The organism is Paenibacillus amylolyticus (assembly GCF_036894225.1).
Taxonomy (GTDB): domain Bacteria; phylum Bacillota; class Bacilli; order Paenibacillales; family Paenibacillaceae; genus Paenibacillus; species Paenibacillus amylolyticus.
In genome coordinates, this window is record NZ_CP145892.1 from 1614802 (window position 1) to 1730144 (window position 115343).

Annotated in this window: 117 protein-coding genes, 6 tRNA genes, 1 pseudogene and 2 riboswitches (2 of these 126 only partly in view); of the genes and pseudogenes, 80 read left to right on the forward strand and 44 right to left on the reverse strand. The window is 47.4% G+C overall.

The window, feature by feature from the left end; genetic code table 11:
- Positions 1-97, reverse strand: partial view of a hypothetical protein gene (locus V6668_RS07110; RefSeq protein ID WP_017690032.1) — the beginning only. It extends 260 nt beyond the left edge of the window; the window shows 97 of its 357 coding nt (coding positions 1-97); its start codon is at positions 95-97; its stop codon lies beyond the left edge, outside the window.
- 119 nt (positions 98-216) lie between these two features.
- Between V6668_RS07110 and V6668_RS07115 the strand changes: the two genes are divergently transcribed.
- The 3 genes from V6668_RS07115 to V6668_RS07125 all read left to right on the forward strand — a co-directional run bounded on the left by V6668_RS07115 (position 217) and on the right by V6668_RS07125 (position 942).
- Entirely contained in the window at positions 217-678 is a 462-nt protein-coding gene (locus V6668_RS07115; protein ID WP_036669054.1) for a SprT family protein, read from the forward strand.
- Positions 679-771: 93 nt separating this feature from the next.
- A tRNA-Asn gene (locus tag V6668_RS07120) sits at positions 772-844 on the forward strand.
- A gap of 9 nt (positions 845-853) precedes the next feature.
- Positions 854-942, forward strand: a tRNA-Ser gene (locus V6668_RS07125).
- A 222-nt stretch (positions 943-1164) separates the two neighbouring features.
- Here V6668_RS07125 and V6668_RS07130 read toward each other — a convergent pair.
- The gene (locus V6668_RS07130) at positions 1165-1863 is read right to left on the reverse strand and encodes a winged helix-turn-helix domain-containing protein (protein WP_338708030.1); all 699 of its coding nucleotides are present in this window, start codon (positions 1861-1863) and stop codon (positions 1165-1167) included.
- Positions 1864-1969: 106 nt separating this feature from the next.
- On the opposite strand from V6668_RS07130, the gene V6668_RS07135 reads away from it, so the two are divergent.
- Both V6668_RS07135 and V6668_RS07140 read left to right on the forward strand, forming a co-directional pair.
- On the forward strand, positions 1970-2629 hold the full coding sequence (locus V6668_RS07135; protein ID WP_338708031.1) for a flavin reductase family protein: 660 nt from the start codon (positions 1970-1972) through the stop codon (positions 2627-2629).
- 93 nt (positions 2630-2722) lie between these two features.
- On the forward strand, positions 2723-3394 hold the full coding sequence (locus V6668_RS07140) for an MgtC/SapB family protein (protein WP_051447186.1): 672 nt from the start codon (positions 2723-2725) through the stop codon (positions 3392-3394).
- Between the two features lie 64 nt (positions 3395-3458).
- On the opposite strand, the gene V6668_RS07145 is transcribed toward V6668_RS07140, so the two are convergent.
- Entirely contained in the window at positions 3459-4355 is an 897-nt protein-coding gene (locus V6668_RS07145; protein WP_338708032.1) for a Cof-type HAD-IIB family hydrolase, read from the reverse strand.
- A gap of 4 nt (positions 4356-4359) precedes the next feature.
- Positions 4360-5136: a DeoR/GlpR family DNA-binding transcription regulator gene (locus V6668_RS07150; RefSeq protein ID WP_017690024.1), complete on the reverse strand. Its 777-nt coding sequence runs from the start codon at positions 5134-5136 to the stop codon at positions 4360-4362.
- A gap of 306 nt (positions 5137-5442) precedes the next feature.
- On the opposite strand from V6668_RS07150, the gene V6668_RS07155 reads away from it, so the two are divergent.
- From V6668_RS07155 to V6668_RS07170, 4 genes are all read left to right on the forward strand, one after another.
- Positions 5443-5514, forward strand: a tRNA-Glu gene (locus V6668_RS07155).
- A 106-nt stretch (positions 5515-5620) separates the two neighbouring features.
- A tRNA-Lys gene (locus tag V6668_RS07160) sits at positions 5621-5696 on the forward strand.
- Between the two features lie 17 nt (positions 5697-5713).
- Positions 5714-5796 (forward strand) — tRNA-Leu (locus V6668_RS07165).
- Positions 5797-5965: 169 nt separating this feature from the next.
- Positions 5966-6391: a helix-turn-helix domain-containing protein gene (locus tag V6668_RS07170; protein ID WP_036610863.1), complete on the forward strand. Its 426-nt coding sequence runs from the start codon at positions 5966-5968 to the stop codon at positions 6389-6391.
- A gap of 108 nt (positions 6392-6499) precedes the next feature.
- On the opposite strand, the gene V6668_RS07175 is transcribed toward V6668_RS07170, so the two are convergent.
- From V6668_RS07175 to V6668_RS07200, 6 genes are read right to left on the reverse strand one after another with little or no spacing between them, the layout of a single operon-like run.
- On the reverse strand, positions 6500-7402 hold the full coding sequence (locus tag V6668_RS07175) for an urease accessory protein UreD (protein ID WP_338708033.1): 903 nt from the start codon (positions 7400-7402) through the stop codon (positions 6500-6502).
- Positions 7377-8096: an urease accessory protein UreG gene (gene ureG / locus V6668_RS07180; protein WP_338708034.1), complete on the reverse strand. Its 720-nt coding sequence runs from the start codon at positions 8094-8096 to the stop codon at positions 7377-7379. Before ureG ends, V6668_RS07175 begins: the two co-directional genes overlap by 26 nt.
- Before the next feature lie 33 nt (positions 8097-8129).
- Positions 8130-8825: an urease accessory protein UreF gene (locus tag V6668_RS07185; RefSeq protein WP_338708035.1), complete on the reverse strand. Its 696-nt coding sequence runs from the start codon at positions 8823-8825 to the stop codon at positions 8130-8132.
- 33 nt (positions 8826-8858) lie between these two features.
- Positions 8859-10577 carry an urease subunit alpha gene (gene ureC / locus V6668_RS07190; RefSeq protein WP_338708036.1) on the reverse strand — a complete coding sequence of 573 codons (1719 nt, stop codon included), beginning with the start codon at positions 10575-10577 and terminating at the stop codon, positions 8859-8861.
- Positions 10574-10963 carry an urease subunit beta gene (locus V6668_RS07195; protein ID WP_047842024.1) on the reverse strand — a complete coding sequence of 130 codons (390 nt, stop codon included), beginning with the start codon at positions 10961-10963 and terminating at the stop codon, positions 10574-10576. The genes ureC and V6668_RS07195 overlap by 4 nt, the downstream gene beginning before the upstream one ends.
- A 17-nt stretch (positions 10964-10980) precedes the next feature.
- Positions 10981-11283, reverse strand: a complete 303-nt coding sequence (locus tag V6668_RS07200) for an urease subunit gamma (protein WP_076209470.1) — start codon at positions 11281-11283, stop codon at positions 10981-10983.
- 261 nt (positions 11284-11544) lie between these two features.
- On the opposite strand from V6668_RS07200, the gene urtA reads away from it, so the two are divergent.
- From urtA to urtE, 5 genes are all read left to right on the forward strand, one after another.
- Positions 11545-12795 (forward strand): urea ABC transporter substrate-binding protein, encoded by a 1251-nt coding sequence (gene urtA / locus V6668_RS07205; protein WP_338708037.1) that lies wholly within the window; start codon positions 11545-11547, stop codon positions 12793-12795.
- 182 nt (positions 12796-12977) lie between these two features.
- A complete protein-coding gene (gene urtB, locus V6668_RS07210) occupies positions 12978-13883 on the forward strand; it encodes an urea ABC transporter permease subunit UrtB (protein WP_101314096.1) in 906 nt (301 codons plus the stop codon).
- A gap of 21 nt (positions 13884-13904) precedes the next feature.
- Entirely contained in the window at positions 13905-14996 is a 1092-nt protein-coding gene (gene urtC / locus V6668_RS07215; protein ID WP_127544208.1) for an urea ABC transporter permease subunit UrtC, read from the forward strand.
- Positions 14959-15768, forward strand: a complete 810-nt coding sequence (gene urtD / locus V6668_RS07220) for an urea ABC transporter ATP-binding protein UrtD (protein WP_338708038.1) — start codon at positions 14959-14961, stop codon at positions 15766-15768. Before urtC ends, urtD begins: the two co-directional genes overlap by 38 nt.
- Entirely contained in the window at positions 15746-16441 is a 696-nt protein-coding gene (urtE, locus tag V6668_RS07225) for an urea ABC transporter ATP-binding subunit UrtE (protein ID WP_338708039.1), read from the forward strand. Before urtD ends, urtE begins: the two co-directional genes overlap by 23 nt.
- A 30-nt stretch (positions 16442-16471) precedes the next feature.
- Here the strand turns inward: urtE and V6668_RS07230 are convergent, their stop codons facing one another.
- The 3 genes from V6668_RS07230 to V6668_RS07240 all read right to left on the reverse strand — a co-directional run bounded on the left by V6668_RS07230 (position 16472) and on the right by V6668_RS07240 (position 18306).
- Positions 16472-17107 (reverse strand): hypothetical protein, encoded by a 636-nt coding sequence (locus V6668_RS07230; protein WP_338708040.1) that lies wholly within the window; start codon positions 17105-17107, stop codon positions 16472-16474.
- Positions 17108-17134: 27 nt separating this feature from the next.
- The gene (locus tag V6668_RS07235) at positions 17135-17338 is read right to left on the reverse strand and encodes a hypothetical protein (protein ID WP_017690011.1); all 204 of its coding nucleotides are present in this window, start codon (positions 17336-17338) and stop codon (positions 17135-17137) included.
- A 266-nt stretch (positions 17339-17604) separates the two neighbouring features.
- Positions 17605-18306, reverse strand: coding sequence for an urease accessory protein UreF (locus tag V6668_RS07240; RefSeq protein WP_161799427.1), 702 nt, complete (start codon positions 18304-18306; stop codon positions 17605-17607).
- Positions 18307-18750: 444 nt separating this feature from the next.
- Between V6668_RS07240 and V6668_RS07245 the strand changes: the two genes are divergently transcribed.
- A tRNA-Leu gene (locus tag V6668_RS07245) sits at positions 18751-18833 on the forward strand.
- Between the two features lie 146 nt (positions 18834-18979).
- Here the strand turns inward: V6668_RS07245 and V6668_RS07250 are convergent.
- Positions 18980-19459 carry a glutathione peroxidase gene (locus tag V6668_RS07250; protein WP_338708041.1) on the reverse strand — a complete coding sequence of 160 codons (480 nt, stop codon included), beginning with the start codon at positions 19457-19459 and terminating at the stop codon, positions 18980-18982.
- A 371-nt stretch (positions 19460-19830) separates the two neighbouring features.
- Positions 19831-20006, forward strand: a riboswitch (cyclic di-AMP (ydaO/yuaA leader).
- A 115-nt stretch (positions 20007-20121) separates the two neighbouring features.
- On the opposite strand from V6668_RS07250, the gene V6668_RS07255 reads away from it, so the two are divergent.
- Positions 20122-20520 carry a hypothetical protein gene (locus V6668_RS07255; protein WP_235193755.1) on the forward strand — a complete coding sequence of 133 codons (399 nt, stop codon included), beginning with the start codon at positions 20122-20124 and terminating at the stop codon, positions 20518-20520.
- A gap of 127 nt (positions 20521-20647) precedes the next feature.
- Positions 20648-21331, forward strand: coding sequence for an HAD family hydrolase (locus tag V6668_RS07260; RefSeq protein ID WP_076319115.1), 684 nt, complete (start codon positions 20648-20650; stop codon positions 21329-21331).
- A 141-nt stretch (positions 21332-21472) separates the two neighbouring features.
- Here V6668_RS07260 and V6668_RS07265 read toward each other — a convergent pair whose 3' ends face one another.
- Complete coding sequence (locus tag V6668_RS07265) at positions 21473-22768, reverse strand: Nramp family divalent metal transporter (RefSeq protein WP_036669231.1); 1296 nt, start codon at positions 22766-22768, stop codon at positions 21473-21475.
- 400 nt (positions 22769-23168) lie between these two features.
- Here V6668_RS07265 and V6668_RS07270 point away from each other — a divergent pair, with 400 nt between their 5' ends.
- The 16 genes from V6668_RS07270 (at position 23169) to V6668_RS07345 (ending at position 37346) form a co-directional block, all read left to right on the forward strand.
- Entirely contained in the window at positions 23169-23588 is a 420-nt protein-coding gene (locus tag V6668_RS07270) for an organic hydroperoxide resistance protein (protein ID WP_036610819.1), read from the forward strand.
- 210 nt (positions 23589-23798) lie between these two features.
- Positions 23799-24044: a zinc ribbon domain-containing protein gene (locus V6668_RS07275; protein WP_036610816.1), complete on the forward strand. Its 246-nt coding sequence runs from the start codon at positions 23799-23801 to the stop codon at positions 24042-24044.
- A 99-nt stretch (positions 24045-24143) separates the two neighbouring features.
- Positions 24144-24422 (forward strand): hypothetical protein, encoded by a 279-nt coding sequence (locus tag V6668_RS07280; protein WP_036610814.1) that lies wholly within the window; start codon positions 24144-24146, stop codon positions 24420-24422.
- 188 nt (positions 24423-24610) lie between these two features.
- Complete coding sequence (locus V6668_RS07285; protein WP_076251545.1) at positions 24611-25033, forward strand: thiol-disulfide oxidoreductase DCC family protein; 423 nt, start codon at positions 24611-24613, stop codon at positions 25031-25033.
- 99 nt (positions 25034-25132) lie between these two features.
- Positions 25133-25996, forward strand: a complete 864-nt coding sequence (locus V6668_RS07290) for a DUF6612 family protein (RefSeq protein WP_036669080.1) — start codon at positions 25133-25135, stop codon at positions 25994-25996.
- A gap of 144 nt (positions 25997-26140) precedes the next feature.
- Positions 26141-26524, forward strand: a complete 384-nt coding sequence (locus V6668_RS07295; protein WP_036610809.1) for a VOC family protein — start codon at positions 26141-26143, stop codon at positions 26522-26524.
- Positions 26525-26684: 160 nt separating this feature from the next.
- Positions 26685-27902, forward strand: coding sequence for a hypothetical protein (locus V6668_RS07300; protein WP_051449623.1), 1218 nt, complete (start codon positions 26685-26687; stop codon positions 27900-27902).
- The gene (locus V6668_RS07305) at positions 27899-29203 is read left to right on the forward strand and encodes a CpaF family protein (protein WP_036669082.1); all 1305 of its coding nucleotides are present in this window, start codon (positions 27899-27901) and stop codon (positions 29201-29203) included. The genes V6668_RS07300 and V6668_RS07305 overlap by 4 nt, the downstream gene beginning before the upstream one ends.
- Positions 29204-29243: 40 nt before the next feature.
- Entirely contained in the window at positions 29244-29987 is a 744-nt protein-coding gene (locus tag V6668_RS07310) for a type II secretion system F family protein (protein ID WP_338708909.1), read from the forward strand.
- Positions 29988-29999: 12 nt separating this feature from the next.
- A complete protein-coding gene (locus tag V6668_RS07315; protein WP_076209457.1) occupies positions 30000-30869 on the forward strand; it encodes a type II secretion system F family protein in 870 nt (289 codons plus the stop codon).
- Between the two features lie 11 nt (positions 30870-30880).
- The gene (locus V6668_RS07320; protein WP_338708042.1) at positions 30881-31069 is read left to right on the forward strand and encodes a Flp1 family type IVb pilin; all 189 of its coding nucleotides are present in this window, start codon (positions 30881-30883) and stop codon (positions 31067-31069) included.
- Complete coding sequence (locus V6668_RS07325; RefSeq protein ID WP_338708043.1) at positions 31053-31727, forward strand: TadE/TadG family type IV pilus assembly protein; 675 nt, start codon at positions 31053-31055, stop codon at positions 31725-31727. Before V6668_RS07320 ends, V6668_RS07325 begins: the two co-directional genes overlap by 17 nt.
- A 91-nt stretch (positions 31728-31818) precedes the next feature.
- Positions 31819-33936, forward strand: coding sequence for a hypothetical protein (locus tag V6668_RS07330; protein ID WP_338708044.1), 2118 nt, complete (start codon positions 31819-31821; stop codon positions 33934-33936).
- Positions 33937-33965: 29 nt separating this feature from the next.
- The gene (locus tag V6668_RS07335; protein WP_338708045.1) at positions 33966-34997 is read left to right on the forward strand and encodes a pilus assembly protein; all 1032 of its coding nucleotides are present in this window, start codon (positions 33966-33968) and stop codon (positions 34995-34997) included.
- A gap of 11 nt (positions 34998-35008) precedes the next feature.
- Positions 35009-35524, forward strand: a complete 516-nt coding sequence (locus V6668_RS07340; RefSeq protein ID WP_036669090.1) for an A24 family peptidase — start codon at positions 35009-35011, stop codon at positions 35522-35524.
- Positions 35525-35618: 94 nt separating this feature from the next.
- Positions 35619-37346 carry a DUF6382 domain-containing protein gene (locus V6668_RS07345; RefSeq protein ID WP_338708046.1) on the forward strand — a complete coding sequence of 576 codons (1728 nt, stop codon included), beginning with the start codon at positions 35619-35621 and terminating at the stop codon, positions 37344-37346.
- 12 nt (positions 37347-37358) lie between these two features.
- On the opposite strand, the gene V6668_RS07350 is transcribed toward V6668_RS07345, so the two are convergent.
- Together V6668_RS07350 and V6668_RS07355 are read right to left on the reverse strand one after the other, a co-directional pair.
- Complete coding sequence (locus V6668_RS07350; protein WP_338708047.1) at positions 37359-38270, reverse strand: TIGR01777 family oxidoreductase; 912 nt, start codon at positions 38268-38270, stop codon at positions 37359-37361.
- A 159-nt stretch (positions 38271-38429) separates the two neighbouring features.
- Positions 38430-38897 (reverse strand): DUF2621 domain-containing protein, encoded by a 468-nt coding sequence (locus V6668_RS07355; protein WP_036669093.1) that lies wholly within the window; start codon positions 38895-38897, stop codon positions 38430-38432.
- A 170-nt stretch (positions 38898-39067) separates the two neighbouring features.
- Here V6668_RS07355 and V6668_RS07360 point away from each other — a divergent pair, with 170 nt between their 5' ends.
- Both V6668_RS07360 and purU read left to right on the forward strand, forming a co-directional pair.
- Complete coding sequence (locus V6668_RS07360; protein WP_036669096.1) at positions 39068-40174, forward strand: deoxyribonuclease IV; 1107 nt, start codon at positions 39068-39070, stop codon at positions 40172-40174.
- Between the two features lie 42 nt (positions 40175-40216).
- Positions 40217-41110, forward strand: coding sequence for a formyltetrahydrofolate deformylase (gene purU, locus V6668_RS07365; protein ID WP_017689986.1), 894 nt, complete (start codon positions 40217-40219; stop codon positions 41108-41110).
- Between the two features lie 74 nt (positions 41111-41184).
- Here purU and V6668_RS07370 read toward each other — a convergent pair whose 3' ends face one another.
- On the reverse strand, positions 41185-41664 hold the full coding sequence (locus V6668_RS07370) for a hypothetical protein (protein ID WP_051449626.1): 480 nt from the start codon (positions 41662-41664) through the stop codon (positions 41185-41187).
- A 437-nt stretch (positions 41665-42101) separates the two neighbouring features.
- Here V6668_RS07370 and tkt point away from each other — a divergent pair, with 437 nt between their 5' ends.
- The 5 genes from tkt (at position 42102) to V6668_RS07395 (ending at position 47620) form a co-directional block, all read left to right on the forward strand.
- Positions 42102-44144, forward strand: coding sequence for a transketolase (gene tkt, locus V6668_RS07375; RefSeq protein WP_338708048.1), 2043 nt, complete (start codon positions 42102-42104; stop codon positions 44142-44144).
- Between the two features lie 149 nt (positions 44145-44293).
- On the forward strand, positions 44294-44611 hold the full coding sequence (locus tag V6668_RS07380) for a pyrimidine/purine nucleoside phosphorylase (RefSeq protein ID WP_017689983.1): 318 nt from the start codon (positions 44294-44296) through the stop codon (positions 44609-44611).
- A 236-nt stretch (positions 44612-44847) separates the two neighbouring features.
- The gene (locus tag V6668_RS07385) at positions 44848-46203 is read left to right on the forward strand and encodes a glucose-6-phosphate isomerase (RefSeq protein WP_017689982.1); all 1356 of its coding nucleotides are present in this window, start codon (positions 44848-44850) and stop codon (positions 46201-46203) included.
- A gap of 176 nt (positions 46204-46379) precedes the next feature.
- Positions 46380-47012, forward strand: a complete 633-nt coding sequence (locus tag V6668_RS07390) for a YigZ family protein (protein WP_036669098.1) — start codon at positions 46380-46382, stop codon at positions 47010-47012.
- Between the two features lie 5 nt (positions 47013-47017).
- The gene (locus tag V6668_RS07395) at positions 47018-47620 is read left to right on the forward strand and encodes a TetR/AcrR family transcriptional regulator (RefSeq protein ID WP_036669101.1); all 603 of its coding nucleotides are present in this window, start codon (positions 47018-47020) and stop codon (positions 47618-47620) included.
- 190 nt (positions 47621-47810) lie between these two features.
- Here the strand turns inward: V6668_RS07395 and V6668_RS07400 are convergent, their stop codons facing one another.
- The gene (locus tag V6668_RS07400; RefSeq protein ID WP_036669103.1) at positions 47811-48212 is read right to left on the reverse strand and encodes a secondary thiamine-phosphate synthase enzyme YjbQ; all 402 of its coding nucleotides are present in this window, start codon (positions 48210-48212) and stop codon (positions 47811-47813) included.
- Positions 48213-48706: 494 nt separating this feature from the next.
- On the opposite strand from V6668_RS07400, the gene cysT reads away from it, so the two are divergent.
- The 11 genes from cysT to V6668_RS07455 all read left to right on the forward strand — a co-directional run bounded on the left by cysT (position 48707) and on the right by V6668_RS07455 (position 57851).
- A complete protein-coding gene (gene cysT / locus V6668_RS07405; protein ID WP_017689978.1) occupies positions 48707-49522 on the forward strand; it encodes a sulfate ABC transporter permease subunit CysT in 816 nt (271 codons plus the stop codon).
- Positions 49519-50316 carry a sulfate ABC transporter permease subunit gene (locus V6668_RS07410; protein ID WP_036669105.1) on the forward strand — a complete coding sequence of 266 codons (798 nt, stop codon included), beginning with the start codon at positions 49519-49521 and terminating at the stop codon, positions 50314-50316. The genes cysT and V6668_RS07410 overlap by 4 nt, the downstream gene beginning before the upstream one ends.
- 1 nt (position 50317) lies before the next feature.
- Entirely contained in the window at positions 50318-51382 is a 1065-nt protein-coding gene (locus V6668_RS07415; RefSeq protein WP_036610770.1) for a sulfate/molybdate ABC transporter ATP-binding protein, read from the forward strand.
- Positions 51383-51408: 26 nt separating this feature from the next.
- Positions 51409-52473 carry a sulfate ABC transporter substrate-binding protein gene (locus tag V6668_RS07420; protein ID WP_338708049.1) on the forward strand — a complete coding sequence of 355 codons (1065 nt, stop codon included), beginning with the start codon at positions 51409-51411 and terminating at the stop codon, positions 52471-52473.
- A 157-nt stretch (positions 52474-52630) separates the two neighbouring features.
- Positions 52631-53077: a hypothetical protein gene (locus V6668_RS07425; RefSeq protein WP_338708050.1), complete on the forward strand. Its 447-nt coding sequence runs from the start codon at positions 52631-52633 to the stop codon at positions 53075-53077.
- Positions 53078-53360: 283 nt separating this feature from the next.
- Positions 53361-54167: an MBL fold metallo-hydrolase gene (locus V6668_RS07430; RefSeq protein ID WP_338708051.1), complete on the forward strand. Its 807-nt coding sequence runs from the start codon at positions 53361-53363 to the stop codon at positions 54165-54167.
- Between the two features lie 118 nt (positions 54168-54285).
- Complete coding sequence (locus tag V6668_RS07435; protein WP_338708052.1) at positions 54286-55158, forward strand: RNA polymerase sigma factor; 873 nt, start codon at positions 54286-54288, stop codon at positions 55156-55158.
- An 18-nt stretch (positions 55159-55176) separates the two neighbouring features.
- Entirely contained in the window at positions 55177-55758 is a 582-nt protein-coding gene (clpP, locus tag V6668_RS07440) for an ATP-dependent Clp endopeptidase proteolytic subunit ClpP (RefSeq protein ID WP_017689971.1), read from the forward strand.
- A 227-nt stretch (positions 55759-55985) separates the two neighbouring features.
- Positions 55986-56360 carry a GntR family transcriptional regulator gene (locus V6668_RS07445; RefSeq protein WP_036610760.1) on the forward strand — a complete coding sequence of 125 codons (375 nt, stop codon included), beginning with the start codon at positions 55986-55988 and terminating at the stop codon, positions 56358-56360.
- A gap of 5 nt (positions 56361-56365) precedes the next feature.
- Positions 56366-57232 (forward strand): ABC transporter ATP-binding protein, encoded by an 867-nt coding sequence (locus V6668_RS07450; RefSeq protein WP_036669112.1) that lies wholly within the window; start codon positions 56366-56368, stop codon positions 57230-57232.
- Complete coding sequence (locus V6668_RS07455) at positions 57225-57851, forward strand: ABC-2 transporter permease (RefSeq protein ID WP_338708053.1); 627 nt, start codon at positions 57225-57227, stop codon at positions 57849-57851. Before V6668_RS07450 ends, V6668_RS07455 begins: the two co-directional genes overlap by 8 nt.
- Before the next feature lie 141 nt (positions 57852-57992).
- Here the strand turns inward: V6668_RS07455 and V6668_RS07460 are convergent, their stop codons facing one another.
- Positions 57993-59414: a PLP-dependent aminotransferase family protein gene (locus V6668_RS07460; RefSeq protein ID WP_255319672.1), complete on the reverse strand. Its 1422-nt coding sequence runs from the start codon at positions 59412-59414 to the stop codon at positions 57993-57995.
- Positions 59415-59534: 120 nt separating this feature from the next.
- On the opposite strand from V6668_RS07460, the gene V6668_RS07465 reads away from it, so the two are divergent.
- Positions 59535-60473 (forward strand): DMT family transporter, encoded by a 939-nt coding sequence (locus tag V6668_RS07465; RefSeq protein WP_036669117.1) that lies wholly within the window; start codon positions 59535-59537, stop codon positions 60471-60473.
- A 64-nt stretch (positions 60474-60537) separates the two neighbouring features.
- Here the strand turns inward: V6668_RS07465 and V6668_RS07470 are convergent, their stop codons facing one another.
- Positions 60538-61107, reverse strand: a complete 570-nt coding sequence (locus V6668_RS07470) for a TetR/AcrR family transcriptional regulator (protein ID WP_338708054.1) — start codon at positions 61105-61107, stop codon at positions 60538-60540.
- Positions 61108-61263: 156 nt separating this feature from the next.
- Here V6668_RS07470 and V6668_RS07475 point away from each other — a divergent pair, with 156 nt between their 5' ends.
- Positions 61264-62790 (forward strand): NAD(P)/FAD-dependent oxidoreductase, encoded by a 1527-nt coding sequence (locus V6668_RS07475; RefSeq protein WP_338708055.1) that lies wholly within the window; start codon positions 61264-61266, stop codon positions 62788-62790.
- 329 nt (positions 62791-63119) lie between these two features.
- Here the strand turns inward: V6668_RS07475 and V6668_RS07480 are convergent, their stop codons facing one another.
- Both V6668_RS07480 and V6668_RS07485 read right to left on the reverse strand, forming a co-directional pair.
- Complete coding sequence (locus V6668_RS07480) at positions 63120-63923, reverse strand: Cof-type HAD-IIB family hydrolase (RefSeq protein WP_062833159.1); 804 nt, start codon at positions 63921-63923, stop codon at positions 63120-63122.
- A gap of 279 nt (positions 63924-64202) precedes the next feature.
- Positions 64203-65207, reverse strand: a complete 1005-nt coding sequence (locus V6668_RS07485; RefSeq protein ID WP_338708056.1) for a lipoate--protein ligase — start codon at positions 65205-65207, stop codon at positions 64203-64205.
- Between the two features lie 189 nt (positions 65208-65396).
- On the opposite strand from V6668_RS07485, the gene cobD reads away from it, so the two are divergent.
- From cobD to V6668_RS07540, 11 genes are all read left to right on the forward strand, one after another.
- Positions 65397-66548, forward strand: coding sequence for a threonine-phosphate decarboxylase CobD (cobD, locus tag V6668_RS07490; protein WP_338708057.1), 1152 nt, complete (start codon positions 65397-65399; stop codon positions 66546-66548).
- Complete coding sequence (locus V6668_RS07495) at positions 66545-67381, forward strand: adenosylcobinamide amidohydrolase (protein ID WP_338708058.1); 837 nt, start codon at positions 66545-66547, stop codon at positions 67379-67381. The genes cobD and V6668_RS07495 overlap by 4 nt, the downstream gene beginning before the upstream one ends.
- 44 nt (positions 67382-67425) lie before the next feature.
- Entirely contained in the window at positions 67426-68406 is a 981-nt protein-coding gene (cbiB, locus tag V6668_RS07500; RefSeq protein ID WP_338708910.1) for an adenosylcobinamide-phosphate synthase CbiB, read from the forward strand.
- Entirely contained in the window at positions 68397-69092 is a 696-nt protein-coding gene (locus V6668_RS07505; RefSeq protein WP_338708059.1) for a histidine phosphatase family protein, read from the forward strand. The genes cbiB and V6668_RS07505 overlap by 10 nt, the downstream gene beginning before the upstream one ends.
- 147 nt (positions 69093-69239) lie before the next feature.
- Positions 69240-69388, forward strand: a riboswitch (cobalamin riboswitch).
- Positions 69389-69795: 407 nt separating this feature from the next.
- Positions 69796-70794 carry an ABC transporter substrate-binding protein gene (locus V6668_RS07510; RefSeq protein ID WP_338708060.1) on the forward strand — a complete coding sequence of 333 codons (999 nt, stop codon included), beginning with the start codon at positions 69796-69798 and terminating at the stop codon, positions 70792-70794.
- Positions 70791-71837: a FecCD family ABC transporter permease gene (locus V6668_RS07515; protein WP_036610733.1), complete on the forward strand. Its 1047-nt coding sequence runs from the start codon at positions 70791-70793 to the stop codon at positions 71835-71837. Before V6668_RS07510 ends, V6668_RS07515 begins: the two co-directional genes overlap by 4 nt.
- Positions 71834-72646 carry an ABC transporter ATP-binding protein gene (locus V6668_RS07520; RefSeq protein ID WP_036610732.1) on the forward strand — a complete coding sequence of 271 codons (813 nt, stop codon included), beginning with the start codon at positions 71834-71836 and terminating at the stop codon, positions 72644-72646. The genes V6668_RS07515 and V6668_RS07520 overlap by 4 nt, the downstream gene beginning before the upstream one ends.
- Positions 72647-72691: 45 nt before the next feature.
- Complete coding sequence (gene cobT, locus V6668_RS07525; protein ID WP_338708061.1) at positions 72692-73813, forward strand: nicotinate-nucleotide--dimethylbenzimidazole phosphoribosyltransferase; 1122 nt, start codon at positions 72692-72694, stop codon at positions 73811-73813.
- Positions 73810-74370 carry a bifunctional adenosylcobinamide kinase/adenosylcobinamide-phosphate guanylyltransferase gene (gene cobU / locus V6668_RS07530; protein ID WP_076251579.1) on the forward strand — a complete coding sequence of 187 codons (561 nt, stop codon included), beginning with the start codon at positions 73810-73812 and terminating at the stop codon, positions 74368-74370. The genes cobT and cobU overlap by 4 nt, the downstream gene beginning before the upstream one ends.
- Complete coding sequence (gene cobS / locus V6668_RS07535; protein ID WP_338708062.1) at positions 74367-75257, forward strand: adenosylcobinamide-GDP ribazoletransferase; 891 nt, start codon at positions 74367-74369, stop codon at positions 75255-75257. The genes cobU and cobS overlap by 4 nt, the downstream gene beginning before the upstream one ends.
- A 125-nt stretch (positions 75258-75382) precedes the next feature.
- Positions 75383-76927 (forward strand): cobyric acid synthase, encoded by a 1545-nt coding sequence (locus tag V6668_RS07540; protein WP_338708911.1) that lies wholly within the window; start codon positions 75383-75385, stop codon positions 76925-76927.
- A gap of 126 nt (positions 76928-77053) precedes the next feature.
- Here V6668_RS07540 and V6668_RS07545 read toward each other — a convergent pair whose 3' ends face one another.
- Complete coding sequence (locus V6668_RS07545) at positions 77054-78754, reverse strand: methyl-accepting chemotaxis protein (RefSeq protein ID WP_076251586.1); 1701 nt, start codon at positions 78752-78754, stop codon at positions 77054-77056.
- 352 nt (positions 78755-79106) lie between these two features.
- On the opposite strand from V6668_RS07545, the gene V6668_RS07550 reads away from it, so the two are divergent.
- From V6668_RS07550 to V6668_RS07560, 3 genes are all read left to right on the forward strand, one after another.
- Positions 79107-80504: an L-cystine transporter gene (locus tag V6668_RS07550; RefSeq protein WP_338708063.1), complete on the forward strand. Its 1398-nt coding sequence runs from the start codon at positions 79107-79109 to the stop codon at positions 80502-80504.
- Between the two features lie 373 nt (positions 80505-80877).
- The gene (locus V6668_RS07555) at positions 80878-81561 is read left to right on the forward strand and encodes a queuosine precursor transporter (RefSeq protein WP_076251591.1); all 684 of its coding nucleotides are present in this window, start codon (positions 80878-80880) and stop codon (positions 81559-81561) included.
- A 203-nt stretch (positions 81562-81764) separates the two neighbouring features.
- Positions 81765-82118 carry a hypothetical protein gene (locus tag V6668_RS07560; protein WP_100527912.1) on the forward strand — a complete coding sequence of 118 codons (354 nt, stop codon included), beginning with the start codon at positions 81765-81767 and terminating at the stop codon, positions 82116-82118.
- 291 nt (positions 82119-82409) lie between these two features.
- Here the strand turns inward: V6668_RS07560 and V6668_RS07565 are convergent, their stop codons facing one another.
- A complete protein-coding gene (locus V6668_RS07565; RefSeq protein WP_338708064.1) occupies positions 82410-83498 on the reverse strand; it encodes a Xaa-Pro peptidase family protein in 1089 nt (362 codons plus the stop codon).
- A 262-nt stretch (positions 83499-83760) separates the two neighbouring features.
- Here V6668_RS07565 and V6668_RS07570 point away from each other — a divergent pair, with 262 nt between their 5' ends.
- Positions 83761-84972 carry a PQQ-dependent sugar dehydrogenase gene (locus V6668_RS07570; protein WP_338708065.1) on the forward strand — a complete coding sequence of 404 codons (1212 nt, stop codon included), beginning with the start codon at positions 83761-83763 and terminating at the stop codon, positions 84970-84972.
- A gap of 770 nt (positions 84973-85742) precedes the next feature.
- Here the strand turns inward: V6668_RS07570 and V6668_RS07575 are convergent.
- Together V6668_RS07575 and V6668_RS07580 are read right to left on the reverse strand one after the other, a co-directional pair.
- Complete coding sequence (locus tag V6668_RS07575; protein ID WP_100527915.1) at positions 85743-86474, reverse strand: MBL fold metallo-hydrolase; 732 nt, start codon at positions 86472-86474, stop codon at positions 85743-85745.
- A gap of 56 nt (positions 86475-86530) precedes the next feature.
- On the reverse strand, positions 86531-87073 hold the full coding sequence (locus tag V6668_RS07580) for a hypothetical protein (protein WP_100527916.1): 543 nt from the start codon (positions 87071-87073) through the stop codon (positions 86531-86533).
- A gap of 104 nt (positions 87074-87177) precedes the next feature.
- On the opposite strand from V6668_RS07580, the gene V6668_RS07585 reads away from it, so the two are divergent.
- Positions 87178-88041 carry an SDR family oxidoreductase gene (locus tag V6668_RS07585; protein ID WP_100527917.1) on the forward strand — a complete coding sequence of 288 codons (864 nt, stop codon included), beginning with the start codon at positions 87178-87180 and terminating at the stop codon, positions 88039-88041.
- A 47-nt stretch (positions 88042-88088) separates the two neighbouring features.
- Here the strand turns inward: V6668_RS07585 and thrS are convergent, their stop codons facing one another.
- From thrS to V6668_RS07600, 3 genes are all read right to left on the reverse strand, one after another.
- Positions 88089-90089: a threonine--tRNA ligase gene (gene thrS, locus V6668_RS07590; RefSeq protein WP_243391353.1), complete on the reverse strand. Its 2001-nt coding sequence runs from the start codon at positions 90087-90089 to the stop codon at positions 88089-88091.
- 472 nt (positions 90090-90561) lie between these two features.
- Positions 90562-92322, reverse strand: a complete 1761-nt coding sequence (locus tag V6668_RS07595; protein ID WP_338708066.1) for a HAMP domain-containing sensor histidine kinase — start codon at positions 92320-92322, stop codon at positions 90562-90564.
- On the reverse strand, positions 92319-93080 hold the full coding sequence (locus V6668_RS07600; RefSeq protein WP_100527919.1) for a response regulator transcription factor: 762 nt from the start codon (positions 93078-93080) through the stop codon (positions 92319-92321). The genes V6668_RS07595 and V6668_RS07600 overlap by 4 nt, the downstream gene beginning before the upstream one ends.
- A 226-nt stretch (positions 93081-93306) precedes the next feature.
- Between V6668_RS07600 and V6668_RS07605 the strand changes: the two genes are divergently transcribed.
- A complete protein-coding gene (locus tag V6668_RS07605; RefSeq protein ID WP_165789915.1) occupies positions 93307-94359 on the forward strand; it encodes a peptidoglycan DD-metalloendopeptidase family protein in 1053 nt (350 codons plus the stop codon).
- 107 nt (positions 94360-94466) lie between these two features.
- The gene (locus V6668_RS07610) at positions 94467-94970 is read left to right on the forward strand and encodes a GNAT family N-acetyltransferase (protein WP_100527921.1); all 504 of its coding nucleotides are present in this window, start codon (positions 94467-94469) and stop codon (positions 94968-94970) included.
- Positions 94971-95085: 115 nt separating this feature from the next.
- On the opposite strand, the gene V6668_RS07615 is transcribed toward V6668_RS07610, so the two are convergent.
- A complete protein-coding gene (locus V6668_RS07615; RefSeq protein WP_100527922.1) occupies positions 95086-95577 on the reverse strand; it encodes a DinB family protein in 492 nt (163 codons plus the stop codon).
- A gap of 286 nt (positions 95578-95863) precedes the next feature.
- Between V6668_RS07615 and V6668_RS07620 the strand changes: the two genes are divergently transcribed.
- From V6668_RS07620 to V6668_RS07660, 9 genes are all read left to right on the forward strand, one after another.
- Positions 95864-96283, forward strand: a complete 420-nt coding sequence (locus V6668_RS07620) for a hypothetical protein (protein WP_100527923.1) — start codon at positions 95864-95866, stop codon at positions 96281-96283.
- Positions 96280-97569: an ammonium transporter gene (locus V6668_RS07625; RefSeq protein WP_100527924.1), complete on the forward strand. Its 1290-nt coding sequence runs from the start codon at positions 96280-96282 to the stop codon at positions 97567-97569. Before V6668_RS07620 ends, V6668_RS07625 begins: the two co-directional genes overlap by 4 nt.
- 418 nt (positions 97570-97987) lie before the next feature.
- Positions 97988-98929 carry a DUF1963 domain-containing protein gene (locus V6668_RS07630; RefSeq protein ID WP_100527925.1) on the forward strand — a complete coding sequence of 314 codons (942 nt, stop codon included), beginning with the start codon at positions 97988-97990 and terminating at the stop codon, positions 98927-98929.
- A 440-nt stretch (positions 98930-99369) separates the two neighbouring features.
- Positions 99370-99828: a DinB family protein gene (locus V6668_RS07635; RefSeq protein WP_083684499.1), complete on the forward strand. Its 459-nt coding sequence runs from the start codon at positions 99370-99372 to the stop codon at positions 99826-99828.
- Positions 99829-100097: 269 nt separating this feature from the next.
- Positions 100098-100802 (forward strand): response regulator transcription factor, encoded by a 705-nt coding sequence (locus V6668_RS07640; RefSeq protein ID WP_026081203.1) that lies wholly within the window; start codon positions 100098-100100, stop codon positions 100800-100802.
- Positions 100803-100857: 55 nt separating this feature from the next.
- Positions 100858-101991, forward strand: coding sequence for a HAMP domain-containing sensor histidine kinase (locus V6668_RS07645; RefSeq protein WP_338708067.1), 1134 nt, complete (start codon positions 100858-100860; stop codon positions 101989-101991).
- Positions 101992-102090: 99 nt separating this feature from the next.
- Complete coding sequence (locus V6668_RS07650; protein ID WP_338708068.1) at positions 102091-102831, forward strand: hypothetical protein; 741 nt, start codon at positions 102091-102093, stop codon at positions 102829-102831.
- Positions 102825-104693 (forward strand): PBP1A family penicillin-binding protein, encoded by a 1869-nt coding sequence (locus V6668_RS07655; protein ID WP_338708069.1) that lies wholly within the window; start codon positions 102825-102827, stop codon positions 104691-104693. The genes V6668_RS07650 and V6668_RS07655 overlap by 7 nt, the downstream gene beginning before the upstream one ends.
- Before the next feature lie 108 nt (positions 104694-104801).
- Complete coding sequence (locus V6668_RS07660) at positions 104802-105353, forward strand: DUF2569 domain-containing protein (RefSeq protein ID WP_338708070.1); 552 nt, start codon at positions 104802-104804, stop codon at positions 105351-105353.
- A 102-nt stretch (positions 105354-105455) separates the two neighbouring features.
- On the opposite strand, the gene V6668_RS07665 is transcribed toward V6668_RS07660, so the two are convergent.
- The 13 genes and pseudogenes from V6668_RS07665 to V6668_RS07725 all read right to left on the reverse strand — a co-directional run.
- Positions 105456-105914, reverse strand: coding sequence for a threonine/serine exporter family protein (locus tag V6668_RS07665; protein ID WP_036610676.1), 459 nt, complete (start codon positions 105912-105914; stop codon positions 105456-105458).
- A gap of 18 nt (positions 105915-105932) precedes the next feature.
- Positions 105933-106694 (reverse strand): threonine/serine exporter family protein, encoded by a 762-nt coding sequence (locus tag V6668_RS07670; RefSeq protein WP_338708912.1) that lies wholly within the window; start codon positions 106692-106694, stop codon positions 105933-105935.
- Positions 106695-106929: 235 nt separating this feature from the next.
- A complete protein-coding gene (locus V6668_RS07675) occupies positions 106930-107235 on the reverse strand; it encodes a hypothetical protein (RefSeq protein ID WP_338708071.1) in 306 nt (101 codons plus the stop codon).
- A gap of 64 nt (positions 107236-107299) precedes the next feature.
- Positions 107300-108343 carry a S66 peptidase family protein gene (locus tag V6668_RS07680; RefSeq protein ID WP_338708072.1) on the reverse strand — a complete coding sequence of 348 codons (1044 nt, stop codon included), beginning with the start codon at positions 108341-108343 and terminating at the stop codon, positions 107300-107302.
- Between the two features lie 97 nt (positions 108344-108440).
- Entirely contained in the window at positions 108441-109775 is a 1335-nt protein-coding gene (locus tag V6668_RS07685; RefSeq protein WP_338708073.1) for a DUF4179 domain-containing protein, read from the reverse strand.
- A complete protein-coding gene (locus tag V6668_RS07690; protein ID WP_036669291.1) occupies positions 109772-110287 on the reverse strand; it encodes a sigma-70 family RNA polymerase sigma factor in 516 nt (171 codons plus the stop codon). Before V6668_RS07690 ends, V6668_RS07685 begins: the two co-directional genes overlap by 4 nt.
- 219 nt (positions 110288-110506) lie before the next feature.
- Positions 110507-111034 carry an ankyrin repeat domain-containing protein gene (locus tag V6668_RS07695; RefSeq protein WP_338708074.1) on the reverse strand — a complete coding sequence of 176 codons (528 nt, stop codon included), beginning with the start codon at positions 111032-111034 and terminating at the stop codon, positions 110507-110509.
- Positions 111035-111103: 69 nt separating this feature from the next.
- Positions 111104-111967 (reverse strand): helix-turn-helix transcriptional regulator, encoded by an 864-nt coding sequence (locus V6668_RS07700; RefSeq protein ID WP_338708075.1) that lies wholly within the window; start codon positions 111965-111967, stop codon positions 111104-111106.
- An 18-nt stretch (positions 111968-111985) separates the two neighbouring features.
- Entirely contained in the window at positions 111986-112438 is a 453-nt protein-coding gene (locus V6668_RS07705; RefSeq protein ID WP_338708913.1) for an NUDIX domain-containing protein, read from the reverse strand.
- A gap of 159 nt (positions 112439-112597) precedes the next feature.
- Positions 112598-113086: pseudogene (locus tag V6668_RS07710) on the reverse strand (GNAT family N-acetyltransferase); the annotation flags it as partial.
- A 150-nt stretch (positions 113087-113236) separates the two neighbouring features.
- Positions 113237-113647: a flagellar basal body rod protein FlgB gene (gene flgB / locus V6668_RS07715; protein WP_036610664.1), complete on the reverse strand. Its 411-nt coding sequence runs from the start codon at positions 113645-113647 to the stop codon at positions 113237-113239.
- A gap of 183 nt (positions 113648-113830) precedes the next feature.
- On the reverse strand, positions 113831-114646 hold the full coding sequence (speD, locus tag V6668_RS07720) for an adenosylmethionine decarboxylase (protein ID WP_036610662.1): 816 nt from the start codon (positions 114644-114646) through the stop codon (positions 113831-113833).
- Between the two features lie 157 nt (positions 114647-114803).
- Positions 114804-115343, reverse strand: the 3' portion of a protein-coding gene (locus V6668_RS07725) for a DUF1273 domain-containing protein (protein ID WP_338708914.1). The gene runs 39 nt beyond the window's last position; 540 of the gene's 579 nt are visible here — the last part of the coding sequence; the start codon falls outside the window, past its right edge; its stop codon occupies positions 114804-114806.

Genomic DNA, 115343 nt, shown 5'->3' on the forward strand with positions numbered 1-115343 from the left:
GGTTGAGCGCACTGAGTTGATAGGCGTAATCTGCCGGCATTTCCACGAACTGCAATTGTTGTTCCTGCTGCAGGATGACATAGCGCATTGTAGGCATAACGAGTAATAATCTCCCCTCATACATTCTACTTGACAGTGTAGCCTACGAAACGGTTAAAATTCAAGTATTATGCCGGAAAAACAAATGCTCCGAGGGGGTGCAAGGAGAGGACACCGATGGAAAATGAGGAATTGCAACAATGGATTGAACAGGTATCACTGGATCATTTCGGAGTGCCGTTCACCCATGAAGCGTTGTTTAACAGTCGCCTGACCACGACGGGTGGGCGTTATATGCTCAAAAGTCACCGGATTGAGATCAATCCGCATCAACTCGAAGCCTACGGGCGAGATGAGGTTGAGAAAATCATCAAGCATGAGCTGTGTCACTATCATCTGCATATTCGTGGGCGCGGCTATCAGCATCGTGATCCGGAATTCAAGGCTTTGTTGCAGAAGGTAGGCGGCTCGCGTTACTGCCAATCGCTTCCTGACGGCAAAGGCAGAAAGCCATTGCCATATCGTTATAAGCTGGTGTGCAAGAGCTGTGGTACGGAATATTTGCGCAAACGGAAAATAGATCCGAAGCGTTACCGTTGTGGTCGTTGTGCGGGAAAACTGGGGCTTCAGAATATCTGATGTGCGTTTCGTTCAATGTATTAAAGAAAGTGATGGAAGGGATGTTGACTTGGATTATTAATCATGGTAGATTAATCTTATTCAAGTTAATTTTCCCTGATAGCTCAGTTGGTAGAGCACTCGACTGTTAATCGAGTTGTCACAGGTTCGAGCCCTGTTCGGGGAGCCTTTTCTTGGAGAGATACCCAAGTGGCTATAAGGGGACCCTCTGCTAAGGGGTTAGACTGCGTAAGCGGTGCGAGGGTTCGAATCCCTCTCTCTCCGTTCTGAATTAAACTTCTCTGCAAAGGGATGAGAACCCTAAAGGTTCGTCGGAGCATAAGCTTCGTTAGCAATACTTCGCAGTCTTGAACGAAGTGAGAGTACTCCTCTTTCTCCGTTCTGATTGCACAAAAAATCCTCTTCACATTAGACCGGTTAACGGTCAGTGTGAAGGGGATTTTTTGCGTTTACTGATCTTTGCTTATCCCTCGTATACGCTTCAGCCTAAAGTGAAATGCTCAACATCTCGTATAAACCTTTCTTGCCTGCTTCCGTTACTTCGACAGAGCGACTTCCTGTTTTTTGACGAATCCAGTCCAGTTCCGACAATCGATGTCTGAGTTGTTCCCCAAGCATACCTGAGAGATGATGACGGCGTTCGCTCCAATCCAGACATTTGCGAGCGATGGCACGGCGTGATCCCGGCTTCATCTGAAGTTCAATTCCAAACGTAGTGAACCACTGTATTCCTTTCTCTGTAACTTGATAATCCTTGCTGTGTGCCTCTTCGGGGTCTGAAAGATACCCCTTTTGTACTAAGGCTTCACAGAGCGAGATTCCCAATTTCCCGGCCAGATGACCATAACAGGTCCGTGCATGACTCAGTTGTTGAAGCTGATCGGATTGTTTGAGAGAGCGGATCTGTACAGGCGGAGCAATACTGGCCATGCTTTCAATCAGATTAGCAATTTCTTTGTTTGCAAGACGGTAGTATCGGTGGCGCCCTTGTTGTTCAACTTCGAGTAATCCTCCCTCTACGAGTTTAGCTAGATGGCTGCTTGCCGTCTGGGGAGTGACACTTGCCATATGAGCAAGCTCTCCTGCGGGCAACGCACGGCCATCCAGTAAGGATGATAGAAAAATAGCGCGGCTTGGATCAGCGATTAACGACGCAATAACAGTAATATTCGGATATACATTCATACTTCGATCATACCTGAACTATTACTGTATTACAATCGAGTTGTATCGTCCCATATGGGTCAGATTGAGCTTATAAAGCATTGGAATGGAACAGGAGAGGTACAGGATGAAAAAGATAACGAAACAGGACTTTGCTACAGAGCAGTTGTCCGCGAGTCCAGAAGTGATTCAACATGAGACGATTAATCCCAGTATTTTATATTATGGTACGCCTGTAGTGCTGCTAAGCACATTAAATGAGGATGGATCAACCAACCTGTCACCATTATCCTCGTCTTGGGCACTGGGGGATTGTCTGGTTCTCGGTCTAGGGACACAGGGCAAAGCCTATGAAAATCTGAGTCGACACCCGGAGTGTGTGATTAATTTACCAGATGCGACCATGTGGAGACAGGTTGAGGCATTGGGTCGTTATACAGGAGTTAACCCGGTTCCTGAGGAGAAAAGGCAGATGGGCTATGAATATTGTCATGATAAATTCACTGTAGCTGGACTGACATCCGAATGCTCGGTTCAGGTGGCACCAGATAAAATAGTTGAATGTCCACTCCAGATTGAAGCGGCTGTACAACACATACGTATTCCCGAACATACACCGTTCATGGCGATTGTCGAAGTGAAAGCGTTGAAGGTGCACGCGCACACAAGACTAATATCTGGACCGAACAAAATTAATCCGGAGGAATGGCATCCGCTGATATATAATTTCAGACATTATTTCGGATTGGGCAAGAGACAAGGGGGAAATTTCCGGGCAGAGAATTGACCTGAGTAGAAGTTCTTTATTAGTCATGTAAAGATTGGGTAATAGTAAAGATAGACTCATGTAAGCATATACATAATGAAAGAGGTGATGTGCATGGAAGTGGAATATTTGATGCGTGTACTCATAGCTGGAATATGTGGTGTGCTAATCGGATATGAGCGCAAGAATCGAATGAAAGAAGCGGGAATCCGTACTCATTTTGTGGTCGCCGTTGGTGCTGCCCTGATGATGATTGTATCGAAATACGGATTCCAGGATCAGGCTGGCTGGGACAATCTGTCCCTTGACCCTTCAAGGATCGCTGCACAAGTCGTTAGCGGTGTGGGGTTCATTGGAGCGGGCATGATCTTCACACAGCGTCACACGGTCAGGGGATTGACCACAGCAGCTGGCATATGGGCTACGGCAGGCATGGGACTTGCTGTGGGTTCAGGTCTGTATTGGACGGGTGCGGGCGTGACACTGCTTATTGTCGTGGCACAGATGTTACTGCATAGACCTACACGCTGGCTGGTATCCGCTCGAACAGAGACGTTAACCATCCATCTGCAAAATGAGGGAGAGGCCCTGAAGACTGTTTTGGCACTGCTGGGACAGGAGAAGATCTCGGTCATCGGATTTAAGACTGAACAGCAAACAAGCACAGACTCCGTGGAAGAGACTGTGCTTGAGTTCACGTTGCAACTACCGGGTTCATACCGGGGCGAGCAACTGATTATTTTGTTACAGGACGTGCCTCACGTTCGATCTTCGGAGTTAAAATGAAGAGAACCTGCATGGATCAACAGGTGATCATGCAGGTTCAGTGCTCAATTCAGGATGGGTTCGATTACTGACCTTCTCCGACAATCGTTTCTGGGCGGGATACCGGTTTACCCTCGAGCAGGCACTCGATGGCATGGGCAACACCGTGCTCCACATTGGTCAGCGTTATGGCTTTGGCTAATGCCTGGATTTCGGGTTCGCCATTACCCATGGCGATGCCGAGTCCTGCCATTTTTAACATGGAGACATCGTTGAAGTTATCGCCAATAGCTACTGTATCCTCCATGGAGATGTTCAGGTGAGCCGCCAGTTTGGTGAGGGCATTACCTTTGGAGACGTCCGGGTGCTGCATTTCGAAGTTATGCTCAAAGGATACAACCATAGCGACATCAGATCGGGAAGAGAAGTATTCTCGTCCTGTCTTTACTTTGTCCGGATTCATGGAGAAGGCCATAATATTATAGATGTAGGCTTCTGCCGGAATTTCGAGATGGCTGTTTACGCGGTGGTAGTCTTTTTTGTCATAGTGTTTCTTGATGGAGCGAATCATGCGTGCAATGTCCTCACCAGGGTTCGAACCAAGAACACGTTCCATCTCGGCGAGCAAGGTCTCATGACTGCTACGCGGGGCATAGATGCCTTGTTGCGTTGAAGCCTCATAATAGACATCATGATCTTCCAGCCACTGCATGACGGAAGCTGCTGTATCACGCTCAAGCGGAAGATGGAATAAACGTTCACCGTCTGCGTCATGAATTGTCGCTCCGTTGGAGCCGATAATTGGGGTTTTGATTCCGCCTTCGCGGCTGATGGTCACAACATCGGAATAGACACGTCCTGTTGCGATGGTAACTTTCATACCGGATTGCTGGGCCTTTTGGATGGCTGCGGCATTCTCCGGGCTAATCTGGCTATCTATGTTCAACAAAGTTCCATCTAAATCTGTGGCAAATAATTTCATATATTTACAACTCCTTATCATCTGTTGGTTCAGGAATGAGAATCTCAACCTGTTGTTCGGCTAGAAAAACAAGCCATTCTTTGGTTGGCCATTGATCCGTAATCAATACATCCACCAACGACCAGTCGGCAAAACGATAACCATAACGTCTATCAAACTTGGATTGATCTGCAAGAACAACAACTTTCTTGGCAGCTTTCATCATTTGGTGTTTAATTTTCCCTTCCTCTTCGGAAGCACTGAAGCCATCCATGGTGATACCGCCAATTCCGATAAAGGCTTTATCTACATAATAGTGGGAGAGGGTCTCGATAACAGAGGTACCGTAGACATAACGTTGTTCCTTATCTACTTTGCCTCCGAGCAAACGAATCTGGACAGCAGTGTGATTGGAGAGAAGATCAGCGGAATGAATCGAATTGGTAATGACGGTACAGGATTTGCCGTTTAAGTTCTCGGCACAGGCCTGCACAGTCGTGGAAGAGTCCAGAATAATGATCTCGCCTTGCCTTACAATGGCCGCAGCGAGTTTTCCGATGGCCCTCTTTTCCTCAGATACATCGAGTAAACGGTCTTTGTAGGATCTGAATTCTTGCGGAGGAGGGGGGAGAATCGCGCCGCCACGTGTTCGGATAATGGCATCCTGTTCCTCAAGCTTAATCAGATCCCTGCGTGCAGTATCCCGTGATACATCAAACAAGGCGACAATATCATCGGCTGAGATGCGATTGTGTTTGCGTAGATGTTCAACAATGAGCTGCATTCGTTCTTCTTGAAACAAACATGTCACCTCCGAGTGTATGGATGACCGTACTTATACTGATACTTTAATTATAAGTATTTTTAATGTGATTTGCAATATTATAAGTGAACGTAAGTTTTTATAAGTGTTTTGATGAATGATTTACATTGTTCCTGCACGGGGATGACATTGGCATGAACGGGAGGTGGCTAATAAAGGGGCTCGGAAGAACAGTATGTAATGGGCAAAAAGGCTTGAAAAATAAATTTTAAAAAAAGTATTGCAAGTTCAAATTGTCCTGTGGTATACTCATTCTTGTCGCCAAGAAAGACAACTTGTTATTAAGGCCCGTTGGTCAAGGGGTTAAGACACCTCCCTTTCACGGAGGTAACAGGGGTTCGAATCCCCTACGGGTCATATCTTCACCACCTCATGAGATCTACATTTTCGATGAGTAATCCTCAAAGTCATTGCTCTTATAGACAAGAATGAAGCATGGCACATCCGGTGAAGTTTACAGCAAGAGCCATTAGCTCAGTTGGTAGAGCACCTGACTTTTAATCAGGGTGTCGAAGGTTCGAGCCCTTCATGGCTCACCATTTTTACAATTGAATATGCGGTCGTGGTGGAATGGCAGACACGCTATCTTGAGGGGGTAGTGGGTGTATACCCGTGGAGGTTCGAGTCCTCTCGACCGCATCACAGCAACAATATAAGATAGACTTCTATGATCATTCATGGGAGTCTATCTTTGTGTTATACGATATACCTCATCCTGTTCCAGGCATATAAAGGCTGAGCATTCAGGAATAATGTGGTATAATTCAAGCAGATGAGTTGATTATTACGGTTGGAAGGCGGTTCTTGTATGCAGTCGATCTATGAGCGAATTGAACACCTGATTGCCGAACGAGGAATGACCAAGAAGGCTTTCTGCCAACAGCTGAAGATTAGCACAGGCAATCTGGGTGATTGGAAACGTGGCAAGTCTATTCCGAGTACGAATAAATTAATTGAGATTGCTTCGTTTTTTGATGTGAGCCTCGACTGGCTCATGATTGGACGTCCATCGAAGGAAGCGATGGTTCGGGAAAAACGGGAGGATTATTTTTTTGACGTTTTGCGGCAATTGAATTGCCAAGAAAGTGAATTATCGACTGTGGAACAGTCTTTTATCAGCGAATATATTGAGTTCACCCGTTACCGTAAATCCAAGGAAAGCAAGGATGCTGGCGACTATCGCTATAAACCTGAGAACAAATCAGAGAACGATTCTGAGGAAAACGAAGCGTAAGTGATATGAGCAGCATCCATAGACTGAATGTACAAAAACCTCTGGACTAATCCGAACACACTCGGAGACAGTTCAGAGGTTTTTTGGTGTTAACTATGCTTGATGCCCTTATTTACGAAAGACAAGAGTTTCTTTGCCCAGCAGATGGGGGCGGAGTGTGTTCCAGATATGAAGACACTGCTCCTGAAGCTCCCAAGCTGCCATGCCAAGGAGTCGAACGCCGATGCCTCCGGTTGCCAGCAAACTTGCACCTGCGAGCATTCGTCCATCTGGTGGCAGCGCGGATCTGACTTGCTCCAACTCCACAGTACCAAGCCCCGGGGCGATCATCCATAACGCAGCAGTATGTGTGTAGTGAAGGAGAGACGCCGAGTGTTTGGGATCATCGGTATCCGGTTCGAGTCCGAATCGATCCCAGACAGCCAGTTGCTCACCTTGCCATATCTCCGTCAAGCTGCGGTAACGCTCGAATTGGAACGCTTCTCCCCGATGAATCCGTCCGGCAGACCAGATATCTGCATAGGCCAGGATTGCCTGTTCTTCCAGCTCAAAGGTTACAGCGAGCGAAGAAGAACTTCCCTTGAAGGGAATGACGCATTCAGGGAAGTATTCCAGCGTGGCCCCTTTTCCCAACCGAAAGTGATGATTAACGGATGAAGGAATGGAAGGTGTGGGATGGAGTCTGGTAGCAGATGTGCTGCTCAACATGACATGGGTGCCTTCACCTAATTCCCACTCGGAATGATAAAGATCCCCGTTAAGGACTCCGGGCGAGACGTCTGACGTGTACACACATAATTCGGTTCCGCCTCCGGGAGGTCGAAAGGATCGGCTAAACCTGAGCGGTGCGCTGTAATAACGATCGGTCATGACAGTCCGGTCGCCTTGAAAGGCAAAGGTGGCCCGAAGCTCGCTGCGGCGTGTGACGGGCGCACCTGCACTTTCATTCCTATTTATCTCTGTTCCGGTGGGGACAGAAGATGAATTAATGCGAGTGAGTGCCATGTTCATGGCTGTGTGAATGCAGATGTGCAGCGGAAGCATCGTCATCCATATATTGATGTTCAAGCCAGTGGACAATCTCGGACACACCTTCACCGCTCATTAGATTAGACATGACATAAGGGCGGCCTTCGCGTACCCGCTCGGTATCATTTTTCATAACTTCCAGGCTTGCTCCAACATAAGGGGCGAGGTCGGTTTTGTTGATTAACAGCAGGTCTGAGCGCGTGATGCCGGGACCGCCTTTGCGAGGGAGTTTCTCTCCTTGAGCAACGTCGATAATGTAGATGAACACATCAGCGAGTTCCGGACTGAATGCAGCGGAGAGATTGTCGCCGCCGCTTTCGATGAAGATCAGTTGCAGATCCGGGAAACGTTCAATTAACTCATCAACTGCTTCGAAATTCATGGAGGCATCTTCACGAATAGCCGTGTGAGGGCATCCGCCTGTCTCTACGCCGATAATGCGCTCTGGTGCCAGTGCATTCTGACGCAGCAAGATTTCGGCATCTTCCTTGGTATAAATGTCATTCGTGATGACAGCAAGGCTATAACGTGTACGCAGTGCCTTGGACAGCTTCTCCACAAGGGCTGTTTTACCTGAACCTACCGGTCCGCCAATTCCAATTCGCATCGGACGACTCCGATCAAATGCTTTACGTTCCCACTCCGGATGATGCGTATGATTATCTCCTCCACACATAACAATTCCTCCTAAGTTAGATAAAAGTTGTAGTTAAGACATAAACAGCCGCGCGGGTAAGGTCTCATGCCGCATGGCGTAGATTTCCTGGGCAATTCCGAAGCTGTGCATATCTTCCGGGTCATTTTCCCGAATGAGAGCCCATTCCGCTTCGATATCATCAAGCAGTTTCTGAATCAACATCTGCGCTTCGGTTTGTCCGATGGGCAGCAGGCGAAGTGCGCTGTTCACATAAGCGTTCACTGAGGTATACAGATGCCCGGTAACGGCTTCATCCAATTCAATCTCCAATTGATAGTTGATATAACCGTGAATGGTCGTGATGCCACAATACGCGCCGTATTCCCGTATGGCCTCATCAATTAGGGAAAAGTCCATCCATGGATAGAGTGAACGGGCCAGCTTGAGCAGTCGTTTTCCCATTTTGTGGCCGCTTTCCCTAAGTTCCCGAGGGGAGCGCTGGGCGTGGACACGTTTATCATACAGGGCAAGTAGAGCGGCATCTTGCTGTTTTATCGCCTGATAGACGCCTTTGATGGCAAGACCATCTAGTCGTACAAGACTGGAATGAAGCTGGCTGCGAATAAACTGTTCAAGCTGCGCGGTATTCCGCACGGTGCCATCATGCGTGTAAGCTTCCAGACCGAAGGAGTGGGAGAAACCACCGATGGGCAGGGCCGAATCCAGCAGCTGAACATAACGGAGTAGCTTCGTGCCACTATTCATCATGAGTGCCCCCTTATTAGCTAATCCGTATTCCTATCAAAACATAAAGTACCGCTGTGCCATAGGCAACTCTTCTGCGGGTTCGCAGGTGAGAAGCTCACCGTCGGCGCGTACTTCATAGGTTTCGGGATCGACTTCAATGACAGGGGTGACGTCGTTATGAATCATGTCTTTTTTGCTGACTGAGCGACAGCCTTTAACGGGTTCAACCCGCTTTTTCAGGCCCAATGATTCTTTGATCCCGGCATCTGCTGCGGCTTGGGAGACAAAGGTGATTGATCCGCTGGCAATGGCGCTACCATAAGCTCCGAACATCGGTCTGCCAAATACGGGCTGAGGTGTCGGGATGGACGCATTGGGATCACCCATCTGGGCAAATGTAATCATGCCACCCTTGATGACAATCTCGGGTTTAACACCGAAGTAGGCCGGTTTCCATATGATTAGATCTGCCAGCTTTCCAACTTCCACCGAACCGACGAGATGACCGATTCCGTGTGCGATAGCTGGATTGATGGTGTACTTGGCGACATATCTCTTGATCCGATCGTTATCGGAAGGTGAGTTCGGGTTGAGTTCAAGTTTGCCGCGCTGTTTTTTCATTTTGTCGGCTGTCTGCCAGGTGCGGATAATGACTTCGCCCACTCGGCCCATGGCTTGTGAATCGGAACTAATGATGCTGAACACGCCAAGATCATGCAAAATGTCTTCGGCTGCGATGGTTTCGGGACGAATCCGCGAATCTGCAAAAGCTACATCTTCCGGGATGGAAGGGTCCAGGTGATGACACACCATCAACATATCGAGATGCTCTTCTACAGTGTTGCGTGTGTACGGTCGTGTTGGGTTGGTTGATGAGGGGATAACGTAGGACTCCCCAGCGGCCCGGATAATATCCGGTGCGTGTCCGCCACCAGCGCCTTCCGTATGGTACGTGTGGATCGTCCGGCCGTTGATTGCAGCCAGGGTGTTTTCGAGAAATCCGGTTTCGTTCAATGTATCGGTATGGATAGCCACTTGAACATCATGTTCCCCGGCGGCAGTCAGGCAGGCATCGATAGCGCTTGGGGTAGTGCCCCAATCCTCATGCAACTTCAGGCCGATTACGCCCGCTTCAATCTGTTCGATTAAAGGTGCGGTGTTGGAACTGTTACCTTTGCCAAGGTAACCGATGTTCATGGGAAAAGCCTCTGCCGATTCTAACATCCGGTGGATGTGCCAGGCTCCTGGTGTGCAGGTGGTGGCTTTGGTTCCTGTTGCCGGTCCTGTTCCGCCGCCGATCATGGTCGTGACCCCGGAGGATAATGCAGTCTGAATCTGCTGTGGGCAGATGAAATGAATATGGGTATCAATACCGCCAGCGGTTACAATCATGCCTTCACCGGCGATGATTTCGGTGGAAGCACCGATGACCAGTGCGGGATGAACACCATCCATTGTATCCGGGTTGCCGGATTTGCCAATGGCGCAGATGCGACCATCTCGAATGCCGATATCCGCTTTTACAATGCCCCAATGATCGATGATGATGGCGTTGGTGATAACAGTATCGGGAGTGCCGTCACTGCGAAGTGCAGAGGTGGACTGGCCCATCCCATCGCGGATGACCTTGCCGCCCCCGAACTTGCTCTCATCACCGTAGACGGCATAATCATGTTCAATCTCTGCCCATAGTTCGGTATCCGCAAGTCTTACGGCATCACCGGTTGTGGGTCCAAACATGGACGCGTATTGTTCGCGGCTCATTCGTTTCATGAAGGTTCACCTCCATCTTGTATGGGAGGGGAGAACGTCTTCAGGAATGCCTCCAGTTTCAGTGGATCAGGAGCTTGATCCGCAGAGCCTTCGGTTAATCCGTTGAACCCGTGAATCTGGCGTTTGCCGCCAAAGGTCGTGAGTTCAACCGGTTTCTCTTCACCAGGTTCGAAGCGAACTGCGGTGCCTGCCGGAATGTGCAGACGATGTCCAAAAGCTGACGTGCGATCAAAGTCCAGTGCTGCATTAACTTCATAGAAGTGAACGTGAGAGCCGACTTGGACGGGGCGGTCGCCGCGATTAAGGACAAGGAGTCGTAGGGTTAAACGATCCGGATGACAGATGATGTCGTCATCTGGCTTCAAACGGTATTCACCAGGAATCATGGTTTCTCCTGCCTTTCTCAGCGTATAGGTTCATGTACAGTAACCAGTTTTGTACCGTCAGGAAATGTGGCTTCTACCTGTACTTCAGGAATCATATCGGGAACACCATCCATACAGTCTTCGCGTGTCAGGATGGTGCCTCCGTATCTCATTAATTCGGCAACACTCATTCCATCCCGTGCTCGTTCCATCAGTTCGGAGGTCAACAAGGCGATGGCTTCGGGAACATTCAACTTAAGTCCGCGTGCTCTTCGTTCACGGGCGAGGTTAGCGGCCACGGTAATCAGGAGTTTTTCCTTTTCCTGCTCAGTCCAGTGCAAGGCAATCCGACCTTTCGCTTATAATGTCTGATATGTTCATGGATCATATTGTATGTTAAATATACTCACACAGGGTGAATCCTTTGTCAATAAGCTTCAAGGCATATTAGCAGTATGCATGAAACGAGTAGGCATGAAATAAAATTATGTAAGCTATATTGACATGAAGAGAGTAACCCTCCATAATTTGGATCAACGAACATTTCGGACGCAAATGACCTTAATGTTCGTCAATAGACTAAAAAAAGGGAGTGTAGGCTATTGAAGAAGAGGTCGGTCAAGTTATGGAGTATTTTGCTGGGTGCGGTCATTGTGATGACAGGATGTGTGGAGGGCACTGCGCCGCCTGAGGCTTCAGGTTCAGGTGGTACAGGAGAACCATCTGCATCCGGTGATACGATTAAAGTTGGCATTCTTCACTCTCTCAGCGGAACGATGGCGATCAGTGAAGTATCTGTTAAAGATGCGGAGATGCTTGCCATTGAAGAGATTAACGCCGCTGGCGGAGTTTTGGGTAAACAGATCGAGCCTGTAATTGAGGATGGCGCTTCGGATTGGCCTACTTTTGCGGAGAAGGCTGGGAAGTTACTGCAGCAGGATAAGGTTGCTGCTGTATTTGGTGGATGGACCTCTGCAAGTCGGAAGGCTATGCTCCCAGTGTTTGAACAGAACAAGGGTCTATTGTTTTACCCGGTGCAATATGAGGGATTGGAATCGTCGCCAAATATTTTTTATACAGGAGCAACAACCAATCAACAGATCGTTCCATCCGTAACCTGGTTACTGGAGAACAGGGGCAAGACGTTTTATCTGCTCGGTTCAGATTATGTATTCCCAAAAACGGCCAATCAGGTCATTAAGGCGCAACTCGCAGCAGAAGGCGGCGAAGTGGTGGGTGAGGAATATACACCGCTGGGACATACCGATTATAGTACGATCATTAGCAAAATCAAGGCTGCGAAGCCGGATATTGTATACAATACACTGAACGGAGATAGCAATGTGGCCTTCTTCAAACAATTGAAGGATGCCGGAATCTCCTCGGATCAGATGACAACCCTCTCGGTAAGTGTGGCGGAGGAAGAAATCCGTGGTATTGGCGCAGACGTATTGAAGGGACATCTGGCTTCGTGGAATTATTATCAGACAACAGATACACCTGAGAATGCAACATTTGTTGCCAAGTATAAAGAAAAATACGGTGCTGATCGAGTGACAGCGGATCCGATTGAAGCGGGATATGTGGCGGTTTATCTCTGGAAGGCGGCGGTGGAAAAAGCAGGATCAACCGACGTGGAGAAGGTGAAGGCAGCTGCCAAGGGTCTGGAGTTTGATGCCCCGGAAGGTAAGGTAACCGTGGATGGAGAGAATCAGCATATCTACAAAACCGTACGGATCGGTGAGGTGCAGGAGGATGGGCAGTTCAAGGAATTATGGAATTCTGGTGAGCCTGTCAAGCCGGACCCTTATCTGAAAACGTATGAATGGGGAGCAACCCTCAGCGCTAAATAACATAGAAACCTCGCAATAAAACAGGCAACTCGCTTCAAAGCAGCTGAAACATAAACGAGGGTGTGACAACACATCCTCTTACCGTATCGCGGTAAAGCGTTACTGTGATGTGAAAAATGTTACTGCCCATAATTGAATTCATGTGAAATATCGAGAGTCACGGTATGGAGGAGGGGATAGCGATGGATATGTTTATCCTGCAGATGTTCAATGGTCTGAGTATCAGTTCAATTCTGTTGTTGATTGCATTGGGGCTTGCAGTAACGTTTGGGCTGATGAATGTCATCAATATGGCTCACGGTGAACTGATCATGATCGGTGCATATGCAACATATGTAACACAAAATCTGTTCATGTCCTATGCTCCAGCAACGTGGTTTGGTGCCTATTTTGTTGTGGCTCTGCCGATTGCGTTCATTGTAGCGGCTCTAATTGGCTGGTTGCTTGAAGTGGTTCTGATCAGGCATCTGTATGGCAGGCCGCTTGATAGTCTGCTTGCGACATGGGGTGTAGGCATGATGCTGCAACAACTGGCCCGTACGATATTCGGAGCGCCGAACGTGGGAGTATCCAGTCCGGCTTGGCTCAATGGGGGATTGGCGATCTCGGATGGTATTGTATTTCCGTATAAACGAATCTTCATTATCGCACTGGTTGCGGTGGTGCTGCTGTGTATGTATCTCTATATCTATCGAACATCTTCCGGAAGACGAATGAGGGCTGTAATGCAAAATCGGAGCATGGCGGGGTGTCTTGGGATTTCGACCCGGCGGGTGGATGGCATGACCTTTGCGATTGGTTCGGGCATTGCCGGAATTGCTGGCTGTGCATTAACGCTCATTGGTCCGATTGGTCCTTCGCTTGGTACGTATTATATTGTGGATGCGTTCATGGTCGTTGTTCTGGGTGGCGTTGGGAAATTGGTTGGAACCGTGTGTGGTGCATTGGGGATTGGTATGTTCAACACGCTGTTCGAAACCTATACCTCGGCCTCCATTGGCAAGGTGCTTGTGTTTGTATGTATCGTTGCTTTCCTGCAATGGAAACCACGCGGATTGGTCGCGATGCGCACACGGAGTCTCGATTAACGTGAAAAAGGGGGTTAGTTCATGTCCGCTTTACTCAAGACTGGCAGTCTGAAAATGAGGATTATCTGGGCGGTTGTACTGATCATGATGTGTCTTGCTCCACTAATCTCCACGGAGTTTCGTCTGAGTCTGTTAGCCAAGTTTTTGGCGCTGGCAATCCTGGCCATCGGTCTCGATCTGATCTGGGGATATGGGGGTGTGTTGAGTCTTGGGCATGGGGTGTTCTTTGGTCTGGGTGGGTACGCGATGGCGATGTATCTGAAGCTTCAGGCCAGTGGAGCAACACTTCCTGATTTCATGGGATGGAGTGGTCTCAGTGGTCTGCCGTGGTTCTGGGAACCGTTTCGCTCTTTCCCGGTGGCGCTGTTATTGGGGATAGCCCTTCCGGCATTGCTTGCCTTTGCCCTGGGGTGGTTTACGTTCCGTAACCGGATCACCGGTGTTTATTTTACCATCCTGACTCAAGCCTTGGTTCTCATTACGGTAACACTCTTTGTTGGTAAACAGGAATGGACGGGTGGGACAAATGGCATCACCGGATATAATTCGATCTTTGGTTTTACACTTCATTCCGCTGGAACGACGATTGCTCTCTACTATATAACGCTTGCTGTTCTGGTGATCGCTTATATGCTCTGTCGTCGAATGGTGAACAGTCGGTTCGGCCAAGTGCTCGAAGCTGCGCGTGATGGAGAGAATCGGGTGCGATTCCTCGGATATGATCCGGCAGGATATAAAACGCTGGCTTTTGCTTTTTCCGGTGCGCTTGCAGGTATCGCGGGCATGTTGTTTGTTCTTCAGGTGGGTATTATCTCGCCATCGATGATGGGGATTGTACCCTCCATTGAGATGGTCCTGTGGGTTGCATTGGGTGGTCGCGGTACGCTTATTGGAGCGGTTATCGGAGCGGTGGTGCTGAATGCAGCCAAAACAGGCATAAGTGAGGCTTACCCCGAGGGGTGGCTGTTCGTCATTGGTGGACTCTTTGTAACAGTAGTTTTGTTCATGCCAAACGGTATTGTAGGTGTATATCGTCATGTCGTTCGCTTGCTGAAGCGGAGAGGAGAGAGTGCGCATGTCCAAGTCACTCGGGAAAAACCTAAAGTCTACTGAGGAATCAGCGGTGTTGGTAGCCGAGGATATTACGGTAGCCTTTGGTGGGTTCGTTGCTGTCAAAGGCATGAACCTGAAGTTGCATGAACATGACCTGCATTTTCTGATCGGACCCAATGGTGCTGGAAAAACAACGATGCTGGATGTGATATGTGGCAAAACAAAACCCATGTCCGGCTCGGTGAAGATGGCGGATGGCACGGAATTAACACGACTGAAGGAGCACCAGATTGTTCGCAAAGGTGTGGGACGCAAATTCCAGGCGCCATCGATCTTTGCGGGTCTGACGGTGCAGGAGAATCTGACGCTGGCGGCGGAGACTCGCCGTTCCCCTTTGCAAGCCATCGGTATTCGTCGATATGGGAAAATGAGTGCTGCCATGGAGCATGTTACCCTCCAGATTGGTCTGCGAGACCGCGTTGATGCTCGTGCAGGAGCGTTATCGCATGGGGAGAAGCAGTGGCTGGAGATCGGCATGCTGCTTCTGCAGGAGCCACGGGTGTTGTTGCTGGACGAACCAGCCGCAGGCATGACGGATGAAGAAACACACAAGACCGGGCGACTTCTGCAAGAGATTGCGCGTGAGCGCTCGGTTGTGGTGGTGGAGCATGATATGGAGTTTGTGCGAGAGTTCGCAGCCAAGGTAACGGTGATGCATGAAGGAAAACTGCTGAAGGAAGGTACGATGGCGGAGGTACAGGCAGACCCGAAAGTGGCGGAAGTGTATCTGGGCAAAAGGAGGGATGACCATGCTGTCGCTGCAACGAATTGAATCCGGCTACGGGGAAAGCAATGTGCTTCGTGGTGTGAACCTGGATGTACAGCCTGGACAGGTGGTGTGTCTGATGGGCCGTAACGGTGTGGGGAAAACAACGTTGATGAAAACATTAATGGGGCTGCTCAAATCACGCAAGGGCAGTATTCAGTGGCAAAATCAGGAGTTATCCACCTTGGACTCAGCCAAGCGGGCAAGGGCAGGGATTGGTTATGTACCGCAGGGGCGGGAGATTTTCCCGCAGCTTACGGTGAAAGAAAACTTATTGCTCGGTCTGGAGACAAGTGCACCGGGAGTAAAAACGTTCCCGGAGGATGTACTGGCGATGTTCCCGGTGCTTGCTACGATGTATGGACGGCAGGGCGGGGATCTGAGTGGTGGACAGCAGCAGCAGTTGGCATTCGCCCGGGCATTGGCTTCGCGTCCGGGGTTGTTGCTACTGGATGAGCCGACAGAAGGCATCCAGCCTTCTATCGTGGAGGACATTCGGCAGGTTATTTTGCAGCTCAAGGCAAAGGGGGACCTCTCGGTTCTGCTGGTAGAGCAGAGTATTGATTTTGTACGAAGTGCCGCAGATTACATCTATATCATGGACAAAGGAACCATAACCCTGCATGGGACACCGCAAGAACTGGATATGTCGCAGTTTGAACATCATCTCTCCGTATAGTTGTAGTTAGTCGGCCAGTGGAGAAAGGTTTTAGGAGCGCTTGTCCAGGATATTCGAGTATTTCGGATATAACCGCCGGATGCATTCCGGACAGATGTCATGCGTGAATTCGGCGTGGGTATGCTTCTCCAGATAACTCTCAACGGAGTTCCAGTGTTCCTCTTCGTCCTTGATTTGTTTGCAGACAGCGCAAATAGGCAGCAGTCCGCGCAATGTGCGCACTTCAGACAATGCTTTCTTCAATTGGTGTTCTGTCTTTCTTTGTTCGGTAATATCCATGTGTGCAATTAAAGCGAGATCGGTATCCAGAATTGAATTTGAATAAGATAGAGGGGTGAGTTCTACACGAAACCACCTCTTTTCGTTGTATACAGTATACACGCAGATGTCATATGTATGATTTTGATTAAAGGGTATTCCGCGTTCTTTCAAATTCTGTGCGACAAGTGCCATGTTAGCGTTCTTGCCTCGTTTTGCCCAGGCTTCCGTCAGGTGCAGGTAGTGTCTATGACTACTGTGTATATCCGGGTTTGGTGAGCATTGACCAAGTCCCTGTTGCCAGGCACGGTTACAACTTTGGATAATCCAATTGTCATCAACAATGATGAGCTGGTGACGTATGGACTGGAACGACAGCCTCTCCAGATCGGATGTAACATGTCTCATGGATGAGACCCTCCTTTGGCAGAAATCTTATCTCAGTTCATCTGGAATATCCAAAATATCAGCGACCAGGTGTCTGAATCGGGTTGCTTTGCGTGTGCCGTGAATAAGATTGGATAAACGATAGGGTGGGATGCCATGCTGTTCACAAAAGGTCTTCTGGTCCACTTGAAGTTCGGTTAGCCGTCGTTTGATGGCCCATCCGAACGGAGTAACTGGTTTTTTCTTGTTCAAAAGGGTTCACCCCTGGTTAGAATGTAGTATTCAGCCGCTCTTTCTTCATGTAGATTATATAGAAATGCGAGCTGTATGTTTCATTATATACGTAAATTCGTCATCTAACAATTAAAAAAGACGGAAAAAAGTGTATTTTGTGATTATAAATGGCGTAAACACGTAAATAAAACAAATAAAATGACAAAAAACACGTCGGCAAGGAGGTTGCCGCGTGTTTTTTAGTTTGTTTGAATGAAGGGGAGCAGGTATGAGGAGGAAGAGGATTAGGCCCTGTAGGCATGAAGTCCAGCTCCGAGCATATGGAAACTGGGGAAAAACGATTTCATGGACATCGAGGTTGGCTGTGCCAGTCCATCCGCAGCCGAGGCGCTGACGGTCTTCCATTCATTCTCCAGATCTGTGGCCAGGCGGACCATCAGATCCTTGGTTGTATCGTTGTTCAGGGGAATGACTTTGGAGGCTTCGGTTATGCAGGCATTCATGGCTGAATGCAGGTAACCAAGGACCGCCTCCTCGACCGGGATGTCGAGGTGGTGGTTAATCCAGGCGTGAACAGTGGAGAGGCAGCCAACCGAATCATATTTGGCAAAGATCTGTTCGAGCTGGCTGAATTCAATCCAGGGGTGCAGAGCGCGTGCGAGTCTGATCAATCGTTTACCCATGGCGGCAGCTTGTTCTCTGAGATCTCCAGGGGTTCGCTGAACATGGACGAGCTTGTCGATCAGAGCTATCCGCCATGTATCCTTGTGATCTGTTGCGGTATAGATGCCTTTGATAGCCATACCTTCAAGACGAACGATGCTCGGATGCAACTGACAACGCATGAATGATTCGAGATCTTCAGCATTACGAATGGTACCCTCCCTGATATGGATATCCATGCCGAAGGAATGGGTGAACCCTCCAACCTGAATAGAGGAATCAAGCAGTTTGACATAATCGAGCAGCTTATTCCCACGGTTCACAATCATTCGCCTCCTGTGTTCGTTTAATGTCACTTAAAGTAACATTTATGTTCCTTTTTGTTTGCTTTGTGTTTAGAAATCCGAATTATATGATAGTTATCATCCCATGAATGTCCGCTTTTTGTCAATAGTATCCGTGAAATTTAATGGATTAAATCTGGGATTTAATATTTGTGTTATTTTATATAACTTATTGTGTTATTTATTTTGCGAAGTGCAGGGAGGACTATATATAAGGAAGGACTATATATAAATGAACCAACAAGATCGGCTCTTACCTAAAGAGAGGGGATCAAATCTAATCATATGCAGTTCATGGGTAATGATGACGAGATTATGCGATTTTTGATGAAAATGCCTAGCTGAAAAAGAAGTATTAAAAAATACTTTACTTTTAGTTCTGAACCCGGTATAATCAATTCTGTTGCCGATTATTTACGACATGCGGTCGTGGTGGAATGGCAGACACGCTATCTTGAGGGGGTAGTGGGCGTATGCCCGTGGAGGTTCGAGTCCTCTCGACCGCATCATATGAACGATTAAAAAGCAGCTTTCCATTAATGGGAAGCTGCTTTTTTTGTCTTTTTCGAACAGTATGACATCTGGGTTGAAAAAAGGCCATCCATTACCGGAGGAATGTTGCTCTACCTACCGGCTACGGGTGGCCTGTGTATTATTTTTGCAGCAAATTCTTGATATCTTCTTCAATCTTGTCCGGTGTTGTTTTGGGAGCATAACGTTTAATGACCTGTCCGTTCTGATTCACCAGGAATTTGGTGAAATTCCATTTGATTGCTTTGGAGCCGAGCAGGCCAGGAGCTTCTGTGCTAAGGTGTTGGAAAAGAGGGTGAGCGCTTGAACCGTTCACATCAATTTTCTCAAACATGGGGAAGCTCACGCCATAATTCATCTGACAGAACTCGGCAATATCGTCGGAAGATCCTTTTTCCTGTGCAAACTGGTTGCTTGGGAAACCAAGAACTTCAAATGGAGCATCTTGAAATTTGTCTTGCAATTCTTGCAGACCTTTGAATTGAGGGGTAAGGCCGCATGAGCTTGCCGTATTCACAATCAGGAGCACTTTGTCACGGTAGTCGGACATTTCAACTTCTTGACCGCGAAGGGTATTCACTTTGTAATCGTAGACTGTCATCTAAATCGCCTCCATTTATTTACTCTTATATCTTCTATTATATTGGTTGCAATTAAATATTGCAAAACTAATATGGTGTTAAAAGAATCAAAACAGGCAAGTTGTGCAGAATACGTGAATGAATTGCGAAGTGATTTACGCCAGAGTGAGAATTAGATAGCCTTGAAGAGATAGATAGAGTATAACTTTGTTGTAAGCGTTATTATGGATAGGAATTGGCAAAAATCTGCCGATTTGGTGATCTGGGCGGACTTTACACCGACATGGCACGGGTGTATGATTCATAACGTAATTTCAATTTAAACTAAATTGTACTTGAAAAACGAAACAAACGATAATATCGCTCGATCTTACCTTAAGATATACGAACGATGTTTTAATCGCTGAGTTTCCATTCATTAATGAATGGGAAACGGGGGAACCAACGGAATGCGCTGTCCAGGACAGTGGGCATTCATGGGGTGAATTTTCCGGTGACAGCCGGAAATAGGGCGACTCTCGCGCCCGAATCCGTCAGCTAACCTCGTAAGCGTTAAAGGGAGAGGCAACAAGCCGTACGCTGGTTCATGGTGTTTTCGCCATGGGTTATTTAAGAAGCGTTCGGGAGGCCTTGGTCCCCCACGCTTCTTTTTTGTTGTCTTTTCACGCCAAGGGAGGAACGAATGATGGATACTGAGATGATCTTAGTGACTGCTCCAAATGAAGCAGGACGTAAATTTATCAAATTGCTGATGTACAAAAAAATGCCGTTTGCCGTTCTAACCAACAGTGCAGGGGAAGAGCGAAGACTCCGTAGAATCGGAGTAGAACATGTCATTCGCATGAATACGGCTGCAGCTCAAAAATGGTTTTTGCCGCAGGGCAGCGTAGGCAACGTGTTTATTTTCGAGAACAGCCTGAATCTGACCTGTCGTTATTTACAGATCTGCCGTTCATGGACATCGAAATCCCTGTGCGTCATTACGGAGCAGAGTCATCCTAAGGGCATCTATCGGGGCATGGGCGCAGACCGGATTGTATATTCGCTCAATGGGGAAGTTGGCTTTCTCCTCAATGGTTAATGCCATAGCTTGTGATTGCTCAGGTGTAAGGTGCCTGTTATAATTGAATGTATCGATAAACGGAAGTTTGAGGAGACTCATGCAGGATGGTGAGTCTTCTTTTTTATGCTTACAAGGAGGAATTGGCGTGCCGGATGTAGGTGGATTGAAATGGTTGTTTTTTGATGTTGGAGATACGCTGGTGGATGAATGGGAGCCGGTTGATGATATTATCGGACAGTTTGTCCGTGAAGCTTGTGCTTTGGGGTATCCGGTGACAATTGAGGCGGTACGCGAACTGTTCGCGAGTTGTTACCGAAAATATGAGCAATGGCCTATGAGAGTGGCGATTCGCACATTCGTTGAAGACGAGGGGCATCAGAAACAGATTCAGGACAAGCTGAAGTTTCAAAAAGATCTTGAACGTCCTTTTCCTTCAGCGGATTCCGTTCTTCAGCAGTTGTCACGGCATTATCGCATTGGCATTATTGCCAATCAGAGTCCTGGAACGGAAGAGAGACTGGAAAGCTATGGCTTGCGGAAGTATGTTGATGTTCTGGCATGTTCGGCTGAAGAAGGAGTGTCTAAGCCAGACCCTGAGTTATACGCTGTGGCCTTGAAGCAGGCCGGTTGTGAACCGGAGGAAGCCGTCATGATCGGCGATCGGATCGATAACGACATTATACCTGCTCGGAAGCTGGGCATGCGTACGATTCGAATTATGCAGGGTTACGGAAGATTCCAGCCAGAACTATCGGATGACAAACGTGCGGATTGGACCGTTGATTCATTGGATCAACTCTTGCCGTTATTGATACCAAATCAGGATTAGATGCAGATGGTTGTTTATTGGAGTTTGAGTTTTACTATAAAAGGAAACATGTTGCTGTATTGCAACAATAAAGGCTGATCAACTGGGTATAAAATACCGGAGTTGATCAGCCTTTTTAGTATTTAGCCAATTAAAATGAGATTAGAATAACCGAATCGTCTGAATGATCAGATATACATTCAGCACAACGATAATCGCGGCAATGACCCATGAGATGATTTTGAGCCACAATTTGTTGGCGAATGCACCCATGCTTTTTTTATCACTCGTGAACATCACCAGGGGAATTACAGCAAACGGCAATTGAAGCGACAGGACGACCTGGCTCAAAATGAGTAGTTCTTCTGTGCCATGTTCTCCTGCAATGGCTGTCACAATTACCGCGGGGATGATGGCGATCAGACGTGTGACCAGTCTGCGTAGCCAAGCCGGAATTCGAATGTTCAGGAAACCTTCCATAACGATCTGCCCAGCGAGTGTACCTGTAAGGGTAGAGTTCTGACCTGATGCTAACAGCGCCACACCGAACAGGATACTTGCGACCGTAGTACCCAATAGAGGTGTCAGCAGATGATAGGCATCAGCGATCTCAGCAACCTGCGTCATACCAGCACTGTGAAATACAGCGGCAGATACAATCAGGATGGCTGCATTGATGAACAGGGCCAGTGTCAGCGCAATCGTAGAATCCATGGTCGAGTACCGAATGGCTTCTTTTTTGCCCTGTGGTGTCTGTTCGATCTGACGGGTCTGCACAATGGAAGAATGCAGGTACAGATTATGCGGCATCACGGTTGCTCCGATAATACCAATGGCAATATAGAGCATAGCCGGGTTTTGCAGGATCTCAACATTTGGTACAAAACCATGGAGAACACCGCCCATATCCGGTTTTGCCAGAAACAGATCAATCCCGAAGCAGAGGGCAATTGTTGCCATCAGCACAATGACGAGAGTTTCCAAAGCGCGGAAGCCTTTGTTTTGCAGAACAAGAATCAGGAGTACATCAACTGCGGTGATGATAACGCCGTATAACATGGGGATGTTAAATAACAGTTTTAATGCGATGGCAGAACCAATGACTTCAGCCAGATCGGTAGCTGCAATGGCAAGCTCACACAGAATCCATAACATCATAACAACAGGCATGCTGAATCGTTCACGACAGGCTTGAGCCAGATCCCGTCCAGTGACGATACCGAGCTTGCCAGCCAGCGACTGAAGGACAACGGCCATCAGGTTCGATAACAGGATAACGGATAACAAGGTATACCCGAACTGCGAGCCGCCTGCGATATCTGTTGCCCAGTTCCCCGGGTCCATGTAACCTACGGCAACGAGGTATCCTGGGCCTACAAAGGCGAGGAATTTCTTCCACCATGCAGCATTCTGCGGAACTTTCATGGAACTATGTGCTTCTCCAAGGGAAGGGGCCATGCCCGCAGTAGATAATGATTCTCTTGAAGGAGCGTTGAACGGATTTTTTTTACTCATACGATAATCACCTGACTTTGAATTATTGATTTGGAGATATTGATGCGGTACAAACCGCTCATGATATATCTAAATTTTTATGTTTATTGTTACATTGTACTCCTTCAATTATTTTTGTCTAGTGCAACTTTTATGTATCAGCACAAAATTTCGGTTGTAGCTTGAATATGCCCCTTCGTATATTACCCAACCTTAGGGAAAATACAGCCATGGCATTGAAATGCATGAAAATAATAAAGTTGTAAAAGCTGATAAAGATACAAAATTGCGTTTCAAAATGAGCCAGAAGTTTAAATTGAAAGGAAGGCAGTAAAAAACTATATGGATAAGGGAGAGATTCTGAATGGAAGCTTTATATACAGCAGTAGCGACAGTTAAAGGTGGACGTACAGGTTCGGTGACTTCTTCGGATGGCGTGCTTAAGCATGATCTGAAAATGCCAAAAGAGCTTGGTGGCTCCGGTGGTGAAGGTACTAACCCTGAGCAACTTTTTGCCGCTGGATATGGAGCATGTTATGAAAGTGCCCTTGCCAATGTAGCACGCAAAGCAGGTGTGAAATTGGAGGATGTGGTCGTTACAAGTAACGTATCCATTGGTAAAGACCCTGCGGATGACGGTTTTCAGCTGTCTGTTCGTCTGGACGTTAGCATGCCTGGTGTAGATCACAGTCAAGCAGAAGAACTGGCCCGCAAGGCGCATGATTTCTGTCCATATTCCAAAGCAACACGCGGCAACATTGATGTTGTATTAAACGTAGTTTAAGATTTGACTCCTGGTAAGTAAAGGGAACATATAGAGCAGGTTATCCCAGATACCTGATGTTCGACTACAAAGCCCTGCTGGCAATCGGCAGGGTTTTGTGTTGATTATCATATAAGGACATGATGCAGGAGATTAGATGCCAGATCGCGTACTATTTTACATAATTGCACTCTCACTTCATGCTACACATTCCATAAAGGGGGAACGAAGATGAGTATTGAAGAGATGATCGAGCGGCGATTTGTGTGTACAAAATGCAGGGGCACGGATTGTAACATTAAGGAAGTTTCCATGTCAGGAGCAGGCCTGAGTAAGATGTTTGATATACAGCATAATCACTACCTGTTCGTGGCTTGTGCTTCCTGCGGGTATGTTGAAGTATTTGATCCGGATGTCTTGAAAGGGAAAAAACAGGGACAGGTAGGGACGATTCTGGATATTCTGTTTGGCGGGTAGACATGCGCGAGTTGACATTGATCTGAATTTTCTTTAATATAACTTAGTACTGAGTAGTGTCATTGCATGAACCAAATTTGAATTAAACAGGTGATATCCATGTCTTATAGACCGCGTATTGCAGATTTAGAATTAGCTTATGGTAACAAGGAAGACGGATTGTATGAATTCAAAATGAATTTGGTAGACGGTACAAAATGCCGTGTATTCTACACCCGTTCACCGGAATGGAAGATGACCAATATCAGCCGTCTGCAGAAAACCCCTTGTCCAGTATGTCGCAAAGATTTCATTTGCAAATGTATGGACCAGTGGGCAAGTGACCTGCATCAACAGATGATCGATGACCAATGGATGGAAAAGGCAGTTACGGAATAATTGTCGGACAGATACGAGCGTGGGCACAATGCCTGCGCTCTTTTTCTTTATATTTCCCATTTATGCGTGTTCAAAAAGAGCGGTGTTCAGTCTTTTTGAACTACCTCTAGAAATAAATTTAGAATTAGTGAACAAGAAGGCCCAGATTGGGTAAGTTACTCTAACCGCAACAATAGGAGGCAGCCAATATGACAGCAAATCAAACAGATGTGCATCAGGGACATCCGATCGTACTGGTGGATGGTGTCTGTCACTTCTGCCAGGGCTTAACCAAATGGATTATCAAGCGTGACCCGGAAGGAAAATATCATTTTGCATCGCTTCAATCGGATGTAGCCAAGGAATTGCTGAAGAAAGGCAATTTGTCGACAGATAGTATGGACACCTTTGTGCTGATTGAAAATGGAAAATACTATACACGTTCAACCGCCGCACTGCGATTGGCTAAGGGTCTAAAGTTTCCTTATCCGTTGTTATATGTGTTCATCATGATACCGAAATTTATTCGTAATGCAGTCTATAACTGGGTTGCTCGCAACCGTTATCGCTGGTTTGGCAAGGATGAAGCGTGTATGTTGCCTACACCGGAGATCAAAGATCGATTTCTGTGAAAAAGTCTCGTGCGACACATTGTATCCAAATTTGATGATTAATAGCGGAAATAATTGGGTAATGACTACAGATCATATCTATTTTGGGAGGAAAACAACTTGAAGAAGTGGACTACATTAATTATCGGGGCATTATTAGCAGTAAGCTTGGCAGCATGCGGAAACGACACAGACAACACGGCAACGCCGCCAGCGACCAACAATGAAACATCTAACGAGGGTAATACACCTGCGGAGCAGGAAACAAAGATCCCTACCCTGGATGAGTTGATTACCAAAACGAATGCAGCAACCAAAGAAATGAAAAGCTTCACAACTGAAGCAAACATTGATCAGAATCTGAAACTGGATGCTGGTGAACAGTCACAGGATCAACAGGTTAAAACATCGCTCAAAATGGATATCATCAAAGATCCAATGATGATCTACCAAGAGATGAAAATGGAAATGTCTGGGCAGGAAGCGCAGAATGTAAAACAATACATCACTTCAGATACGATCTATTCACAAGTGGGAGAACAATGGGTTAAAATTCCTGAAGCTCAAACCAAAGAATTGGTGGAGCAGATGAAAGCAAGCATGAATCCAGAAGGTGAATTGGATCAGTTCAAAAAGATTGAGGAAGACACCGAAGTTACAGAAGATGGCGACAATTATGTCATTAACGCTAATGTATCCGGTGATAACGTAAAGGAACTGGCCAAAGCCGTGATGGAGCAAAACGGATCGAATGCCCAGACCCAAGCGATGCTTGAACAAATGAATATTACAAGCATGAAGATGAAATATATGATTAACAAGGAAACCTATCTGCCTGCAGGTACGGATGTAAACATGGTCATGGAGATGGAACAGAATGGACAGAAAATGACGATGGACATGAAGATGAACAGTACATTTTCTAACCACGATCAAGTGGAAGAGATCAAGATTCCACAAGAAGCATTGGATAGCGCTAAGTAAAACAGGCACCTCTGAACTAGATCTGTGTGAGCCGAGAGGTTTACCGGATTAGAATCAGGGGTGTTTTTCTGTTTAGCGGAGATTATGGTCAGGGTTCAAGTTGTTATAGTATAGTCATATTTAAGTAGAGAGGGGAGATAAAAGATGATTGAATATGCACACATCCACCATGTTAGTCTGGCTGTACGTGATCTGGAAATCGCGAAGAAGTTCTACTCGGGGTTACTGGGCATGCAGGAGATTGAACGTCCAGCCTTCCGCTCCACGGGTACATGGTACGCTATCGGCAGCCAGCAGCTTCATCTGCTTCAGCACCCAGAGGGTCACACGTTACGTGAGGCTGGGATTGATACTACAGACGGTCACTTTGCGATCTGGGTCACCAGTTATTCAGAGACTATAGCCTGGCTGGAGCAGCAGGGAATTGAGTATGAAGCGAGACCTGACAGTGTAGCTGGATTCGCGCAGATTTTTGTACTTGATCCGGACCGTAACATTATTGAGTTCGATTCACCGTACAACTCTTAAGGAAAAAGGGTTAGAATAAATCCCTTGCTCCCCCAGAAATTGTATGCTATATTATCCATACATTCATAGCACGTGACGGAAGCACCGTCCATATACTGCATATTCATGCGGTTATTGGACGGTGCTTTTTTGTGCTTTTTGACAGGGAGGGAAGGAAAAATTGATTGTACTGAAGGTTGCTCTGGTTTCAAAGGATAGAGATTACATTAGCGCTTGGCTTGATTATGTACAGGGAAATTCATCTGGTCTTCATGTGCGTTTCACGGCATTCTCCCAAGAGGATTCGTTCAGGGATCACATGAAAGAGCAAGAAGGTCGAGAATTACCGGATCTGGTTATTGCGGAACCGGAGTTTCTGAATGACTGGCTGAATAACGGGGGAGAAGTATCAGGTGTACCTTGGCTAATGCTTAGTGAAGGGATGGAGGAGGTGGATGAGGCCAAGCGGCTGATGAAATATCAACCCTTGCCTGCTTTGCTGGATGCTGTGATGCATGCTTGCCGGCAGCCACGCCGTAAGAAGGTTCACCATCCAGGGCAAGAGACTCTCTCCATCGGTGTAGTATCCGCTTCTGGTGGAAGTGGCAAAACGGCAGTGGCCTTGCATATGGCGAAGCAATTGGGACTTGCAGGATATGCTGTTCTTTATCTTAATCTGGAGACGCTGGACAGCACGCTCCCGTTTCTGGAAAAGGGACTAACTAGAAGTGGGCAGCGCCACCCGGATGCGGAGACGGGATTGTCCCGCTTGTTATACGATCTGAAGGTGGGCAGGAAGGAATCCGGTAAGCAGTTACAGGTACAATCGAAGGGCGTAGATGGATATGTGGTCCGGCATGAAGCGCTGAAATCCGATGTGTTCTGGCCATTATCAAATCGGAAAGAACTGTTGCAAATGACTCGTGAGGATACGTCGAATCTGCTTCGTTATTTAACGGATTGTGGACAGTATGACGTGTTGATTCTGGATGGGGATTCCGGTTGGGATGGGCGCAGTGAAGGGGTGCTGGATGCAGCAGATGCATTTGTCTGGTTGGTTGAGGATGATATATCTGCCATGCATCGATGGGGACAATGGTTACAGCATGCTGAGCGTACGAAGCCAGATCTATACGAAAGTATGTTGGATCGTTCACGCTTTGTGGTTAACAAATATCGGGACAATGTCGTCAATGCACTTCCACGCCCTGATCTGCATCTGGATGCAGTGTTACCCTATATCCCTTCTTGGAAGCAACTCAGTCAGGAGGAAGTCATGCTTAGTTCTCCGATCTTCCAACGTGAAGTGAAGAGATTATGTGCCATGCTGGTACAAGATGGCGAAGAAGAATTGAAGCAGACGGGACGAATTCAGAAGCAGGATCGGTGGGCGTTATGACGGATTCATCCAATAGAATACTGGATCGTGAAGAACAGTTTCAGATGATGCGAAGGGAAGTCAGGGCTGGCCTCGATCTAACCTCTTCCGCAGGAGATGATGAACTGTGGCAGGGAATAGAACGCAAAGTTCTTACTGACCCGAAGCTGGATGATCTGACCTCAGGAGAGCGTCACACGCTGGTACAGCGATTGTTTGACTCCTTTCGTGGATTGGATATTTTGCAGCCACTTGTGGATCATCCCGATATTACGGAAATTATGATCAATAGTCACAAGGAGATTTTTGTGGAGCAGGAAGGTGAAGTCAGCCAGATCACCCTTGAATTTGAGTCAAGGGAACGGCTCGAGGATATCATCCAGATGATTGTGTCCGGGGTAAACCGGATTGTGAATGAGTCTTCTCCAATCGTAGATGCCCGTTTAAAGGATGGTTCGCGGGTCAATATCGTGTTGCCTCCTATTGCCTTGAAAGGCCCCACGATGACGATTCGTAAATTTCCCAGTGAACCGATGAAGATGTCCGATCTGATTGAAAAGGGAGCCCTGCATGAAGAAGCGGCAGAATTATTGCAGCAGTTGGTAAGGAGCAAATACAACATCTTCATTGGAGGCGGGACCGGATCGGGAAAAACGACCTTTCTGAATGCATTATCCCAGTTTATCCCTGCCGATGAACGGATTATTACCATTGAGGATTCGGCTGAGCTACAGATAGTTACGGTACCAAATCTGGTATCACTGGAAACGCGGAATGCAAACACCGAAGGCAAGGGACAGATATCTATTCGGGATCTGATCAAATCTTCCTTACGGATGCGTCCGAACCGGATTGTGATTGGGGAAGTCAGGGGCGCAGAAGCGCTGGATATGTTACAGGCCATGAACACTGGCCATGATGGATCTTTGTCTACAGGGCACGCGAATACCATCTCGGACATGATTAGCAGACTCGAAACGATGGTGCTTAGCGGTGCCGATCTTCCTATTGCGGTTGTAAGGCAGCAGATTAGTTCAGCAATCGATATTTTTGTACATCTGTCCCGGCTACGAGATCGTTCACGGCGGGTGACAGAGATTAGTGAAGTGATTGGCATGCAGGACGGTGAGGTTATGCTGAATCCACTGTTTCGTTTCCAGGAACAAGAAGAGCGTGAAGGCAAAATTATTGGCGGGTTAGTGCAAGTTGGAAAGTTGAATCAGGTGGATAAAATTCAGATGGCTGGGCTCGGGGAATGGCTGGATGAATACATAGAACAATATAGTGTTGAATTAGATTCATCAGATAACAACGTGAATTAAAGCCATTGGAAGGTGATTACTGTTGGGTGAAGCCAGACAGATGTTGACGGATTACACCGTATATACGCTTTCCCGGAGACAACGAATGGTCTGTATGCTGATTAGCGGTCTGCTGTTTTTTGGCATCGGAATTCTGTTCTACCATCACTGGTTGGCTGGAGCGATCCTGGCTGCGGGTTGCATATGGGTACCAAAACATTGGACTAAAGTGCTGTTGGAACGAAAAAGAATGACACTCAGTTTACATTTTAAGCAAGCATTATATGCATTATCTTCGGCACTTGCCTCAGGAAAATCGGTGGAAAATGGATTCAAGGAATCCGTAGAGGATCTGCGGATGTTGAACCCGGAAGCGGATACCGATCTGATTCGTGAGTTCACGATATTGCGGACACGGATGGAGTATGGACAACCAATTGAAGAGGCACTACAGGATTTTTCGGATCGGGCGCAGATTGAAGATATTACGAACTTTGCAGATGTGTTCATTACGTGCAAACGGACTGGCGGGGATCTGGTTGAGGTTGTGCGTCGTACCTCTGCGGTGATTGGTGAGAAGCTGGATATTCAGCAGGATATTATGGTCGCGGTATCGCAGAAAAAGTTCGAATCAAAGGTGATGTTTGCCGCTCCATTTATTTTTCTGATATTCCTCAATCTGACCGCCAAGGACTTTATGGAGCCGTTATATAGCGGGATGGGGTATCTCATCTCTAGTGGAGCATTGGCAGTACTCGCCTGCTGTTATCTGTGGATTAATCGCATTATGGATATCAAAGTATAAGGAGCTGAAACGATGCTGCTTCCCGTTATAGTCGCAGGGATGCTCGGAGCGGGATGGCTGGTGCTGGATCGAACCCGGGGGCAGACCTACCGGCATCTGCGCAAGCTGGATATGGAAGGATTACGACTGAAAAAATTGCATGGTCCCTTCCTGTTTATATTGGACAAGTTCGAGATTGGACGCAGATTGCCAGTGCTCATGTTTCGAATGCAACATGCCATTCAGAAAATGTACGGCATACAGCACAGCGGAGAGAAAACGATGCTGTATTGCGCTGAAATGTTGACTTATACATGGCTCATGCTGCTGGTGGGATGCCTGTTATCACTCGTTGGAGATATGGGCATCGGAGGTATGGTGGGTGGGCTCGCGCTCGGTGCAGCGTTGCCTTTTGCGCTCTACAAAGACCTCAATACAAAGGTGCAGCGAAGAGACCAGGATATTCTTATGGAACTGCCTGAGCTGCTGAACCGAATTGTACTGCTGGTTGGCGCAGGGGAGACCGTGCAACGTGCTATCGTTCACTGTGTCACAAGCCAGGGGGAACGGGATCATCCGCTGTACAACGAACTCAGAAAGACGGTGGGAGATTGGAATAATGGTTACTCGTTTCAACAATCATTTGAACAGTTCAGTCGCCGCTGCGGTGTACAGGAAGTGACGATTTTTACGACAACAGTGCTGCTGAATTTCCGACGTGGGGGAGGTGACTTTGTATTGGCGCTGCGGGATCTGTCACATGTGTTGTGGGAGAAACGCAAGGCTGTCAGTCGGGCGAAGGGAGAACAGGCTTCTTCCAAACTGGTGTTTCCAATGGTACTGATCTTTTTTACGATTGTGGTCATGATCGGGGCACCTGCTTTTATGATGATGAATATGTAGGAGGAATTGGGATGATGGAAGTATTGAAGAACAAGGTAAACGTATTTTGGGAGGAAGAGGACGGGCTCGGCACGTTGGAGCTGATTCTGATTATCGGGGTTATTATCATTATTGCTTTGATTTTTAAAAACCAAATTAAGACGTTGGTAGAGAGACTGTTAACTAATGTGAGTAATAAAAGTAATGAATTTTTCGAATAACAAGTTCAAAAAGGAAGAAGGGAGCTTCACCGTTGAAGCCTCCCTGATCTTCCCTGTTGTGCTGTTTATTCTTGTGTTGTTGCTCTTCTTTACCATGTACATGTATCAAAAGACATTCCTGAATCAACATGCTTATGCAGCTTCCGAACGTGCAGCCTATAGCTGGGACAACAGCCACAAGAAGGCGATGACAGGTGAATATGTTGTTGGAGAACATGACAATCTGTACTGGAGACTGACGGACGATCGTATGCTTGGAGCACTGTTTGGCTGGGCGGGAGCGGATAATCAGGTTAGCGTCTCTATACCTGGTGGTGAAGGTGGCAATCTCTCGGGACAGAAATTAGCACAAGCGGTGCAACATATGCCCTCAGCTATGAAAGGAACGATTGAGTATCAGAATTCTCTGATTCAGCGGAAAGTAACAACCAAGCTGGAACAAGTAATTTCTTTGCCTCTTCCTTCTTTTTTGTTCGATTCAGGTAACCGTGTCCTCACTCAAGGATCGTCCGCAGTAGTTGAACCGGTTGAATTCATTCGAACGGTAGATTTAATCCGGTATTACGCAGCCAAGTTTAAAGGAAAAGGCGGTGCGGCGACCAGTACAGCGGCAGAAGCCGGACAGGTTGTGCAGCATTTTGGCAAAAGCAAAAAGTGAGAAAAGGAGGAGGGCGGAGCTGTTTAGAAAAAAAGACGGTGAGTTGGGAGCCGTAACCCTTTTTTTAATATTAATATTGGCCGGAGTTTATATGTTTGTCGCAATATTTATTGATTACGCTCGTATAGCGGCATTCAAGGTGCAGACCGAACGCATGACTCATGCTGCGATGAGATCCGTCATGTCAGCCTATGACACATCACTCCGGGAGTATGGTTTATTCGGGTATGGGGACAGCAGTGGGGATGCAATTATGGCTAAAGTGTTGAATGATAGTGTGAAGCCTTCAGCTGTAAAAGATGGATTTCCCATTCTGGATATCCAGTGGGATACAACTTCGCTGAGCATGGAGCGTGAACTGGGCAGATACGATATATTTAATCGCCAGATTCAGGAGGATATGAAGTATCGGGCTCCGGTTGATTTTACCCTTGAAGTGATCAATCGGTTCAAACCGATATCAGACGAGATGAAGGAAGCCGCGCACACGGTAGACTTGCTGAAAAAATTACAGAAGTTATATGACAAACGTGAAGAATTACTGGATGAAGCCATTGCCAATCAGACGGAATCCGCGGAGAAACTGAAGAATCTTCCAAAGTTAATCATGGACCCGCCTTCACAGGCCATCTATGAAGAGATGCTGGAAGATACACCAGAGACGGCTGCCGAGGCAGCGGCACGTTATGCAGATTATCTGAACAAGAAACAGGCGGATGAGGGACTGCCGTTCAGAGAGCAACAATACATATTGGAACTGGCTCGTTATCGGACTGGTGTTGGTAATGTGGTGACAGGCATCAGCATGATCATACAACCGGCGTTACAGGCCCATCAAACAAAGCTGGAGGAAGCGCAGTCCAAAATCGAAGAAGCACGCAAGATTAATGAGGAAATGAAACGTGTGATCGCGGAGGGGGAGAACCGTTCGCAGAATGCGAGCTATGACAACGTCGGCAACTCAAATTTGCCTGGGACGAGTCCTGCATCTACTGGATCAGGCAGTGAAGCTAAAAGCACACGTTCTCTTGCTTCGGAGCTTGTGAGGGCAGATAGCCTATTTGATCAGTTGAAGGCACGGGTTGCTTCCCAGAATTCGGACTTCTCTAACGTCAGAAGAGACAACATGGAATTGAATACACAGCTTCGCAGTGTCACGGCCATGAGCGGTGTTCCGATTAAACCGGCGGTCAGACAGGCAAGTCAGGTTACGGAACGATATATGGACACCTATGTACGTAGCGGTCCTGCCAATCTCATCCTCCAAAGTAAGCAGCAGTTGGAGAGTGGTCGTGGGTCGGATGCCCAGCGCAAAGCGAATGACAAAGAATCCAAAGGGAAATTGAAGGAAGTCAAACGAATCTTGTCGCAGATTCAGAATGGAAGCTCGGGGTCCATGGACGCTCTCAAACAGTTGGAGGAATATTACAACGCTAATATTGCTTTTAACGAGGCTAGTCGTGAGGAAGCCAAAAAGGCAGAGATTGCTGGAGATCCCTATGACTCTGGTGGCGATGCCATGAAGGGGATGGACAGTTTGTTTGGCGGAATGTCCGGTCTGATGGACAGTCTTGGCGACGAATTGTTTCAGAATGAATATGCTTTAGCCTATTTCAACTCCATGGATTTTGGCCAGTTATTTACCTGGACTGAAGGTAGTGGAGATGCTGGTGATGTTTTCAAACTGGAGAATCAGGAACTGGAGTATATCGTTTACGGGTTTCATAATCCTTCGGGTAACATCGCTGCGGCATATGCGGAGATATTTGGTATGCGGCTGGCTATTCGGACGGCAGAAGGGTTAATTGAGCACAGCAAGCTTGGGAATCCACTTCTGGTTTTATCGGCGGCAATCTTATATGGGATTACAAACGCCATCGCGGATATGGTGAAATTAGCAAAAGAGGGCAGTGTGGAATTGTCCAAGTATATCAAAGTCAAACTGACGTACAGGGACCATCTCCGATTGTTCCTATTGATGCATAGTAACAATGAACGCAAAATGTCCAGAATGCTGGCGCTAATTCGATTGAATACTGGTGTGAATCCAGATGAGAAACAGACGTATGCTTCGGGTAACATGCGTAGTAGCATCAAACTTTGGTTTTTACCAGGGGTGGTTAGAAGCATAGGTGCAGTTATGGGTAGTGAGGATCAGGTTGAAGATGGGCGATTTTTCATTGAGCGAAAGGCGGAGTATTCCTATTGAATAATTAGGATCGTTTCGGTGGAGGGATTATGGATAAGCAGCAACATTATGAAAAAGAAAGCGCACAAAAGCAGATTCGTTTAACACGAATAATCAGATTGCAGCGTTTGAAGTCTCTCAAAAAGCAGATATGTTCTCAAAAAAAGGAACAGGGTAGCATGGTTCTGGAAGCTTCACTGGTGTTACCTGTCTTTATATTCTTTATCATGTTTCTCATCTTCATAGTGCAAATGACTCTAATCTCCACAGCGTTACAGAGCACGGCGGGTGAAGCGGTGAAGCAATTGTCAACGAAAATATATCCCGTTTCCCTTGCATTCACACCTTCTGATTCTGCCGGCGGAGAAGGTTCAGGAGGGGGCTGGAAGATACCAGAGTTATCACTGACGGAATGGGCAGAAGGTTATGCTTCTTCTCTACCCGAGCCTTTAAGTGATTGGGTACGTTCAGCGGCGGCCAGTGGTGAACAGCCACTACAGGAGATCAAAACATCCGTCTTGGAAACCGTACTTGATCCCACGGTAAAACCGCTGCTTCAACCTTTTATCGAGCCAACGCTGCTTAATATGGAACGTGTTCATGTGAATGGTATTTCGATACCTGATCTCAAAAACAAAACAAATCCATATTTCCGACTTGAACTGAGTTATGAATTGCCTATAAAAGTCCCCTTTCTCAGTAAACCACTTCGGATTCAGGCTGCTGCGGCAGAACGGCTATGGATTGGAGATACCGGAGAAGGATCAGATGGCAGCGCAGGAGACGGGGATACTGCGGGTTCAGCAACGGTACTGTCGAAGCCTGACCCGGCATACATAGGCAACAATGCAACGATCAAGGTGAAGGTAGAACCAGGAGCGACAGCCAACTTAACGATATTTTACAAGTCAGGTGAAAGTTCTGCGAAGCACATCGGCTGGGCCACCGCAGATGAGAATGGAATTATTGAATGGAACTGGTTTGTTGGTACTCGGACAACAGAAGGAACATGGAGTTTTGTTGTCGAGACAGGGGACGGTGCCAAGACGGAGACTACGTTTACGGTAGCCTCCAGAAAATAAGTGAGGAGATGATGGAGGTGGAATGGTTTTACATTGCCTGTGGCATATACGTCATTGCAGCTTTTATTACAGATATTCGTTCAATGAAAATTCCAAATCGATTGACTTTACCCGTGACTGTTGCAGGCGTATTGGCCCATATCATATGGGGAGGTTGGGATGGTTTCTTGTTTTCAGCCGCTGGATTTGCAGCAGGTTTTGGCATTTTGTTTCTGATGTATGCGATTGGAGCCGTAGGGGCAGGAGATGTGAAATTGTTTGGTGGGATTGGCGCATGGACGGGACTTGCTTTTGGCATTCATGTCATTATTTACTCCGTTTTGTACGCGGGCGCAATTGGTCTAGTGATACTTCTATTCCGTAAAGATTCAGCGAAGAGAATTCGAGGCATGGCAGGTAGTCTTGCAGGTTTTTTTATGCTCGGTTCGCTCAAGCTGGTAAACAAAGAGAAGACATTAAAGTTTCCGTTTATGCTGGCCGTATTGCCCGGGTTTATCACGGTCCTTGTCTCAGGACTTTTCCCGTAAGTGAAGGAGTAGAGAAATTTGAGAATAACAATGGAAAGAGAGGATTGGCATGTATGGACTAACGAGAGATTTTATTCGTAATGGTGGGGCTTTCATGGTTTTGGAGAAAGCAGACGGGTTACGAATGGAGGAATTGAGCCGTGTACAGATGGGGATGTTGTCCTCCAATCAGATTCCGCGACTTCTTCCTGTTCATATTCGGGAAGTCGATCGAAATGTAACTTTGCAGTACGACATATCAGGGTACAAGATGTTATCTCAGATGTTAAAGTCAAGCAAAATCAAATTGCGTGTTCTGTATGGTTTGTTGTTCCAACTAGCCGATGCCTTCACGGAATGCCGACAGTATATGTTGGAGCCTCGTAAATTATTGATCCAGGAAGAGTCTTTGTTCATTAACGGTTCATTCGAACAGGGTGAGCTTGGGATAGTATATGTTCCAATCATGGATACAGTTGAAGTTGATCCAACGCCTCAGCAATTCCGTGAGCTAGTGATCAGACTGATGGCACATGTACAGGAACTGCAGGGAGAAGGTATTCAGCGTGTTCTGCAGTTATGTGACAACGAACGCTGGGATATCAGACAGTTGCGAGAGCTTCTGTTGGAATTATACGCTGACGAGCAAGAGAATGGAGGAGGCGCAGCATTTCTCTCGTCCAGAACTTTGGACACACCCAATGATCCAAGAGGTGATCTTCATTCGTCGATTTCTGAGCGAGATAGCAGGCTAGCCACTGGTACTTCTCGGCCATATCAACCCGGTCCTCCCGTTCAAAATGCTGGTGTGGGGCCGCAACTAAATTTCCGTCAGCCACAGAAAACAAATGAATTCGAGGTTGAAGACATTCCGGTGAGATCTCGAACCTTTCCAGGCAGGCGCTCACCTGAGCAAGTTCCATTAGAGAGTTCAATCGGTATGGATAAGAAAGGAAGTAACTCGTATGATTCGCTAGAGCGTGTTGATATGGAAGTGGAGGAAAAGCCCGGATCTTCCAAAGTAACTTATATCATATTGGGCTGTATGGTTGCCATGGCATTGGTATGGAGATTTATTTACATGGAGCAACCAGGACAGACGCAGATGATCCTGTGCATGGTACTAAGCCTTGGCTTGTTTGGTGTAGCAGGATGGACGTGGAAGCGCAAGGGAAGCCCTCATAATGACTCAGAGAATAAGCGGTCTTTTTCATTCAATTTAGGTAAGAACAAAGGTAAGCAAATGGAAGATGAAGAGGAACAATTTCAGGAAAGTTGGCGCTGGAATACAGCTGATAGGAAAGAGGAACGCATAAACCAAATGGTTGCATCCGCCTCAGAAGGTGGTAGCGAGCATTCCCGTTTTCAAAATTTGCATATGGCATCTGAACACTCCGAACCACCGTTAGTTCAGCGCCATGTGGAAACGGTAGCTTCAACTTCAGAGCTAATTCGACAGGATGCAGTTGCGGAGGCAACCGTAAATTTGCAGAATCTGAGTGGAGGTAATGTTACAGGGGCAGGCCCGGTGATGGCGTCTTATTATCTTGAACGAAGATCTGGAAGCAGTGACCAACATGAACGGATGGATGTGCAAGGAGCATCTTTTGTCATCGGAAGATCAGCAGACATGGTTCAGTGGGTGGACACAGCGACCGGCGTGTCCCGTGCTCATGTGGAATTGAGCCGGAACAAATCGGGCTATGTGATTAAGGATCTGGGTTCCGTCAATGGCACCATTCTTCAGGGCAATATTCTTGCTCCGTATAAGGAGTATCCATTGGCGGATGGAGACACATTTACACTTGCGGAATCAGTCTACACTTATCGGTCGGTTGGATAAGACATAGTTCAATCAATCAGATAAGCCGCGGTGCTTCAGATCTTCCAGTGCCTGGGTTAAGGTTGGGAAAGTGAATTGGAAACCGTGGTCGAGAGCTTTTTGCGGAATGACTCTCTGCCCTTGAAGCACGACAACGGATAGTTCTCCAACCAAGGTTTTAATCAGGAAGCTGGGTACGGGGAACCAGTGAGGGCGATGATACACTTTACCGACCGTACGACCGAATTCATCATTGGTAACAGGGTTCGGTGAGGAAGCATTGACTGGACCTGACACTTGTTTATTTTGAATGCTAAAATCAATGAGTCTTACGATATCCATAATGTGAATCCAGCTAGTCCATTGCTTGCCACTGCCGATCTTGCCACCAACACCCAGCATATAAGGAAGTTTCATCAATGGAAAAGCACCTCTTTTATGTCCAAGAACCAGACTTACCCGGATTTTAACGAGTCTTACATTTTTGATTGCATCTGCAGCAACTTCCCATTGTTCCGAGACCCGGGACGGGAAATTCATTGATTTTTGCGGACTGCTCTCGTCAAAGGTTTCGTTAGGAGAGGTTCCATAGATGGCCATGGCAGAAGCCTGGACGACGACTTCCGGCTTTTGTTCCAGGGATTCCACCAATCGGGCTACCCGCGCTACGGTCGTGACTCTGGATTCAACAATCTCCAGCTTCGCCTTGGTTGTCCATCGTTGATTCAGCGTTTCTCCGGCAAGGTTAACGAGAGCGTCCATACCTTCCAACAAGTGAGGTTGTTCTTCGACTTGTTCCCACGATATATATGTAAGATTTTCACTTGGATTATGCAAGTCAGGCAGTTTTCGTGTAATAACTTTCACATGGTGCCCGGCTTGCAACCAGTAATCTACAAGTGCTCCTCCTACAAATCCGGTACCTCCACAAATGGCAATTTTCATATCAAACATCCTCTCTGTAATTTCACTACGCTGATACATACCGTTGGATCGACAAACAGCCCCGTACGGTAAGCAATGCCTGTTGGGAAAAACTTACCTGACGGAGCATATCTGTATCTAATTAACCAAATCTATATGCCACTTAACTCATCTTTTATTTTATTTAATCAAATGTTGATAAGGGGAATAATCGATTTTGTTTTTCTCCAAAAATTTGACCAAAAACTTATTATCCCGCTTCGGTGTGGCAATAATGTATCCTTTGATGCAATGATCTCTCGATACTTCCGTGGCATTGTCTTCGACTGCAATCTTACCGATCTCTGCAGCAATGGAATGTTTGGCGATGTCACGAAATGGCCCGGGCACAGGCTCCACTAGTTGATCCAAAAAAGCTTTGGCTTCATCTGTCCATAAGTGACGGCTGGCTTCAACCCAATAATTCTGCCAATCCAGTTTGGACTTTCCGTCTGCTTTTGGTAGCACTTTCAAAAACTTGCGCATCATGAAAAATCCACCGATACACATGCTGCCTAGCAATAAAAAAGTCCAGAATGCGATCGTATTCATAAACCAATTGCTGGGGGAATAGCTGTTCAGTATTATCACGTAGGAGTCGAAAATCATTGCGGAGTCACCTCGGTTCATTGATTTTCACGGAAAGACGGATTCCGTCTACCCATGTTCCACATATTAGCTGTCAAAAATAGGCTCTATCCCGAATTATAGCGCATTTCTAGATTTATTTCGATAATCGCGTTAGAATAAGGGATAATTCAGAATAAGGGGGATCAATAATGCTGAAAATCGGCTCCCACGTGTCCTTTTCGGACAAGGGATTATTGAGTGCAACGAAGGAAGCGTCCTCGTACGGTTCCAGTTCGTTTATGATATATACGGGTGCACCACAGAATACACGTCGCAAGCCAATTGAGTCCATGTATATTGAAGAAGGCAAGGTTGCCATGCAAGAGGGTGGAATGGAAGATATCGTTGTCCATGCACCGTACATTGTTAATCTTGGCTCATACAAAGATAATACGTTTAGACTGGCTGTAGATTTCCTTCAGGAAGAGATTCGTCGGACACATGCTATTGGTGTGAAGAACATCGTATTACATCCCGGCGCATTTACAGACAAAGATGCCCACTATGGGATCGGACGGATCGCAGAAGGATTGAATGAAGTGCTGGAGGGTGTGAAAGACACGGATGTGAACATCGCTCTGGAGACCATGGCTGGCAAAGGTACGGAGATGGGTCGCAGTTTCGAAGAGATCGCTCAGATTATCGAGAAAGTAACATATAACGAGCGCCTGACTGTGTGTATGGATACATGTCACATTCATGATGCCGGATATGATATCGTTAATGATTTTGACGGTGTACTGGAACAATTCGATCGTACGGTAGGACTTGACCGCATTGCCGTAATGCATATTAATGATAGTAAGAATGCTGTGGGTGCGCACAAGGACCGTCATACACCAATTGGCTCTGGCTGGATCGGGTTTGAAGCGATTAACAGCATCGTCAACCATGAGAAGCTTCAAGGACGTCCATTTATTCTGGAGACACCTTGGATTGGTAAAGAGTCCAAGACACAGCGTCCAATGTATGAGGTTGAGATTGCGCTGCTTCGTGGGGATGTTGCCGGTCGATTTGGCCAGGAATTCCTGACTGAAGTAGAACAGTTGCAACACTTTTTCAAAGGTAAAGAGATTGAGTCTCGTTCGTATATTCTGGATGTGTGGACGTTGCTCAAAAATGATGCTAAAGCCAAAAAGGCAGATCCGCGCGAACCACTGGAACGCCTCTATGACATGGTGACTGAAGCTGCACTATTCCCGCATTTGAATGAAGAACAACTGAATCATCGCTTGATTGCATGGCTTGCGGGTTAATCCCGCAGGTCATGGCTTAATTGAAGGAGGAAGAATAACCCGATGGAGATCCACGCTAAACAAGTACGCCCTGATTCTAAAAACCGCGCCGATCGTGCGCGCATGCTTATTTCCTGTCCTGATGGTCCAGGAATTGTAGCTGCCGTATCTCATTTCCTACACCAGCATGGTGCAAACATTGTTCAGTCGGACCAGTATACAATGGACCCTGCTGGCGGCATGTTCTTTATGCGAATTGAGTTTGATCTTCCGCAATTGTTGGTCAATTTGCCGAAACTGGAAGCCGATTTTGCAGAAGTGGCAAGCCGTTTCCAAATGGAATGGACGTTATCTGCGGTTAGCCGCAAGAAGAAACTGGCTATCTTTGTATCCAAAGAAGATCACTGTCTGGTTGAATTGTTGTGGCAATGGCAGGCAGGCGACCTGGATGCAGATATTGCGCTTGTGGTCAGCAACCATCTGGACATGAAGGACTATGTAGAATCATTTGGCATTCCATATCATCATATCCCAGTTACAGCAGATACGAAAAAAGAAGCGGAACAGCGCCAACTGGACGTCATCGGCAACGATGTGGATGTGATTATTCTGGCTCGTTACATGCAGATCATCTCTCCGATGTTCATTGAGCATTACCGCAATCGAATCATTAATATTCACCATTCGTTCCTGCCAGCCTTCGTGGGTGGTAAACCGTATGCGCAGGCGTACAACCGCGGTGTCAAAATAATCGGTGCGACAGCGCACTATGTTACGGAAGAACTGGATGGCGGCCCGATTATTGAACAGGATGTGCAGCGTGTAAGCCACGGGGACGATGTAACCGAGCTGAAGCGTATTGGACGTACCATTGAGCGTGTTGTGCTCGCACGTGCCGTGAAATGGCATGTCGAAGACCGCGTGCTTGTTCACGAAAATAAAACCGTTGTATTTTAAGCTCACGCTTTAATACTGTGCAAGGTTGATTCGGAACCACGTAATAGACTAACAATAAAGCGACCCCAATTCGTTTACGAAGCGGGAGTCGCTTTTTTTGTTGTGTTGATATACTTTCCGCACAAGCCAAGCACAATACCAAACAGCAGATGTCCAACAATCCAGTAGAGGATGGCGGACACATCGTATAGGTCTGGCACACGTGATGACATTTGAGAGAGTGGGATATAGAGCAAGGACGAGACCGCACCAAGTAAAATTCCTTTGATCATAGGGCGGCCTGAATGCCTTACCCACCACAGATAGAAGATACCGATGACAACGGACACGATTAGATGCAGAGAAAATTCAATGAATTCGGGTAAGGTTGGCGGAAGACCAGGCACAAAATCAATATTCAGCAGCAGAGTATATACTTTTTCACCTGTGATGGCCTGAATCATTTTGAGGAAAAATCCCAGGACAACTCCCGAGAGAATTCCCGTTAAAATACCGGATATCCAGGGTAATGAGTGTTTTGCCGATGTTGATGGGTGAGCAGCAGGATCTGGCATGATCGAGACCTCCTATGATTGACGCGTGTACATCTGAAAAAAGTAAACCACAGCCCGAATTTTGTAATCCATATTAAGGAACATTATATGTGAATTGAGGATGAATATCTAAAAAATGCATGGTTTTCAGGTTAAAGGTTATACTTCATGCGATGGATTTGCGAGGCTCCTTAAGTCTGTTTTTGGAATTTAGTACCTTGTACAGTGCGATTTTTGCTTGATAGGCCAAGGATTATTCATCACAAACCACCAATTTTTCACGAACTTCTAAAAGAAGGTTATGGAAAAGCTTCACGCCAAGTGATACAATACAAAAGTGAATAAGTCAAAATGAAACACTCAAGCGGATTCACTTATTGTGAAATTCGGTTTGCTTGTATGATGAGAGGGATTCGCTTGCGCACCCGACTTATCTAAAGACATGAGGAGGACAAACCATGACTGACAAGAACGAAGCGATTCAAAAGGACGAGAACACTACAATCGACAACCTGTCGATTACTACCGTACGTACTTTGGCGATTGATGCAATTGAGAAGGCAAATTCCGGACATCCGGGTATGCCGATGGGCTCCGCTCCAATGGGGTACCAACTTTTTGCAAAAACGATGACTCATAACCCGGACCACCCAACTTGGGTTAACCGGGACCGTTTTGTCCTGTCTGCAGGACATGGCTCCATGTTGCTGTACAGCTTGCTGCACCTGAGCGGATATGATCTTCCAATGGAAGAACTGAAACAGTTCCGTCAATGGGGAAGCAAAACTCCGGGTCACCCGGAATTCGGACATACTGCAGGTGTTGATGCAACAACCGGCCCACTGGGTCAAGGTATTGCAATGGCTGTAGGTATGGCGATGGCTGAAGCTCAACTGGGCGCAACATACAATAAAGACAAATTCAACGTAGTTGACCACTACACTTACGCAATCTGTGGTGATGGCGACTTGATGGAAGGCGTATCTCATGAATCAGCTTCCCTGGCTGGACGTTTGCACCTGGGCAAACTGATCATGTTGTTCGACTCCAATGACATCACGTTGGATGGTAAATTGGATCTGTCTTCTTCCGAAAGCATCGCGAAGCGTTTTGAAGCTTATGGCTGGCAAGTGCTGCGCGTTGAAGATGGTAACGATCTGCCTGCAATCAAAAAAGCAATTCAGGAAGGTCAAGCAGATACACTGCGTCCTACACTGATCGAAGTTAAAACGGTTATTGGTTATGGTAGCCCGAACAAACAAGGTAAAGGCGGCCACGGCGGTACTCACGGATCTCCACTGGGTGCAGACGAAGCCAAATTGACTAAAGAGTATTACAAATGGGTTTACGAAGAAAACTTCCACGTACCAGCTGAAGTTCGCGATCACTTTGCACAAGTGAAAGATCGTGGTATCTCTGCTAACAAAGCTTGGGATGAGAAATTTGCCGAGTACAAAAAAGCTTTCCCTGAGCTGGCAGCTCAATTCGAAACAGCGATTAACGGCGACCTTCCAGAAGGTTGGGACCGTGATCTTCCTAAATATGCAGCAACAGACAAAGCTCTTTCCACTCGTGTAGCATCCGGTAACGCTCTGAACGGTCTGGCGCACAACGTGCCACAACTGACAGGTGGATCTGCTGACTTGGAAAGCTCCACAATGACTCACTTGAACAACCTGGAGAACTTCACACCTGAAGATTACTCCGGCCGTAACATCTACTTCGGTATCCGTGAATTCGGTATGGCTGGAGCAATGAACGGTATGGCACTGCACAGCGGTGTGAAAGTATTCGGAGGTACGTTCTTCGTATTTACCGATTACCTGCGTCCAGCTGTTCGTCTGGCTGCCCTGATGGGATTGCCTGTAACGTATGTTCTGACTCACGACAGTATCGCTGTTGGTGAAGACGGTCCTACGCACGAACCGATCGAGCAATTGGCATCCCTGCGTATCATTCCTAACCTGACGGTTATTCGTCCGGCTGATGGTAATGAAACTTCGGCTGCTTGGGCTTACGCGCTTGAGAACAAGAGCAACCCGGTTGCACTCGTACTCACTCGTCAAAACCTACCGATTCTGGAAGGAACAGTAGAAGGCTCCCGTGAGAACGTGAAACGTGGTGCTTATGTTGTCTCTGATGCAAAAGATGGCAAAGCGGTAGCACAAATTATCGCTACAGGTTCTGAAGTGCAATTGGCTGTTAAAGCTCAAGCAGCACTTGCAGAACAAGGCATCCAAGTTCGCGTAATCAGCATGCCAAGCTGGGATCTGTTCGAGAAACAAGACAAAGCTTATAAAGAGTCCGTTCTTCTTCCGGATGTTAAAGCTCGTCTTGCAATCGAAATGGCTTATCCAATGGGCTGGGAGAAATATGTTGGCGATCAAGGTGACATTCTCGGAATCAGCACATTTGGTGCTTCCGCGCCTGGCGACCGTGTTATCCAAGAATACGGCTTTACAGTGGATAACGTGGTTAGCCGCGTAAAAGCATTGCTGTAATAGCTTCATAAGCGCTGTTATGGTTGGGAGAGCATCATGCTGTCCTGATCCATGGCAGTAAGTTATTTCCGCAGAGATGGGCGGTGATTCGTTATCGCCCTGATCTGTTTTGCCTTTTGTTTTCATTAACTTCAGGGGAGCGGGTACGCATGTCACAATTCGATCAAGTCAGTGTAGTGAAAGAGGCCAACATTTATTATGATGGTCAGGTAACCAGCAGAACGGTTATTTTGGGGGATGGCAGCAAAGTGACTCTGGGCATCATGCTTCCAGGCAGTTATGAGTTCGGTACGGATTCCCGTGAAATTATGGAGATTCTGTCTGGAGATCTGAAAGTATTGCTTCCCGGAGAAGAAGAGTGGCAAGAGATTCAAGGTCAAGCTACGTTCCACGTGCCTGCCGAATCCAAATTTAAACTGGAGATACGCAGCGTTACTGACTACGTCTGCTCGTACCCGGCGGAATAACATAAGAAGGGTAAGCAGAACCGCAACCCGCGGATTCGGTTTACCCTTTTTGCTTCTTGAATTCTAACGACAAAGTTCGAGCTGCAAGCTTGTCAGCCCCGTGGATTTGAAGTATCCTTAAGGCAAGTTGTTTAGAATGGAATACGGACATAATATAAGAGGTTGTTCAAAAAGTCCGCTTTTGATTACAAAGTTTGAACACGCACTATAATCGAAATCAGGAGGTTTTTGAGATCATGGCAAAAAAAGTGACATTTGACTATAGCACGGCATTGCAATTTGTAAATCAGCACGAAGTGGATTATTTCGCAGAACCGATTCGTCTGGCTCACGAGCAGCTTCACAACGGAACAGGAACAGGCTCCGATTATCTGGGCTGGATTGATCTGCCAACGGCTTATGACAAAGAAGAGTTTGCTCGCATTCAAAAAGCGGCTGCCAAAATCCAAAGCGACTCCGAAGTACTCATCGTTATCGGTATCGGTGGATCATACCTGGGTGCACGTGCAGCGATCGAAATGCTGACTCACTCTTTCTATAACAATTTGCCAAAAGACAAACGCAAAACGCCTGAAATCTATTTTGCAGGAAACAATATCAGTTCCACATATGTAACTCATTTGCTGGATCTGGTTGAAGGTAAAGATTTCTCCGTTAACGTCATCTCCAAATCCGGTACAACAACAGAGCCAGCAATTGCTTTCCGTATCTTCCGTGCAGCACTGGAAGAGAAATATGGTAAAGAAGAAGCTCGCAAACGCATCTATGCTACAACAGACAAAGCGCGCGGTGCATTGAAAGAACTGGCAAATGCAGAAGGATACGAATCTTTCATTATCCCGGATGATGTAGGTGGACGTTACTCCGTTCTGACAGCTGTAGGTTTGCTGCCAATCGCAGCAGCTGGTATCAGCATCGAAGAAATGATGCAAGGTGCGGCTGACGCATCCAAAGAATACAGCAACCCGAACGTAGCTGAGAATGAAGCATATCAATATGCTGCTGTTCGTAACGCATTGTATCGCAAAGGCAAAGGCACTGAGATCCTTGTAAACTATGAGCCATCTCTGCACTTCGTATCCGAGTGGTGGAAACAACTGTTTGGAGAGAGTGAAGGTAAAGACTACAAAGGGATCTATCCTGCATCCGTTGATTTCTCTACAGACTTGCACTCCATGGGTCAATTCATCCAGGAAGGTAGCCGGAATATCTTCGAAACTGTTATCCAGGTTACTGAAGTTGCTGAGCATATCTCAATCAAATCCGATCCGGACGATCTGGATGGTTTGAACTTCCTTGAAGGAAAAACTATGGACTTTGTTAACAAAAAAGCGTTCCAAGGAACACTGCTTGCACATACGGATGGTCAAGTACCAAACCTGATTGTGAACATTCCAGATATGACTCCATATTCTTTCGGATATCTGGTATACTTCTTTGAAAAAGCATGCGGTATCAGTGGCTACCTGCTGGGCGTCAATCCATTTGACCAACCAGGCGTGGAAGCTTACAAGAAAAATATGTTCGCATTGCTGGGCAAACCAGGCTTTGAAGAAGAGAAAGCAGCGCTCGAAGCGAGACTTTCAGAATAATTCATCGGCCTGCTCATATAGTTGAATAAGGTAATGTAAATCTAACCGGGAATCACTGTTCGTGTAAGAGGCAGGGTTCTCGGATGTAGATAACCAGGGCAGTTCGTCCGCGTTCGCGCGGTGAACTGCTTTCTTGTAAAATGGACTCAGGAAAAGATCAGAAAGTTGGATTTAGGATGATTGAACGTTATCGCACGGTTCGAGGACCGGGCAATCTGGAAATTGTAATCAAGAAGTCGCGATTTATCGGTCATATTATGCCGGTCACGACAGAAGAAGAGGCTGTTGCCTTCATCGATGAGATCAAGAAAAAACATTGGAATGCAACTCATAACTGCTCTGCATACATGATTGGGGAGCGGGACGAGATCCAGAAGCAATCCGATGACGGTGAACCCAGCGGAACAGCAGGGAAACCCATTCTTGAAGTGATCAAAAATCAGAAATTAAAAAATGTGGCAATTGTGGTTACGCGATACTTCGGGGGAATTATGCTTGGAGCTGGCGGGTTAATTCGTGCTTATACGGATGGAGCTGTAGCAGCCATTGAAGCCGGAGAAGCCATTACCAACGTGCTACATCGTGAAGTGTTTGTTGAACTGGATTATACGTGGCTGGGTAAAGTGGAAAATGAGTTAAGAAGCCGGGAAGTCCGTACAGGTGAAACTGGATTCACCGATAAGGTTACGTTGACTTGTCTTCCGCCGGATAGTGAAACCGAGGCTTTTATAGCCTGGATCACGGATTTGACGCAAGGGCAATCCCGGATCACGGAGGGACAGCGGCTTTATTTTATTGAAGGGGAATAAAATATATGGCTAGAAGAGCAGTCGAACAGGAGTTGTCGAGGGAGCGGATACTGGAGGCGGCGAGGCACCTTTTTATTACCAAAGGATACCGCGCCATTTCGATGCGAAGCATCGGCCAGCATCTGGGCTATAGTCATGGGTCGCTGTATTATCACTTTAAGGAAAAGGCAGAGCTGTTCTATGCCATCGTGGTTGAAGATTTTAATCATCTAGGGCATTTGCTGCTGCAAGCCATGGTCAGGCCGGTTCGTGATGATGTGAGCAAGGTAGAGCACATTATGATGGAGTTTATTCGCTTTGGTCTGGAGAATCCATACCAATACGAAATTATGTTTATGATCAGGGACGAAGAACTGTTGTCTTATTGTCGTACCGAACAGGGACGTTGCTTCGAATTGTTTGCATCGATTATAAGACAGTATATGAATGAAGCGAACTGTACGGAAGAGGATATTCAAAGGGTACCGCGTACGCTATTTTTGGCTATGCACGGATTCATTTCTTATTACATTCAGGACCGTTTAACGTTTGTGGAGATTGAATCGTCTGCGCTGTCTCATGTCAAAGTGCTGTGCCGCAATCTGGGTCAGCAGCCTGGCGACCAATAATGGCGCTGTTGTTGCACCCCTACACTTCAGGGCGGTGATTTGTCATAACTTTAATTCTTTATAACGTTGTCTCGCGAAAGTTAGTAAACGCAGCAGACCAAGTCAGGCGGCTCCGACCCGGAATGAGGGTGGACCGCCTGTTTGTGTTTGCAAAAAATGAACGAGTTGGTGGCAGGCCTATTGGACCCAACTAACCTTCCATGATTTTGAGAAAATACTCCCGCTCACGTGGTCCATCGAATTCGCAAAAGTAAATGCCTTGCCAGCGGCCAAGCAGCAGCCTGCCTTCGTGAATAATTACCGTCTGTGACGGCCCTGTTGTGATCGATTTGAGGTGAGAGGCTGTATTACCTTCGGCATGTCGATACTCGGGATGCTCCCAAGGGTACACTTCGTCAAGGCGTAACAATACATCGTGTTTCACATCCGGGTCAGCATTTTCGTTGATGGCAATACCTGCCGTCGTATGTGGACAGTAGATGAGCACCGTCCCATTCTGCACCCCGCTACTCTGGACAACCTGCTTTACGTCCCATGTGATATCCTTCATTTCATCTCGTGTGGAAGTGGATATATTCTTCTTGTATAACATGTTAAATCACTCCTTAGGATCTCATTTCTTACCCTCGATTGTACCTTAACCACTACATACCAAACAAACCACATATGAAGACGGATATGTGAATCGCACAATAACGGAGAGGTCAGAAATAACCTGAAGAAGCGGAAGCTAAAAGCTTTCTGTAGGAAAGCTGCTTCGGAAGCATAAGCTTCGCCTTTATCACCGGATTTCCCCTTAAAAAAGGGGATGAAAGAAATCTCGGGATAACAGTGATCGGAAGGTTGTTCTGGCCGCGCAGTGTACAGTACGATTTTTATTAATCGTTCTCATATGAGGCCCAATTATATTCAATAAAAGCATTGACGATTAGCACTGCAAACTGGTAAAGTATCAGAAAAGCAAAACCAAGTAGACTAATGGGAATAATATTAAAGTAATATCATCCAACTTAGGAAAAATGTCGTATTAAAGCCAGGAAGACTGCCGACCGGAGCTAAAACCGGAGGCTGGGAGGGAACGCAGCAATGAATACCGTTCTTCGTCATAAGGGATGGACTTGGGGATTCCGCAGTACCGTATTGTTATATTTTATCGTACTTATTGTACTTCCAATCATCGGTGTGTACGTCAATTCCTTCTCTGAAGGATGGAGCAACTTTGTTCAGAGCATTATGGACCCCATCGCGTGGAAAGCCGTACTGCTGACCATTCGGCTGGCCGTCATTGCCACGCTGATTAATGTGGTTTTGGGCACGATGATCGCCTGGGTGTTGACAAGGTATCGCTTTGTGGGCCGATCGTTTCTCAATAGTCTGGTTGATCTCCCGTTTGCACTGCCAACAGCGGTGGGCGGCTTGATGATTATGCTACTTTTGGGTCCGGTCAGTGCCATCGGGAAACTGGCAGAATCCATGGGATTTGAGATTGTATTTCACCAGCCCGCCATTGTTATCGCGATGACCTTTGTCACGTTTCCGTTTGTTATCCGTGCAGTGCAGCCTTTGCTGGAAGAAATCGATCCTTCCGAGGAAGAGGCCTCGTACACGATGGGGGCATCCAAGGCTCGCACGTTCATGCAGGTTATTTTGCCTTCCATGGCACCTGGCATGATCAGTGGGGGGATGTTGGCTTTCTCTAGAGGACTGGCTGAATTCGGGGCTGTTGTGCTGGTGGCTGGTAACATTCCGGGCAGAACACTGACTGCTTCCGTATTTATCTACGGGGAGATTGAAAGTGATAATCCAACGGGAGCCGCTGCGGTATCCGTGTTGCTCCTGACGCTCTCCTTCCTGATCCTCTGGCTGATCAATCTGGTGCAGATGCGGGGGAGAAGACGATGAGACGACTGTTAATCGGACTGACGTTTGTGGTATTTATTGTACTGCTGATCATCCCGCTTGGACGCATTTTTATTGGCGCATTTGAAGACGGGGCAGGTGGATTCCTGAAAGGGTTAATGCGTCCTGAGGCGTTACATGCCTTGATGATGACCGGACTGGTGGTTCTGGTGGTCACCCTGTTAAATACATTGTTTGGCATCATGATGGCTCTTTATCTGGTTCGTGCCGGATGGCTGAGTGAACGGATAAAAGGGCTGCTAAACAGCATTGTAGACCTGCCTTATGCCGTATCTCCTGTCATTGGCGGTTTGATGATTGTGTTGATGTTGGGACCTAACAGCATTATGGGTGCTTTTTTTGAAGGGATTGGATTCAATGTGGTCTATGCCTTCCCGGGTATGGTGATCGCAACGTTATTTGTTACCTTTCCACTGATGGTCAGAGAGGTTATGCCTGTCCTGCAGGAACTCGGTTCCCAGCAAGAGGAGGCCGCATCTACACTTGGCGCTTACGGCTGGAGAACGTTCTGGAGTGTGACATGGCCTTCGATCCGCTGGGCGGTAGTGTATGGTCTAGTCTTGACGGTTGCGCGCTCGCTTGGGGAATTCGGTGCAGTGCTGGTGGTATCCGGTAATATTATGAACAAAACGCAGACCGCAACAACCCTGGTGTACCAGGATGTTGAGAATTTTAATGTGGCTGCCGCAAATGGTGTGGCATTGGTGCTGGTCACCTTCTCCGTCGGGCTGCTGCTTATGATGGAATGGGCCAAGAAGCGAAAGGAAGTGCATTGATATGCATGTAGAAGTCCGTGATCTGAACAAACATTTCGGTGATTTTCATGCGGTAAAAGATGTCTCATTCGATATTGCCAAAGGCCATCTGATCGGTCTGCTTGGACCCAGCGGAGGCGGGAAAACGTCCATTCTACGGATGCTTGCGGGTCTGGAGAATCCGGGTTCTGGAGAGATTCGCTTTCATGGAAAAGTGGTGAACCATCTGCCTCCACAGGAGCGGGGCATCGGATTTGTATTCCAGAACTATGCCTTGTTCAAACATATGACGGTATTTGAGAATATCGCCTTTGGACTCAAGGTTAAGAAGACACCAAAAGCCCAGATTCGTGATCGGGTTATGGAACTTGTTGAACTGACCGGGTTAAAAGGTTTCGAACAGCGCTATCCACATCAGTTGTCTGGTGGGCAGCGTCAGCGTGTTGCTTTTGCCAGAGCACTCGCCCCGGAGCCCCAGCTATTATTGCTGGACGAACCGTTCGCGGCCATTGATGCTAAGATCCGTCAGGAACTGCGTTCATGGTTGCGTGAGTTGATTGAACGGGTAGGGATTACTTCGATATTTGTAACGCATGACCAGGATGAAGCGATTGAAGTGGCGGACGAAATCATGATTATCAGCCAAGGTCGTCTCGAACAGAAGGGTACACCTTGGGATATCTACAAAAACCCGCAGACACCGTTTGTGGCTACATTTATCGGGGAGTCTACGGTTGTGGAGGATGCCTCCCAGTTGAAAGGATTCGAACATGCCGTCGAGGGGGAACATACCAAAGCGCTGATTCGACCGGAGTATATTGAAATCGGCTTGAAAAACGAATTTACCATGTTGTCTGCAACGGAAAAAGGTACAGTCAAACATCTTCATTTCCGCGGCAGTGAATGGATGGTAGAGGTGGATGTACAGGGTCATAAGTTAATCACATATCGTTCCCTGGAGAAAACGACATTGGAGATCGGTCAACAAATTCGCGTCCTTGTACACCGTGCATACCTGTTCAATGACTCCAACAGTTGGGTGGTTGAGAACCGACTGAAGGAAGATCCGATGCCGGTGATGATTTAGTATCAAGTGGAAGAAAGGGGCTGCCCATGCAGACGAGGAAGAAGAAAGCCATACTCTTATATGTTGCCCTCATGCTTCTGCTCGTCTGCATGACCGCTGGATGCAGCAAGCAGGAGGAGTCAAGCGAACAGAACGAGCCCTCTGGTAACGATTCATCCAATACGCTGGTGATTGGTGCTTATAGTGTAGCGAAAGATGCTGTAGGCGAATTGCTACCCAAGTTCCAAGAGGAGTGGAAGGCAAAAACCGGACAGACGATTAACTTTCAAGAATCCTATGAAGCTTCGGGCACACAGGCAAGAGCCATCGTTGGTGGATTCGAGGCTGATGTAGCCTTGCTCGCGATGGAGAGTGATATCGAGAAGTTGGTCAAAGCCGATCTGGTTAGCTCTGATTGGAAACAGACCCCTAATGAGGGCATGATCACCCGTTCAATTGTTGTTCTGGGCACAAGAGCGGGCAACCCGCTCGGTATTCGTGATTTTCAGGACTTAACCAAGCCAGGAGTGAAGGTACTGTACCCCAATCCAAAGACATCCGGAGGCGCACAATGGGACATTAATGCCATTTATGGTGCCGGATTGAAACTGTCGGAGGAGCAAAAGGGGAAGAAAGATCCTGCCGCAGCCAAGACTTTTCTCGAACAGGTACATCGTAACGTTGAATCATTGGACAAGAGTGGGCGTTCTTCGATGGCGGCATTCGAATATGGTGTGGGTGATGTCATCGTCACGTATGAAAATGAATTGCTTGCCCGGATCGCCAAAGGTGTAGATTATGACATCGTCATTCCAAAAAATACGATCCTGATTGAGAACCCGGCAGTTGTGGTGAATAAGTATGCCGATAAACATGGAAATCGCGAACTGGCAGAAGCCTTTGTCGCATATCTGCGTACACCAGAAGCGCAGCGCATTTTTGCCAAGCATGGTTTTCGTTCAGTAGATCCGGATGTATTTGCACAGACGGAGTCGACATTCCCAACGCCAGAAGGACTATTTGATATCAACTATCTGGGTGGATGGGACGAGGTACGCAGTACGTTGTACTCCAAACGCGGCGTGTGGTATCAAGTGCTCGCTGGATTATGAGTATTGCTGATGTAATCGAATAGGTAAGCGAGCATGTAGATACTAAACCTTCATTTCAATGGAAGTAGAGATGGAGGTTTTTTACTGCCAAAAGGTTATAATAGAGGTATACTGAATCATGATTGTTACATAGTACTAGCAGGAAGGTGTGAGTTGGATGAGTGCAGAGATCAAATTATCCCAAAGTACAGCAATTCGACTGGAGCAGGCCCGCGGTAAGGGGATGACTGAGGAAGAAATTTTAAAAGCTATTCAAGCGAAAGACGTTTCCGCTTTTGACGCCGTGTCTGAAGAGGAATACCGATATAACGAATTTTTCTCGTATGCGGATGAGCATGGTGAAAATCTGGAGGCAGCAGTAAAAGATGGCTACCGGATTACCTTTAACACGCGTGGTGGACTTGGAATCTGGTTGGAGAAAGCCTTCAAGGTACAGCCCGAGAAAGACTTCACAGTGGGTGAAGGAATCATCACCGGATTACAGTTGAAACCGGAGCAGGCAGAGGTACTGGCGAAGCGGCTTGCATCGAACTGGGTCATTACGGATTCGAAGGATGTACCTGCGGGTCAGGAACTGACGTTGAAGCTGCGGGCACTGGTATAGTTCCAGCGCGGAGTGGATGTGACTCGAATTAATCGGTCGTGGCCTGTTTAAAAGGTAAGGCGTGATCTTCATGCGGATGCCCCGCTTATAAGGTTGCATCACATGCTGACGAAGCGTACGCAACCGAATGGAGCGAAGCATGGAATTAAAGTCTGACGGTGAAGTGTCAGACCACAGACTGTCCCGAATTGCAGTTGAGAACTGCAGCGGGATGGTCTTTTTTTTGCAAAAACGGAGGTGGACGATTACAATCTACATATCATTAATTCAGGGGGAATGCGGATTGGATCAGCTAACATTTCTGGGCACAGGCGATGCGATGGGCGTTCCACGTGTGTATTGTGATTGCGAAATATGTACAGAGGCAAGGCTTACGGGAGAGAATAAACGGAAACGCTCTTCTGTTCTGATTGACGGTGGTGGGGATGGTGCGGGTGAACAGTTCATGATTGACTGCGGACCAGACTGGAGATCACAGATGGAGGATCAGGTATTGCGTATGGTGCATACGCTGCTCATCACTCATGCCCATTTTGACCATATTGGAGGATTGCCGGAATGGGCGGATGCGTGCCGCTGGCTGGGTGTGAAGGGGCGTTTGTATGCACCACGTGAAGTGATTGCCACCATTCAGGGACAGTTTCCTTGGTTGGGTCGTCATATGGACTTTCTGGAAACGGATGATGATATTGAACTAGGCGGCTGGAAGGTACATTCCTGGAAAGTATGCCATGGACATAACGGGTATTCGTACGCCTATCGACTGGATCGAGACGGGTATAGCTGGGCGTACTGTTCAGATGCTATTGACCTGAAGACATCCGAAAAAGAGCCATTGCACGGACTGGATATGCTGGTCCTTGGAACAAGCTTTGTGCATGAGCTTGCGGAATTCTCAACACGTTCCGTGTACGATATGCGTGAGGCGCAGGAGCTGCTGCGGGAACTGAAGCCAGGTCATACCTATTTTACACATATGTCTCATGACGTCGATGTACGGCAGAATTATAATCTGGATCAAGGTATTACGATTGCCCTTACCGGGATGAAGGTGCCGCTTGGAACATTAAAGCTGGAAACGAATGCGTAACTCAACTTAACTAGCGTAACAAAAATAAATTCAGAAGAGCGTATCCTTTACAAGGGGTTCTTCGTTTACATAGTGTAAGTCAAAATCAATCAGGAACCAGCAAAGGGGGGCCCCCAAGATGGCCTTTGTGAAGTCCGTGGATTGCAGAATCAACAGACCACATGATGATGGTAAACAAGATAAATTCAATATTGAATTCAATGGCAATGACAGAAAAAATCAATTGAACCCAAGCATCCATACTGTACTACCCGATCTGATGGGTTCGTTGTATGCGTATTGTCTATCTCTGACGAAATCAGTTCCAGACACGGAGGATCTGGTTCAGGAGACCTGTCTCAAAGTGTTGTCGTCGAGAGTGGTTGGAACTTCCGGGATGAATAAAGATATAAACTGGGAAGCTTATCTGATTCGTATTGCTCGCAACAGCTGGATTGATATCTTACGTCAGCGGGAGAGATTGGCTTATAAACTGGATAGCTTGAAGCCGCTCCTACACGAGATGGAGGAGGAAAGGCGATTCGAGGAATTGGAGTCTGCCGTACAACTTCTTGTAAATAAGCTACCACCGTGGCAGCGAGTGATATATGTATTACGTGAATTAATGGGTTATAGGGCGGCAGAGACTGCGGAAATGCTGGATACGACAGAAGGTGCTGTGAAAGCAGCGTTAAGTCGTGCACGCTCTGCCATAGCTGAAGTGAGGCACAGGTTGGGACAATCGGACGCTGAATTGCAGTATGAAGAAGGCGCAGTGGAGGACAATCGGGAGGAACTGCGCAGCTATCTGCTGGCATTTCGTAATGGGGATACAGCCCGAATCATTGATCTGTGCCTGAATCGGACTGATGATCCGATGGCTGTGGCGGGGACGATTTTGCAGCAGACTTTGCCGTCTCCATCCACGCAGCCAATGATGTACGGGTACTCCACTTCTGGCATGAACTCGATGTCGTATGGAGGAGGATACACGGTCAACATGGTTGCCTAAACCGAGGAGGCGACACATATGAATGTAGTGCCGTATGTAGTGGAACAGACAGCTCGCGGAGAGCGGAGTTATGATATTTATTCACGTTTGCTCAAAGATCGGATCATTATGGTGTCTGGAGAAATTGAGGATCAGATGGCAAATGCCATCGTGGCCCAGTTATTGTTTTTGACTGCAGAGGACCCGGAAAAGGACATTCAGATGTACATCAACAGCCCTGGTGGGTCGGTGACCGCAGGATTTTCGATCTATGACACGATGCAATTTGTGAAGCCGGATATCTCCACGATCTGTACAGGTATGGCGGCAAGCTTTGGTACGATCTTGCTGGTGGGTGGAACAAAAGGTAAACGTATGGCGCTGCCCAACAGTGAGATTATGATCCATCAGCCACATGGCGGTACACGAGGGCAGGCGTCGGATATGCTGATTCATGCTAACCGCATCATTCAGCATCGTCAGCGCCTTAACAAGCTGTTAGCCGACCATACAGGACAGTCAATTGAGCGAATTGAGAAGGACTCGGATCGAGACTATTTCCTGACTGCTGCGGAAGCAGTCGAATATGGATTGGTGGATAAGGTCATATCCAGCTCATAACAGTAGCCCGTAAGGTCATGTGACCTTACGGGCTTGATTAATCAAGAGGACGAACAGGAAACTGACGTCCTCTTTTTGTCGTCCAGATTAGCTAGCCCGTGTCTATGGATCGAATCAGAATGAGAATAATGTGAAATAAATATTGACCATCGGTAGGTATAGTGTATATATTATATATATACACTATACCTACCGAAAACTACGTAACATCAATGAGGTGAGGAAAGATTAATATTTTAATATCGAATGCTTCGAGCGATCCGATCTACATGCAGATTCTAACTCAGATCAGACAGAGCATCTTGAGCGGAGAATTGGTTGCTGGAGATAGTCTTCCCTCCATTCGGCAGCTCGCCAAGGATCTGCAAGTCAGTGTTATTACAACTAAACGTGTCTATGAAGAGCTGGAGAAGGAGAAACTGATCGATTCAGTTGTAGGCAAAGGGAGCTTTGTATCCGGAGCCAATCAGGACTTTATTCGAGAGCGGCGGATGAAACAATTGGAAGAGAAGATGCTCGAAGTGATTCGTGAGAGCAGAGAACTGGGCATGAGTTCACAGGATGTAATCCATCATCTTACATTGTTGGTTGAGGAGGAATAAGCATAATGAACGCTATCGAATTACGTAATGTAACCAAAACGTATCCCTTATTTAAAGTAGATAATGTATCTCTTGATGTGAAAAAAGGATATATCACTGGACTTATTGGTCCGAATGGGGCGGGAAAGAGTACTTTGATCAAAATGATCACGGGTCTGATCCAGCCCGATAAGGGGAGCCTCAAGACATTGGGCAGTGAGATGCCAAATCAGGAAGTTGATATCAAGCAACGCCTTGGCATTGTGTCAGATGAATGCTTTTATTATGAGCATCTAACGATCCGGGAGATGACACAAATGATCGCTCCTTTTTACACCAAATGGGATAATAAAGCGTTCAATGACTACTTGGATCAGTTCGAACTGTCCCCCAAAAAGAAAATCCAGGATCTGTCTAAAGGCATGAAGATTAAGTATTCTCTCGCCGTAGCTTTGTCGCATGAAGCGGATCTGCTGATTATGGATGAACCGACATCCGGGCTTGATCCTGTGTTTAGGCGGGAACTGCTTGATCTGCTTGCAGATATGATACAGGACGAAACAAGGTCTATTATTTTCTCAACGCATATTACGACGGATCTGGAACGTATTGCAGACTACATTACGTTTATTCATCAAGGGAAACTGGTGTTTAACGAGGCAAAAGATGATGTGCTGGAAAGGTATACGATTGTAAAAGGGGATATGGGTCTGCTTGATTCCGACATTCGGAAACATTTCATCGGAATACGCGAGACAGCCGTTGGTTTTGAAGCATTGTCGGATCATAAGGCAGAGGCCGAACAGTTATTTGGCAGGTTAGCTCTTTTACAAAGACCTACGTTAGAAGACCTCATTTATTTTACGGCGAAGGGAGGACGCAAATATGCTTAACTTGCTTCGTAAAGATTTCATTGTACTAAAAAGTTCACTGTGGACGATTGGGTTATACCTGGTGGTATTTAGTCTCGCCTTTATACCTAAGAGTGAAATGTCAATGTATTTTGTAGGCATCTACACAGCCTTTGGTTCGGTCATGCTGGCAACCATGATTGATATCAAGAACCATAATCATAATTTCCTGGTCACACTCCCCGTTAGCCGCAAACAGATTGTAAAAGCCAAGTACCTTTCTGCTATAATCTATACGTTATTCGGGGTACTCGCGTCGTTTGGGATTCACCAGCTTGTGAACCTGAATTATCCTGAACTGAACAAGCCGAATTATTCACTTAGGGATATTGTCATTGCCGTAGGCATGGTGCTTGTATTAGTTTCCATATACATGCCTCTTTTCTACGGATTAAGCAAAAAAGGTGCTGGTATCATCAATGCGATATTCATGGTCTGCATGATTATACTGGCGCAACCCGTTGCGTACCTCATGAGTATGGCCAAGGAGAACGGTATGATTACCACAACGACAATGGCATTGGTTTCCGTAGGCATTATAGGTTTGTTTTTGGTGTCCTATCTCATTACCATTCGCTTGTTTGCAAGAAAAGACCTTTAAGCACAGAGCGGGTGCCAGGTAAAGAGTATAGAACATCAAAAGTAAAGTCGCCACAAGGCGACTTTTTTTGATGCAGCGATGCGAGTGGCGAATTGCACTTGATATTCTTCGGAGTGACGTCAGCTCCAAGGAATCCAAACCTTACATTTCTTTCGCAAGCGTAATGAGCCTGCTCATCCCTTCCCGAATCTGCTGTTCATGTGCATAAGAGAAGGACAGGCGCAGCTTGCGACTGGCTGAATTATCCGAAGAATCGAATACGGTTCCGGGTACAAAGGCAACGGATTGTTCCATGCATCGGTGAAGCAGTCTCCCTGTATCCACACCCTCAGGAAGCTCTACCCAAAAGTTGAGTCCGCCCTCCGGCCGGGTCCACGTCCAGTCCGTTTCCAGCAGAGATTGTTCCATCACTTCCATCCGTAGCTGGATGGCGGTCCGCAGCTTGGAGAGATGCTGATGCATACGTTCTGACTGAAAATAACGGAGAAAAAGCTTCTGGTTCAGAAGAGGCGATCCGTTATCTGTCAGTGATTTTACAGCCTGTAGTCCTGGCATGAAACGCTGACGGCATATGATGGCTGCAATCCGTAGCCCGGGTGCAACATACTTGCTGTAACTGCGGATGTACAAGGTGTGCCCAGTGGTGTCGTAGGTGAAAATGGGTGCAGGAGGTTTCTCCTTAAAATAGATATCATAGGTGCTGTCGTCTTCGAGCAGAAAACAACCATACTGTTCTGCTAGTTCAGGTAACTGCTTGCGCTGTTCTACTGGAACGTTAACGCCGGTTGGATTATGAAAAGTTGGCGTCGTGTAGAATAAACGTGGTTTCTCCGATTTCATCAGATGTTCGATCTGCTCCAGATCATACCCATCCGAGTGAATATCCGTAAAGATCAGACGAGCACCTTGTTTGCGGAAAATCTCCATTGCCGGTCCATACGTAGGCCGTTCCATTAACACCCGATCCCCGGGTTTGACCAGCGTCCGCGAGATGACATCAATCGCTTGCTGCGCCCCCGAAGTAATGAGCACTTCGTCTGCGGAGAGATAGAAGCGTTCTTTTTTCGTTAGATGGCTTGCCAGCGCACTTCGCAATTCCAGATCACCCTGAATTGTGGAATACGTTCCGAGCAAACGCGGATATTGATCTAGCAAATCACGCATTAGTTCACCCCAATAACGGTTGGGCAGCAGAGAGGGATCGATTAACGATTTGGAAAATTGGTATTCTGCTTCAAGGGACTGTACTCGTGCAAGTGAATCCCAATGCAGCCAGGCAGACACGGCGGGATCATCCGCCTGATCCGTTACTGAGAATGGAGTCGCTGGGCTGACATAATAGCCAGACTTATCCTTCACATAAACATTCCCACGTTCTTTTAACTCCTGATAGGCTTTGAATACGGTCAGACGATGTACGCCGAGTAGCTCGGACAGGCTTCGTACAGATGGCAGTTTTTCATGTTCGGCCCACTCTCCCGCTTCTATACGTACAACGAGATAATGGATTACTTGCTCATATAATTTCAGGCTGTTATCTGTCATCATCATGGTTCTGCCCACCCGGCTCACACTCCTTTTGAACTCTATTGTAACAGCTAATGGGAGAAAACTGTTCTGTTTTGTTCATTCTGTTCTGTAGACCATGAGATATGATGGAGAACAGATAAAGGAGTGGTTATCATGGTGGGGATTGCATTTACGGTTATGTGTCTTATTTTCGGTACAACATTTCTGGCTATTAAAATTGGAGTAGAGGCAGGCATGCCGCCTTTTCTGTCAGCCGGATTGCGATTTTTAATCGCGGGAGCGCTGATGTTTGCATGGATGAGGATGAAGGGCAAAGTGAGCTGGTCGCTCCTGTTCCGCAAGGAGATGTTGTTAACGGGAGCGGGGCTGACCTTCGGCACTTTTGCCACATTATATTGGGCTGAACAGCATGTGAGCTCGGGTGTGGGTGCCATTCTGTCGGCGACAGGGCCGCTGATGATTATGTTGATGCAGACGGCGCTGTTACGGCAAAAAACATCTGCCCGTATGATTGTGGGCTGCCTGATCGGGTTCACCGGTGTGGTTCTGGTTGTGTTGCCAGGTGTATCGCTTGGTGCAGGTTCCCTGTTTATGTGGGGCTGTATCGCGGTACTGGTAGGGGAAGTCTGTTATTCGGCAGGTGCATTGTACTCCAAAAAGGTTATTCATCAGTTCAAGGAGGCTAGTCCTGTAGCGATCAATGCGGTGCAGATGATGTATGGGGGACTGCTGTTATCCCTGCTCTCGGTCGGAACGGAATCGTGGAATATGTCTGCTCTGGACTGGGTGCCTGCCGTCTCGTCGGTGATCTATTTGACTGTCATCGGCTCCATGGTGGGGCATAGTCTGTTCTATTGGATTATGTCGCGTACCAACCCGCTGTTTCCAGCAACATGGTTATACATTTCACCACCCATTGCCGTAGGGCTTGGTGCTGTTGTCTACGGTGAACATGTCAGCTGGGTTACGTGGATCGGTGTGGTGCTGGTTGTTTCAGGTCTGCTGGCGATGAATGAGAAGGTGAGCGGCTGGTTGAAGAAAGGAAAGCGTGCGAGGATGACAGTGCAGGCTTCCGAATCTGTTTTAAAATAGGTAAAGTTTGAAGGTATGCAGCTCAATCTCAAAATCAGCCATTGATTTTAGGTTGAGCTGTTTGTTATTCCAACATGATGTTCTCGTTAACCAGTAGGTAGTAATATTTATCCATCTGTTCTGCCGTAACATTTTCTTCGAAATGTTGTATCCACCACATCACAAGTAAACGAATCACCCCCGAGTGAAACTCAGCTACAAGTTCTATGGGAAGTGAAAATTGTTTACCTCTTCTCTTCAATTCCAGAAAATCCCGTCTGAATATCTCTCCGATATAATGTATGAAAAAGTTGTTAAACCCCTCATCATTCTGTTGGTTCTGCACAATTGTCTCCAGTACATTTCCAAACAGCATTTTAGATACGCTTTGCAAAGGCTGCTGTAGCCGATCTTCTACATTCATGTGTAAATAATCCCGAAGGACCCATGTTAGGGTGGAGGACAGAAGAGCAAATTTATCCTTGAAATGTTTGTAAAACGTTGTTCGGTGAACCATAGCTTTGTCACATATTTCATTAATTGTGAGGTTGCTGAATAGCTGGCCTTTCTCACATAACAGATCGAGTAGCGCCATCGTTAACAATTTATGAGTACGGGTAACTCTCAAATCCACCTTTTTATCAATCATTTTCATCTACATCAGTTCCTTATTGTAGTTTAGCTATATAGTATGAACACATTGATTCTTACATGATACGAGATTCAAAGTGTATACTGGTATTATAAGTAATTTTTAGATATGGCTACAAGTGAAGATAAAATATGATGGATTAGAGAGGGTGAAGTGGCGATGTCCGAAATGAAAAAAGCTGTGGTGATCGGGGCAGGTATTGCAGGATTAATCACTGCAAGGATGTTATCTGATTATTATGATGAGGTATGTATCATTGAGCGAGATGAATTGCCTTCTGAGCCGGCAAATCGGCAGGGTGTGCCTCAATCCTTTCATCCACATCGTGTATTACCGCGCGGCGGACTCATTCTGGAACATTACTTTCCCGGATACAATGATGAATTGGTCGCGCTTGGTGCCATTCCTTCGCATGAAGAGAAAATTGTGATTGCCAATCGCTATGGTACATTAGTCAATAAGGCGAATGCCGCTTCCTCATTCAAAATTGCATCGAGCAGCAGAGCACTGCTGGAATGGGTATTGCGTCAGCGAGTCCAGAGCATAGATCATATAAGCTTCTTAACGAGTACGGAAGTTACGGGGTTAATGGCATCAGAAGATCAGCGTTCGATTACAGGCGTGTATACCAAAGAAAGAGGTCGGGATAATCGGGAAGCAATGCTTGCAGCAGATATGGTTATTGATGCCGCGGGACGTTCTTCCAAATTGATCAGATGGCTTGAACAGATAGGGTTGTCCGTGCCTGAGCCGGAAGTGCTGAAGGTGTCTCTTGGTTACAGCACCCGCTATTATAAGATACCATCCTCTATTCAAAATGATTGGGGAACGGTGATAACAGAGTCCGATCCTGTGCAAGGAACTCGTGCAGGCATGTTGTGGCGCATTGAAAATGATATCGCTGGACTATTACTGTTCAACGCAGGAGGAGATGAATATCCTCCAACCCATCCGGATGAGTTTCAAGAGCAAATCAAACATCTGTTTGCTTCGGATGAAATCGTAGCGTTGGCAGACCAGTTGGAGCCGTTTCAAGGACCGCGGGGATACCGTATTTCCGAGTCTGTCCGTCAACATTTTGAACTGATGGAGAATTGGCCCTCCGGATTACTCGTCCTTGGCGATGCATTTTGCAGCTTCGATCCGATCCATGGTCAAGGCATGACGGTCGCTGCAATTGAAGCCGAGACCATAGCGAAATGTTTGGATGAGCAGCGAATGCATCCTGAGCCGCAGTTTGAGCGCCAAGTGTTGCTCCGTATGCAGCAGGCCATTGAACCGGCCTGGTGGCTTAGTTCTGTGGCCGATCTGCGTTGGAAAGGGGTCGAACATGTTGGGCCTTCCCGAATGAAAGGGGTTGCGTTTGCTCAGAAGTATATAAACTTGTTTACTAAGCAGGCGATGAAAAAGGCGAGTCAGGAAAATAATAAACATCTCTTTTTTACCCAGTTCCTGATGAATGCTCTAATCCTTCCTCCAAGTGAATACTTTAAAGGTGAAATCCTGAACATGATCCTGAACGACAATGGTTCCAAAGAAGAAATGGAGTTAAGAGCAGAGCTTGGTGTCCAAGATCCGGAGTTATTCCAGCAAAGAATAGATGAGATCATTCCGTCATTTCAACTGGAATGTGATGGGCAAATAAAAAAACTGCTGGAGTCTTTCCAGCATGCCATGAGCAAGTAAAACAATAAATCGTGGTGCGTGAAAGTAGGCAAAACATGAAACGAATAATTTTAAATTTTATAGCTAGCATTGTAATCTCAATCATTGTATTTTTTATTGTTTTGTTTTTTGCCGATGTCCCAGATACTGATCGTGTCATCTTATCTATGGCGATTACAATTTCACTACAATTATCCTTGATCACCGCATTGTTGCTCTCAAAACATAAAAAATAACAGAGAAATATACCTAATATAATCGTTTAAATAGGATAATGAACATATTTTTAAAATCAAAAAAACAGCCCTGCACGGCGAAATTCGCCGGACTGGGCTGTTCGTTGATCTTATTTACTCTGCGTTCAGCACAAACTTCTCGATAACTTCTTTCACGCCGTCTTCGTTATTACTTGCCGTAATGTAATCCGCCAGCTCTTTCAGGGCAGGGATGGCATTTCCCATCGCTACACCAAGACCGGCAACTTCGAGCATCTCATGGTCGTTCCAGGAGTCGCCGATGGCAATACACTCGCTGAGCTGGTGACCGAAATGGTCAGCCAGGAAGGTCAGGGCGTGACCTTTAGTTCCTTCATTGTGCATGATTTCCAGGAAGTAAGGTTTGGACTTTGTGATATGCACTTGAGGTCCGAGCAATTCACGCAGGTCAACGGCAACCTTATCCAAGTAGTCTGGCTCATCGATAATAAGCAGCTTTGGTGTTTTTTGTTCGATGACTTTGATGAAATCAGATTCGATGTAATATTGGGTGCCGTTTAATTTGGCATAATCACGCAGCTTGTCGTTTTCCTCACGGGCATATAACTTATCGTCAATGTATGTTTGAAGGTGGAGATTGTTCTCCAGGCAGTAATCATACAATTTGCGGGAAGCTTCCTGTGGAACGTAACGCTCATAAAGTACTTTTTCGTCCAGCAGGTTTTTCACCAATGCGCCTTGATACGTGATGATCGGAACGTTAAGTCCGGTTTGACGAGCCAGCGCTTGTGCGGAAGCATAAGCACGTCCAGTCGCCAGCGTTACAGTTACACCATGGGCAACCGCTTGTTCCAGTGCTGTCTGTGTAGCAGGGGTTACTTCCTTGTTGTCGTTGATCAGTGTGTCATCAATGTCGATTGCAATCAATTTGTAGGTCATCTGTATTTCTCTCCTTTTTTATCTGTATCTATATTAACGAACGAAAAAATAAGTTTTACACGAGGCCACTCCGAATACAGATTCATCTTTCGATCGCTGTTATCCCCGGATTTTTGATTCCATCTCCCCAAGGGGAAATCCGTTGATAAGCGTATGCTTCCGATGTAGCTTTTTTCCAAAAAGCTTTAAGCGAACGCTTCGCTTCTCCCGATGAATTCTGTCTTCTCCGTTAACGTGTAATCTTAGACTTCGTTCTAAAACTATACTTACATCTAAATTTTACTCTTCCAGGAAAACAAGGCCGATAAAGTCTTCCAGCTCAAGGTTGCCGAAGTAATGTTTTACATCCAGACCTTCCAGAGCTGTACGCACCTCGGATTCCTCATAACGCTTGCCGCGCAGCATATTTTCGATATCTGCCACATCGCCTACACCGAAGAAGTCGCCAAAGATTTTGATATCTTCGATGCGTCCATCCTTAATGTTCATGCGCAGATCGATGATACCGACAGGGAATTTGCGAGTGTGCTTCACATTGCTTTCCGGAGACAAGCCATAGTTCCAGTCCCAGTTGTTATAACGCTCAGCGGAGATCTCCTTGATTTTGTCCCAGTCCTTGTCAGTCAGCTTGTATTGCGGGACGTCTTGTGGCTCCATTCTGAAAATATGACGTAACAGCTCATCGCGGAACTGCTCAATCGTCAGGTTGGTATCAATCAGATCCCGTATGTTGGCGACCCGGCTGCGGACGGACTTGGTGCTCTTGGATTTGAACTTCTCGGGATTGACGTTCAGGGAAGCCTGAACATGCTCCAGATTCAGATTAAACATCAATGTGCCATGACTGAACATGCGCCCACGTGTGGAAAACTGGGCATTGCCCGAAATTTTCTTTTCGCCGACTTGCAGATCATTACGCCCGGTCAACTCGGCATTTACACCAAGCTCGTGCAAAGCTTCAACCACAGGCTGGGTGAACTTGCGGAAATTGTGGAAGGATTGACCGTCATCCGCTGTAATAAAGCTGAAATTCAGGTTGCCCAGATCGTGATATACCGCTCCGCCTCCCGAAAGACGACGAACGACCTGCACACCGTTATCCTGAACGTACTCGATATTAATTTCTTCAATCGTATTTTGATGTTTTCCGATGATGATCGACGGACGGTTGATGTAGAACAGCAGATAGCTGTCATCCTCCATCGGCAGATGCTTCAGAATGTACTCCTCAATGGCGAGGTTTACAGAAGGATCTGTAATGCCCTGGTTGTCTACAAACAGCATGGTCATTCCTCCATTAATGTATGTGAGGGATTGCTAGTCCCTTATGTAGTGAACCTTGTATATCAAAAGGAACCGAAATTCCTCTTCTATTGTAAACGAATTATGGTTGGGACACAAAGAAAACAGGATTGACCCACACCTCCCGTGCCATCCATAATAAAAAGGACATACAGAAAGGATGACGGAAGAATGACCGGTTATATCGAAGTGTTCGGACATGGCGGGGACGTGGAGACGGCTGCGTCACGATTTGGGAGGGAAGCCGCTGATTTTCTGGATTTCAGTGCCAACATTAATCCACTCGGTCCACCCAGAGGGGTGCTGGAGGCTATACAGCAAGGATTGCAGTCGGTGATTCGGTATCCCGATCCGGCGCATCGCGGATTCAAAGCACTGCTGAGCGAGCGTCTTGGTGTGATGCAGGAGCTGATTTCCGTGGGCAACGGCGCAGCCGAAAGCATGGCGCTCATTCTGCTGGGGCTTGCCCCGCGCAAGGTGGGTACGGTGGAACCGGGATTTTCGGAGTACCGGTCGTTGGCACGACAATTCGGTGCCGAGGTTGTGCATACGGAGGGAAGAGAAGAACTGGCGTGGCGAGCGGAACCCGAGGACATCGAGCAACTCATGGAAAAGGTAGACCTGCTCTTCCTCGGCCAGCCCAACAATCCAAACGGTGTACAATATCCACTTGAGGTATTACAAAGGCTTGCACGCAAAGCGGAAGAAACGGGAACCGTACTTGTCATTGACGAGGCCTTTATGGATTTTATTCCGGTAGACCGGCGTCAGTCCCTGGCAGCACAACTGAATGACTATCCTAATGTGATCATCATTCGCTCGATGACGAAGTTTTATGCCATTCCGGGTTTGCGTCTCGGATATGCTTTGGGCCGTGCCGAATACATTCAGGCGATGACAAAGAAACAGGTGACCTGGAGTGTCAACGGTCTGGCACTCATGGCAGGTGAAGCCTGTCTGCGCAGTGGAGAACGGTACGAACAGGAGACCATATCACAGATCACGCGGGAACGGGGTCATCTCATCGAAGGGCTGAAGGCGTACGGATGTGCGGTGACACCGGGAGAGGCTAATTTTATTTTGGCACGTATGCCGGCCCCATGGACAGCAGCATCAATGCAGGAGGCGCTGGGCCGAAGAGGTATTCTGATTCGCAGCTGTGCCATGTATCCGGGGCTTGACAAAGGGCATGTACGTTTCGCAGTCAAGGATGCAGATGCCAATGCTACATTACTCGAAGTGCTGGGCAGCGTGCTGGAAACCAAGGGATATCCGAATGTTGATCAGACGAAAGATGAGGAACAGGGAGGGAAGCGGCAATGACACTCCCGTTTTATAACTACTTTACGAATGGAGAAACAGAAGAGAATGAATATGCTTCCTCTTCCTGGCCGGGACTGAAGATATCCGTACATGAACGACATATCAAAGCTCAGAGTCCAAGGGCAGCCCAAGCGCTGTCGAGTGCGGTATATGGCGGCGGGATGTTTGAACTCGATCGCATATTTAACATCTATGTGGACAGGCATTACCGCTGTGATGATCCGCCGCGTGATATCGAACAAGCGCTGAATGAATGGCATGAGCCACGCGATCAATGTGCCGGATTATTGACGGCCGTAAGGCTGGAGCATACCTCCATTCAGGAATATACAAGTGATGAATTTGGCCTTCTGTGCTGCACCACTGCGGGTGTATCAAATGCCGCACGAGCGGGGTCGGAGAGAACGGTATTTGATACGGCGGGAAATAAGACGATGTCTTCCAGCAGGGAGCGCTCTGCTCCTCCAGCACGGAATCTAACGATGCCCCCCTATGTCCCGGGTACAATTAACATTATGCTCTGGTTGAATGGACGCATGACCAGCGGGGCGATGGTGAATGCAGTACAGACGGCGGTGGAAGCCAAAGCGGCCGCGCTGGCGGATGCGGGTGTTCTAGATTCGGAGAACGGGTTGCCCGCTACCGGCACCACAACCGATGCCATTGTGATTGCAGTAGGTCAGGCAGTGGAAGTGGAGGAACCTCAGCCGATGATTACTTATTCCGGAACAGCGACTACGGCAGGGGCGGCGATTGGCAGATTGGTATACGACACGGTAACGGAAAGCCTTCGGGCCGGACTGTTATGGAAAGAGAGGGTCAGGAACAAATGACTTTTGAGGTGGAGCATCTATGGACCTGGCCGTTCTGGACAGGCATGGCGGGAGCATGGATTATTATACTTGCGTACCTGTTGGACCGATGTATCGGAGATCCACGCTGGATTCCCCATCCGGTGATTGGCATGGGAAAAGGCATCTCGGCGTTGGAGCGAGTCATTCGCTCACGTGTGCGCACAGATTCGGGGCTGAAGAGAGCCGGGCTGTTGTTCCCGATTGTGATTGCGGGGGGTTCTTTTGCGATCACGTGGGGATTCGTATATCTGCTTGGACTAATCAACCCTGTCATTGCAGCGGCAGCTGAAGTGGTGCTCATTGCAACGACCATTGCTTCAAAAGGGCTGAAGGATGCAGGTATGGAAGTGTATCGTCATCTGAAGCAGCAGGATTGGCCGGCGGCCAGACGTTCACTGGGCATGATTGTTGGACGTGATACGGCGCATCTGGATGAACCCGAGGTTGTGCGGGGAACGGTAGAGACGGTTGCTGAAAATATCGTGGATGCCATTGTCTCGCCGTTATTCTATGCGCTCATTGGAGGCGCTCCGCTTGCCATGGCTTATCGCGCCGTCAACACGTTGGATTCCATGGTCGGATATAAAAATGACAAGTATCTGCATCTTGGCTGGGCCTCGGCCCGTCTGGATGATGTGGCGAACTGGATACCTGCGCGGCTGACCGCGATTCTGTTAATCGTGGGAGCCTGGGTCATGAAGCTGGACGCCAATGGAGCAGCACGCATGGTTGTACGGGATGCAAGATTACATCCAAGTCCGAATAGCGGTTTTCCCGAATCAGCGGTGGCTGGAGCACTGGGTATCCGGCTTGGCGGACATAACGTGTATCACGGCGTTGCTTCGTTTCGTGCCTACATGGGTGAAGCCACACGGCCGATGGAAGCCGAGGATATTGTGCAAACGTCACGTTTGATGTTCTGGTCGGCAGGGGCTTTTGTGGTACTATGCGTGTTCATAACGCTGGGCGTGTGGCTGGCAGGAGGGACGCTGTTATGGCCGTAAATGCAGGAAATGCAGGAAATGCAGGAAATGAAGTACATACGAATCAGCCTGGGCCGCTGAAACGAAACATTCTGTGGGTCCGTCATGGGACAACGTTGTGGAATGTGGAAAAAAGATACCTAGGGCATACCGACATCGGTCTGCTGCCAAATGCCAAAGAAGAACTGGCTCCGCTTCATGAACAATTGAGCGGTGTTTTGTGGAACGAGGTTTATTGCAGTGATCTGCTTCGCTGTCGGCAGACGCTGGAACAGATTCTTCCTGATGCCATCGGACAGGTGAAGTTTGACTCGCGCCTGCGCGAGAATGATTTTGGAGAGTGGGAAGGGCTGACGTATGATCAGCTTAAGGATAACCCTGTGTACCGAAGCTGGATTGATGCGCCGCAGGAGGTCACTCCGCCCGGAGGGGAATCGTGGCAGGAGTTTACCGCACGGTTGGATTCCTTTCTCCAAGAGATGTTATTGGAGGGTCGTCCTTCAATGCACGTTGATGAGGGGCAAGTGCCAACCATAGTTGTGATTACACATGGTGGTGTCATCCGGTATGCCTTGTCCCGTCTGATTGCCGGTCTTGGATTCTGGGATACACATATTGTCCCGGGACAGGCGATTCAGGTTCAGCTTCATCAACAGGGGAATCAGTGGTTTGGCAGCAGAGTGACTTTTCCGCCGATCGGGTTGTAAGGATGTACAATATACCCTATAATCACAACAGAAGTGTGACTTCAGTATGGATACAGATACGCTGCAGGATGTGAAGCCTGAAGGAGTATGCAGCATGCAGAAGTTACACGGCAATGGTTTACCATATCAGCGACCAAGGGTCCCGCGTGTGAAGGCTGTTTTCATGGCAAATTAGTATGAGTCATGAACACACAAGGGTGAAATGGGGAAGCCGGTGCAAATCCGGCACGGTCCCGCCACTGTAAAACAGGATGATTCCTGTAAGTCAGGTTACCTGCCCTGGACGTACAAACCGGTGTTCCTTCGAGGAAAGGACAGCGTTTCGGGCTATTCTATGCGCATGGACAACCCTTGGTTGAACATGTACAGATCGCCATATGCGAGACGTCATCCCTGATCCTGGACGTATGGATTGGGGATTTTTTATTGTTCATGTAAAAAAAACCGAACTTTTACACGTTAACGAAGAGTGCAGAACCGATCTGAAGAAACGGAGTGTTCGCCTTTATCCCCGGATTTTCCCTTTCGAAAAGGGAATCAAAAAAATCTGGGGATAACAGCGATCGGAAGATGGTACTGCAATCGGAGTGGACTTGTGTAAAATTGATGGGTTTAACTTGTACAGGAACACCAAGACATGGGGAATAAGGGTTCGAGCACGATGCAAGAAAATAGTACAAATAGAGAAGGGGAGAATAACAGAATGAATCTCAAAAATTGGAAAAGCGTAGCGTCCCTGCTAAGTGCAGCGGCACTCGCACTGGCTTTGGCCGGATGTGGCAATGCAACAACAAACGAGGGCACAGGTACTTCACAGCAACCAGCACAGGAGCAGTCCCAAGGCCAGGCGCAGACGGACCTCAAAACACAATATCCACTGACAGTTACGGATGCAACGGGTGAATCGTTCACCTTTGAAAAGGCACCAGCCAAAATCGTATCCGTGTCTCCGGCTGAGACGGAATCCCTGTTTGCCCTTGGTTTGGACGATCAAATCGTTGGTGTATCCGACTATGACGATTATCCGGAAGCGGCAACAACCAAAGCTAAAATGGGCGGTATTTCCAAGCCCAATGAAGAGTCCATCATTGCAGCTGAAGCCGACATCGTCTTCACAGGTATCTCCATGAGCGAGGATGCGGTGAAAAAACTGCGTGATTTGGGTATTACCATATTCAAAACGGATCCCAAATCCATCGACGATGTCATGAGTAATATCGAAACGTTCGGTAAAATTACCGATCATCAGGAAAAAGCACAAGAAATCATCACCCAGATGAAACAGGACGTGACGGATGTAACCGAAGCGGTGAAGGCAGTTAAACCGGAAGAGAAGAAAAAAGTATATGTTGAATTCTCCCCAGGCTGGACTGTGGGTAAAGGCGAATTTATGGATGAACTCATCACTGTAGCCGGTGGTAGCAATATTGCTTCGGACAAAGAGGGCTGGTACGAAATTAATGAAGAGAACGTGATTGCCACCAACCCGGATGTGATCCTGTATGCCAACGATGTCATTGACGAAAACTCTAAAACACTGGATCAGATCATCAAGGCGCGCAGCGGCTGGGATCAAATTACGGCTGTGAAAAATGACGCGGTTATTGGCCTGGATGCCAACCTGCTGAGCCGTCCGGGTCCACGTGTAACTCAAGGGTTGAAAGAAGTAGCCAAAGCGATCTACCCTGACTTGTTCCAATGAGTAAAAAGCTGATCCTGTTCGGAACGACGGGCATGGTGCTGCTGGTGCTCACTGTGCTCATCTGCACGGGCATTGGTTCAGTAGCGTTGCCGATCCGGGATATTGCAGGCATCCTGATTCACAAAATTCCCTGGGTGGGCGATTGGATTACACCGGATTGGAATAAGGCAGCCGAACAGATTATCTGGAAAGTCAGATTCCCACGTGTACTGCTTGCCGTGCTCGTGGGCGCATCGTTGGCGATTGCTGGTACGGGATTCCAGGGGGTTCTTCGGAACCCACTGGCAGACCCGTTCACCCTGGGCGTGTCATCCGGTGCTTCGGTGGGTGCAGCCTTTCTGATTTTCTTCGGATTGCAGTATGCACTGATCGGAATCTGGACGTTGCCACTGGTGGCGTTTTTGACGGGTGTAATCACGTTATGGTTTGTTATGGCACTGGCTCGTGAAGGGCGTAAAATACCTACACATAGCCTCATTCTGGCTGGTGTGGTCATGCAAAGTTTCCTGGGCGCAGTTGTTTCCTTCCTGTCGACCATGTCGAAACAGACGATTAATGAAATTATATACTGGACGATGGGAAGTCTGGCTCTGCGTGGGTGGTCGTATACGGCCATCCTTTTCCCGTATTTTCTGTTAGGGCTGGTCTTTCTCTGGAGCCGCGCACGCTCGTTGAATGTGCTTGCACTGGGAGAACGTCAAGCCGCACATATCGGGATCGGAGTGGACAGACTCAAGCTGTCCGTGCTGGCAGTTGGCACACTGCTGACTGCTGGGGCTGTCTCGGTATCGGGTGTCATCGGATTCGTTGGATTGGTGATCCCGCATATGTTGCGGCTGCTGGTGGGACCGGATTACCGACTGTTGGTACCTTTGTCTGCCATTGGTGGAGCGATCTTCATGGTGTGGGCCGATACCATCGCAAGGTCGTTGCTGGCACCAACTGAGATTCCGCTCGGTGTTGTCACCGCCTTTGTTGGTGCGCCGTTCTTTGCTTACCTGCTGAACCGGAACAAAAAGTTGCAGAAGGGGATGATGCCATGAATTCCAGTACCAGTTCCAACTCGACTTCACTTATCTCCATTAAGGGAGCAGGGAAGTCATATGGCAATCATCAGGCACTGCACAATGTAGACTGGCATGTTGGCGAAGGTGACTGGTGGGGAGTTGTCGGACCAAACGGCAGTGGCAAGTCCACCCTGATCCAGCTTATTGCCGGAACGGAACAGTTAAACGAAGGTCAGATTCGTATCGATGGTCGAGACATCGGCTCTTACAGCCGTAAGGACCTATCGCGCATGATCGCTGTATTGCAGCAGGATGGCTTACCAGCCATCTCCTATCCCGTGCGAGACGTGGTGGAGATGGGGCGATATCCATACCAGAACTGGCTGGGGCGGGAAGTGGGCGATGGGGCACTTGTGGTGGACAGGGTGCTTGAAGACCTGGGATTGACAGAACTGGCGGACAGACCGCTGGATGCACTCAGCGGCGGGCAACGGCAGCGGGTCGCACTAGCCAAAGTTATGGCTCAGGAGCCGAGGTTACTGCTGCTGGACGAGCCGACCACGTTTCTGGATATTAAATATCAATTGCAATTCATGGAATTGTTATCGGCATGGCGACAGAGAAATAACATTACGATTGTGGCTGTGCTGCATGATCTGAATCTGGCCGCGTTATTTTGCGATCACATTCTGGCGCTGCGTGAGGGCATGGCGGTTGGAAAGGGTACACCTCATACGTTGATCAACGATGAGAATATCCAGGATATATTTCGCGTCAAACCCGCGATTGTCTCCCATCCCGACCATGCCATACCTCAACTGCTGCTGCGGCGGGACATCGATTAAATGAATCGGGGCAACCCATATTTTGATGAAGGAAGTGCTGGTTGTATGAATAATGAACAGGTGTTGGAGCATTTAATAAGTAAGATTACTGCCCCTGATCAGGAAGTGGCGGCAGTAACCTCTGCACATGTGGATTCGTTGACGAAGCCACCGGGAAGTCTGGGCAAATTGGAAGAGCTGGTGATCCGCCTGGCAGGGATGACGGGCAATGCACGTCCGCGTTTTGATCACAGAGCGGTCATTGTCATGGCCGCAGATCACGGCGTAGTGGAAGAGGGCATCAGTGCTTTTCCTGCTGAAGTGACCCCGCAGATGGTCCTGAATTTCCTCGCTGGAGGTGCGGCAGTGAATGTGCTTGCCCGTCACGCCGGAGCAGATGTGATCTGTGTGGATATTGGTGTGAATGCCGATCTTGAACATCCGGACCTGCTTTCCCGCAAAATTCGCAAAGGCACGGCCAACATGGCCCGGGGTGCAGCGATGACCCGGGATGAGGCAGTCAGCGCTATCCTTGCAGGAGCCGAAGTTGTATCGGCAGAGGTGGCGAAGGGAACACAGCTGTTTGTCACCGGGGAGATGGGAATTGGCAACACTACTGCAAGTGCTGCGGTAATGAGCGCGTTAACCGGAGTTGCACCAGCTGCCGCCGTGGGGCGAGGAACCGGCATTGATGATGCAGGCTTGCAGCGCAAGGCTGCTGTAGTCAGCCGGGCGCTTAGCGTAAACGCACCAAACCCGGAAGATGCACTGGATGTTCTGTGCAAGGTGGGTGGACTGGAGATTGCCGGACTCACAGGGGTTATCCTCGCAGCAGCTGCTCATCATTGTCCGGTCGTTGTAGACGGGTTCATCTCTACCGCCGCAGCGCTGGTGGCGAGACAACTTGCACCTCTGAGTACAGCTTATATGATCGCTTCTCATACCTCACACGAAAATGGACATGAAGCGCTGCTGCGTGAACTGGACCTGAAAGCGATGCTGGATCTGGACATGCGTCTGGGTGAAGGCACGGGCGGCGTGCTTAGTCTTCATCTGATTGACGCAGCCTGTCTCATTCTGAATGAGATGGCAACCTTTGCAAGCGCGGGTGTCTCGGATGGAACAAGCCCTGCTCCAGATTCCGCTACGTCGGGTGATTCATCCCTGCAAGGAGAGAGTTCACGATGAGTGTACTGGTGACAGGCGGCGCACGCAGTGGCAAAAGTTCCTTTGCCGAGCGTCTCTGCATGCAACGTTCCTCGGAGGCCTGGTATGTGGCGACAGCTCAGGCGTACGATGATGAAATGCGTGAGCGTATCGCGATGCATCAGCATCAGCGGGAGGCATCAGGGTATCTGTGGCACACGATGGAGGAACCGATACATCTGCCTGCTTTGATAAGCCGCATGGGTGAAGGGCATACAGGGACTTCTGCACCCACCATTCTGGTGGATTGCCTGACGCTGTGGCTGACAAATGTTTTGTTAGCACATGAGCATGACGAGAAACAGGTGTTACAGGGACATTTGGACGCGTTGGTTGAAGCGATTCGAACCTATCCCGGTTTGCTTGTTCTGGTTACAAATGAAGTGGGGGACGGGATCGTACCGGAATATGCCCTTGGCAGGAAATATCGGGATTTGGCCGGTGTACTGAATCAGCGTATTGCGGCGATATGCGGTGAAGTGTTTCTGGTGACCGTAGGCATTGCGATTGAACTAAAAAGCAAGGAGTACCGCTTATGAAGGATGGCACGCCTGCTCCTCAGCGCAAACATGCGGCGGCAGCCGCTTTTCAATTTTTGTCCCGTTTCCCTGTCAAAATGCAAATCGATTTTGTCCCGCCGTTGCTGCGGGAAAGTGTTGTCTTTTATCCGCTGGTCGGTGCTGCAATCGGTCTGTGTGTCTGGCTCGCGGGAGCCTCAAGCGGTGCAGTGCTTCCGGCCTTTCCGGCTGCCGTCCTGACCTTGACGTTATGGGTATGGCTTACCGGAGGGCTCCATCTTGACGGATGGATGGATACGGCGGATGGCTTGCTCAGTTATCGTACCCGTGAACGGATGCTGGAGATTATGAAGGACAGCCGTGTCGGGGCAATGGGCGTGATCGCCTGCGTGTTGCTTCTGATGATGAAGGCTGCGCTGATCGCTGATTTTATTGCCCGGGGCCACTGGGTGTACGGTGCGTTGCTGATCCTGCCCATGATCTGGAGCCGCTGGTTCATGGTGTATGCGATGTCGGCCTGGCCGAATGCGCGCGAAGATGATGGACTTGCTGTATTGTTTAAAGGTCTCGGGGAGCGGAAGGAGGTCCAGCGTGCACGAAGTTCAGCTGTGGGCCTGACCTTGGTCGCAGGGGCACTTACGTTTGCCGCGGTGTGGCTTTTCAAGCCGGATATGGGGATTGCAGATGCGATGGTGAGTGGTCTGGGAACACTGCCATGGTGGCTATACCCGGTGGCGGCAGTTATTATACTGCCTGTGGCGTGTTATTATATCGGCCGATTCGTGGCTGCCCGGATCAGTGAACGGCTCGGTGGTTTAACCGGGGATACGTATGGTGCCATGAATGAGCTGCTGGAGGCGGCTTTGTTGACCGTGCTGAGCGTGCTTCAAGGACTGTTCTGGCTTTAACTTTGAAGTAAGAAGCAGTATGGAAAGTGTTACGCATGAGGTTGGGAGCAAGGTGATCTGGATATAACACGGAGACAGGGGGAGAGAGCGTGGAAGATAGGCTATCACAACCAGCGGCGGTACTGATGCTGCAAGGAACGGCTTCCGATGTGGGCAAAAGTGTCATCACAACGGCATTGTGCCGGATTTTTAAGCAGGATGGCTTCAAGCCTGCTCCGTTCAAGTCACAGAATATGGCACTGAATTCCTATGTGACGGAAGATGGCAAGGAGATTGGTCGGGCCCAGGGGGCACAGGCCGAAGCCTGTGGTATTGAGGCGACAACCGATATGAATCCAATCCTGATCAAGCCGGTGCGGGACATGCATTCGCAGATCGTGGTACATGGTGTACCTTTTGCCCAGATGAGTGCATCGGACTACCGTCAGCATTTCCTGCCTGAAGCAAAGCAGACGGTGATGGATGCGCTGAATCGGTTGCGGGACACCTATGATGTGGTGCTGATGGAAGGAGCGGGCAGTCCGGCCGAGATCAATCTGAAGGACCGGGATATCGTCAACATGAATCTGGCAGGTTGGGCCGATTCGCCGGTGATTCTGATCTCCGATATTGATCGGGGCGGAGTGTTTGCTTCCATTGTAGGTACGCTGGAGCTGCTGGAACCCCATGAGGTGGCCCGTGTCAAAGGGTTCATTATCAACAAGTTTCGCGGTGATCTGTCCCTGTTGCAGCCGGGACTCGACTGGCTCGAAGAACGGACAGGCATTCCAGTATTAGGTGTATTGCCTTACATAAGAGATATTCAGATTGAAGCAGAGGATTCAGTGGTGCTGGACTCCATGCGTCATGGGAAATCCGGCAAAACCGAGTTGGATCTGGCGGTGATCCGATATCCGCGAATTTCCAACTTTACAGACTTTGACGCACTTTCCCGTGAACCGGATGTGAATGTGCGTTACGTGACCTCACCAGAGGAATTAGGCAGTCCGGATGCCATTCTTCTACCGGGTACGAAGGATACCATAGGTGACCTGGCATTTCTGCGTGAGTCTGGGCTGGAGCAGGCGATTGCGAGCCAGACCGAGCGTGAGCATGTTCAGCTTGTAGGGATATGCGGCGGATACCAGATGCTGGGACGTCATCTGAAGGACCCGTTTGCTGTGGAGGCGAATCAGATCCAGGAAGCAAAAGGACTTGGCTGGCTCCCGCTATCGACAACGTTTCTTCAGGAAAAGCAGACCGTCAGAGCTTCCGGACGGGTGCAGCCTGATCACCCGATTCGTCTGTATGGTGAGCAAGATGTAGCAGATGCTTCATTACCCATTAACGGATATGAGATTCATATGGGCGTTACGGAGTGTCACGAGCCTGAACGTGTAAACGCGTTGTTTGAAATCTCGCATCCAGGTGGTCAACCTTTCCAAGAAGGCTGGGGCTCAGTAGATGGCAGGGTGTGGGGAACCTACCTGCATGGTTTGTTTGAAAGTGATCAATTCCGACGTTCTTGGCTGAATGCCTTGCGTGCAGGAAAGGGACTGGCTCCACTTCAGGAGACATATAGTGTGCATGAACGTAAGGAGATGGAGTTTGATCGGGTAGCCGAATCGTTGCGTTCGGCATTGGATATGAAGCGTGTGTACGAGATTATGGGTGTTCAGGCACCTGAGTGAAACAACAATACCCCCATGTCCGACAAACCGTTCTATAGAAACGGAATGTTAGCGACATGGGGGTATTGTATATCCTATGATTAAATGAGGTTTAAAACAGGTGATGATAGGTTAATGGTTAACCTGTTAGTTTATTTTGAAATTTTTCATAGCGGATTGCAGCTCTACAGCTTGTTCATGCAGATGACGAACTGTATTCGAATGTGAATCCATCTCGCTAAGCTGAAGATCTGCTGTTGAAGCAATTTGTAACATGCTTTCACGGGATTTGGTCGTAATCTGTGCCGTTTCTTCAACGGATGCACTCACTTCTTCAGCACCAGCAGATACTTGTTGTGTAGAAGCCGAGACGGTCTGAATGGTCAGATTCACGTTCTGAATCAATTCATTCAGTTGCTGGAAGGCAGAGCCTGCTTGTTGAACGACCCTTGTGCCTGAACCAATCTCCTGGGTTACACGGTTCATGGCATCAACCGAGCGTTCAGCATCTTCACGAATGGTACCCAGATAATCCGAAATTTCTTCGGTGGCTGTCTTGGATTGTTCGGCAAGTTTGCGAACTTCTCCAGCAACAACAGCGAATCCGCGACCATGCTCTCCGGCACGTGCTGCTTCAATGGAGGCGTTGAGTGACAGCATGTTAATCTGTTTGGTGATTTCAAAAATGGAAGCAACAATGGTGCCGATGGCTACCGATCGTTCATTCATAGTTTCAACATATCGCAACGATTCGCTTGCTGTCTGGCCTACACGCTCCATCTGCTCAATAGCATTCTGAGCCAGTCGGTTACCGTTAACTGCCTCGTTGGCTGCTTCACCAATCTGGTCAGACACTTCAGCAGAAGAAGAAGCAATATGCATGATACCTTGCGTAATTTCTTCCATAGCTCTGGCGTTCTCGGATGCGCTTGACGCAATGCTGATGCTGCCTTTTTCTGCATCTTCTGCAGAGCGGCTGGAGTTTCGAACCATACCGGACATCGATTCAACCCGCTGAAGCAGGTCATTGGAGCCTGATACAACTTCATTGGACGTGGACAAGGCACGGCTAATCATTTCTTTCAGGTTATGCGTCATCGTCTGGAAGCTTGCGGCAAGCTGGGCAATTTCATCTTTACCTTTGATCTCTAGTTCAGCGGTCAGATCACCCTGGGATATTTGTTTGCTATGTTGGACGAGCTTGATGATTGGTTTGGTAACTCTTTTGATCATACTAGTGGAGATAAGCCAGCCGAGTACAAACACTAATGCTGTAATCCCAAGGCACAACCAGAAAATCTGAGTAATCTTGTCTTGAATGAACTGGGCATCCATGCTCACAGCCATAATCATGTTACTTCCTGCAATGGGGATAAAGGCTGCTTTATGTACACCAAAGGAATCGGAGTAGACCTCGCTGATTACCATTTCTTTGTTCTCGATAGCTGCATTCATTGCGGGTTCTACACTAATCTCATCCTGGGCTTTCATGTTTGAAGAAGGGTTGGCCACAACGACTTTGGCTGAGCCATCTTGAATAGCAACAACGTAAGCCGCATCCAAATTATGTTCTTTTGCTTTATCTGCCAGGTACGATTCCACGGTCATGGCAGCACCTTCAGAACCGGCTCCGCCACTCTGTACCTGTAAGATTTTGGATGCTGAAGTATTCTTGTATATATCCTGAATGGACGTGTTTAGGACTTTGTCAAACTGCGGTAGCACGTAGCTTTGAATAATATTCATCGAAACGGCGTAAAAACTAATACTGAACAACAGGGAAGCAACCAGCAGAACGAGGAACAAAGTGCCTCTGATTTTACCGGCAACGGTGCGATTACGAAACATATGATCATCCTTTCACGTCAAGTTCATTAACATTATCGCTTTTCCGTAATCATAAGACCTATCTACCAATGAAGAAAGACCTAAGTTATACGTTGAGAAAACTTGGGAATAAGCGGATATACCTATATTACAAAATTAACCGGAGGTTGAATAGAACAATTTTCACGATTTGGTGTATTTTTTTCAGAAATAGATGAATCTGTTACATGCATATTACATAATATCAATTAATACCTACCAGAATAGTTTGTTATATGTTATATTGTAAAATGTCTTTGTCGGAAGTACAAAAAATAGAAGAGAAAACCGGATATTCTCCGGTTACACACATGCCTGAGGAGGATTTAAAGAAATGGATACTTTTCTAGTCATATTGAATGTAGTGGTTATACTTGCCTTACTTGGTATCCTCTACTGGATGCAGAAAAAGCATATCTCCTTTACGAAACGCGTATTTGCGGGTCTGGGACTGGGGGTTGTTTACGGGGTTATTCTTCAATTGGTGTACACATCAGGTTCTGATGTAGTTACGAAATCAGTCGATTGGTTCAATCTGGTCGGTTCAGGATATGTTCGTTTGTTGCAAATGGTCGTGATCCCATTGATCATGGTGTCGATCATTTCGGCCATTATGAATCTGAAGGGCAAGCAAAATCTCGGCAAGATGAGTGTTTCCATTATTGCCATTCTGTTGATCACCACAGCGATTGCCGCAGGGGTCAGCATTGTGACCAGTCTGGGCTTCAACCTGACTTCCATTGAGATTCAAGGAGGAGACCGGGAGAATGCGCAGATTCAGAAGGTGGAGGAACGGCTTGTTGATGTGAAGGATCAGACCATCCCGCAGCAAGTGCTGGAATTCATTCCTTCGAATCCATTTGCAGATATGACAGGAGAACGTCGTACATCCACACTGGCGGTGGTTATCTTCTCCGCGTTTATCGGTGTAGCGGTACTTGGACTGGATCGCAAAAAACCTCAGCAGGCGGAGACGTTCCGCGGTATGGTTAATGCGGTATATGCGGTGGTTATGCGAATTGTTACGCTGGTGCTTAGGCTTACGCCTTACGGGATTCTAGCACTGATTACAAAGGTAACGGCGACAACCAATGCGGAAGAGATATTAAAGCTCATCAAATTCGTCATTGCGTCCTACGTGGCCCTCATCTTGATGTTTATTATTCACCTGATCATTATCTCTCTGTCCGGCTTCAACCCGGTTACGTATTTAAAGAAGGTGCTGCCAACACTGGTATTTGCCTTTACGTCCCGTTCAAGTGCAGCGGCAATCCCGCTGAATGTGGAGACACAGACGAAGAAACTCGGCGTATCGGACGGCATTGCGAACCTGTCTGCAAGCTTTGGTGCTACGATTGGGCAAAACGGCTGCGCCGGGATCTATCCGGCCATGCTGGCGGTGATGATTGCTCCGACGGTCGGCATCGACCCGCTGAGCTGGGACTTCATTGTGACTTTGATCCTCGTAGTCATGATCAGTTCGTTTGGTGTGGCTGGCGTTGGCGGCGGGGCAACCTTCGCTTCCCTGATCGTATTGTCCACCATGAATCTGCCTGTGGCTCTGGTTGGACTACTCATTTCCGTGGAGCCGCTGATCGACATGGGTCGTACAGCGCTTAACGTGAACGGGTCGATGACATCAGGACTCGTGACGAGCAGAATTTTGAAGGAAAACGATCGGGACACGTTTAACGATCAGAGCCGTGAGCTGGATTCTGCGGCTCAGGCTTAATACAGAATGGATTAGATAGAAGCTCACATTAAGATAGCTAGAGCCGTCTACAAATCAAGTGAGAAAAGCCGTCCTTCGGAGGAATCCGGAGGGCGGTTTTTTGCGGCAATCAAACTATGCTGTGCACAGTGGTGAAGCAGTCTTCTTTTTCGATATACGGTGCAAGGGGAATAGAGGTAGGAAAAACTAGTATGGTCGAGAGGGAAGCGGGAGGAATATAGAAGGGGTCGTAGTCACTCAGGCACGCTTGGAGTTATTTAGTTCTGTTCATGGGACGAGAAATGTGATAGAGTATTCATGTTTTGGCCCTGAGCCAAACCGCGGTTCGTAACCATCCCGCGTAATCAAAACTAGGAAGGCAGTGTATGTATTTATGTTTAACTTAGGGTGGGGAGCAGTTTTTGTTCTCGTAACTTATGGATTTTTCCTGCTGTGTTACCGCTTGTTCGGTAAAAAAGGTCTCTATGCCTGGATTGGTGTGGCTACGGTTATAGCCAACATTCAGGTGACCAAAACGATAGATATCATGGGAATTGTACTGACGTTAGGCAACACGATGTATGTCAGCATGTACCTGACCAGTGACCTTCTTAATGAAAAATATGGACCAGGTGAGGCACGCAAGGCCGTATGGTTTGGCTTTTTCACGCTCATCATGACAACGGTTCTGATGCAGATGGTGTTGTTCTTTGAACCGGCACCAACAGACTTTGCACAGGAATCTATGGCGAAGTTGTTCGGTCTGCTGCCACGTTTGGCACTCGGAAGTCTGACAGCGTACTTCATCAGTCAGTTCCTGGATGTTCGATTGTACTCCTGGTTACGCAAGGTGGCCCCAGGGCGCAACCAGTTGTGGATTCGCACCAACGGTAGTTCCATCATCAGTTCATTTGTGGATACACTGGTGTTCTGCACGATCGCGTTTGCGTTCATCTACCCTTGGGATGTTTGGCTGGAAATCTTCCTGACGACCTATATTATCAAATTTGTATTAACTGCGGTCGGAACGCCGTTTCTGTATGCTGCACGTAGCTTTAAGTTTAAGGATGAAGCTTAGACAATATTCAAAGAGTATCACTTAAAAAAACCTCTGCTCGGTCAATTGTAATTCGGACTCTGCAAGGGTTTTTTTTCATAGAAAAGACCCGAAACAAGAAAAATCCTTTTTACATTTTTATGAAAAAGTTATAATATAAACGACCTGTCGTTATAAGCGTGTATCATTAGGAACGATGATTTTCATACAAAGGGGAATCGCACATGTACTCTACACTGCGTTATACACTGGAAAGCAATGGCACAACCTACGAGAATGATAACATTAATGCTTCGTTATTGGTGGAGTTGATCTCCAATCTGGAATTGCAGGAATTCGTAGTACTTGTACCTTCCGAGCTGGTGGAGGGAAGTATGTATATGCAGGCTGCTGCGCTTGAGGAACCAGGGCAGATGGTGGCGGAGATTCGTTTGCAGGAAGGCGAGGACGGTTTCCGACATTACAGCTGCAGAACAACAGATACGACTGGGATTATTCAATGGTTTCTGGATTACTGGGGGAAGCAACAGCTGCCACAGCTGGAGTCTTGGCAGGATATCACGCATGAGTTTGACTAATGGTAAATGAGTGAGCAGGAATAAAATTACGTAGAATGCAGACGGAGTAATTTAGGATATGTTTTGTATTAATTAAAATCCCGCAACCCATGATATTCATGAATTTGCGGGATTTTTGCGTTCGCGTGTGTACTTGCTACTTTTTCTGTATACAGGCCTGAGGCGTACGCGAAAGGAGTATATTATTTTGAAGATACAGTTCAGCACAGTTTCGTGCAGTTTAGTTCATGATGCACAATATCGGCTGAGTATTGATGTATATGGGCTGTTTTTGACATAGATCCAGTTGGATTAGTCGGTAAGGATTTGCAGTTCTTTTGGATATGTCGTCAGAACTTCGATACCCGTCTCGGTCACAATTACATCATCTTCGATACGGACGCCGCCTGCTGCGGTATAGATGCCCGGTTCAATCGTGAATACGGTACCTTCATTCAGGATGTCCATATTCTCTCCATGAAGAGAGGGATACTCATGTACGTCGATACCCAATCCATGGCCTACTCTGTGCATGAAGCGCTCGCCGTATCCCGCTTCTTCCGTGACCTGGCGTGCTGCACGATCCACTTCGGCGCAGGTAATGCCTGGTTTCACGATTTGGATAGCAGCTTCGTTCGCTGCGAGTACAGTGTTATAGATGGTTTTGAGTTCAGGGGAGATATCACCAAAAGCGAATGTACGCGTGATATCCGAGGCATACCCTCCAGCATACACACCCATGTCAAACATCAACAGGTCACCATGTTGCAGTTTCCGTTCACCCGGTGTACCGTGTGGCAGACCTGTTTTGGGTCCCGTGAGCACCATGGTATCAAAGGAAGGCGCATCGGCACCCAGCTTTTTCATCTGATACTCCATCTCGGCGACAAGTTCGATCTCGGTTACGCCTGTGCGAACATGAGAGAGTCCTTGACGCAATGTTTCTTCAATCAGATAAATGGCGTGGCGAATGCGTGCTACCTCATCCGGTGTTTTTTTCACACGTAATGTGCGAAGCAGGGGGCCAACATCTTCAAAGCTGGCAGCACCTAGCGCGGCGGTCAGTTGTTCATAACGTGCGACCGTCACGTATTCTTTCTCGAGACCCACCCGGCCCAAGCGCCCCTGATAACGATCAAACAAAGCGTATGGATTATCCGTATCCGTGTGAGTAGCAATGTTGGATACCGAGGAAGCGGCTGCGGCAGCTTCAGCATCAAGCGCAGGTACAATCAACAGGGGCTCTTCGCCACGTGCGAGAACCAGACCGAGGAAGCGTTCATGCGGATTGCTCGCAAATCCAGTTAAATAGTAGATATGTTTTGGATCTGTGATCAGCATGGCGTCCAATCCTTGCCCGGACAGATCGGCTTCAAGACGAGATAAAGGGTTTTGATTCATAAGTGTAGTTGTCCACCTTTCCATTCATACTATCCTTCTATTATAAAAGATTATGATGGAATTCCAAACTGCGGTGATTTCATATCCTCGGAATACCTTGAATTCTCGGTTTAAGCGGCTGGTATGAAGGGTAATACAGGGCGAAACCGCTTAACAGATGAATAATAACACCACAACAATAGAGAGCAATCCATTAACAATACGTTGAAGCTTGACTTATTTATTTTATACAAAAGAACGATATACGAAGGGAGATGTAATCATGAATAATCGAGTAACCGTTCCACTGTATGCTTCATTATTAAGTGTGGCACTGTTAACCGCGTCATGTTCTTCAGGCGAACCTTCTACGGGAGGAACAGAGCAGACGTCTCAGGGGCAGGGAACAGGTCAGGGACAGACAGCCAACGGAGGCAATACCGGTGCAAGTGGAAATGAGAGTGGAGCGCAGGGAGAGACTGTTATTCCGTATCAGGCTTCCGTACTGGTTGAAGGACTGAATGCACCATGGGAGATTGTGAGTGTGCCTGATGGTCGGATGTTTGTAACGGAACGCCCTGGTGCGATTCGGGTCATTGAGGATGGAAAACTAGCCCCTGAACCACTGATTGAATTCTCAGCCCCATTTAATGAAGAAGGTGAGGGAGGTCTGTTGGGTCTTGCGGCTGATCCGGACTTCGAGGATAACGGTTATCTGTATGCATACCACTCCTATCTGGAAGGCGACGACATTGCCAATCGGGTGTTACGTCTCAAGGTGAATGATGGCAAAGCGGTCATAGATCAAGAGCTGCTTGGTAACATTCCAGGCGGAACGAATCATAACGGTGGGCGGATCAAAATTGGCCCGGACAAGTTGCTCTATATCACGACAGGTGAGCGTTATGAACCGGAATTGTCACAGAACGAAGATAGCCTTGGAGGTAAAATATTGCGGATAGGTCTCGATGGATCGATCCCGGCAGACAACCCATGGCCGAATTCACCTGTATACAGTATGGGACACCGTAACGCACAGGGACTGGCATGGAATCCGGACAACGGTTACCTCTATTCTACCGAACATGGTCAGCGAAATCATGATGAGATTAACCGGATTGTAGCTGGTGAGAATTATGGCTGGCCCGAGGTAGAAGGAGACGACGATGACAACGGCGCATATCAAGCTCCGCTTGCACATAGTGGGAATGATACATGGGCGCCATCTGGTGTAACTTTTGTAGAAGAAGGACCTTGGGCTGGATCACTGATTGCTGCGAATCTGCGTGGAGAGCAGTTGCTGAAGGTTACTCTTTCGGAAGATGGCACACAGGTGGAGAAGGTGGAACCCATCTTCGAAGATGAGTGGGGCCGGATTCGCAATGTGAGTGCTGGCGAGGACGGGAAGTTATATGTGCTTACGAACAATCGGGATGGACGAGGATCGCCACGTGATGGAGATGACAAGCTGATTGTACTAACTCCGGAGAGCTGAGTCGGGGTCAGGGAGAGAAAATCAGTGTTGCAGGACAGAGTCGCACCGGATTGGTCTCGCCGTAAGGTAGCGAATGGAGTGAGTTTAAAACGAACGGTTGCCGCTTATCTTGAGCTAAAGCCCTGAAGTGCCCTGAATCTGAATCGCTCTAAATAAAATTTTTCTAAAGAACCTGACGCACCTTAAATAGAGGTTTGGTGGCGTTCGTAGAATTTAACGAACCTCAGCCACGTTATATAGCCAAAATTCACTCGAAACCTGCGGAAAAACCAATGAAATGAGCAACTAAGGTGTCTGGAGTTCGTTAGAAAATCTAGACACTTAAAATACTGCGTATAGGGTGTCTGAGATTCGTTACAAAACAAGTATAACGTTTAGACTGTGCCCAATTCGTTAGAGACGGACCTCGGTCAATAAGTAGACACTTACGTTACGGTTTTCCGGTGAATTGTTTTGCCAAACGGGCAGGGGAAAGATACTGTGCACATGTCGTAGTTCAATATAAGATACTGCGTGCATACTGTATGAATAGCGTGCGCAATAGGTGCTACCATACGGTCAACACCAGTGCAGTAGAGTAGTAGAAGTGCGTGGTTAACTAATCAAAGGAGCTGTCCCTGTCAAGTTCATGACATTGGGACAGCTCCTTGATTGTAATGTATGTGTCATCCTAATCTTGAATGAGCTACAACGCACAATGCCGCACGAAGAGAAACAGCGTTAATAGGATGCGTTATCGTTCCAAAAAACTCACAGCTCCGCGTTCTTTACTACTCTGCGCTCTCCGCAAGTGTGGCAATACGCTGAGCCGGATCATTCATGTACTCTCCACCGTGATAACAGAGAACCTTATTGAGCTTAAGGTCGGTCAGTTTCTTCAGGCTTCGCAGCGCTTCAGGCATGTCCGGTGTCGCTTGTGGTGCAGGGCCAACCAGTTCATCATCGACCACACGAAGTTCATCGGCAGCGAGCAGGAACTGTTGCTCCCCGAAATACAGGCAGATATGACCTGGCGTATGTCCCGGTGTATGAATGACCTGTGTACCACCTTGAAGGGGTAATATGTCCCCGTCTGCCAGCGTTCTGCTAATGTTCACTTCAGGCAACTGCAAGAGCAGTTGATCTGCCAGTGCCAAAACGGGCGCGGGCAGCAGAGCACGACGTTCAGGTGTGAATTTGATCAAAGGCTTCTCACCGGTTAGATATGGAATCTCATCGGCATGTGCCCAGATTTCCAGATCGGGAATAGCATCCAGAAGAGCGCCCAGGTTACCGATATGATCGATGTCCTGATGAGTAATAATCACACGTTTGACGTCCGAGAACTGTACGCCCTCTTGTTCCAATACGGATTGAAGTTCGGCAAATTGTCCAATCATGCCTGTATCCACCAGGGTAACGCCATCTACATCACGAAGCATGACGGGGAATATGGGGCTGTTCCCGGAAGGTGTAGGAATCTGAAGATTTAGCACAGTAATCGAAGTTGTTGGATGGCTCATGGTTATCCGGACCGTAGTCCGGTACACCTCCTTATATTTTTAAGCGATGATTGTTGTTATTCAGGGCGATTATATTTTAAGTGTTTTCTATATTTTTTAACGGTATGGAGTAGTGCTTCGAACGTTTCTTCTTCATTACTGCCGTCCTTAACGATGGAGACAAACGAGAAGTTATCATGAACAAGTTTGTTTCTCGTCTGAAACACCAGACTAAGCGCTTCAGCGAAGTGTTCTTTTTCGGATTCCAGAGCAATGAACTCTTTACTGAGTTCGGCCTGAATAATCTCCATATTGGAGCGGGCACGGTATGCAGGAGTTTTCATCAGCTGGGTCGAATTAAACTTTTTCTGATATACGTCTCTATACAGTTGATGTAACATTTGTTCAATAATGGCGCATAGTTCGATGACCAGTGAAGCATATCTTCGGTTTTTGCGTTTTCGGGTGAACTCACGTGTTTCTTCTTTGTCCAAAATACCGTATTTTTCATACAGCGTAGAATCAACGTTCTGCAAGATTTCCTGATATTCCTGTTCGAGTAGTGCGATTTCAAGTTTGGCTTGTTTTTTAACTTTTTTAAAATCTTCTTTGGTCAGCATACTTGTCCTCCCATGGAAACCGAGATGTGATCCTATCATTATCTCATATTGTCCGTCGTCGCGCCTCTAATTTCGGAACCTCAGGTTCAGAAGGGAAGTACCTCATGTCCAATCAGACAGCAATTGTAACAGGAGCTAACTCAGGTATGGGGTTGGCAACCACCATTGAACTTGCAAGGCAAGGATATCGCGTAATTATGGCATGCCGCAGTGAGAAGCGCGGACAGGAGGCTCTTCAGGAAGCTGTGCGTCAGTCCGGTTCTTCTGCGATTGAATTGATGCTGTGTGACCTGGGTTCACTCGACAGTATACGCCAGTTTGCCGGCACATTCCGCGAGCGTCATGATCACCTTGACGTTCTGGTTAATAATGCGGGGGTAGTGATGGTTAAGCGAAAGGAAACCTCAGACGGGTTCGAACAAAGTATCGGTATTAACCATCTGGGGCATTTCCTGCTGACCTTACTTTTGATAGAACCTCTGAAAGCTGCGAAGCAGGGACGGGTTGTGAACGTTTCGTCAGGTGCTTATAAGGCCGGCAAAATCCACTTCGAAGATCCACATCTGCACAAAGGTTATAATCCGATCAAAAGTTATGCCCAATCCAAACTGGCGAACGTGCTGTTCACTCGTGCACTGGCTAGCAAACTGTCAGGTACGTCTGTCACAGTGAACTGTCTACACCCTGGTGCGGTGGGAACGAGTATTGGCGTAGATCGCAATACCGGATTTGGCACACGCATTATGGCGTTTGCAGGTAAACTTCCATTCTTTCTGTCCCCTGAAGAGGGGGCGCGAACGGCTGTTTATCTGGCCACAAGCCCTGAAGTCGTCGGCTTCACCGGTCGTTACTTCTATCAACAGAAAGAGCAGCAGCTGAAGGCACATGCCGTTGACGATGCTTCAGCTGAGCGTTTCTGGACGTGGAGCGAAGAACAGGTGGGGCTAAGAGATGACGAGAAGTTGTAATTCAGCACAAGCTGATGAGTGACTCATGAATAGAGTCGTTACATCTTTTATACTTTTGCCTTCACAGCTTGTTGGATCATTTCAATAACAGCTTCAATACGTTGGATGCCTTGATCTCCCTGACCGTATGCACGGACAGAGGCGGATGAGGCATTTTTCTCATTCTCACCAAGCACGAGCGAATAAGGAACTTTTTCCATCTGGGCTTCACGGATTTTGTACCCGAGCTTCTCGCTCCGCAGATCTGTTTCTACCCGAATGCCCGCAGCCCGGAGCTCGCTCTGTACTTGGAGTGCATAGTCTGCATAATGATCTGACACAGGTAGGAGCTTCACTTGTACAGGTGCGAGCCAGAGTGGGAACGCTCCTGCATAGTGCTCAGTCAGGATGCCGATGAAACGATCGATCGAACCATAGATGGCACGATGGATCACGACCGGACGGTGTTTCAGGCTATCCTCGCCAATGTAAGTGAGGTCGAATTTCTCCGGCATTTGAAAATCAAGCTGGATTGTTCCGCACTGCCAGCTGCGCTTCAGCGCATCGAGGATATGAAAGTCAATTTTCGGTCCATAAAAGGCACCGTCCCCTTCGTTAATGCGATACTCCACGCCCCGACGATCTAGTACATTTTGCAATGCGCGTTCCGCTTGATCCCACAGCTCTTCCGATCCCATGGAATCTTTCGGACGAGTGGACAATTCAATCTTATATTCGAATCCAAAGATATCGTACATACGTCCGATCAGTGAGATCGCCTGATTGATCTCGTCCTCGATCTGCTCTGGCATGACGTAGAGATGAGCATCATCCTGGCAGAATGTCCGCACACGCATCATTCCGTTCAGGGCACCTGAGAATTCATGACGGTGAACCTGACCAAATTCCATCATGCGAATGGGTAATTCGCGATAGGAATGAAGTGTGTTTTTGAAGATCAGCATATGCCCAGGGCAGTTCATCGGTTTCAGTGCAAAAGTGGCATCGTCCACTTCTGAGAAATACATATTGTCCTTGTAATGCTCCCAGTGACCGGATTGCTCCCACAGACGATTGTTCATCATGAGAGGAGTCCGAACTTCCTGATACCCTTCCTGCAATTGCAACTCACGGGAGAACTGCTCCAGTTCAGTGCGAACAGTCATACCTTTGGGCAGATAGAAGGGCATGCCGGGCGCTTCTTCGGAGAACATGAACAGTTCAAGCTCTTTGCCAAGTTTACGATGATCCCGTTTCTTTGCTTCTTCGAGCATGTGCAGATGTTCATCCAGTTGGGCTTTGTTCGGGAAAGCAGTGCCGTAGATGCGTTGTAGCATCTTATTATCCGAGTTACCCCGCCAGTACGCACCAGCCACATTCAGCAGCTTGAACGCTTTGATTCGACCAGTGGATGGAAGATGTGGACCGCGACACAGATCGAAGAACTCTCCTTGATCATAGATTGAAAGTTCGGCGCCCTCTGGCAAATCCTGAATGAGTTCAAGCTTGTAAGGGTCCTGGATTTCTCCGAAGATACGGAGGGCTTCCTCCCGGTTAACGACCCGGCGACTGATCTTATGATTTTCCTGAATGATTTTGTTCATTTCCCGCTCGATGGCAGCCAGATCACTGATGGACAAGGCATGCTCCAGATCAACATCGTAATAGAATCCATCTTCAATGACTGGGCCGATACCCAGTTTCACTTGTTCTGCACCGTAAATGCGTTTGAGTGCCTGTGCGAGCACATGTGCTGCGCTGTGACGATAACGATACAGACCTTCCGCACTTTCTAAAGTAACGATAACAAGTTCGCAATCTTGCTGGAGCACCCAATCGAGATCGACATTTTGACCATCTACAATACCGCCGATAGCCTGTTTCCCAAGACTTGTGCTGATAGATGAGGCAACCGCACCTACAGTGATGCCTGCTTCGTAAGAACGTATCGCGCCACCTTGCAGATGGACCTCAATGGAATGACTGGATGGTTGAAGATCATTTGCTTGGTTGTTTATTTCGTTACCTGATTTGTTGCTTACTGAGTTACTGTTTTCTTGTTTGCTCATGTGAACCACTCTCCATTTCTTAAAATGAAAGCGCAAAAAACACCCGTCCCGGAAAAGGGACGAGTGCGCTTGGCTCGTGGTTCCACCCTAATTTTGGTTATGGTGCACCCTGCTCTCGGCCAGCCGCCGGAACAGAAAACATCATAACCCTCATTGGAATCCGTTATCGGGGATCAGACGGTGAACTCTACTGGCAGCATGCCGAACATCGGAGGGACGTCCGAAATGCTGAGGTTCGAGGTCACGGCTGCAGAGGGGTAATTCCGGTCCGTTCGCTGAAGAAGGTTTCACCAATCCCCTCTCTCTCTGGGCAGCACGCAAACGAAATCATGTCTCTGGTCATCGCCAAATATGTTAGATCAACTCATTAAAGTTATCCTGAAATGTGTTGCATTCAATATCAATATATTGGAACAGGTGTTATTGAGTGTCGATTATATAGACTGGAAATGGAAAGGTCAAGCGGAACATTTTAATTGGTTTCGGACGGCCCATCCCATATTAAGCGAATGATCGTTCCTTCACCAGGGGTGGACTGCACCTCAATACGACCATTCATGGCTTCGATCAAACCTTTGGTTACCGCCATGCCCAGCCCTGATCCAACGTCCGATGTACCTGTATCTGTACCGCGATAGTATCGTTCAAATAACTTCCATACCATCTCGGAGTCCATGCCTCTTCCATTATCGGCAAACTGAATGCTGAATTCATCAGCGTGTTCACCAGAATGCACACTGACAACCAGGATGGACTCGGGCGGGTTATGAAGAAGGGCATTAGCAGTCAGATTATCCACAATTCGTTCGAACGATGGAATATGGACGAGTCCATATACAGGTACTTCAGAAGGTTGGAATAGGATGCGACCTTTCCCATATGCCGGGTTTCGTTCAGCACGCTGGATCAGATCACGAAGTAACGTATTTACGTCAGTCTCTTCCACCACAGGTTGATATCCGCCACTACGCAATCGGTAGGTCATGGCAAGATCGTTGACAAGCCTGTCCATATACATGGATTTATCGAGCATGATGCCAGCGAATTCCCTGACTTCCTCCGTGCTCCAGCTATACTTATCCGCCTCAAGCATATGAGCATAACCCTGGATGGAGGATAGAGGCGTCTTCAGATCATGTGTTATGCCAGCGATCCATTCCTCCCGTAGGGAATCGGTCTGTTTGCGGAATTCTTCATCTTGCTTCAAGGTGTGAGACAGGGCCTGCATGGAGCGAAGCACTTCCGCATACACGTTGTATTTTCGCTTCCACTTACCGTTACGACGCTGACTGCGAGGCACTCCGGAGGCTCCCGTAGGTTCCTCGTAATGTCCTCGCTCCAGACGCTGTAACCATTGGAGCATATGCAGCATGGGCGAGCCGAAACGGTTCGCATACCAGAAGGCAAGCAAGATGAGCAGAATGATGATGGACACAATCAATACAACCAATGCCGGTTCCAGAATAAAACGGTAGGGATTTTGATTCCCTGTAACATTTGGATCGCCGGGGATGCTAATCAACCAGGTGGTTTCATTCTTCTCATCGTACCATGTGGCAATGGACTTGCCTGATCGACTTGGATAACGAATCTGCAGAATCAATTCCTGAATGGTGTATTCGCTTGGTACACCCACAGCTGGTTTGTTAAAGGAGGAGAGCTCGCGTCCCGACTCATCCAATACTTGAAGATAGGCGTTAGCAGCACGAAGAGCTTCCCGTTGGTCCGGTTGAAGATTAAACTTCCCGTTGGTGAAAGTGAGGTCCGAACGAATATTGTTCATGAGCGACTTGGCCGGGTTACTCTCGCCATATAATAAAGTGAAGTTCTTCCCGTTCTTCTCCCGAATGAGCATGACAATCTGATAAGGGAAAGGCTTTTGATTTTCCCAGTATGCAATCAATTCCCCTGGCTTATAGTGAGTAGGAACATCGGCGGGAGCGTGATAATCATCAATGGCGTAACCTCGTTCATCCAACACCTGGAGCCAGCCTTGATATTTATCCACTTGCTTTAGCAATTCGGGGTCATACTTAATGGTATTATCTGGCATGAATTCTGCTGTATTAATTAATTGGTCCAGACCGTTAACTGCAAAATCATCCACCAAATTCACTTCATTTACCTTTTGCACGACCCAGTAAGTGGCTACAGACCCAAGCAGAATGATCAGAATGACGGCTCCCGCAAGCATTCCGATAAACCGGGTCATTAATTTGCGACGAATACTCATGGGCGTGACATATGTTCCGGCTGAATGAGCTTGTATCCCAGACCTCGGACGTTAACAAGATAGACTGGATTGGAAGGGTCGGCTTCAATGCGCTCCCGAATGCGGTGAATATGAACCATCACGGTATTATCATCACTAATGGCCTCTGAGCCCCATACCCGTTCATATAGATCTGATTTGGTGAAAATACGATTGGGATGCTTGCAGAAAAAGAGCAGCAGTTGAAATACAAGTGCAGGACAGGCTACGGGGTGTCCTTCGACTCGAAGTTCACCAGCCCATTCCAATACCTGAAACCGTCCAAAATCGTAGACACCCTCCGGGATACTGGAAGATGACGTATTTACGCTGGATGGGATGTGATCCGAGATCGCAGCTGTTTTTGAAGGTAAATAACGCTTCAGTAAGGATTTAATCCGAGCAACGACTTCCAGAGGGTTAAAGGGTTTAGAGACATAATCGTCGCCACCAACGGCGAATCCCGTTAATTTGTCATAGTCAGTTGTTTTGGCCGTCAGAAACAGGATGGGCGCATCGGTGACCTGCCGTAGAAAAGGACAGATTTCCAGTCCGCTTTTGCCGGGAAGCATGATGTCGAGCACGATACAATGGTACGTTTTGTTGTTGCAGGCCTCAATGGCAGCTTCGCCTGTTGTAACGGTATCAATATCGAGAAACTGTTCTTTGAGGAGAACGGTTTTGAGCATATGCAGGATAGCTTGCTCATCATCCACAAGCAGTATTGAGACGTTATCCATAGTTTGAAAATGACCTCCTGATGCTTCCATTGTGTTTATTGCTAATCATACCATCCAAGAGGGCAGTATTGCGTACAAGCTATCTTAACGGAATCTTAATTATGCATCGTCAAAGGGCCAGACGAGTTTATCTACTGGTAAGTTAGGGTTAGACGAAGGATAAGACTCATTCTGTACACTTAACTGGAAAGTATAACGATTAGCATTAACAGAAGGGATGTTGAAAATGATGCAAAGAAAGAATTGGAAGGTGCTTGCGATTGCCCTTGGAGCCTGCGTGATTTTGTCAGCTTGCGGCAACAGTAACAAGATTACATCCGAACAGGCGGAGCAGCAGTCAGTCGAACAGACGTCGAATAATGAATCGAGCGAGAATTCGAATCAGGAGCAGAACTCAAGTTCGGAGGCGAGCGTGACTATTACACCAGACAATTTCATCGATACGTTGATGAATGGTTCGAAAGATGCAATCTATAGTCAGTTTTCTCCGGAATTGAAGGAGGCGTTAACACTTGAACAGTTCAAAACTTCCGCCGATAATTTTTTTAAGGGCGTTAAATCGTGGGAGCAAGTGGTAGACGCCGAAGTGAATCATCTAAGGGAGCATGCATGGCAAGACGAAACAGGTACCAAGGGGCTTCGAGTTTATTTTACAGAAGATAATCAGATCGGTGGTCTAACTATTCAACCGTTGGAAGCACATGAATCCACGGATAACACATTCACCAAAACAGAGTTTCAGTTCCCGATGAAGGGGGAATGGTATGTATTCTGGGGAGGTCATAATGTACTGTCCAACTATCATTACGAGCATGAGACACAGCGCTATGCGCTGGATATTGTTCGGATGAAGGATCATTCAAGTTATCAGGGGGATGCGGCGGTTAATGAAAACTACTATGCTTTTGGTGAACCGCTCTATGCAGCTGCCGATGGTACTGTCGTCGAAATCAAGAATGATCTTCCGGACAACGTACCGGGTGTTATGAATCCGGAGGAGCCAGCGGGTAATTATGTCGTGATCGACCATGGGAATGGGGAATACAGCATCACAGGACACATCAAGAAAGGCAGTGTTACGGTCCAAAAAGGAGATAAACTCAAGCAGGGAGACCTCATCGGTGAGCTGGGTAATTCGGGTAACTCCAGTGAAGCTCATCTGCATTTCCAGGTATCTGACGGACCGGATCTGTTCACATCTCGCTCAATTAACATTCGTTGGGCTGACCAGAGTCAGCAGTTAACGCGTGGAAACACAATACAGGGACTCCCAGAGTGATGATTGAGTAACTCTCTGTCAGCATGTTAGGGATGACGAAAACTTCTCTTCTCCGTTATAATATCCTCTATGATAATAGAACGATCTGAAATGATGGAGGAATAGCGATGAAACTGGAAGATGTGCAGATTGAATATGCGCGCCTGGAGGACTTGCCAAGGATTGTGGAAATTTATAATTCTACCATTGAGGGCCGTATGGCAACAGCGGATTTGGAACCGGTGACAGTGGAGCAGCGTGTTCCGTGGTTCGAGGAGCATTCACCGGATTATCGTCCGCTTTGGGTGATGAAGCAGGCAGGTCATGTGGTGGCTTGGGCAAGTCTCAGCTCGTTCTATGGACGACCTGCGTATAATGGAACGGTGGAAGTTAGTGTATACGTGGATCAGCAATGTCGCGGAATTGGGGCCGGCGGACGTTTGCTCGAAACCGTATTTGCGGCGTGTCCTGCACTGGGCATTACGACCATTCTTGGATTTGTCTTTGGGCATAACGAACCGAGTCTGGGATTATTGCGCAAGCATGGTTTTGAACAGTGGGGATATTATCCCGAAGTGGCTGTGCTGGATGGCATGAATAGAGATCTGGCGATTTTGGGCAAAAAAATATAAGTGTCGTTCTTATTCCTGAAATAAGAACACGGAAAACCTCCAACCTAAAGTAATAGGATTGGAGGTTTTTTTGTCGTTCCAATATTGTGCTCTCTATGAGAAATGGAGGTGCTATTCATACACCAAGCTGATGTTTAATCCCTTGAATCTGTCCCAGGTGACGCTCCTCATGATAACTTGCAAAGTCAATCCATTGGATAAGATCCATCTCACCAAATACGGGATGAGGAAAGGACTTGCTGCGCAGCAGGTCAGGATCATGATCTAATGCAAAGTTATTTAACGCTTGGTGGGATTCGTCCAGGTCATTGCGTACATGTGCGAGTGCCTCAGGCGCTGCTGGAGGCTGAAGGTGGGGCGGTGCCTCAATGGAGCGGCTGCGGTCCAACGATAATTCATATGGTTTTTTGTCCACAGACACCGTCTGTTCCTTCTCGAGGGCCAGGCGGGCTTGTTTTCCAATGACATTTTCCATCAGATTCAGATGTCGTAGTACTTGCATAATACTCCATTGCTCGGGTGAAGGTTTTTGGTTCAATTGCTCTTCGCCTAATCCGGAGATGGTATCCCAAATTTGATTGCGTATATCGTCATTACGAGTAAACATTGTACAATCCTCTCCCTATAAATGGTTTCTATCATGATGTTCGCTGTGTATGTCCATTACCCCAAATGTGGATGCTTACTCTATAAGCATAGAGATTGGAATAAGTGAATGTAAAATGTAGCACTAATTAACTTTGTTAGATGAATTTAAAATGAAATAAAAAAAGCCATTCTTGATGAACGGTTCATTTCAATAAGTACCAACTCCAAAAAAAGATTGACGGGCAGACCCCGGCAAACTATAATCGGTAACAAGTAACTTTAGATGTAAGGAGTCCTGACATGATATGTTAGTAATCGACGAGGTGTATCACCATACAGCATTGCAAATATCATCGTCCGATTTATTGTACCTTATCGAACGGCTGAAGGTCAAAAAAGAAAAAGAGATTCAAACGCTCAAACAGAAGATCGAACAGTTCGAACAAAAGCGTCGAGCGGAAGAGATCGCTTATCAATCGTTGTCGACCGTACGCAAATGGTTTGCGGGACGCCCCGCATCCCATCATCAGGCAGTGGAATATATGGTTCAGGTGAAGGAACGTTTTCGCAAGATGGAACAGATTCGCAGACGTATACGTGAATTGGATCAGATCGCAGAACGAATTAAACATCCGGACAGCATTGAGCGTGACGAGATTGAGCTTGCGCCTGATACAATCCGTGAGCTCAGACAGCTTAGTGAAACGGAGGATGTACAAGCATGACTTTGGAGACGTTAAGCACCGGGATTGATACGGTCTGGGTCGTACTGAGTGCAGCGATGATTTTATTGATGGAGGGTGGATTCGCTCTGCTCGAGGCTGGCTTTGTGCGTTATAAAAATAGTGTGAACATTATTATGAAGGTTTTTGCAGACATTACGATTGGAACGTTGTTATTTTACGCTATCGGTTTTGGACTCATGTATGGTTCAGACGTTGGTGGTTTTATGGGTGTAACAGGATTTTTCCTGAATGGGGATTTGTCTCATCTGGACGTGCCGGTATCTCTGGAGACATTCTGGTTGTTCCAGGCGGCCTTCACCATTGCCGTTATTTCCATCGTTTCAGGAGCGGTAGCCGAACGGATCAACTTCCGTGCTTATCTTCTGTATATCATTTTGATGACGGCGATCATCTATCCAATTGGTGGACACTGGGCATGGGGCGGCGGCTGGCTTAGTCAGTTAGGAATGCAGGACTTTGCCGGTTCTGCCGTCATCCATGCACTGGGTGGATTCTCGGCACTGGCTGCCGCAATTATCATTGGTCCGCGTAAAGGCAAATACACGCCACTTGGCGTAAGTGCCATTGCACTCCCGAGCAATCTGCCACTGGCATCTGTAGGTGCATTTCTGTTATGGTTCGGCTGGTTTGGCTTCAATGCGGGTAGTACACTCAGCGCGACGGATGTAAGAATTGGTCACATTGCGATTGTCACGATGTTATCCGCGGCTTCGGGCGGTGCAGTTACGTTGCTGTACACGTTATTCCGCTTCAATCGTTCAGATGCACCATCGGTCATTAACGGTTCGCTTGCGGGATTGGTCGGAATTACGGCAGGCTGTGCTTTTGTTGGTGATGTAGCCGCGATATTCATTGGGGCCGTATCCGGCTTATTGATGATGGCTGCCACCAACTGGCTCGACCGTCGGCAGATTGATGATCCAGTTGGTGCTTTCCCGGTGCATGCCGCATCCGGAATGTGGGGCACGATTGCAGTAGGTCTGTTTGCCACCGATGGTGGATTATTCATGGGCGGCGGCTGGAGGTTGCTGGGCGTTCAGGCACTTGGCCTTACAGCCCTGGTCATCTGGGGATTCGCCATGACCTGGATCGGGTTAAAGTTGATTGGCAAAATTGTGCCTGTACGTTCAACAGAAGAAGAAGAGGATCTGGGTCTGGATATCAGCTATCATGGTGTGATGGCAGCTCATCAAGCCCCCGAATTCCTGGACGGTGAGGAGCATATGCGTGCCTACCAGGAAAATTCTTCTGATCCAAATCGTTAAATGGAATATTGGGTAAAGAAGTAGACTGACAAGGAATGTCAGTCTCTTTTTTCTATATAAATTGAACTACACATTTACACGAGGACGCAGAGGACAGAAAGAATCTGAAGAAGCGAAGCTAAAAGCTTTCTGCAAGAAAGCTGCTTCGGAAGCACACGGTTCGCCTACAAGCTTTCTGCAAGAAAGCTACATCGGAAGCATACGCTATCCCCGGATTTTTACCTTTGCAAAGGTGAATCTAAAAAATTCTGGGGATAACAGCGATCGGAAGGTTGTTCTGTCATCGGAGTGGTAAGTGTAAAATATTCTTAAGTTCAATTTATACAGAAGCAGGGAAAGACGTCTGGGCGGAAGAATATACAGGTGTGAACCTGAATATGTCTCAGCATAGGTGTATTGTCAAAAGGGGAGGATCTATATGATTAAGCCAGAACAATGTGAACGTCTGACCAGAAAAGCCCGTAAAACACTTGAGGAATATGGTTTGGGAGTTGCTGCCGATCTGCTGTTGTCCTCAAGCCGCTGGGGAATTCGCCTCGATGTATCCACACTGGACGAATATCGCAGAACAGGAAACTCACGTGTGGGTGGACATCCGGATTTGCCAAGTCGCATGGAATGGCCCGTAACACAAGAAGGAGTTCCAATGACTTTCCTGGCCCAACTGAACCTGGTGGATTTGTCGCCGTATACGCCGAATGATGGGCGCGGGACTTTGCCTGAACGTGGAATGTTATACTTTTTCATTGGCACGGATGAATCTGCTTGTCCCATTGAACATCGTGTGATTTTTGAGCCGAGTTCTCATAACCTGATAAGGCGAGAGCCTGAAGGTGATACCGCGCTGGATGGAGCCCCGTTTGTTGCACATTCGGTGACCGTGCTGCCTAATCTTGAGTTTCCTACATATGCATACATTGACGCCAACGCGCTGAATGAGCTCTCGCCGCTTCGGCTTGAGACCGATGAGACCGAATCGGAAGTAAGTCTGTATGACCGCTACCTTGAATTCGAGTCGAGCTGGAATCATCCAAGTACGCTGAATTGGGGTGGGATGTTTGGATATCCTGACGGGCAGCATCCGGATGCCGAGCATCGTGCCTTGTTACAGATCGCACTGGGAGAAGAGTACGATTATAATGAGCAGGAGTGTGAGAAGAAGCTGACCAAGCATTACGGCGGTGATGAGGATCGGACATGGCAGGAACTATCCGATACGCTGCTGCTGTTGAAGATAGATACCCATGATGCTATTGGTTTCCAATGGTGGGATTGCGGGGAACTGCAATTTTTCATTCGCAAGTCTGACTTGGAGGCTGGACGATTCGAGCAAACGTATTGTTCGTTATACTCAAGTTGAGCAAAGATTTGAAAACAAATAGGCAACAAAATGTCCTGAATCCCGTCTATATGAAGGAGGAAGGACTTTTTTTGTTCGTAGATTGTTATATAAATTGAACTAAAGAATATTTACACTGCACACTCCGATGACAGAACAACCTTCCGATCGCTGTTATCCCCAGATTTTTTTGATTCCTCTTATAAAGGGGAAATCCGGGGATAGCGTATGCTTCCGATGTAGCTTTCTTGCAGAAAGCTTGTAGACGAAGTGTATGCTTTCGAAGTAGCTTTCCTGCAGAAAGCTTGTAGCTCCGCTTCTTCAGGTCCTTTCTGTCTTCTCCGTTTTGTGTAAATGTTTTGTTCAATTTATATAGATTTGGGGTATAAATTAGGGAGGGATATCTTGGTTGATAACCGATCATATGTTCTGTATAATGGGATAAAAAGGAAGTGTAACTGTTGATTCAATCTGCGTTTAAACATATTGACGTGGCTGTAACATCTTTAATCGATATATGTGATCAGCTGTCGGAAGAAGACTTGGCTTTGACTCCAATTGAAGGTAAACGACCTGTTGGAGAACTACTAGCTCATCTGTCTGTGATCTGCCGAGCGGATGTTTATATTTCCGAAGGTGCATCGGAAGAAGAGATGGCTCAATTCTATGCAGAGAATCAGCTGCATTCGCTCCGTGAGATCAAGCAGGCTCTGATTGATAACCAGATGTATCTATACCAACGGTACAGGCAGTTTAACACGGAAGAGTTATTACATGTGACGGATTCGTACTGGGGAGCTTCCTATAGTCGGCTGGAGTGGTTACTTGAGATTATGGGGCATGTATATCATCACAGAGGACAATTGTATACGATGCTGACCCTGACGGGCAAAGAACCCGAATCAGTACTTTTTAAATAGAAAGGTATTATTCACTACGAGACATAAGGTAATGATAGAAACGGATAGAATACATATAAGCATGTTACAGGATAAACAGCAAACTAAAGTGAGATTAGAACGACTATACTACACGCTATAAGGAACAATGGAGGATTCTGGTGTGGTGTGGATCCGGCAGGTGAAGCCGGAAGAGACACATGAGAAGATCACGATGATTTTCGCAGTTTCATCCCTCGGTGGTATACTTTGAACAGGTAAGGAATTATGGAAGGGAAAGGAATAATGCCGTGGCACAGCCAGCAACCATTCTGCTTGTGGATGATGAGCAGGAGATTATTAAACTGATGGAAATTTATTTTGGCAACGAGGGTTATCGGATTCTCACCGCGAATGATGGGCTTGAAGCACTGGAACAATTGAAAAAAGAGTCGATCGATCTCATTATTCTGGATGTCATGATGCCAAATATGGACGGAATCGAAGCTTGTATGAAAATTCGGGAAGAGCAGAAAATGCCGATTATTATGCTGTCCGCCAAAAGTATGGATATGGATAAAATCACAGGGCTAAGCATCGGTGCCGATGATTATGTGACCAAGCCGTTTAACCCGCTTGAACTTGTCGCACGGGCGAAATCCCAGCTGCGCAGGTATCATACCTTCAATGAAGGTCGGGAGAACAAAGAGCACGAGTGGGTTATTGATGATCTGGTCATAAATACCGATACACATGAAGTTTGGGTGGATGAGCAGCCGGTTCGTCTGACTCCGCGTGAATTTGCAGTTCTTGAATTACTGGCTCGTCACCAAGGTTCAGTACTTAGTATGGAACAGATCTATCGTCAAGTCTGGAAAGAAGAATTCATGGAGTCGAATAATACAGTCATGGTACATATTCGCAAGATTCGTGAGAAGATTGAACTCGACAGCAAACACCCCAAGTTTATTCAGACCGTATGGGGTGTTGGTTATAAGATGATCAAACCGCAATAAACATGTACATTCACAGGATGTCGTGTAACATGAACACATTCAGGGAGTTCCTACTATGAATTCAAAGTTGATTAATACAGTCCGATGGAAATTTATCTATGCATTTCTGCTGAGCGGTATATTAACTGCAGTTATTTTGTACGGGGGTAGTAAGGTGGGGCAGACCATCCTGGAAGCTCAGACGTATCCGGATTATTCCATTCCAGCCCAAGGGATCAGGTGGTTGGTGAATAATATCGGTTCGGTGCCTTTGATGATTGTGGTAGGCGTGCTTGGTTTTGTGCTGTTTTTTTTCCTGTTCTCACGCAAGGTGATGCGGGTCCTGGATGAAATTACGGCGGGGATTCAGGAGGTTGCCAAAGGAGAGTTATCCCATCGCATCGAAGTGAAAACCTCGGATGAATTCGGAGTCGTTGCTGCAAGCATTAATCAGATGGCTGAACAATTGCAGTTATCGCTTCAGGAAGAGCGTAATGCAGTTGCTGCCAAAAACGATCTGATTACGGGGATATCACATGATCTGAGAACACCACTCACTTCTATTCTGGGATTTCTGGAGTACATCGAGAAGGATCGCTACCAAGATGAGATTGAGATGCGCTATTACGTTAGCATTGCCTATGAGAAATCCTTGACCCTTCGCAAGTTAATTGATGACTTGTTCGAATATACGCGCGTGAGTGGCGGGAGCCTTCCGTTATCTCTGCAAGCGTTGAACCTGAATTCGTTTCTGATGCAGCTGGCTGAAGAGTTTGCTCCCATGCTGGAGGATGCTGGCATGACCTACAAGATCATCGGCGGGCAAGACCCACTATGGATACAAGCTGCTCCGGGGGAGCTTGTAAGAGCATATGAGAATCTGTTCAGCAATGCCATTCGGTATGGTTCGCAAGGTAAACGAATGGAGATTGGGCTGGCCCTTGAAGGTAAAGAGGCTGTAGTCCGCATCAGTAATTATGGTGATCCGATTCCGGCACAAGATCTGCCACATCTATTTGATCGATTCTATCGGGTAGATAAATCCCGTTCCCGCGATACGGGAGGTACCGGTCTCGGCCTGGCGATTGCCAAATCGATGATTGAATTACATCGAGGAAGTATCGTTGCTTACAGTGAAAATGGCAGAACGGATTTTGTTACCCGTTTCCCTGTAACCGTTGCTTCACCAAGTACTTACTCAGAGGAATAAAAATTAAGAATTTGGTAAGAAGTTAACCACTATCTCATTAAGAAATATTCGGTATTCTACCTCTATTACCATATTATTGTATAGAGGGGGATACCGAATATGAAGTCTCAATTCAGTACAGTAAGACTAAGATACATATACATTGGAGGAGCAAGCGCGTTACTGAGCGCAGCGCTCCTTTTTGTCGTTTATCACGTGCTACGGTTTGCCCACAATCACATCCTTCCAGATGCAGCACGGATAACGCGTATGATGAACTGGGGAATCAACCATATCGGAACAAAGCCGCTCTTTATCTTCATTGGAGGAGCCATGTTTGCGATCTTTTTCTGGATTCGATCCCAGAAGATTGCGGAAGATCTCAGTCAACTTGCACGCGGAACAGCCGAACTTGCATTGGGCCACAACCCTGGAAGAATTGATGTTCTAAGTGGTGGTGAACTACGACAAATTGCTGCCAATCTGAATGTAATTACGTTTCTCCTGCATGAGGAAGGGCTGAGCAGATCAGAACCGAAACATGAGAGAAGAGAGGTAGAGGGAGCGTTTATTCAGCATGAGCAACCCGGCCTTCAGCAACATAATGAAGAAGACAAGGAGAACACTCAAACTATTTCTACACAGGTTGACCTACCGATAAAACTTACTCTCTACGGTATTCAATCTTCTCTGGATGAGATTATCCAAGGGCGGTGTCAGGACGAGATGGAAGTTCAGCATTGGGTCAAGTTGGCGTATGAACAGACATTGCTGCTTCATCATGCTCTGGAGATTACACAACGAGATAGACAGGAACACGAAGTTTCAATTGAACGGGTACACAAGGAGCCTGAATGTTGAAACACGTGAGCAAGCGATGGATGTATTACGTTTTTGATGCCGCAGTGGTTGTAGTTTTGATATTGACCCTTTTCTATCTCTATCTAATTACTTATGGCGAAGGAATGCTTCGCAATCGTCCAGAGGCCATGCAGGTGGCCTCTTCAACCATTATTATGAATGCAGAGGGGACCGAAATTTCGAGGTTGCATACGCAGACCAAAGGGTATTCCGAATATGCTGAACTGAACGCTATGCCAGATTTATTAAAGATGGCTTTTTTGGCTACAGAAGATCGACGTTTCTACAACCATGATGGACTGGATTTCATCGGACTTGGCAGAGCCATTATGCAAGACATCTTACATATGAATCTGAGTCAGGGAGGAAGCTCCATTACGCAGCAACTGGCAAGAAATCTGTATTTGAATGGGGATAAAACGTTGAGTCGAAAGGTGAACGAGATATCGATTGCGATGGCCCTGGAGAAGAAGTATAGCAAGGATGAAATTCTGGAAATGTATCTGAATCAGATCTACATGGGACGCCAGCAGTATGGTGTAAAAGCGGCAGCCTGGCGGTACTTCGGAATTAAGGATATGCACCAATTGAAACTATGGCAGATTGCTACATTAGCTGGAATGCCCAAAGGTCCATCCATATACAATCCAGTAGATCATCCTGAACTTTCCAAACAAAGACGCGCCGTTATCCTTGGACTAATGCATGAACAGGGACTCATTACACGAAAGCAGATGCTCCAAGCCCGTGACGTCGATTTCACGCCGCCTGAAACCGTATTGAATGCAACAACTTCACCGGGCTTGAGCGAGCCCGCATATGTGTCTGCCGTGGATGCTGTGATTCAGGAGGCTTCTCGGCTCACAGGTAAAAGTGAAGCAGAGATTCAATCGGCAGGTTGGGTTATTCAAACTGGGCTAGACGAACAGGCACAACTGGCGATGGAAGAAACATTTGCAGACGCTACCCGATTCCCCGATGATCGCCAAGACGAGCAGGTCCAGGCAAGTATGGTTATTATCGACCAGCACAACGGTGAAGTGAAAGCGATGATGGGTGGACGTAATCCTTTAAAAGGGGGCATCAACCGGGCGATTATGGATGCAAGGCAGCCAGGTTCATCTTTTAAACCGATTATTGCATATGGCCCTGCGTTGGAGTCGGGGAAGTTCAAGCCAGAGAGCATACTACCGGATAAACGCATGCAATATGGCAGCTATCAACCTTCCAATCTCGGTGGGCGTTACAGTGGTTCAATAGCCATGTCCCAAGCCTTGCAAAAGTCTATCAATGCCCCAGCCGTATGGCTGCTTCATGAGACAGGACTGAACGATGCACATCAATTTGCGGCACGACTCGGTATTGAACTGGGGAAAGAAGATCTAAACCTCTCAATTGCCTTGGGAGGTGTGCATCAGGGAGTGTCGCCAATGAAGATGGCGCAGGCCTATACGGTGTTTGCGAATCATGGCAAATTGAATACAGCCCATCTGATACGCGAGATTACAGATTCACAAGGACGGACAATATTTGCTCATAAGTCGGAAAATAAGCAGGTAATGTCCTCCAGTACGGCGAATGCCATGACCAGAATGCTGCAAAATGTAGTCAGTCAGGGAACAGGAAGTCGTGCACAGTTAGGTCAGCATAAGGTAGCGGGTAAAACGGGAACAACACAGGCTGCATTACCTGGTGTGGGAAGAGAGGCCAATCGGGATCTGTGGTTTGTGGGCTATACGAGTAACTGGACTGCGGCGGTCTGGATGGGATTTGATCATACGGATGAAGAACATTATATGAGGTCAGGAAGTGGTGTTGTAGCGGAGTTGTTCGCAACAGTGATGAGACGTGCTACCCAATAGAATGTAAGAGAGAGACCTTAGTCGATGGTTCTTTCCTTCTTTTGGATAACACAGAAAATAGCTACTAATGTATAATATGTGTCTTATCTATCGTAAAAGGAGGCTGAAATGAACTATAAATATAGGAACTCGGATACAGATAAGGATATGAACTCGTTGCAATCCAAAACCGGTATCAGACCGGAACGGCCTGGTATCTCCGGATTGGGCGGATGGCTTATTTTAATTCAGATCAGTCTTTGGCTTGCGCTGGTGTTTCTCATCTCGGATGTATCGCAGGTGAATGTCATCATGGACCCTGCCAGATGGGAAGTAGACCGTGGTGTCGATCCTCAGATTTACACGGATATGATCCGTCCACTCCTGTGGTTTGGTTTCATAAGCAGTACCATTCTATTGATGATCGTTATCGTGAATCTCATTCTTTTATATAAACGGAAGAGACAGTTTCCGCGTATGATGATGGTGATGTACCTGATGAATGTGATCATAAGCATCGTGACGTGGATTCTGATTGCGCGCAATGAAATCCCAAGAGAACAGCATGTGCTTGATGCAACTCCGGCTTTTCAGCTGATCGTACGATCCATTCTGACGTGCTGTATCTTCATTCCATATTTCCTAAAGTCGGTACGTGTGAAAAATACGTTTGTGAAGTAAAAAGGATGGATTTAAAACGTGATACATAAGGCCCGTAGGTATACAAGATTTTATCCTGTATGCTAACGGGCCTTACGTGTGTTGAATATGTGAAAAGAACGATTATTTCGATGATGATTTTGCCCGAAGTGAGGCGGGAATTCGGCGTATCATCTGGTTTAATACCTCGGACAACACGAGGCCTACGGCAATAGCGCCGGATAACATGAGTGCCTTGGCGGCCATCTCCATAGCGGCACTGTAGTCATTTTGCACAAAACTTCGCATTGCATTATACGCCAGTCCACCAGGAACGAGAGGAATGATGCCTGCGACGCTGAAGATGATGACGGGTGCGCGAAACATGCGAGAGAATACCTGGCTGATGACACCTACGGCTATGGTCGCTGCAAGTGTAGCAGGAACCGCATCCGCTGCATATTCAAGCACGATATAGATAATCCAGCCGATCATGCCGACAAATCCACCGTGGAGCAGCATGCGCCGTGGTGCGTTGAAGATGATCCCAAACGCGGCTGAGGCGACAAAACTGGTCAAGGCTTGTTCAATAAAATGGAGCATATCCTGCATTCCTCCGTCTTACATAAAAAGTGAAAATACAACTGCAATGCCTGTACCTATAGCAAAAGCAGTCAGAAATGCCTCGGCTCCCTTGGATAATCCGGAGACGAGATGTCCGGCCATCAGGTCGCGTACAGCATTGGTAATCAGCAGCCCCGGAACCAGCGGCATAACCGAACCAATGATGATTTTATCCCGTTCATGACCTACTCCTATATAGATCAGGAGAAAAGCGAGTAAGCCAATGACAAAGGATGCCGTAAGCTCGGCAAAGAATTTGACCCGCACCAACCTGTGAAAGGCAATAACGGCTGCATAACCTATGCCCCCGCAGATTAACGCCGGAAGAAAGTCGCTCCAGCCCCCGCCAAACATAATGGTAAAACAACCACTGGATAACGCTGCGGCCGTAAGCTGCACAGCCGTTGAATAGGAGGAGGGCTTTCCTTCGATCTGTATCAACAGATCATGGGCTTCCTGAGCGGATAGCTCACCTTGCCCGATGCGGCGGGAAACCGCATTCACCTCGGACACCTTGTCCAGATCCGTCGTACGTTCGGAGATACGAATGAGCTTGGCAGGTTCGGTTGCATCAACAGAGAAGAAGATGCCTGTCGGAACAACGTAACTGTGCGAATGGGGTAAGCCCAGCGCAGCTGCCATACGTTTCATCGTATCTTCCACACGGTAGGTTTCACCACCGCTTTGCAGCATGATTTTGCCTGCGAGCAGACAGATTGCAATCACGCGGGATTGTTCAGTAGGATTGCTGCCAATCATACCCGTCTCGGCTTGTGATACGGGTGATGAATCATGACGTATGTATTCCAACCGGATCAAGCTCCGTTTCATATGAGATATGGGGTGGTGCGACACCATTGTATCATATTTCACACGCTCGCAAGGAATCATACCGCACCATCGCCAAGACGATAAAAAAGCCTCGTTCCCAAGACTTGAAGATCTCAGGAGCGAAGCTTCTTGGAACAGGTTCGGATATAGAAGTACAATACCACTACATCAACAGTGTGATAACCAACAATTCATACAGCACAAGCGGCAAAATCGTTGGTCCAAACAAAGCGCGCGGTTCAGGATATTCATGCATCGGGGTAACCTGGAGATACAAAATTCCCCGGTCTGCACTGATGACGACACCTTCCCACACTTGCCCATCGATATTCTGGACTTGTACCTTCTTGCCTATATGCTGCCGAGCTGTATGATGAAGCATATTCCGCACATTTTGCACGGATTGAAGCATCGGTTGATTGGCTTGATACACGACACGCGTGGATGGCGTGGATGTAGATTCAGACATGATGCACAACCCTTCCTCAAAATAAGTTCTTACTTCAAGGTATGCATCTGCCTATAAAAGGTGATTACACAAACGCCATCTCAAGGCTCCCGTGTCCATTTTCATAAGCGACTTTGCCTAATGCTCCATTCACAAAGGTGAGCTGGGGTGGAACATGGCCGAGATCCACATCGTACAGTACAGGGACATCCAGATCCCCAAGTGCAGAGGATAGGGCATCGGTAAAATTAAAATCCGCTGTATCGGAATAACCCGCAGGTCGGCCGAACATGAAACCTTTTACACCTGCAAACCAGCCAGCCTGTTTCATCTGCCACAGATGACGGTAGATATCCCCCGCATTCATCTCACAGCTCTCCAGATACCAGATGGTACCTTCGACTGCACAGTATTGCTCCAGATAGGATGTAACAGGTGCATACGGCGTGCCAATCAGACTGGAGATCGTATCCATACAGCCGCCGATCAGCCGACCGGAGAACACCACATCTGTGTCTGCATCTTCCGAGTGGCCGAGCTGTTTCCAGCGCGAAGGTGTATCCAGGTTAAATCCAAGAGATTCCGGTTTCCATGCTGATTGATAATGTGTGGAAGACGATTGTGTGATCTGTCCGCCGTATTTGGTCTGTAACACATCAATCCAGCGCGCAGTCACGGGATCGAGGGCGTTTGATCTTAGATCAACATAGTTGGTGCCATGTGCTGATGCTGTTCCGGTGATCAGGGTATAGGCGAACAGGAACGTACTGATATCCGAATATCCCATGACCCATTTGGGCGGCAATGTTTTCAAAGCTTCCCAATCCAGCAGGGGGAGGATATCCATCAGAAATTCCCCGCCCCATGGAGGGATAATGGCTTGAATATTTGGATTGCGGAAAAATTCATTCATCTCTGCAGCGCGTTCCTCTTTGGAGGCACTCACACATTTGGTGTTGTGGCGGAGCGATGGGCTTTCCAGCACGCCAAAACCAAGGCGCTCCATATTGCGTTTGCTCTCCTCAAGATAATGGTGCAGGGATTCGCCAACACCGCTGGAGGGTGCTGCCACACCGATGGTATTTCCCGGAGCGAGTGGCTGCGGATAACGGATGGAACGTTGATTCATATCTAAACACACCTTCCCTATGAACATCATTGCTCGTAATAATGAATGTTTCCATTATATAGAATATTTGCGATAATCACAGCCTACTGGTAGAAAATTAAGGATTAACAGGGATGTCCAATGAGAAGGGAGACTTTACTTTCATCGGATAGGTGGAGATGTTCATTTTCACTTCCCCTTTTAATTTGGCTCCATTTTTGATAGTAGAAGAAACAATCGTATGACTGTCATCCGTTCCCTCTCCACTACTCCAACTGGAGCCAGGGACTTCATATGACTTCCCTGTACTGTCTGTAACTTTCCTGAAACTTAGAACGAACCCACCGTCCATCCTGCCAGCAACGGAGAAGTCAATAATTAGATCTTTGCCTTCGACCTTGCTGCCTACCATCTTCAATCCAGGTGGTCCACCTGTAATCCGGTGTGACTTCAGATCAAGGGTAAGAGCCAACTCATCTTTATCCAATCCGGAGAAGCCAGATCCCTGTAACGTCAGCTTTTTCGGTATGGAGAAGTACATGCTTTCGAAGTAAATGGAACGTTCATCCTCACCGGTTGAGGTATCTGTTCTCCACGCGCGGCCTTGCTCATCAACCAGTTGAAGATCGCTGAGGCCAAATACCTTCTTGGTATTTTTAGGATCAAAATTCACATCAAGCACAAGACGTGTTGGATACATAGTAGCCTGTTTCACATCAATACGCTGTCCATCCACTGTTAACGTCTGATTCACAGGAATGACCTTTTTCATGCCTTTGGTAAGATTCTTTTCTACCGGGAACGTTATTTTCCACTTTTCTGCACGCGTTGTATCTCTGGCCTTAAACACGACGCTCAGCTCTTCAGGAGGAGAGGTTCCATCCGTGAAGATCACGTCTATCATATTCTCATTCACATTCTCGTCTGGTGAAGGTGTTGGATAAGCGTGAGTAAACGCAACTGGAAGATCTTTACCGTTCTCATCGAGCAGATCAATATCATAGTTGAATTTCTCCGAATCTTTCATACCTTTCATCGTGTAAAAAATAACCATACGTGACTCGTCTGTGATAATGCCTTCAACGGTCAAGGAAGTACCATCATGCTCGTCGGTGACACCGACCTGCTGTAAGAGGGACTTATCGATGGCCATCATTAATCCTTTGTCCTGGCGAATCATACTCACAATGCCCTCCATTCCGGGCAATTGCTCCACGAAGGATGCAAAAGCGGGAGAGACACGGATACATCCGGTAAACAGCAGGATGAAGGCCGCTGCCGAGATGGAACTCATGTACCAGCGCATCCGGGATTTTCGCTTACGGGCAGCCTGGCGAATTCCGGATTCAACAGCTTGATAGGCAGCATCCGGTATAGGCATTGTTTCGTACTCCGTCTTTCGAGCATTCAGACGTTCTTCCAATGTGTCGAATGAGTTTTGTTCATCCGTCATGAGGATACATCTCCCTTCGTTTCAAGTTGATCACGGAGCTGTCCGAGTGCCCGATGTAATCGAGATTTTACGGTTCCTGTCGGGATTTCGAGAATATCGGCAACTTCAGTTAAGGAGAAACCTTCGAAATAACTCAGGATAATAATCTGTTTGCAATCCCGGTCAAGGGTGGATACGGCCGCAGCAAGATCGGGGTCCGCAGGACGATCCCAGCTGCTGGATTCATGAATCTCGGTGACGGGACTGAACCGACTTTTGCGTTTGCGTTCGTCCGCACAGTAGTTGAGCAGAATGCGGATGAGCCAAGTGCCGAAGTAGGATGGTTCTTTTAATTTTTTGAGTTTACGGAACGCCCTGAACGTTGATTCCTGAATCGCTTCGAGCGCATCACCTTCGTTATGCAGGTAGGCATAGGCGATACGGTACAGTTGGCTCTGATGTAATTCCATTAAGGCTGCAAAAGCCTCGGCATCCCCTTTTTGTGCGGCGATGGTGAGCTGAATAGGGGTCACATGGCTCCTCCTTTCATGGATATGTTGAGTATTAGACCGTGTAAGGCGTCAAACGGTTCTTATTTTCTTAGAAAAATATGTATGTACCTGATTTCTATAGAAGTTGAACTACGTATGTATACGAGAACGTAGAGGACAACAAATAACCGTCAGACCTTCTCTTTGTACTCCAAAAAGAGTCCTGACGGTTATTCGCGTATTACTCACGTTATCTAATCATTATTGCTGATGTGCTGTAACGGCTGCTCGCAGACATGAAGCTGTAGACGTGTTACCACGTTCAAGTGAAATCTCTAGTGCGGTCTGGCCTGCTGAGTTTAGCGCGTTTGGATCAGCTCCATGCTGAAGTAACATCTCGATAAGTTCGATCTGATCCGTATGAAATGCTGCGGAGTGCAACGCATATTGTCCATCGCTGTCCAGAATACTTGTGGATGCCCCATATTCGACTAAAAGTTGGATGACTTCTGGCGAACGTTCTCCGGCAAGTGCGGCATGCAGTGCAGTATTGGACGGAATAAAGGAAATCTTGGAATGAGAAAGGGCGTTAACATCCGCTCCATGCTCCAGAAGAAGACGAACTACTTCTACTTGTCCATAATGAGAGGCATATCCCAGCGGAGTTAACCCATCCTGATTTTCAGTATTGGTGAGTTCCGGGTGAGAAGCGAGCAATAAGTGCAGGTTGGCCAAATCTCCAGACTGTGCAGCCTGAAATAATTGATTAATCTGTTCTGCATGATTCATAAAGGAATACCTCCATCTGATGAGATACTGTAATTATAGATGTTCCTCTTCAGAGGTTCTTCTTCATAATCACCTTTTTGCCCGCAGCTGGGAAGGAGAGTTATGGAAGCGTCTAGTGAATAATGAACTGAACGAACCGAGGCTTTCGAAGCCCACATCATAACAGATATTGGTGACAGACCTGTCCGAATCTAACAAAAGCCCCTTAGCAGCCAATAGTCTGCATTCAGTCAGATAACGATGGGGTGAAGTACCAAACAACTTTTTATAACTGCGTAGAAAATGATTCACGGATAGTTGTGCAGCTGCTGCAGTCTGTTCTAGCGTTAACGGCTGATCATAGTAGGCGGAGATATACTCATGCCCGATATACACTCTTCGATACAACTCTTCTCGGGTTGAACGTCTGATCATATCCAGTTCGTTGATCTCTTGCTGAATGTTACGGTGTAGATCCAGCATGTGAACAGCAAGCTGATGAAGCTGCTCCGCCATTGCCCAGGAATCCAGCGTGTCTTGACTGTACAGGTTTCGCAAATGATTCAGGGCTGCGCCAAGCCGATTATCTATCGCGTATGTACGTTCTACCCATTCCATCTTGCTTGAGGGTGAATAACTATACGGCTCATCAAGTAGCCGAAGATCACTGGTAATTAGATTCCGACCAATCTCTTCCACATAACCGGGAGGGAAGAAGATACAGAAGGATTCAACTGGAGTAGATGAATCAATGTGAAGACTATATTCCTGGCCCTCATTCAGAAGCAGATAGTTCTCATTATTGACTGCGAAGTGACCGCGTCCCGCTTCATAGAGCGTTTTTCCGTTACGGAATGTTTTCAGTGATAACGAGCCGCTGCCTTTCCAATCGAATTGGGAACTCGATTCATGCAGAATGAAGGGTACAGGTCGAGGAAGAGGAATCTCCAACACTTGCAAGCACCTCCAAGCTTAATTCTGGTTAAACATCTTCTTCACAGCTTCCAGCCCAGGTACCGCAAAGCAGGCGAGTGGAGAGGGCAAATCATTCAATGGGAACCAGCCGATCTCACCGATGGCTCCGCCTTCTTCCAGATTACGAGCATGACCGCCAATCACCTTGGTGGAATAGAGCACGGATATCCAATGTTCCTTCTGTTGTGGCTGGATCGTCTCCGCCGTGCAGAGCAGACTGTCAATGGCGATATCCAGATTCACTTCCTCCTTGATTTCACGGATGACGGCAGTTTCGAGTGATTCATAGGGATCGACTTTCCCGCCGGGAATACTCCAAGTATGCTGTTCAGGCTGACGATTCCGCCAGGCGAGAAGCACTTCGCCCCGTTCATTCAGGATGACCGCACCTACGCCGATGCGAGGTGAAATTTCAGATTCACCTTTTGGAACAGAACTTAATTCCGACATTGACAGCGCAGCTTGTTCGTTCCCATTACGTTGTGAAAAACAACCCGCTACCATATCCCCAGATTCAGGAGTACGAGTAGACTGGAATGACAAGGGAAGCCCAGCCTGTGCGGACCATTCTTCAGCAAGAATACTCATTGAGATCAGGTCATAATGCATGCCATCCCGCAAAACTGCTGAACGCTGGCGACCCTCTTCCCGGAATCCGGCTTTTAGGTACGCACGTCTCGCGGCTTCATTGTATTCAATGACTTCCAGTGCAATCCGGTTCAGGTTCAATTCGTGGAAGCCATATCGAAGAATCAGAGCCAGAGCGTCGCTTCCGTAACCTTTACCTCGATCATTTTCTTCGCCGATACCAATGGCCAGACGAGCCGACCGATTGTTCCATTCAATTCGGTAGAGGGCTGTGAATCCAATGAATCGGTTACCCTCCAGTGTACGTAATGCAAATTCAAATCCGTTGTCTCGGCGGACAGACGAAGAACCCGTTTCATCCGGCGTTAACGGGATCGCGATATCGGTATCCATGTTGCGCAAATATTCATAATCATCTGTGAAGCGGGAGAGACGCATGCAATCTTCCGGGCATGGGGCCGCTAATCTGACTTTGGAACCTTGAAAACCATTTAAATGACGTGGAGACATGTTGCACCTCTTTTGTTCGATATGAAATCAATCGTTTCTCCCCATTATACTACGAACAGGAGAGGATACCGAAAAATGGCACCAAACGAGCTACACTCAGGGAAAAAGATCATAAAAAAAAGCAGCCGTTTCGGGCTGCTTGTACATTCATTATTTCAGATCATTCAATAAATTCTTCATTTTTTTGTAATGTCCACTGACCCGATCAACCATGTAGTTATACATGAGCTGATTCTCCGAAAGATTCGCCATTTCCTTGTCAATGTCAACGTTATTGTTGTTATTGTTCATGGCTGTTTCGTTGTTTTCGACAATTCGGTACTGTACGATCGAAGAATTGGGATCACTGATAGGAAAGTGTTTGTCATGAGTCCGCTTCATGGCGAGCTGATCTGTTTTGCCATTTTCAACGATACGTCTCAGCTCTTCCTGAAACTCTACCGTTTTCTTTTTGTAGTTAGGCGTGTCTGCATTGGCTATGTTGTTGGTAATGGCATTATGCTGTGCAGTAAGCGCTTGTAACAGTGATTCGTTACGTCTTGTCGTATTCGTTTCGATCACGGGCTCAGTCTCCTTCACTGTAGATTGTACAGTTACTTCTATAATAAGAAATAAAGTTGCACACTGTCAACATAACAAAGAAAAAGACAAGCACATGCCGGAGGTCCCCCGAAAAGAAGAACCCTGCCTTCATGAAATCTTGTCTTAGATTTTGCCCTCATGGATCAGCGTTGAACAACCTCTTTAAGAGGGACGATTAATATTTTTGCCGTAATAGATCTCGTCCATCTCCAGCTTCAGCCATTCTGTAATCTCCTGTTGTTCCTTCTTGCTGAGCTTATCCTTGGTGTACCCAAACAGATAATTGTCGAGATCGAATTCCCTCAGTTTACATTTGGTATGAAAAATATTCTCCTGATAGACGTTCACGTCAATCATGTCAAAGCTGCTCTTGATCTCATCCGGAATATAATTCTGAATCGAGCCGATCTCATGGTCAATGAACAGCTTGCGTCCGCTCGTATCCCGCGTAAAACCACGCACCCTGTAATCCATCGTCATAATGTCCGTATCAAAGGAGTGGATCAGATAATTCAGCGCCTTAAGCGGTGAGATCTCACCGCAGGTGGAGACATCGATGTCCGCACGGAAGGTACTGATACCTTCACTAGGATGGAATTCAGGGTAGGTGTGCACAGTGATATGGCTTTTATCCAGCTGCATGACAACGTTATCGGGCAGAGGGCCGGGAGATTCATCGAGTGATTCTTCGGGGATCTCCACGATTGGACCTTCCGAGACAAGCATCGTAACACTCGCACCTTGAGGCACGTAATCCTGCTGGGCGACATTCAGCACGTGGGCTCCGATGATGTCGGAGACGTTGTTCAGAATTTTACTCAGCCGGGCGGCGTTATACTGTTCATCAATATATTCAATGTAAGCTTCGCGTTCGTCTTTGGTTTTGGTATAACAAATGTCGTACATATTAAAGCTGAGCGACTTGGTCAGGTTGTTAAATCCATGCAGTTGAATGCGCTGCTCTGGCGTAATTGTCATGGTTGCAGTTCCCCTTATCCCATACGACATATCATCGCAGTTATAATACTACTTATACCCAACCTGCCTCGAAAAAAAACATATGTACGTCATTCGAAATACGATTTTCCTCTGATCACAGCTATGCATGAAAGGACTTCAGATGATCTACATTTTTTCAGAATGAAGAATCGTCGAAGTCCGCAATATCGTTCATGCGCTCATCCTCAGCTACAGATTGAATATCCTCTGAAGTGACACTGATGATTGTATAGTCCTCGTTCTGCTGTTTCTTCACGGCTTTTTCCTTCACAAAACGGGGACTGCCTTCACCGGCATCTTCGTCATATACGAGCAGAAGACCGTCGCTTTTACGCAGCAACAGGTCATCCCGTGCAGTGAACTGCCACGGCCCGATATAAGGTTGATTGCTAATCGCACCGTAATAGTCCACACCCGAGAGGATGGAACGGTAATACTCCTGCTTGTCTTCTTTCCATTGCTCCTCCGGGTTCTGAAAGGCAGTGATGATCGACAGTTTCAGATGTGGATACGTCTTCTTCAGATCAATCACCACTTCGCAGGCCCACAGGTCCACACCGTATTGTCCCGGCGTCAGCACCCATTCCAGACCATCTTCGACAAGGGAAGTAAGACGGGAGGAGATGGCTTTTTTGATAAAAGGAATACCTTCATGCTTTTGTCCAAAAATCTGCAA

Excerpts from the sequence above, each read along its gene's own strand:
- V6668_RS07115 (WP_036669054.1), top strand. The coding sequence starts at position 217 with ATGGAAAATGAGGAATTGCAACAATGGATTGAACAGGTATCACTGGAT.
- V6668_RS07130 (WP_338708030.1), bottom strand. The coding sequence starts at position 1,863 with ATGAATGTATATCCGAATATTACTGTTATTGCGTCGTTAATCGCTGAT.
- V6668_RS07135 (WP_338708031.1), top strand. The coding sequence starts at position 1,970 with ATGAAAAAGATAACGAAACAGGACTTTGCTACAGAGCAGTTGTCCGCG.
- V6668_RS07140 (WP_051447186.1), top strand. The coding sequence starts at position 2,723 with ATGGAAGTGGAATATTTGATGCGTGTACTCATAGCTGGAATATGTGGT.
- V6668_RS07145 (WP_338708032.1), bottom strand. The coding sequence starts at position 4,355 with ATGAAATTATTTGCCACAGATTTAGATGGAACTTTGTTGAACATAGAT.
- V6668_RS07170 (WP_036610863.1), top strand. The coding sequence starts at position 5,966 with ATGCAGTCGATCTATGAGCGAATTGAACACCTGATTGCCGAACGAGGA.
- V6668_RS07175 (WP_338708033.1), bottom strand. The coding sequence starts at position 7,402 with ATGAACATGGCACTCACTCGCATTAATTCATCTTCTGTCCCCACCGGA.
- ureG (WP_338708034.1), bottom strand. The coding sequence starts at position 8,096 with ATGTGTGGAGGAGATAATCATACGCATCATCCGGAGTGGGAACGTAAA.
- V6668_RS07185 (WP_338708035.1), bottom strand. The coding sequence starts at position 8,825 with ATGATGAATAGTGGCACGAAGCTACTCCGTTATGTTCAGCTGCTGGAT.
- ureC (WP_338708036.1), bottom strand. The coding sequence starts at position 10,577 with ATGAAACGAATGAGCCGCGAACAATACGCGTCCATGTTTGGACCCACA.
- V6668_RS07195 (WP_047842024.1), bottom strand. The coding sequence starts at position 10,963 with ATGATTCCTGGTGAATACCGTTTGAAGCCAGATGACGACATCATCTGT.
- urtB (WP_101314096.1), top strand. The coding sequence starts at position 12,978 with ATGGATATGTTTATCCTGCAGATGTTCAATGGTCTGAGTATCAGTTCA.
- urtC (WP_127544208.1), top strand. The coding sequence starts at position 13,905 with ATGTCCGCTTTACTCAAGACTGGCAGTCTGAAAATGAGGATTATCTGG.
- urtD (WP_338708038.1), top strand. The coding sequence starts at position 14,959 with ATGTCCAAGTCACTCGGGAAAAACCTAAAGTCTACTGAGGAATCAGCG.
- urtE (WP_338708039.1), top strand. The coding sequence starts at position 15,746 with ATGCTGTCGCTGCAACGAATTGAATCCGGCTACGGGGAAAGCAATGTG.
- V6668_RS07230 (WP_338708040.1), bottom strand. The coding sequence starts at position 17,107 with ATGAGACATGTTACATCCGATCTGGAGAGGCTGTCGTTCCAGTCCATA.
- V6668_RS07250 (WP_338708041.1), bottom strand. The coding sequence starts at position 19,459 with ATGACAGTCTACGATTACAAAGTGAATACCCTTCGCGGTCAAGAAGTT.
- V6668_RS07255 (WP_235193755.1), top strand. The coding sequence starts at position 20,122 with ATGATGGATACTGAGATGATCTTAGTGACTGCTCCAAATGAAGCAGGA.
- V6668_RS07265 (WP_036669231.1), bottom strand. The coding sequence starts at position 22,768 with ATGGCCCCTTCCCTTGGAGAAGCACATAGTTCCATGAAAGTTCCGCAG.
- V6668_RS07270 (WP_036610819.1), top strand. The coding sequence starts at position 23,169 with ATGGAAGCTTTATATACAGCAGTAGCGACAGTTAAAGGTGGACGTACA.
- V6668_RS07275 (WP_036610816.1), top strand. The coding sequence starts at position 23,799 with ATGAGTATTGAAGAGATGATCGAGCGGCGATTTGTGTGTACAAAATGC.
- V6668_RS07280 (WP_036610814.1), top strand. The coding sequence starts at position 24,144 with ATGTCTTATAGACCGCGTATTGCAGATTTAGAATTAGCTTATGGTAAC.
- V6668_RS07285 (WP_076251545.1), top strand. The coding sequence starts at position 24,611 with ATGACAGCAAATCAAACAGATGTGCATCAGGGACATCCGATCGTACTG.
- V6668_RS07295 (WP_036610809.1), top strand. The coding sequence starts at position 26,141 with ATGATTGAATATGCACACATCCACCATGTTAGTCTGGCTGTACGTGAT.
- V6668_RS07305 (WP_036669082.1), top strand. The coding sequence starts at position 27,899 with ATGACGGATTCATCCAATAGAATACTGGATCGTGAAGAACAGTTTCAG.
- V6668_RS07310 (WP_338708909.1), top strand. The coding sequence starts at position 29,244 with ATGTTGACGGATTACACCGTATATACGCTTTCCCGGAGACAACGAATG.
- V6668_RS07315 (WP_076209457.1), top strand. The coding sequence starts at position 30,000 with ATGCTGCTTCCCGTTATAGTCGCAGGGATGCTCGGAGCGGGATGGCTG.
- V6668_RS07320 (WP_338708042.1), top strand. The coding sequence starts at position 30,881 with ATGATGGAAGTATTGAAGAACAAGGTAAACGTATTTTGGGAGGAAGAG.
- V6668_RS07325 (WP_338708043.1), top strand. The coding sequence starts at position 31,053 with ATGAATTTTTCGAATAACAAGTTCAAAAAGGAAGAAGGGAGCTTCACC.
- V6668_RS07330 (WP_338708044.1), top strand. The coding sequence starts at position 31,819 with ATGTTTGTCGCAATATTTATTGATTACGCTCGTATAGCGGCATTCAAG.
- V6668_RS07335 (WP_338708045.1), top strand. The coding sequence starts at position 33,966 with ATGGATAAGCAGCAACATTATGAAAAAGAAAGCGCACAAAAGCAGATT.
- V6668_RS07340 (WP_036669090.1), top strand. The coding sequence starts at position 35,009 with ATGGAGGTGGAATGGTTTTACATTGCCTGTGGCATATACGTCATTGCA.
- V6668_RS07345 (WP_338708046.1), top strand. The coding sequence starts at position 35,619 with ATGGTTTTGGAGAAAGCAGACGGGTTACGAATGGAGGAATTGAGCCGT.
- V6668_RS07350 (WP_338708047.1), bottom strand. The coding sequence starts at position 38,270 with ATGAAAATTGCCATTTGTGGAGGTACCGGATTTGTAGGAGGAGCACTT.
- V6668_RS07355 (WP_036669093.1), bottom strand. The coding sequence starts at position 38,897 with ATGATTTTCGACTCCTACGTGATAATACTGAACAGCTATTCCCCCAGC.
- V6668_RS07360 (WP_036669096.1), top strand. The coding sequence starts at position 39,068 with ATGCTGAAAATCGGCTCCCACGTGTCCTTTTCGGACAAGGGATTATTG.
- purU (WP_017689986.1), top strand. The coding sequence starts at position 40,217 with ATGGAGATCCACGCTAAACAAGTACGCCCTGATTCTAAAAACCGCGCC.
- V6668_RS07370 (WP_051449626.1), bottom strand. The coding sequence starts at position 41,664 with ATGCCAGATCCTGCTGCTCACCCATCAACATCGGCAAAACACTCATTA.
- tkt (WP_338708048.1), top strand. The coding sequence starts at position 42,102 with ATGACTGACAAGAACGAAGCGATTCAAAAGGACGAGAACACTACAATC.
- V6668_RS07380 (WP_017689983.1), top strand. The coding sequence starts at position 44,294 with ATGTCACAATTCGATCAAGTCAGTGTAGTGAAAGAGGCCAACATTTAT.
- V6668_RS07385 (WP_017689982.1), top strand. The coding sequence starts at position 44,848 with ATGGCAAAAAAAGTGACATTTGACTATAGCACGGCATTGCAATTTGTA.
- V6668_RS07390 (WP_036669098.1), top strand. The coding sequence starts at position 46,380 with ATGATTGAACGTTATCGCACGGTTCGAGGACCGGGCAATCTGGAAATT.
- V6668_RS07395 (WP_036669101.1), top strand. The coding sequence starts at position 47,018 with ATGGCTAGAAGAGCAGTCGAACAGGAGTTGTCGAGGGAGCGGATACTG.
- V6668_RS07400 (WP_036669103.1), bottom strand. The coding sequence starts at position 48,212 with ATGTTATACAAGAAGAATATATCCACTTCCACACGAGATGAAATGAAG.
- cysT (WP_017689978.1), top strand. The coding sequence starts at position 48,707 with ATGAATACCGTTCTTCGTCATAAGGGATGGACTTGGGGATTCCGCAGT.
- V6668_RS07410 (WP_036669105.1), top strand. The coding sequence starts at position 49,519 with ATGAGACGACTGTTAATCGGACTGACGTTTGTGGTATTTATTGTACTG.
- V6668_RS07415 (WP_036610770.1), top strand. The coding sequence starts at position 50,318 with ATGCATGTAGAAGTCCGTGATCTGAACAAACATTTCGGTGATTTTCAT.
- V6668_RS07420 (WP_338708049.1), top strand. The coding sequence starts at position 51,409 with ATGCAGACGAGGAAGAAGAAAGCCATACTCTTATATGTTGCCCTCATG.
- V6668_RS07425 (WP_338708050.1), top strand. The coding sequence starts at position 52,631 with ATGAGTGCAGAGATCAAATTATCCCAAAGTACAGCAATTCGACTGGAG.
- V6668_RS07435 (WP_338708052.1), top strand. The coding sequence starts at position 54,286 with ATGGCCTTTGTGAAGTCCGTGGATTGCAGAATCAACAGACCACATGAT.
- clpP (WP_017689971.1), top strand. The coding sequence starts at position 55,177 with ATGAATGTAGTGCCGTATGTAGTGGAACAGACAGCTCGCGGAGAGCGG.
- V6668_RS07450 (WP_036669112.1), top strand. The coding sequence starts at position 56,366 with ATGAACGCTATCGAATTACGTAATGTAACCAAAACGTATCCCTTATTT.
- V6668_RS07455 (WP_338708053.1), top strand. The coding sequence starts at position 57,225 with ATGCTTAACTTGCTTCGTAAAGATTTCATTGTACTAAAAAGTTCACTG.
- V6668_RS07465 (WP_036669117.1), top strand. The coding sequence starts at position 59,535 with ATGGTGGGGATTGCATTTACGGTTATGTGTCTTATTTTCGGTACAACA.
- V6668_RS07470 (WP_338708054.1), bottom strand. The coding sequence starts at position 61,107 with ATGAAAATGATTGATAAAAAGGTGGATTTGAGAGTTACCCGTACTCAT.
- V6668_RS07475 (WP_338708055.1), top strand. The coding sequence starts at position 61,264 with ATGTCCGAAATGAAAAAAGCTGTGGTGATCGGGGCAGGTATTGCAGGA.
- V6668_RS07480 (WP_062833159.1), bottom strand. The coding sequence starts at position 63,923 with ATGACCTACAAATTGATTGCAATCGACATTGATGACACACTGATCAAC.
- V6668_RS07485 (WP_338708056.1), bottom strand. The coding sequence starts at position 65,207 with ATGCTGTTTGTAGACAACCAGGGCATTACAGATCCTTCTGTAAACCTC.
- cobD (WP_338708057.1), top strand. The coding sequence starts at position 65,397 with ATGACCGGTTATATCGAAGTGTTCGGACATGGCGGGGACGTGGAGACG.
- V6668_RS07495 (WP_338708058.1), top strand. The coding sequence starts at position 66,545 with ATGACACTCCCGTTTTATAACTACTTTACGAATGGAGAAACAGAAGAG.
- cbiB (WP_338708910.1), top strand. The coding sequence starts at position 67,426 with ATGGCGGGAGCATGGATTATTATACTTGCGTACCTGTTGGACCGATGT.
- V6668_RS07505 (WP_338708059.1), top strand. The coding sequence starts at position 68,397 with ATGGCCGTAAATGCAGGAAATGCAGGAAATGCAGGAAATGAAGTACAT.
- V6668_RS07510 (WP_338708060.1), top strand. The coding sequence starts at position 69,796 with ATGAATCTCAAAAATTGGAAAAGCGTAGCGTCCCTGCTAAGTGCAGCG.
- V6668_RS07515 (WP_036610733.1), top strand. The coding sequence starts at position 70,791 with ATGAGTAAAAAGCTGATCCTGTTCGGAACGACGGGCATGGTGCTGCTG.
- V6668_RS07520 (WP_036610732.1), top strand. The coding sequence starts at position 71,834 with ATGAATTCCAGTACCAGTTCCAACTCGACTTCACTTATCTCCATTAAG.
- cobT (WP_338708061.1), top strand. The coding sequence starts at position 72,692 with ATGAATAATGAACAGGTGTTGGAGCATTTAATAAGTAAGATTACTGCC.
- cobU (WP_076251579.1), top strand. The coding sequence starts at position 73,810 with ATGAGTGTACTGGTGACAGGCGGCGCACGCAGTGGCAAAAGTTCCTTT.
- cobS (WP_338708062.1), top strand. The coding sequence starts at position 74,367 with ATGAAGGATGGCACGCCTGCTCCTCAGCGCAAACATGCGGCGGCAGCC.
- V6668_RS07540 (WP_338708911.1), top strand. The coding sequence starts at position 75,383 with ATGCTGCAAGGAACGGCTTCCGATGTGGGCAAAAGTGTCATCACAACG.
- V6668_RS07545 (WP_076251586.1), bottom strand. The coding sequence starts at position 78,754 with ATGTTTCGTAATCGCACCGTTGCCGGTAAAATCAGAGGCACTTTGTTC.
- V6668_RS07550 (WP_338708063.1), top strand. The coding sequence starts at position 79,107 with ATGGATACTTTTCTAGTCATATTGAATGTAGTGGTTATACTTGCCTTA.
- V6668_RS07555 (WP_076251591.1), top strand. The coding sequence starts at position 80,878 with ATGTTTAACTTAGGGTGGGGAGCAGTTTTTGTTCTCGTAACTTATGGA.
- V6668_RS07560 (WP_100527912.1), top strand. The coding sequence starts at position 81,765 with ATGTACTCTACACTGCGTTATACACTGGAAAGCAATGGCACAACCTAC.
- V6668_RS07565 (WP_338708064.1), bottom strand. The coding sequence starts at position 83,498 with ATGAATCAAAACCCTTTATCTCGTCTTGAAGCCGATCTGTCCGGGCAA.
- V6668_RS07570 (WP_338708065.1), top strand. The coding sequence starts at position 83,761 with ATGAATAATCGAGTAACCGTTCCACTGTATGCTTCATTATTAAGTGTG.
- V6668_RS07575 (WP_100527915.1), bottom strand. The coding sequence starts at position 86,474 with ATGAGCCATCCAACAACTTCGATTACTGTGCTAAATCTTCAGATTCCT.
- V6668_RS07580 (WP_100527916.1), bottom strand. The coding sequence starts at position 87,073 with ATGCTGACCAAAGAAGATTTTAAAAAAGTTAAAAAACAAGCCAAACTT.
- V6668_RS07585 (WP_100527917.1), top strand. The coding sequence starts at position 87,178 with ATGTCCAATCAGACAGCAATTGTAACAGGAGCTAACTCAGGTATGGGG.
- thrS (WP_243391353.1), bottom strand. The coding sequence starts at position 90,089 with ATGAGCAAACAAGAAAACAGTAACTCAGTAAGCAACAAATCAGGTAAC.
- V6668_RS07595 (WP_338708066.1), bottom strand. The coding sequence starts at position 92,322 with ATGAGTATTCGTCGCAAATTAATGACCCGGTTTATCGGAATGCTTGCG.
- V6668_RS07600 (WP_100527919.1), bottom strand. The coding sequence starts at position 93,080 with ATGGATAACGTCTCAATACTGCTTGTGGATGATGAGCAAGCTATCCTG.
- V6668_RS07605 (WP_165789915.1), top strand. The coding sequence starts at position 93,307 with ATGATGCAAAGAAAGAATTGGAAGGTGCTTGCGATTGCCCTTGGAGCC.
- V6668_RS07610 (WP_100527921.1), top strand. The coding sequence starts at position 94,467 with ATGAAACTGGAAGATGTGCAGATTGAATATGCGCGCCTGGAGGACTTG.
- V6668_RS07615 (WP_100527922.1), bottom strand. The coding sequence starts at position 95,577 with ATGTTTACTCGTAATGACGATATACGCAATCAAATTTGGGATACCATC.
- V6668_RS07620 (WP_100527923.1), top strand. The coding sequence starts at position 95,864 with ATGTTAGTAATCGACGAGGTGTATCACCATACAGCATTGCAAATATCA.
- V6668_RS07625 (WP_100527924.1), top strand. The coding sequence starts at position 96,280 with ATGACTTTGGAGACGTTAAGCACCGGGATTGATACGGTCTGGGTCGTA.
- V6668_RS07630 (WP_100527925.1), top strand. The coding sequence starts at position 97,988 with ATGATTAAGCCAGAACAATGTGAACGTCTGACCAGAAAAGCCCGTAAA.
- V6668_RS07645 (WP_338708067.1), top strand. The coding sequence starts at position 100,858 with ATGAATTCAAAGTTGATTAATACAGTCCGATGGAAATTTATCTATGCA.
- V6668_RS07650 (WP_338708068.1), top strand. The coding sequence starts at position 102,091 with ATGAAGTCTCAATTCAGTACAGTAAGACTAAGATACATATACATTGGA.
- V6668_RS07655 (WP_338708069.1), top strand. The coding sequence starts at position 102,825 with ATGTTGAAACACGTGAGCAAGCGATGGATGTATTACGTTTTTGATGCC.
- V6668_RS07660 (WP_338708070.1), top strand. The coding sequence starts at position 104,802 with ATGAACTATAAATATAGGAACTCGGATACAGATAAGGATATGAACTCG.
- V6668_RS07665 (WP_036610676.1), bottom strand. The coding sequence starts at position 105,914 with ATGCTCCATTTTATTGAACAAGCCTTGACCAGTTTTGTCGCCTCAGCC.
- V6668_RS07670 (WP_338708912.1), bottom strand. The coding sequence starts at position 106,694 with ATGATTGGCAGCAATCCTACTGAACAATCCCGCGTGATTGCAATCTGT.
- V6668_RS07675 (WP_338708071.1), bottom strand. The coding sequence starts at position 107,235 with ATGTCTGAATCTACATCCACGCCATCCACGCGTGTCGTGTATCAAGCC.
- V6668_RS07680 (WP_338708072.1), bottom strand. The coding sequence starts at position 108,343 with ATGAATCAACGTTCCATCCGTTATCCGCAGCCACTCGCTCCGGGAAAT.
- V6668_RS07685 (WP_338708073.1), bottom strand. The coding sequence starts at position 109,775 with ATGACGGATGAACAAAACTCATTCGACACATTGGAAGAACGTCTGAAT.
- V6668_RS07695 (WP_338708074.1), bottom strand. The coding sequence starts at position 111,034 with ATGAATCATGCAGAACAGATTAATCAATTATTTCAGGCTGCACAGTCT.
- V6668_RS07705 (WP_338708913.1), bottom strand. The coding sequence starts at position 112,438 with ATGTCGGAATTAAGTTCTGTTCCAAAAGGTGAATCTGAAATTTCACCT.
- speD (WP_036610662.1), bottom strand. The coding sequence starts at position 114,646 with ATGACAATTACGCCAGAGCAGCGCATTCAACTGCATGGATTTAACAAC.